The organism is Trinickia symbiotica (assembly GCF_003028655.1).
Taxonomy (GTDB): Bacteria; Pseudomonadota; Gammaproteobacteria; order Burkholderiales; family Burkholderiaceae; genus Trinickia; species Trinickia symbiotica_A.
This window is the reverse complement of the sequence record NZ_PYUC01000001.1, coordinates 230,687-346,029: the sequence shown is the minus strand read 5'-3', so window position 1 is coordinate 346,029 and position 115,343 is coordinate 230,687. Positions and strand designations below refer to the sequence as shown.

General features: G+C 63.4%; 94 protein-coding genes and 3 pseudogenes (2 of these 97 running past the window's edge). 46 read left to right on the top strand and 51 right to left on the bottom strand.

Translation table 11 applies throughout. The features are described from left to right. Positions 1-115: the final stretch of a c-type cytochrome gene (locus C9I57_RS01475; protein ID WP_107149233.1), read on the top strand. Its footprint begins 1,253 nt before the window's first position; only the last 115 of its 1,368 coding nucleotides appear in the window; the start codon falls outside the window, past its left edge; its stop codon occupies positions 113-115. An 85-nt stretch (positions 116-200) separates the two neighbouring features. Beyond that, the gene (locus C9I57_RS01470; RefSeq protein ID WP_107148867.1) at positions 201-494 is read left to right on the top strand and encodes a hypothetical protein; all 294 of its coding nucleotides are present in this window, start codon (positions 201-203) and stop codon (positions 492-494) included. Between the two features lie 22 nt (positions 495-516). Here C9I57_RS01470 and C9I57_RS01465 read toward each other — a convergent pair whose 3' ends face one another. Continuing rightward, positions 517-1,035, bottom strand: coding sequence for a PRC-barrel domain-containing protein (locus tag C9I57_RS01465; RefSeq protein ID WP_107148866.1), 519 nt, complete (start codon positions 1,033-1,035; stop codon positions 517-519). Between the two features lie 77 nt (positions 1,036-1,112). Continuing rightward, positions 1,113-1,319: a hypothetical protein gene (locus tag C9I57_RS01460; protein WP_107148865.1), complete on the bottom strand. Its 207-nt coding sequence runs from the start codon at positions 1,317-1,319 to the stop codon at positions 1,113-1,115. Between the two features lie 197 nt (positions 1,320-1,516). Between C9I57_RS01460 and C9I57_RS01455 the strand changes: the two genes are divergently transcribed. After that, positions 1,517-1,888: a chemotaxis protein gene (locus tag C9I57_RS01455; protein WP_107148864.1), complete on the top strand. Its 372-nt coding sequence runs from the start codon at positions 1,517-1,519 to the stop codon at positions 1,886-1,888. 9 nt (positions 1,889-1,897) lie between these two features. Here C9I57_RS01455 and treF read toward each other — a convergent pair whose 3' ends face one another. The 5 genes from treF to C9I57_RS01430 form a co-directional block, all read right to left on the bottom strand. Continuing rightward, the gene (gene treF / locus C9I57_RS01450) at positions 1,898-3,655 is read right to left on the bottom strand and encodes an alpha,alpha-trehalase TreF (RefSeq protein ID WP_107148863.1); all 1,758 of its coding nucleotides are present in this window, start codon (positions 3,653-3,655) and stop codon (positions 1,898-1,900) included. A 422-nt stretch (positions 3,656-4,077) separates the two neighbouring features. Then, positions 4,078-4,821, bottom strand: a complete 744-nt coding sequence (gene phbB / locus C9I57_RS01445) for an acetoacetyl-CoA reductase (RefSeq protein WP_107148862.1) — start codon at positions 4,819-4,821, stop codon at positions 4,078-4,080. A gap of 77 nt (positions 4,822-4,898) precedes the next feature. Continuing rightward, complete coding sequence (locus tag C9I57_RS01440) at positions 4,899-5,096, bottom strand: hypothetical protein (protein ID WP_018443944.1); 198 nt, start codon at positions 5,094-5,096, stop codon at positions 4,899-4,901. Between the two features lie 1,004 nt (positions 5,097-6,100). Beyond that, positions 6,101-6,592 (bottom strand): PRC-barrel domain-containing protein, encoded by a 492-nt coding sequence (locus tag C9I57_RS01435; protein ID WP_107148861.1) that lies wholly within the window; start codon positions 6,590-6,592, stop codon positions 6,101-6,103. A 63-nt stretch (positions 6,593-6,655) separates the two neighbouring features. After that, on the bottom strand, positions 6,656-6,889 hold the full coding sequence (locus C9I57_RS01430; protein WP_107148860.1) for a DUF2795 domain-containing protein: 234 nt from the start codon (positions 6,887-6,889) through the stop codon (positions 6,656-6,658). A gap of 238 nt (positions 6,890-7,127) precedes the next feature. Here C9I57_RS01430 and tkt point away from each other — a divergent pair, with 238 nt between their 5' ends. Beyond that, positions 7,128-9,221 carry a transketolase gene (gene tkt / locus C9I57_RS01425; protein WP_107148859.1) on the top strand — a complete coding sequence of 698 codons (2,094 nt, stop codon included), beginning with the start codon at positions 7,128-7,130 and terminating at the stop codon, positions 9,219-9,221. A 113-nt stretch (positions 9,222-9,334) separates the two neighbouring features. On the opposite strand, the gene C9I57_RS01420 is transcribed toward tkt, so the two are convergent. Both C9I57_RS01420 and C9I57_RS32600 read right to left on the bottom strand, forming a co-directional pair. Next, positions 9,335-9,760 (bottom strand): CBS domain-containing protein, encoded by a 426-nt coding sequence (locus tag C9I57_RS01420; RefSeq protein WP_107148858.1) that lies wholly within the window; start codon positions 9,758-9,760, stop codon positions 9,335-9,337. A gap of 70 nt (positions 9,761-9,830) precedes the next feature. Continuing rightward, a complete protein-coding gene (locus tag C9I57_RS32600; protein ID WP_181321687.1) occupies positions 9,831-10,232 on the bottom strand; it encodes a hypothetical protein in 402 nt (133 codons plus the stop codon). Between the two features lie 204 nt (positions 10,233-10,436). Here C9I57_RS32600 and C9I57_RS01410 point away from each other — a divergent pair, with 204 nt between their 5' ends. Next, the gene (locus tag C9I57_RS01410) at positions 10,437-10,829 is read left to right on the top strand and encodes a DUF3022 domain-containing protein (protein WP_107148857.1); all 393 of its coding nucleotides are present in this window, start codon (positions 10,437-10,439) and stop codon (positions 10,827-10,829) included. A gap of 26 nt (positions 10,830-10,855) precedes the next feature. Then, positions 10,856-13,540 (top strand): ATP-binding cassette domain-containing protein, encoded by a 2,685-nt coding sequence (locus C9I57_RS01405; protein WP_258187444.1) that lies wholly within the window; start codon positions 10,856-10,858, stop codon positions 13,538-13,540. 15 nt (positions 13,541-13,555) lie between these two features. Here the strand turns inward: C9I57_RS01405 and C9I57_RS01400 are convergent, their stop codons facing one another. From C9I57_RS01400 to C9I57_RS01390, 3 genes are all read right to left on the bottom strand, one after another. Further along, complete coding sequence (locus tag C9I57_RS01400; protein WP_107148855.1) at positions 13,556-13,912, bottom strand: type II toxin-antitoxin system HicB family antitoxin; 357 nt, start codon at positions 13,910-13,912, stop codon at positions 13,556-13,558. Further along, positions 13,909-14,163 (bottom strand): type II toxin-antitoxin system HicA family toxin, encoded by a 255-nt coding sequence (locus C9I57_RS01395; protein ID WP_107148854.1) that lies wholly within the window; start codon positions 14,161-14,163, stop codon positions 13,909-13,911. Before C9I57_RS01395 ends, C9I57_RS01400 begins: the two co-directional genes overlap by 4 nt. 154 nt (positions 14,164-14,317) lie before the next feature. Continuing rightward, a complete protein-coding gene (locus tag C9I57_RS01390) occupies positions 14,318-15,025 on the bottom strand; it encodes a succinate dehydrogenase/fumarate reductase iron-sulfur subunit (RefSeq protein ID WP_107148853.1) in 708 nt (235 codons plus the stop codon). Between the two features lie 168 nt (positions 15,026-15,193). Between C9I57_RS01390 and C9I57_RS01385 the strand changes: the two genes are divergently transcribed. Further along, positions 15,194-16,408: a zinc-dependent alcohol dehydrogenase gene (locus tag C9I57_RS01385; protein ID WP_107148852.1), complete on the top strand. Its 1,215-nt coding sequence runs from the start codon at positions 15,194-15,196 to the stop codon at positions 16,406-16,408. Here the strand turns inward: C9I57_RS01385 and C9I57_RS01380 are convergent. The 8 genes from C9I57_RS01380 to C9I57_RS01345 are packed head-to-tail and all read right to left on the bottom strand — an operon-like array spanning position 16,351 to position 25,519. Beyond that, positions 16,351-17,388: a UDP-glucuronic acid decarboxylase family protein gene (locus tag C9I57_RS01380; RefSeq protein WP_258187443.1), complete on the bottom strand. Its 1,038-nt coding sequence runs from the start codon at positions 17,386-17,388 to the stop codon at positions 16,351-16,353. The genes C9I57_RS01385 and C9I57_RS01380 overlap by 58 nt on opposite strands. Positions 17,389-17,402: 14 nt before the next feature. After that, positions 17,403-18,356, bottom strand: coding sequence for a glycosyltransferase (locus tag C9I57_RS01375; protein ID WP_107148850.1), 954 nt, complete (start codon positions 18,354-18,356; stop codon positions 17,403-17,405). Further along, entirely contained in the window at positions 18,346-19,494 is a 1,149-nt protein-coding gene (locus tag C9I57_RS01370) for a glycosyltransferase family 9 protein (RefSeq protein ID WP_107148849.1), read from the bottom strand. The genes C9I57_RS01375 and C9I57_RS01370 overlap by 11 nt, the downstream gene beginning before the upstream one ends. After that, positions 19,482-20,591 carry a glycosyltransferase family 2 protein gene (locus tag C9I57_RS01365; RefSeq protein WP_107148848.1) on the bottom strand — a complete coding sequence of 370 codons (1,110 nt, stop codon included), beginning with the start codon at positions 20,589-20,591 and terminating at the stop codon, positions 19,482-19,484. The genes C9I57_RS01370 and C9I57_RS01365 overlap by 13 nt, the downstream gene beginning before the upstream one ends. Beyond that, a complete protein-coding gene (locus tag C9I57_RS01360; protein ID WP_107148847.1) occupies positions 20,588-22,336 on the bottom strand; it encodes a carbamoyltransferase family protein in 1,749 nt (582 codons plus the stop codon). The genes C9I57_RS01365 and C9I57_RS01360 overlap by 4 nt, the downstream gene beginning before the upstream one ends. Before the next feature lie 19 nt (positions 22,337-22,355). Continuing rightward, the gene (locus C9I57_RS01355; RefSeq protein WP_258187442.1) at positions 22,356-23,570 is read right to left on the bottom strand and encodes a glycosyltransferase family 9 protein; all 1,215 of its coding nucleotides are present in this window, start codon (positions 23,568-23,570) and stop codon (positions 22,356-22,358) included. After that, on the bottom strand, positions 23,567-24,196 hold the full coding sequence (locus tag C9I57_RS01350; RefSeq protein ID WP_107148846.1) for a D-glycero-alpha-D-manno-heptose-1,7-bisphosphate 7-phosphatase: 630 nt from the start codon (positions 24,194-24,196) through the stop codon (positions 23,567-23,569). Before C9I57_RS01350 ends, C9I57_RS01355 begins: the two co-directional genes overlap by 4 nt. Before the next feature lie 18 nt (positions 24,197-24,214). Then, positions 24,215-25,519 carry a glycosyltransferase family 4 protein gene (locus C9I57_RS01345; RefSeq protein ID WP_107148845.1) on the bottom strand — a complete coding sequence of 435 codons (1,305 nt, stop codon included), beginning with the start codon at positions 25,517-25,519 and terminating at the stop codon, positions 24,215-24,217. Between the two features lie 326 nt (positions 25,520-25,845). On the opposite strand from C9I57_RS01345, the gene C9I57_RS01340 reads away from it, so the two are divergent. Beyond that, positions 25,846-26,784, top strand: a complete 939-nt coding sequence (locus tag C9I57_RS01340) for a glycosyltransferase family 2 protein (protein ID WP_107148844.1) — start codon at positions 25,846-25,848, stop codon at positions 26,782-26,784. On the opposite strand, the gene C9I57_RS01335 is transcribed toward C9I57_RS01340, so the two are convergent. The 4 genes from C9I57_RS01335 to C9I57_RS01320 form a co-directional block, all read right to left on the bottom strand. Beyond that, the gene (locus tag C9I57_RS01335) at positions 26,727-27,446 is read right to left on the bottom strand and encodes a PIG-L deacetylase family protein (RefSeq protein ID WP_107148843.1); all 720 of its coding nucleotides are present in this window, start codon (positions 27,444-27,446) and stop codon (positions 26,727-26,729) included. The genes C9I57_RS01340 and C9I57_RS01335 overlap by 58 nt on opposite strands. 116 nt (positions 27,447-27,562) lie before the next feature. Continuing rightward, on the bottom strand, positions 27,563-28,522 hold the full coding sequence (locus tag C9I57_RS01330; RefSeq protein ID WP_107148842.1) for a chemotaxis protein CheV: 960 nt from the start codon (positions 28,520-28,522) through the stop codon (positions 27,563-27,565). Positions 28,523-28,855: 333 nt separating this feature from the next. Further along, the gene (locus C9I57_RS01325) at positions 28,856-33,337 is read right to left on the bottom strand and encodes a DEAD/DEAH box helicase (RefSeq protein ID WP_107148841.1); all 4,482 of its coding nucleotides are present in this window, start codon (positions 33,335-33,337) and stop codon (positions 28,856-28,858) included. Between the two features lie 55 nt (positions 33,338-33,392). Continuing rightward, on the bottom strand, positions 33,393-34,079 hold the full coding sequence (locus C9I57_RS01320) for a BPSS1780 family membrane protein (RefSeq protein WP_146166156.1): 687 nt from the start codon (positions 34,077-34,079) through the stop codon (positions 33,393-33,395). Between the two features lie 165 nt (positions 34,080-34,244). On the opposite strand from C9I57_RS01320, the gene ggt reads away from it, so the two are divergent. The 6 genes from ggt to egtD all read left to right on the top strand — a co-directional run bounded on the left by ggt (position 34,245) and on the right by egtD (position 40,050). Then, positions 34,245-35,975, top strand: a complete 1,731-nt coding sequence (gene ggt, locus C9I57_RS01315; protein ID WP_107148839.1) for a gamma-glutamyltransferase — start codon at positions 34,245-34,247, stop codon at positions 35,973-35,975. Positions 35,976-36,240: 265 nt separating this feature from the next. Continuing rightward, positions 36,241-36,489 (top strand): AbrB/MazE/SpoVT family DNA-binding domain-containing protein, encoded by a 249-nt coding sequence (locus C9I57_RS01310; protein WP_107148838.1) that lies wholly within the window; start codon positions 36,241-36,243, stop codon positions 36,487-36,489. Then, entirely contained in the window at positions 36,483-36,803 is a 321-nt protein-coding gene (locus C9I57_RS01305; RefSeq protein ID WP_107149231.1) for a type II toxin-antitoxin system PemK/MazF family toxin, read from the top strand. Before C9I57_RS01310 ends, C9I57_RS01305 begins: the two co-directional genes overlap by 7 nt. A gap of 100 nt (positions 36,804-36,903) precedes the next feature. Continuing rightward, a complete protein-coding gene (locus C9I57_RS01300) occupies positions 36,904-37,791 on the top strand; it encodes a DUF72 domain-containing protein (RefSeq protein ID WP_107148837.1) in 888 nt (295 codons plus the stop codon). Positions 37,792-37,796: 5 nt separating this feature from the next. Further along, entirely contained in the window at positions 37,797-39,038 is a 1,242-nt protein-coding gene (gene egtB, locus C9I57_RS01295; RefSeq protein WP_107148836.1) for an ergothioneine biosynthesis protein EgtB, read from the top strand. Continuing rightward, positions 39,022-40,050 (top strand): L-histidine N(alpha)-methyltransferase, encoded by a 1,029-nt coding sequence (gene egtD, locus C9I57_RS01290; RefSeq protein WP_440130166.1) that lies wholly within the window; start codon positions 39,022-39,024, stop codon positions 40,048-40,050. The genes egtB and egtD overlap by 17 nt, the downstream gene beginning before the upstream one ends. Before the next feature lie 27 nt (positions 40,051-40,077). On the opposite strand, the gene C9I57_RS01285 is transcribed toward egtD, so the two are convergent. From C9I57_RS01285 to C9I57_RS01275, 3 genes are all read right to left on the bottom strand, one after another. Then, positions 40,078-40,395 (bottom strand): hypothetical protein, encoded by a 318-nt coding sequence (locus C9I57_RS01285; RefSeq protein ID WP_107148834.1) that lies wholly within the window; start codon positions 40,393-40,395, stop codon positions 40,078-40,080. Between the two features lie 107 nt (positions 40,396-40,502). Then, on the bottom strand, positions 40,503-41,096 hold the full coding sequence (locus tag C9I57_RS01280) for an IMPACT family protein (protein ID WP_107148833.1): 594 nt from the start codon (positions 41,094-41,096) through the stop codon (positions 40,503-40,505). Then, on the bottom strand, positions 41,093-41,995 hold the full coding sequence (locus tag C9I57_RS01275) for a LysR family transcriptional regulator (protein ID WP_107148832.1): 903 nt from the start codon (positions 41,993-41,995) through the stop codon (positions 41,093-41,095). The genes C9I57_RS01280 and C9I57_RS01275 overlap by 4 nt, the downstream gene beginning before the upstream one ends. 176 nt (positions 41,996-42,171) lie before the next feature. Between C9I57_RS01275 and C9I57_RS01270 the strand changes: the two are divergent. The 8 genes and pseudogenes from C9I57_RS01270 to C9I57_RS01240 all read left to right on the top strand — a co-directional run. Then, a pseudogene (locus C9I57_RS01270) lies at positions 42,172-43,161 on the top strand (pyridoxamine 5'-phosphate oxidase family protein); the annotation flags it as partial. 183 nt (positions 43,162-43,344) lie between these two features. Next, complete coding sequence (gene gspI / locus C9I57_RS01265; protein WP_258187440.1) at positions 43,345-43,821, top strand: type II secretion system minor pseudopilin GspI; 477 nt, start codon at positions 43,345-43,347, stop codon at positions 43,819-43,821. Beyond that, complete coding sequence (locus C9I57_RS01260) at positions 43,805-44,467, top strand: PulJ/GspJ family protein (protein WP_107148829.1); 663 nt, start codon at positions 43,805-43,807, stop codon at positions 44,465-44,467. Before gspI ends, C9I57_RS01260 begins: the two co-directional genes overlap by 17 nt. 158 nt (positions 44,468-44,625) lie before the next feature. Further along, the gene (locus C9I57_RS01255; protein ID WP_107148828.1) at positions 44,626-46,845 is read left to right on the top strand and encodes a tetratricopeptide repeat protein; all 2,220 of its coding nucleotides are present in this window, start codon (positions 44,626-44,628) and stop codon (positions 46,843-46,845) included. Between the two features lie 126 nt (positions 46,846-46,971). Continuing rightward, positions 46,972-49,161, top strand: coding sequence for a tetratricopeptide repeat protein (locus C9I57_RS01250; protein ID WP_181321685.1), 2,190 nt, complete (start codon positions 46,972-46,974; stop codon positions 49,159-49,161). A gap of 23 nt (positions 49,162-49,184) precedes the next feature. Next, a complete protein-coding gene (locus C9I57_RS01245; RefSeq protein ID WP_308835277.1) occupies positions 49,185-51,452 on the top strand; it encodes a tetratricopeptide repeat protein in 2,268 nt (755 codons plus the stop codon). 135 nt (positions 51,453-51,587) lie between these two features. Continuing rightward, positions 51,588-52,478, top strand: a pseudogene (locus tag C9I57_RS33785) (filamentous hemagglutinin N-terminal domain-containing protein); the annotation flags it as partial. 204 nt (positions 52,479-52,682) lie between these two features. After that, positions 52,683-64,541, top strand: a complete 11,859-nt coding sequence (locus C9I57_RS01240) for a filamentous haemagglutinin family protein (RefSeq protein ID WP_440130172.1) — start codon at positions 52,683-52,685, stop codon at positions 64,539-64,541. 137 nt (positions 64,542-64,678) lie between these two features. Here C9I57_RS01240 and C9I57_RS01235 read toward each other — a convergent pair whose 3' ends face one another. Beyond that, complete coding sequence (locus C9I57_RS01235; RefSeq protein ID WP_107148825.1) at positions 64,679-65,989, bottom strand: substrate-binding domain-containing protein; 1,311 nt, start codon at positions 65,987-65,989, stop codon at positions 64,679-64,681. Positions 65,990-66,409: 420 nt separating this feature from the next. On the opposite strand from C9I57_RS01235, the gene gspF reads away from it, so the two are divergent. From gspF to C9I57_RS01195, 8 genes are all read left to right on the top strand, one after another. Then, positions 66,410-67,627, top strand: a complete 1,218-nt coding sequence (gene gspF / locus C9I57_RS01230; RefSeq protein WP_107148824.1) for a type II secretion system inner membrane protein GspF — start codon at positions 66,410-66,412, stop codon at positions 67,625-67,627. 197 nt (positions 67,628-67,824) lie between these two features. Then, positions 67,825-68,253: a type II secretion system major pseudopilin GspG gene (gene gspG / locus C9I57_RS01225; protein WP_107148823.1), complete on the top strand. Its 429-nt coding sequence runs from the start codon at positions 67,825-67,827 to the stop codon at positions 68,251-68,253. Next, positions 68,228-68,830 carry a GspH/FimT family pseudopilin gene (locus C9I57_RS01220; RefSeq protein WP_107148822.1) on the top strand — a complete coding sequence of 201 codons (603 nt, stop codon included), beginning with the start codon at positions 68,228-68,230 and terminating at the stop codon, positions 68,828-68,830. Before gspG ends, C9I57_RS01220 begins: the two co-directional genes overlap by 26 nt. Positions 68,831-68,887: 57 nt before the next feature. After that, complete coding sequence (locus tag C9I57_RS01215) at positions 68,888-69,010, top strand: hypothetical protein (protein WP_107148821.1); 123 nt, start codon at positions 68,888-68,890, stop codon at positions 69,008-69,010. Between the two features lie 194 nt (positions 69,011-69,204). Beyond that, the gene (locus tag C9I57_RS01210; protein ID WP_258187436.1) at positions 69,205-69,921 is read left to right on the top strand and encodes a secretin and TonB N-terminal domain-containing protein; all 717 of its coding nucleotides are present in this window, start codon (positions 69,205-69,207) and stop codon (positions 69,919-69,921) included. Between the two features lie 6 nt (positions 69,922-69,927). After that, complete coding sequence (locus tag C9I57_RS01205) at positions 69,928-70,476, top strand: RNA polymerase sigma factor (protein WP_107148819.1); 549 nt, start codon at positions 69,928-69,930, stop codon at positions 70,474-70,476. 8 nt (positions 70,477-70,484) lie between these two features. Then, a complete protein-coding gene (locus tag C9I57_RS01200; RefSeq protein ID WP_107148818.1) occupies positions 70,485-71,495 on the top strand; it encodes a FecR family protein in 1,011 nt (336 codons plus the stop codon). 269 nt (positions 71,496-71,764) lie between these two features. Beyond that, the gene (locus C9I57_RS01195) at positions 71,765-71,980 is read left to right on the top strand and encodes a FecR/PupR family sigma factor regulator (protein ID WP_107148817.1); all 216 of its coding nucleotides are present in this window, start codon (positions 71,765-71,767) and stop codon (positions 71,978-71,980) included. A gap of 252 nt (positions 71,981-72,232) precedes the next feature. On the opposite strand, the gene C9I57_RS01190 is transcribed toward C9I57_RS01195, so the two are convergent. Further along, positions 72,233-73,060 carry a hypothetical protein gene (locus tag C9I57_RS01190; RefSeq protein ID WP_107148816.1) on the bottom strand — a complete coding sequence of 276 codons (828 nt, stop codon included), beginning with the start codon at positions 73,058-73,060 and terminating at the stop codon, positions 72,233-72,235. A 111-nt stretch (positions 73,061-73,171) separates the two neighbouring features. Between C9I57_RS01190 and C9I57_RS01185 the strand changes: the two genes are divergently transcribed. Beyond that, entirely contained in the window at positions 73,172-74,785 is a 1,614-nt protein-coding gene (locus tag C9I57_RS01185; protein ID WP_258187435.1) for a type II toxin-antitoxin system Phd/YefM family antitoxin, read from the top strand. A gap of 167 nt (positions 74,786-74,952) precedes the next feature. Here the strand turns inward: C9I57_RS01185 and C9I57_RS01180 are convergent. Continuing rightward, positions 74,953-75,050, bottom strand: a pseudogene (locus C9I57_RS01180) (IS5/IS1182 family transposase); the annotation flags it as partial. After that, positions 75,041-75,676, bottom strand: coding sequence for a TetR/AcrR family transcriptional regulator (locus C9I57_RS01175; RefSeq protein ID WP_107148814.1), 636 nt, complete (start codon positions 75,674-75,676; stop codon positions 75,041-75,043). The pseudogene C9I57_RS01180 and the gene C9I57_RS01175, both read right to left, overlap by 10 nt. A 273-nt stretch (positions 75,677-75,949) precedes the next feature. On the opposite strand from C9I57_RS01175, the gene C9I57_RS01165 reads away from it, so the two are divergent. After that, positions 75,950-76,843: an NAD(P)/FAD-dependent oxidoreductase gene (locus C9I57_RS01165; RefSeq protein WP_107148812.1), complete on the top strand. Its 894-nt coding sequence runs from the start codon at positions 75,950-75,952 to the stop codon at positions 76,841-76,843. Positions 76,844-76,950: 107 nt separating this feature from the next. Further along, entirely contained in the window at positions 76,951-77,814 is an 864-nt protein-coding gene (locus C9I57_RS01160; RefSeq protein WP_107148811.1) for a class I SAM-dependent methyltransferase, read from the top strand. Between the two features lie 65 nt (positions 77,815-77,879). Here the strand turns inward: C9I57_RS01160 and C9I57_RS01155 are convergent, their stop codons facing one another. The 6 genes from C9I57_RS01155 to C9I57_RS01130 all read right to left on the bottom strand — a co-directional run bounded on the left by C9I57_RS01155 (position 77,880) and on the right by C9I57_RS01130 (position 85,156). Further along, a complete protein-coding gene (locus tag C9I57_RS01155) occupies positions 77,880-79,619 on the bottom strand; it encodes an NADPH-dependent assimilatory sulfite reductase hemoprotein subunit (RefSeq protein WP_107148810.1) in 1,740 nt (579 codons plus the stop codon). Between the two features lie 100 nt (positions 79,620-79,719). Beyond that, positions 79,720-81,555, bottom strand: coding sequence for an assimilatory sulfite reductase (NADPH) flavoprotein subunit (locus C9I57_RS01150; RefSeq protein ID WP_107148809.1), 1,836 nt, complete (start codon positions 81,553-81,555; stop codon positions 79,720-79,722). A 393-nt stretch (positions 81,556-81,948) separates the two neighbouring features. Further along, entirely contained in the window at positions 81,949-82,233 is a 285-nt protein-coding gene (locus C9I57_RS01145; protein WP_107149229.1) for a helix-turn-helix domain-containing protein, read from the bottom strand. A 172-nt stretch (positions 82,234-82,405) separates the two neighbouring features. Then, positions 82,406-83,380, bottom strand: a complete 975-nt coding sequence (locus C9I57_RS01140) for a hypothetical protein (protein WP_107148808.1) — start codon at positions 83,378-83,380, stop codon at positions 82,406-82,408. A 168-nt stretch (positions 83,381-83,548) separates the two neighbouring features. Continuing rightward, positions 83,549-84,541: a type II secretion system minor pseudopilin GspK gene (gene gspK, locus C9I57_RS01135; protein WP_107148807.1), complete on the bottom strand. Its 993-nt coding sequence runs from the start codon at positions 84,539-84,541 to the stop codon at positions 83,549-83,551. Positions 84,542-84,577: 36 nt separating this feature from the next. Then, positions 84,578-85,156 (bottom strand): hypothetical protein, encoded by a 579-nt coding sequence (locus tag C9I57_RS01130; protein ID WP_107148806.1) that lies wholly within the window; start codon positions 85,154-85,156, stop codon positions 84,578-84,580. 865 nt (positions 85,157-86,021) lie between these two features. Here C9I57_RS01130 and C9I57_RS01125 point away from each other — a divergent pair. From C9I57_RS01125 to C9I57_RS01060, 13 genes are all read left to right on the top strand, one after another. Then, positions 86,022-87,683 (top strand): ShlB/FhaC/HecB family hemolysin secretion/activation protein, encoded by a 1,662-nt coding sequence (locus tag C9I57_RS01125; protein WP_107149228.1) that lies wholly within the window; start codon positions 86,022-86,024, stop codon positions 87,681-87,683. A 78-nt stretch (positions 87,684-87,761) separates the two neighbouring features. Next, on the top strand, positions 87,762-89,546 hold the full coding sequence (locus tag C9I57_RS01120) for a DUF2341 domain-containing protein (protein ID WP_181321683.1): 1,785 nt from the start codon (positions 87,762-87,764) through the stop codon (positions 89,544-89,546). 38 nt (positions 89,547-89,584) lie between these two features. Then, a complete protein-coding gene (locus tag C9I57_RS01115) occupies positions 89,585-89,995 on the top strand; it encodes an ExbD/TolR family protein (RefSeq protein WP_107148804.1) in 411 nt (136 codons plus the stop codon). 9 nt (positions 89,996-90,004) lie between these two features. After that, complete coding sequence (locus C9I57_RS01110; RefSeq protein ID WP_107148803.1) at positions 90,005-90,703, top strand: TonB family protein; 699 nt, start codon at positions 90,005-90,007, stop codon at positions 90,701-90,703. Positions 90,704-90,790: 87 nt separating this feature from the next. Continuing rightward, positions 90,791-92,593, top strand: coding sequence for a putative porin (locus tag C9I57_RS01105; protein WP_107149227.1), 1,803 nt, complete (start codon positions 90,791-90,793; stop codon positions 92,591-92,593). Between the two features lie 18 nt (positions 92,594-92,611). Next, the gene (locus tag C9I57_RS01100; protein ID WP_181321682.1) at positions 92,612-93,331 is read left to right on the top strand and encodes a hypothetical protein; all 720 of its coding nucleotides are present in this window, start codon (positions 92,612-92,614) and stop codon (positions 93,329-93,331) included. Positions 93,332-93,390: 59 nt separating this feature from the next. Beyond that, positions 93,391-93,975 carry a bacterial sensory transduction regulator family protein gene (locus C9I57_RS01095; RefSeq protein ID WP_107148802.1) on the top strand — a complete coding sequence of 195 codons (585 nt, stop codon included), beginning with the start codon at positions 93,391-93,393 and terminating at the stop codon, positions 93,973-93,975. Positions 93,976-94,095: 120 nt separating this feature from the next. Beyond that, on the top strand, positions 94,096-94,974 hold the full coding sequence (locus C9I57_RS01090) for a peptidylprolyl isomerase (protein WP_107148801.1): 879 nt from the start codon (positions 94,096-94,098) through the stop codon (positions 94,972-94,974). 116 nt (positions 94,975-95,090) lie between these two features. After that, complete coding sequence (locus tag C9I57_RS01085) at positions 95,091-95,459, top strand: hypothetical protein (RefSeq protein ID WP_258187434.1); 369 nt, start codon at positions 95,091-95,093, stop codon at positions 95,457-95,459. A gap of 201 nt (positions 95,460-95,660) precedes the next feature. Next, positions 95,661-96,140: a YbaB/EbfC family DNA-binding protein gene (locus C9I57_RS01080; RefSeq protein WP_440130165.1), complete on the top strand. Its 480-nt coding sequence runs from the start codon at positions 95,661-95,663 to the stop codon at positions 96,138-96,140. Positions 96,141-96,496: 356 nt separating this feature from the next. Beyond that, entirely contained in the window at positions 96,497-97,807 is a 1,311-nt protein-coding gene (locus C9I57_RS01070; protein ID WP_107148798.1) for a UDP-N-acetylglucosamine 1-carboxyvinyltransferase, read from the top strand. A 181-nt stretch (positions 97,808-97,988) separates the two neighbouring features. Next, positions 97,989-98,699, top strand: coding sequence for an MgtC/SapB family protein (locus C9I57_RS01065; protein ID WP_107148797.1), 711 nt, complete (start codon positions 97,989-97,991; stop codon positions 98,697-98,699). A 163-nt stretch (positions 98,700-98,862) separates the two neighbouring features. Next, complete coding sequence (locus C9I57_RS01060) at positions 98,863-99,645, top strand: Fic family protein (protein WP_107148796.1); 783 nt, start codon at positions 98,863-98,865, stop codon at positions 99,643-99,645. A 55-nt stretch (positions 99,646-99,700) separates the two neighbouring features. Here the strand turns inward: C9I57_RS01060 and C9I57_RS01055 are convergent, their stop codons facing one another. The 14 genes from C9I57_RS01055 to C9I57_RS00995 form a co-directional block, all read right to left on the bottom strand. Continuing rightward, positions 99,701-101,461, bottom strand: coding sequence for an HAD family hydrolase (locus C9I57_RS01055; protein WP_258187433.1), 1,761 nt, complete (start codon positions 101,459-101,461; stop codon positions 99,701-99,703). A 10-nt stretch (positions 101,462-101,471) separates the two neighbouring features. Further along, positions 101,472-102,557, bottom strand: a complete 1,086-nt coding sequence (locus tag C9I57_RS01050) for a glycosyltransferase family 4 protein (protein ID WP_107149224.1) — start codon at positions 102,555-102,557, stop codon at positions 101,472-101,474. Positions 102,558-102,688: 131 nt separating this feature from the next. Beyond that, complete coding sequence (locus tag C9I57_RS01045) at positions 102,689-102,844, bottom strand: DUF3309 family protein (protein ID WP_018443988.1); 156 nt, start codon at positions 102,842-102,844, stop codon at positions 102,689-102,691. A 119-nt stretch (positions 102,845-102,963) separates the two neighbouring features. Further along, entirely contained in the window at positions 102,964-104,103 is a 1,140-nt protein-coding gene (locus C9I57_RS01040; protein ID WP_107148794.1) for a dihydrolipoamide acetyltransferase family protein, read from the bottom strand. Beyond that, a complete protein-coding gene (locus C9I57_RS01035) occupies positions 104,100-105,083 on the bottom strand; it encodes an alpha-ketoacid dehydrogenase subunit beta (RefSeq protein ID WP_107148793.1) in 984 nt (327 codons plus the stop codon). Before C9I57_RS01035 ends, C9I57_RS01040 begins: the two co-directional genes overlap by 4 nt. Beyond that, complete coding sequence (gene pdhA / locus C9I57_RS01030; RefSeq protein WP_107148792.1) at positions 105,076-106,167, bottom strand: pyruvate dehydrogenase (acetyl-transferring) E1 component subunit alpha; 1,092 nt, start codon at positions 106,165-106,167, stop codon at positions 105,076-105,078. Before pdhA ends, C9I57_RS01035 begins: the two co-directional genes overlap by 8 nt. A 262-nt stretch (positions 106,168-106,429) precedes the next feature. Continuing rightward, positions 106,430-108,166: a peptidoglycan D,D-transpeptidase FtsI family protein gene (locus tag C9I57_RS01025; RefSeq protein WP_181321681.1), complete on the bottom strand. Its 1,737-nt coding sequence runs from the start codon at positions 108,164-108,166 to the stop codon at positions 106,430-106,432. A 101-nt stretch (positions 108,167-108,267) separates the two neighbouring features. Beyond that, positions 108,268-109,809: a methyl-accepting chemotaxis protein gene (locus tag C9I57_RS01020; RefSeq protein WP_107149222.1), complete on the bottom strand. Its 1,542-nt coding sequence runs from the start codon at positions 109,807-109,809 to the stop codon at positions 108,268-108,270. 183 nt (positions 109,810-109,992) lie between these two features. Beyond that, complete coding sequence (locus tag C9I57_RS32595; RefSeq protein ID WP_018443994.1) at positions 109,993-110,145, bottom strand: hypothetical protein; 153 nt, start codon at positions 110,143-110,145, stop codon at positions 109,993-109,995. 140 nt (positions 110,146-110,285) lie between these two features. Next, positions 110,286-111,608 carry a tryptophan--tRNA ligase gene (locus tag C9I57_RS01015; protein WP_107148791.1) on the bottom strand — a complete coding sequence of 441 codons (1,323 nt, stop codon included), beginning with the start codon at positions 111,606-111,608 and terminating at the stop codon, positions 110,286-110,288. A 1-nt stretch (position 111,609) separates the two neighbouring features. Beyond that, complete coding sequence (gene speD, locus C9I57_RS01010; RefSeq protein WP_107148790.1) at positions 111,610-111,969, bottom strand: adenosylmethionine decarboxylase; 360 nt, start codon at positions 111,967-111,969, stop codon at positions 111,610-111,612. After that, a complete protein-coding gene (locus tag C9I57_RS01005) occupies positions 111,962-113,197 on the bottom strand; it encodes an MFS transporter (protein WP_107148789.1) in 1,236 nt (411 codons plus the stop codon). The genes speD and C9I57_RS01005 overlap by 8 nt, the downstream gene beginning before the upstream one ends. After that, on the bottom strand, positions 113,194-114,618 hold the full coding sequence (locus tag C9I57_RS01000) for a coproporphyrinogen-III oxidase family protein (RefSeq protein ID WP_107148788.1): 1,425 nt from the start codon (positions 114,616-114,618) through the stop codon (positions 113,194-113,196). Before C9I57_RS01000 ends, C9I57_RS01005 begins: the two co-directional genes overlap by 4 nt. Positions 114,619-115,072: 454 nt before the next feature. After that, positions 115,073-115,343: the final stretch of a nucleotidyltransferase family protein gene (locus C9I57_RS00995; RefSeq protein WP_107149221.1), read on the bottom strand. Its footprint extends 314 nt past the window's final position; only the last 271 of its 585 coding nucleotides appear in the window; its start codon lies beyond the right edge, outside the window; its stop codon occupies positions 115,073-115,075.

Below are 115,343 nucleotides of genomic sequence, written 5' to 3'. Positions count from 1 at the left end.
CACCGATACTGAAATGGCGCGCGTGTTGACTTTCGTGCGTAGTGCCTGGGGCAACGAGGCGGAGCCGGTCACGCCACGTGAAGTCAGAGTATTGCGGCACGTCCTGCACAAGTGAACGCCGTGACCTAGTGCAATAAGGACGCCGCGCGTCTCGGCCCATGCATTGGCGCGGCGTGTCGGACGGATGACGGAGACATCGAATGGAGCCTTTTTCTCACTTCGCACGAACGGTCGCCGCCGGCGTATTCGCGGCGCTGTGCGGCAACGCGTTCGCGCAAGGGGTCGTCACTGACGAGTCCGCGCGAAAGCCCGGAACCGAGGGCGGCGTAGGCACGGCCGGAGCATCGACGGCGGCCCCGGGAACAACAGCGGTCCCGCAGGCCAGTAGCGGAACGGGCGGCGACACTTCGCGCGAGCGCGCGAAACCTCCCGGCCACGAGAGCAACGCCCCCGCTCGCCGCCCCGATGCAACGAGCGGCGCATCTCCGGGCTGAGGGAGGGGAAGAGCTCCTACATCTACAGCTTGACGCCACCTGATTCGGGCGCGTCGGGATCGAGATCCTCCGCAGCTGTGCCGACGCCTCGCTCATACTCGTCGTCGGCGCCGAGGCTGCGCCAATAGGGCTCGCGGCCGTAGTACTCGTGAAGCGACGTGGCCCACGAGCGGTCGGCCATCGCCGGCCAGTGGTCTCGGTCGAATCCCGGCGCATTCTTGATGCGTTCGGACGACAGCGCGAGCAAAAAGCACTTGCGCGTCGTGTCGAGCGTCATTGCGCTCCACGGAATGGCGAGCAGCTTGTCGCCGATACCGAGAAAGCCGCCCGACGACATGACGACGTAAGCGATGCGTCCCGTCTGAACGTCGAGCATGATGTCTTTCACCTTGCCCACTTCATCGCCGTCCGTGCTGAGGATCCTGTCGCCGTCCAGCGTACTGGCCGCCATGACGTCGGGGCCCGGCCCTTCCGCCGTCTCGCTGCCTTTACCGACGATCCGTGCGCCCGCCGGGCGCGGGTCAGTGGTGTTTCCGGACATTCTTTGACTACGCATGACTGATCTCCGATTGATGCCTGTCGTTCCCGCAAAGGGCGTTTCGATGGGACAGTCGGCGGCTATTCGCTTTTGCCGCCGCCGTCGAGGCCGGAACCTTTGCGCCAGACTTCCTTTCCTTCCTCCGAGAGCTCGCCGCAGCTATGCGTCGGATCGGCCTCGGTCTGGTCGGCGGCCATTCGGCCGCCGGGCTGCTCGAGCGAAGGCAGTCCTTTTCGTTTGCGCGCGGAGACGCGCTCGTCTTGCGATCGACCTGCATGCGGATTCATAGGCGCTCCTTCGACGAATAAGACTCAAGGAATGCGGCGCATCGAGCGTGCCCAGGAGGCCCACGCGGGGAGCGGAATCGGGGCCGACTGCGCGCAACGGCCCCATAGGCGCGCGCGTTGCTGGCAACCAGGGTGGGGATGAGACAGTCCTCGACGAGTTCACCATTCGTTCATCAGTTCAACGAGGAGATGACGCCATGGGCAGCACATTGGATCCCGACAACCCTCCGCCGGAACCGTCCGACGAGGGTCGAGACACGGGCGCGCTCGGGCCGAGCGACACCTCGGATTCGGGCAGTGACATAGCCGGCGCAAAGCGGCACGAATTCGATCGCGACACGGAACTGGACGAGCACGCTCTCGAGATCGGTGAAAGCGAGCTTTCGAGCGATACGGACAGTACGGGAACCGGCGAGCGGTCATCGGCCGAAGGCGATTCGACGCTGACGGAGGATGCCGATATTCAACCGGACCGGATCGAGACCCCCTACGGCGCGGGCGAGGAGTCCGAACGTCAATACGAAGGCGAACGCGAAGGAAAGATGCCTCCAGACCTCAAGGAGTCCTGACGATCGGGCTCATTTGTGCGGCGGTGGCGGCGTGTCCGGGGGAGCCCCAGCGAAGGAGGCCGAAGCCGCCGCGGGGCGCGCCGCCTTGACATCGACTGCATCCGGATAAAGCGCGATCAGCACACGCAACGTGCCGTTGGTCCAGCCGAAGCCGTCCTGCAGGGGATACTCGCCACCGCCCGCCGACGCGGCGCTCGAGCGCGTGTCGATGTCGTATTTCTCCACTAGCTTGCCCGTCCGGATGTAGTACTCGACGGTGGTCCGGATCCAGCGCGTCGCGATCTCGCGCGCGAGCTCGCTCTCGCCATAGCGACGCAGGCCCGTGACGGCGAGGTATTGCAGCGGAGCCCAGCCGTCGGGCTCGTCCCATTGCTGGCCGGTGCGCGTTTGCGTCGTGGCCATCCCGCCCGGTCTCAACAGGCCGTGCCCGACGGCACTGGCGACCTTGCGCGCCTGATCGCGCGTCGCCACGCCGGCGAAGAGCGGATAGACCGTTGCGGCGGTAAGCCGATGAGTGAGCGTGCGCTCGACGAAGTTGTAGTCGCTGAACGCCTGCAGCTTGGAATCCCACAGAATCCGGCGGATTGCATCGGCGCGCGAGCGCGCGCGTATCTGCATATTTTCGGCATGCGCCGCATCGCCCTTTACGCGGTACGCCTTGGCGAGCGTCGTCTCGAGCCCGTAGAGCAGTGCGTTGAGATCGACGGGAATGAGAGAGGTGACGTCGATGGAGGATAGTGTCCGATCGTCGGCGAACCAGCGTGAGCTGAAATCCCATCCCGTTTCTCCGCCCGCGCGCAAATTGCGCCAAAGGTCGGCCGAGTTTCGCTGCGGTACTCGCTGCGCGGTTGCGATGTCTTCGCGATACGACTCGTCGCGCGGCGTGTCGCGATCGTCCCAGTATCGGTTCAGCAGTGTGCCGTCCGGTAGCCTCACGAGGTGGCGAAACGCGTGCCCCGGCGCGAGCGTATCCGAGCCGTCCATCCAATACGTGTATTCGGCTTTCAATTCGGGCAGATAGCGCAGATAGACCTTGTCGCCGTCCTCATTCGCGACGAGGCCGACCATCTGCGCGAAGAAGGGCGGTTGTGAGCGGCTCAGGTAGTACGTCCGGTTGCCGTTAGGGATGTGGCCGTAGCGATCGATCAGCGTCGCGAAGTCGTCGAGCTCGTCGACGGCGAGGTCGTGGCGCCCGCTTTGTTCGAGCCCGAGCATGATGAAATACGAATCCCAGTAATAGACCTCGTCGAAGCGCCCGCCCGGAACGATGTAGGGCTTGGGCAGCGGCAGCAGCGACGACCAGCGGCTCACGACGGCGTCGGGCCCGCGCCGCAAGACGTTCCAGAGCGTGTCGATATGCTCGACGACGTTCTGGTTGGGATCGGATACGTAGTTGCTGTCGGAACGCGGCGGTCCGCTGAAATGACTATCGACGAAACCGCGTAGATCGAAGCCGGGTTGGCCACGGGCTGCTTCGTAGTCCGAAACGATCTGCGGCGGCGGCGCATTCGGGATCATGTCGGCGAAGGTTTTGCTGTCTGGAAAGACGCCGCCGAGCTCGACGGCGCCGTAGAGATCGCCATAGAGATCGGATGGCGGCACCGGCTCGACGGGCGAGGGCTCCGCGTGCGGATTGCGTTGCGCGGCCGGCGGGGAACGAACGGCGCTTCGCGGCAGCTCGAACGTCTGGATTGGCTCGGCGCCATGGCTGATGCCGGCGAGCAGCAAGACGGCGATGGCAAGGCGTCGCGCGACGGAAAGAGGCATAGGCAGTCCTGTCGATACGATGGAAGGGCTGCGGCTCCGAGTCTCCGGGCCGTGGACATCGTTGCCGAGCGCGCACGCCGGCGATGACGCCGTCAGCCTTCGACGCCTGCTGCAAAAACGGTGCCTGAGCGCAAACGCGCGCAGCCGCGCAAGAATGAGCCGGAGGGACGGGCGTAAAAGAAGCCGCGCGCTGCCTGAGGCGACTCAGGCAGCGCGCGGCGAATTCCGTTCGGCCGCGCCCGATGCGCGACGCACGGGCATGACGAACGGGGGCGGAACGTTAGGGCCTCGAATTGGTGTGAACGGCCCCGGGCGCGATTGTCCGTGGATTTCTCGCTGCGCTGTCTCCTCCTACCGCTCCATTTCCGATTCCGATTGCGCGGCCGTGGCTCATCGAACGTCGGGCCGCCGGCCGGCTTCGATCACTGCAGATGCTGCCCGCCGTTGATCGAAATGTTGGCTCCAGTGACGAAGCCTGCGTCGTCGGAGCAGAGGTAGGCGATGAGCGCCGCGACTTCCTCCGGTTTGCCTAGCCGCCCGACCGGTATTTCCGGGAGGATCTTCGTTTTGAGCACTTCCTCCGGCACGGCCATGACCATGCGCGTGGCGATGAAGCCGGGCGAGACGGTGTTGACGGTCACGCCCTTGCGTGCGAGCTCGAGCGCCAGCGATTTCGTGAAGCCGTGCATGCCGGCCTTCGCGGCCGCATAGTTCGACTGCCCGAAGCCGCCCTTGCAGCCGATCACGGACGAAATGTTGATGATTCGTCCCCAACCGCGCGTCGTCATGCCTTCGTACCATTGCTTCGTCATGTTGAAGACGGAGTCGAGGTTCGTACGCAGCACGGCGTCCCAAGCGCCCTTATCGAGCTTCTTGAAGCTCGCGTCGCGGGTAATGCCGGCATTGTTGATCAATATATCGACCGCCCCGACTTCCTCGCGGATCTGCGCGGCGCAGCGCTCGCACGAAGCATAGTCCGCTACGTCGACAGCGTAGGCGCGGAACTGTCTGCCTTCAGCTTCCATCTTGGACAACCAGTTGTCCGCGTTCGTGTTGCTCGGAGAGTAGGTGACGAGCACCTGATGCCCGGCATCGTGCAGCCGGACGCTGATTGCTTCACCGATTCCACCCATCCCTCCGGTCACGAGGGCGACCTTGCGAGTCATTTCCTTAGTACTCCTATCTATGTTGACTGAATAGCGTGAGATTTCTCGGGCATGCGGCGCGGACCGCGAGCCCTTCGTCAGCGGATGCGCGAGCAGGCTTCCAGTACGGAATTACCGTTCTGTGTGATGCGTGGGCGCGAAAGACCACGCTCCGCTCGTTCGAGCGCGACGAGCTCGCGCTCGAGCAACGTGCTGAGTTCGGCACGGTCGGCCTCTATCTGATCAGGGGCATCCCGAACCAGAATCAACGTCGCAATTTCATGAGGACTCAACATGCTCAACTCCTGATTTCGAAAGGCCTCAGTTGTTTTAATCGATCTGGTTGCGGACGCAACTACCTGTACGCACCCCGGGGATCGCGTATCAATTACATAGTCGGAGGCAAGGAGCGACGAAAACCGGAAAATATTCCGTCAATCTGCCCAACCAATGCATGAGGCCCTCTCGTGTTATATGTTACGAATTACGTGTTTCACGCCCTTCCTCGAAGACATCGGGAAGGAATTTATTGCAGTCATTAACCACTCTGCCGATCGGGTGATGGGTAATTGTTTCGGATTCTCGCTTTCCGGCGAGCCATCATTGGCGATTCGACGTTGGGCACATACTAATACCGATGGGCGCGGTTCGCAATACGGAATGACCACGTTTCCATCGCGACCTACTTACGTTATGAGGAATACGATGATTGAAAACGGTTTCCCTGCCTTCGGCGGGAGAATCCGGCTCGAGCTGCGGTCGAGTCATTTTCTCGTAACATTGAAGTGCATATTCAAAACGCTTTATGCCGGAGTTAAAAGAGATCGCGAATCGATTTATACGCTCGTTTGGACAGAAACCTGAAGCCGTGCACATCTGAATTTCCCATTCACTCTTGAATCGCACGGCGCCGGCAATCTGGCAACGAGGTATCGCCGGTCCGCCGGTTGCTCCAGTACCTAGAAGGCGCTCGCGCCGACTTTCACGGAGGACCTTATGCAAGAATCCAACGAGCCGCAGAACCCAGGCGATGAAGGGCCGCCCGATGCGCCAGGAGTTGGCGAAAGCCCATGTCACGTGTGCCGCGGCACGGGAATGGTGGAAGGCCAGCCATGTACCGTATGCGGGGGGACAGGCAGGGTGTTGCAGGGAATAGGCGGCGGTTGAGACTCGAACGCTTTGCATCGCACGCGACGCGTGCAAAGGGGCGGCTGGGCCGCCCCTTCGTTTAGCGCCAAGCGTTAGTGGTTGCGACGCCCGGCGGCGCCACGGCCAGGCGGTCGTTCGGTCTTACACCGGATCAGTGGGGCAAGTCGTCGCCGAGCGGCGCTCCCGCTTCGTCGCCGCCTCTCATTTCCGCCGGGCCACGCCAGTACGGCGCGCTGCCGTAATAGTCATGGAGTTCGCTCGCCCACGCCACGTCAGCCATCGCCGGCCAGTGATTCTTATCGAACCCAGGCGCGTTCTTGACGGTCTCGGACGTCACCGCGAGCTGGAAGCATTTGCGATCGGTATCGAGCGTCAGGGCGTTCCACGGGATGGCGAGCAGTTTGTCGCCGATACCGAGGAACCCGCCTACGGACATCACCGCATATGCGATACGTCCGGTGTAGACGTCGAGCATGATCTCTTTGATCTTGCCGACTTCATTGCCGTCCGAGCACATGACCTTGTCGCCCTCGAGCGTGCTGGCGGCCATCACATAGGGCCCCGGGCCTTCGGCGCTCGCGCTGCCTTTGCCTACGATACGCGTCTCGCCTTTACTGCCGATCGGATCGGGTGTCGTGCTCATGCTGTTCTCCTATCGTTTGACGTGCGTTCGGAGCGGTCTTGCTCGATCTCGCCCCGCATCCCGCTATTCCATTTGCCCGATCGCCTTCGAAACGGCGGCGGGGCTGTCGTAATCCTTGTCGGGCAGGCGATCGATCATATCGACGATATCCTGGTCGGCATGATGGGCGCGCGCGGTCTCGGCAAGGTGCTCGCGCGTCGTCGGATAGTCGACGCCGGCGAGCGCTTTCTGAATCGCGACGGGCGAGGGGTGCCCTGACCGTCGATGTTCTTGCGAATGAGCCGGGTGTTGGGCCATGGATGCCTCCTTGTCGCGCGGCGAGCGGCCGCTGGGTTGAACACACCGTCATCGGAGCAACGGCCGTTCCAATTCGCGCTCGGCGCCCCTGACGGCCCGTCGCCGCGTCGTTGCAAAAACTGCTGAGATCGCTGAATGGATTGCCGTTTTCTATCCTTCGGCGGCGGCCGAGCGCGAGTGCGGGTACGCAAGTTGCGGCATCTATCGTTCGTTGCACGCCGACCGGACAGGAGCCCGCATGCGTCCCGATTTTGCCCTCGATCAACTCGCCATCGACACGATTCGCACGCTCTCGATGGACGCGGTTCAAAAGGCCCACTCGGGCCATCCCGGAACGCCGATGGCGCTCGCGCCCGTCATTTATCAGTTATGGCAGAACCATCTGCGCTACGATCCTGAAGAGCCGCTGTGGCCGAACCGCGATCGCTTCGTGCTCTCAGTCGGCCACGCGTCGATGCTGCTCTATTCAACGCTTCATCTCGCGGGCGTGAAAGCAGTCGACGACGACGGCCGGGCGACGCGAGAGCCCGCTGTGTCGCTCGACGATATCAAGCGCTTTCGCCAACTCGACAGCAACACGCCCGGACATCCCGAGTACCGTCTTACGACCGGCGTCGAAACGACGACGGGGCCGCTTGGCCAAGGGCTCGGCAACAGCGTCGGGATGGCGATTGCGGCGTGTTGGTACGCCGCGCATTTCAATCGCGACGATGCGGCGCTCTTCGACTATCGCGTCTATGCACTATGCGGCGACGGCGATCTCATGGAGGGCGTGTCGCACGAGGCCGCATCGCTCGCGGGGCACCTGCGGCTGGGCAATCTCACGTGGATCTACGACAGCAATCGCATCACGATCGAAGGTCATACCGATCTCGCCTACAGCGACGACGTCGAGACGCGTTTTCGCGGGTACGGATGGCATACGCTGCACGTCGACGACGCCAACGATACCGCCGCGCTCGATGCCGCACTGAACGAGGCGAAGGCGGTGCGTGACGCCCCCACGCTCATCGTCGTGAAGAGCGTAATCGCGTGGGGCGCGCCGAACAAGCAGGATACGGCTGCCGCGCACGGCGAGGCGCTCGGCGAGGAGGAAGTCGCGCTTGCGAAGCGGGCGTACGGCTGGCCGGAAGACAAGACGTTCTACGTGCCCGACGAAGTGCCACGGCGCTTTGCCGAAGGAATCGGTGCACGCGGCGCGCAAGCACGCCGCGATTGGGAGGCGAAACGTAAGGAGTACGAAGGACGCTACCCCGAACTCGCGCGCGAGCTGGCGCGGATCGAATCGCATACGCTGCCCGAGGGGTGGGATGCGAACATCCCTGTTTTCGAGCCCGACGCGAAGGGTGTTGCCACTCGCGCCTCTTCGGGCAAGGTGCTCAACGCGATCGCGGCACGCGTACCATGGATCGTCGGCGGCGCGGCGGACCTCGCGCCTTCGACGAAGACGTTGCTCGAATTCGAAGGCGCCGGCAGCTTCGAGCACGACAACCGGGCTGGACGCAATCTGCATTTCGGCGTGCGCGAGCATGCGATGGGTGCCGTCACCAGCGGTCTCGCGCTTTCCAACTTGCGCCCGTTCGCGGCTACGTTTCTCATCTTCAGCGATTACATGAAGCCGCCGATCCGACTGGCGGCCCTGATGGAAGTCCCTGTCATCTATGTGTTCACGCACGATTCGATCGGCCTCGGCGAGGACGGTCCGACGCACCAGCCCGTCGAGCAGCTCGCGACCCTGCGCGCCGTGCCTGGCCTGACCGTGCTGAGGCCTGCCGACGCCAACGAGGTGGCCGAGGCGTGGCGCATCGCATTGAACAACGCGCGCCGTCCGTCCGCCCTCGTCTTGTCGCGCCAGCCGCTGCCAACGCTCGATCGCCAACGTTATGCGGCAGCCGAAGGCGTGCGGCGCGGCGCATATGTCCTGGCCGATCCGGACGACGGTGGTACACCACAAGTGTTGCTCCTCGCCACGGGCAGCGAAGTGGCGATCTGCGTCGAGGTTTATGAGCGATTGAAGGCCGAGGGCATCGGGGCGCGCGTCGTATCGATGCCGTCCTGGGACATCTTCGAGCGGCAGGACGATGGCTACAGAGATTCGGTGCTGCCGCCGGAGATCGACGCTCGCGTCGCCGTCGAACAGGCGGCCACGCTCGGCTGGGATCGCTACGTAGGGCGGACGGGCGCCAAGATCGTGATGCACACGTTCGGCGCATCGGCGCCGATGCGCGATCTGCAAGGCAAATTCGGCTTCACGCCCGAGTGTGTCTATGAGGCGGCGAAGCAGCAAATCGCGCGCACCATTGCGACGCGAGGGCTGCCCGAAGGAGATTGATGCGATGAAGACGCCGCCGCCGCGCAGGCGGCGGCGATGCGCCGAGCCGCCTGGCGGCCCGGCTCGTAGCCTGGCGCCCGGGCTGCAAGCTTGGCGTTGAAGCTCGTCGAAGCTTAGCGATCAGGCTCGGACGGCGACGATATCGAACCTAAAGTCGACGACATATTGCCGTCTTGATGCGTGGCAAGGTCGCCGAGCGAGATGATGCCGACGAGTTGCTTCTTGTCGTCGACGACAGGCACGCGCCTGATCTGCTGATCGGCCATCTTGTGCTGCACAGCCTCGACGTCGTCATTCTCGAAGCACCAGGCAATGGGCTTGCTGGCGATTCTATCGACCGGTGAATCGAGATCCATCCCCGCCGACACCGCCCGTACGGCGATATCGCGATCGGTAACCATTCCGATCAGCCTCTTCCCGTCGCAAACGGGCAGAGCGCCGACATTCATTTCGTCCATCATGCGCGCGGCCTCGCGCACGGTTTCATTCGGTGCGAGCGTCGTCGCGTTACGTGTCATGACTTCCGCGACTCTCGTCATGGTGTGCCTCCTTGCTGGTTGAAAAACGCGGCGCCCCGGAGCAGAGACTAACCTCCGGGGCGGCCTCCCGTTACTCGTGATGCTGGTAATCGGGCTGATTTTGCGGATTGTCGTTCGGATTGTTGTAGCCCGGCTGCACGTTCGTGTTGCCGCTGGTTCCCGTTCCGTTCATGTCGCTACGGTTACCCATTGCGCCGCCGGTCCTGCCCGGGCTGCCGTAACCGCCCGTGTTGCCGTTGCCGCGCATCTGGGGCTGGTTCAGCGTATTGCCGCCGGGAGTGGCGCCATAGCCGCCCGTGGTGCCCGCACCGCCGCCGGTTCCGTTGCCGCCGGTCGCGCTCGTGCCGCCGCCCGCACCAGTACCGCCCGCGCCGGCGCCGCCGCCCGCGCCGCCGCCCGCTTGCGCATATACACCGGTTGCGCATGCGATCGTCAGTGCCGAGGCGAGCAGAGTCTTCATCGTGGCTTTCATGGTGGTCCTCCATATAAATGGTTGCCTTATGCGCGTTGCATTGATTCTCCACGCACATGAAATTCCGCAAGGCCTGTGCCGCAAACGGCTCTTTGCGCGTCGCTGCGTCCCCGGGTATAGGGATTGCGAACCTTAGTATCCATCCTGCGCCGCTCGCGGCTTGCACGCCGGCGCGCCGCCGCGCGGCACGAAAAGGAGCACGCCATGACCGTCGCACTCGATCCCCAGCAAGGCCTTATGGAAATCGAACAAGCACTGTCTAAAAGTTTCCCTTATCCCTCGACGAAGATCACGCATGTCACCGATTCCGAGGACGTCGTGACGATCCAGGTTTCGTGGGTCGCCTCGGCCGCCGATCTCAGCATCCTCGATTCGCGCTGCGCGTTGAACCTCGTGCTCGAGCCCGATGTGCTCGGGCGTTACTGCGCGTTCGACGGCGCTTCCAGACTGCGCGTGAAAGAGTCGCTGCGCGCAATGGCGGAGGACGCGTGGCGCGAGCGTACGCGCGAGGGCGGCGGAGATCTCGCGGAATGCAACCTCATGGTGGGCGTGAGCGTTTCCGCCGTCGACGCGGCGGCTAAAGGGCTGGCGACGTGAGGTTGGAGCGGCGCGCACGCGCAAGCGTGCAGCGGCGCATCGCGGCGGACCTTTGGCAAGCCGTCTGGCGCTACCGGAAAGAAACGCTGGGCGCGACGGTATTGATGATCGCGTCCAAGCTCGCAGGCGTGACAGTGCCGCTCGTCCTGCGCTCGATTGTCGACGATCTCGCCCACCCCGCGCCTTATCTGCTGATCCCGATTTTTCTCGTGCTCGCCTACGCGTTGCTGCGCTTTTTCGGCGACGCGCTCGGCGAGGCGCGAGACGTCGTGTTCAGCACCGTCACGCAGCACACGGTGGCCGCGCTCGCGGAGCGCACGTTCGCGCGCCTGCATCGGCTCGGCGCAAGGTTTCACGCCAAGCGCGAGACCGGCTCCATCGTGCGCGACGTGCAAAAGGGTACCGACGGCATTGGCTATCTGCTCGGCGTCGGGCTCTTCACGATCCTTCCCGCGGTCATCGAAATCGGCACGGTCATCGCCATCATCGCGCTCCATCTGACGATCGAATTCACTTGGATCATTGGGGCGACGCTCGTTTGCTATGCGATCTACACCGTGGTGTTCACGCGCCGCCGCATGGTCGTCCAGCGAGAAGTCAATCGCCTGGAATCGGCGGCCGACAGCCGGCTCGTGGACAGCATGCTCAATTACGATACCGTCAAGTACTTCGCGGCCGAGGAGATCGAGGCCGAGCGCTATCGCAACGTACTCGCGCATTGGGTCATCGCGCGCTTGCGCAACCAACGCGCGCTGACGACGCTCCATGTCGGGCAGAGCGCAATCGTCTGCTTGGGCATTGGCGCGACGATGCTGCTCGCAGTGCAACACGTCGCGGCGGCGCGCATGAGTGTGGGCGATCTGGTTCTCGTCAATGCGTACATCGTGCAGGTCTGCATGCCGCTCAATACGCTCGGCTTCGTTTTCCGGGAAACCAACGATGCGCTCGTCAACGTGGAGCGCATGTTTTCGGTGCTGGCCGGGGAGCGCTACGGCGAAGCGGGCGGCGGCATCGGGGACGAGGATCGCGACGAGCCGGGCGCGCGCGATCTCGTCGTTGCGGCCGGCGAGATTGTGTTCGAGCACGTCGATTTCGGCTATGACCCGGCGCGGCAAGTGCTGCACGAAATCAGCTTTCGCGCGTCGGCCGGGCACACGATTGCCGTGGTGGGCGGCAGCGGTTCCGGCAAATCGACGCTGGTGCGGCTTCTGTTTCGGCTCTATGCGCCGACGCGGGGAACGATATCGATCGACGGCCAGGACCTGCGCCAGGTCACGCGGCGAACGTTGCGTGAAGCGATCGGCATCGTGCCGCAGGACACCGTGCTCTTCAACGAGACCATCGCCTACAACATCGGCTACGGACGCCTCCGGGCGACGCGCGCCGACATCGTGCGAGCGGCGCGCGCAGCGCAGCTCGACGCATTCATCGAGCGCCTGCCCGATCACTACGATACGCGCGTAGGCGAGCGCGGCCTGCGCCTGTCGGGCGGCGAGCGTCAACGTATTGCCATTGCCCGCGCTTTCCTGAAGGATCCGCCGATCATCGTATTCGACGAAGCGACCTCAGCGCTCGATACGCGCTCGGAGCGCGCAATCCAGACGGAATTTCGTCGGCTTGCGCAAGGACGCACGTCGATTGTGATCGCGCATCGTCTCTCGACGGTCGTCGATGCGGACCGCATCCTCGTCATGGAGCACGGACGCATCGTCGAGCAAGGCACGCACGACGAGCTCATCGCTCGCCCTCATGGCGTCTACGCGCGGATGTGGGCGCTTCAGCGCGAGCAAGGCGAGCTCGAGCATACGCAGCGCAGGCTCGCCGCGCAGCCGCGGACGATTGGGGACCTGGCCTCGGCGATTGCGGCGCGCGTGGCCCGTGTTGCCGCCACGCGCGGCGTCGCGTTCCGCACGAATGTCGCCGATCCGGACCTGCCGGTCACGGGCGAGACAGACGAGATCGAGCGGGTCGTCGCGATGCTCGCTTCGAACGAAATCGAGCATGCGGCCTACGGGCAACGCGTTGAGCTGCGCGCGCAGCGCAGCGAAAACGGCGCTTGGCTCGCCGTGCTCGGCGCGCACGAGGAGCCGGCCGAACTGACGGACGAGCAAGCGGCCCTTGCAGAGGCAGTGCTCAGTGCGGCCGGCGGGACATTCATGCCGTCCCCGATCGACGGACGCGTCGCCTACGTCGCGGCGCTGCCGCTCGTACCCGTCGTTCCAGTGCGCGCCGCCGCGGTGCCGGGCGAGAGAAGGGCTGCCCTGCCCGTCGACGGGTACTCCGCTGCCGCCCGGCCTTCGGCTGCCGCATCGATGCTCGAGGGCATCTCGGTTCTCGCGATCGATGACGATGAGGAGGCGCGCGATGCCCTGGAGGCGGCGCTCGCGTCACATGGGGCGCGCGTGGCGCTCGCCGCGTCGGGCACCGATGCGGTCGATCAACTCGAGCGTACGATGCCGGCGCAGTGGCCGGGCGTCGTGGTCTGCGATATCGCGCTCGGCGAAGAAGACGGCTGCGACGTGCTCGAGCGCATCCGCGCGGTGGCGCGTCGGCGCGCGGTGCCCGCACTGCCGGCCATCGCGCTGACCGGTCACGCCGATGGCGCGACGCGGGCGCGGACCGAGCGCGCCGGATTCGAGGCGCATCTCGTCAAGCCCGTGCAGATCGATGCGCTCGCCGACCAAATACGCCGATTGGCAGTGCCCGCCTGAGCACCGACGCTCGGCTCAGACCGCGAGCGCCATTCGGCAGCTTGCCGATGCGCGCTCGAGCACCTCGTCCACCCATTGATTGATGCTTTTTCCCGCGGCCGCCGCCGCGATGCCCACGGCCGCATGAACCTCCGGGCGGATGCGCAGCATGAGCTTGCCTGAAGCGGGCTTTTGCGGCGAGCGCCCCGTTCGGGCGCAATCGTCCAGATAGTGATCGACAGCCGTGTGGAACTCGGCGGTCAGCTCGTCGACCGTATCGCCGTGAAAGCTGATGCCGTCGGCAATGCCCAACACGTGCCCGACGAAAATGTTGTCGCGCGGATCGTATTCGATGCGCGCGAGGTATCCCTTGTAACTCATGACATTCATCACGGCTTGACTCCTAATTCGCTGAACCACGTTCGCAGGACCTCGACCTGGTACCGCTTCGCCTCTTTTGAGGGATGCGGCCGCCGCATGTATTTGCACGTGCCCCATAGTTCGAATGCGACGCGCGAACCGGCGCCTTCCCTGGCTTGCCCGCCGAGTGCGACGACAAGCGCCTCGATGTCCCCGAAAACGATGCTGACGGGCGTAGGCCTGGCGAATATCGCACTGAGGGTTTTGACATGCTTGCTGTTCATCGGCACCTGCGATAGCGAAAGATGATATCAAACGAATGGGTTTGATGCTATCGAAAAGTGCAATCAACGGGCAGTCGGCTGTTTGGCTAAAAAAGCCGGGGCGACAAGGTCGCCCCGGCCGGGGGGAACGTTGTCCGCGGGTTGCCCGCGCGGCTCAGAGTGAGCGCCGTGCCAGCATCGATCGGATATGACCGATTGCAGCGGCCGGATTCAGCCCTTTCGGGCAGACGTCGGCGCAGTTCATGATCGTTCGGCAGCGAAAGAGCCGATAGGGATCCTCTAGGTTGTCGAGCCTTTCGGCCGTAGCCTGGTCGCGCGAATCGACGATGAACCGATACGCCTGAAGCAGCCCGGCCGGGCCGACGAACTTGTCGGGGTTCCACCAGTACGATGGACACGAGCTCGAGCAACAGGCGCACAAAATGCACTCATAGAGACCGTCGAGCTGGTCGCGCTCCTCCGGTGTTTGCAGCCGCTCGCGCTCGGGCGGCTGCTCGTCGTTGATGAGGTACGGCTTGATCGAGTGGTACTGGCGAAAGAAGTCCGTCATGTCCACGATGAGATCGCGAACCACCGGCAGACCGGGCAGGGGGCGCAGCACGATGCGCTGCGGGAGCTCCTTCATGTTCGTGAGGCATGCGAGACCGTTCTTGCCGTTGATGTTCATGGCGTCGGAGCCGCAAATGCCTTCGCGGCACGAACGGCGGTAGGCGATGCTTTCGTCGAGCGCCTTGATGCGCCCGAGCACGTCCAGCAGCATGCGGTCTTCGGGCCGCAGCTCGATCTCGTAACGCTGCATATGGGGCCCGGCGTCGCGGTCGGGGTCGTAGCGGAAGATATCGATCGAACGCGCGTCGCTCATGTCTTGGGCTCCAACGAGGGTATCGGTTTGCGGATGCGGTTGCGACGCGCATTGCCCGTGCCCGATCAGTCCGGCTTGCCATGCCCGCAGGCCGGCGTCGTGCTGAGCGGGACTCCCCCTTGCTTGTTTCGCTTCCTGTTTCGAACGCAACTCTGACGGAGAGCGAACATGAAGGCAGTGGTATTTCACGGGCTCGGCGACATTCGCCTCGATACGGTGCCCGATCCGATGATCGAGGCGCCCACGGACGCCGTCGTACGGCTCACCTCGAGCGCGATTTGCGGCACGGATCTGCACATGGTGCGCGGCACGCTCGCGGGCATGAAGCCGGGCACGATCCTCGGTCACGAAGGTGTCGGCATCGTCGAGGCGGTGGGAGCGAAGGTGCGCAATTTTGCAAAGGGCGACCGCGTGCTCATCCCGTCGACGATTTCGTGCGGTTATTGCGCGTATTGCCGCTCCGGCTACACGGCGCAATGCGACAACGCGAACCCGAACGGCCGGCTCGCGGGCACGGCGTTTTTCGGCGGACCCGCGCCGAGCGGTCCGTTCAACGGCTTGCAGGCGCAATACGCGCGCACGCCCCTCGCGAACGCGAGCCTCATCCGCTTGCCCGACGAAATCGACGACGACCGCGCGATTCTGATGTCCGATATCTTTCCGACAGGCTGGTTCGGCGCGCAACTCGCGAAGGTGCGCGTCGGCGATACCGTCGCTGTCTTCGGTGCGGGGCCGGTGGGGCAATTCGCGATCGCGAGCGCGAAGTTGATGGGCGCCGGCCGTATTTTCGCCGTCGACCGGCTCGAATCCCGCCTGGCTATGGCGCGCGTGCAAGGAGCCGATCCGATCGACTTCGATCGCGAAGACCCAGTCGAGGCGATTCGCGAGCTGACGGGCGGTATCGGTGTCGATCGCGTCATCGATGCGGTCGGCGTGGATGCGGAGCGCGCGCAGCGCGGCCCGTCCATGAATGGTCATGACGGCCAGTCTTTCGACACGGAGCTCGAGCAAGTCGCGCCGCAGCGGGCAGCCGGCGCCGATAAGCAAGATGGCCGATGGAAGCCCGGCAGCGGACCTTCACAGGCGTTGCAGTGGTCCGTCAAAGCCGTTGCGAAGGCCGGCACGATCGGCGTCATCGGCGTCTATCCGCCGAGCATGACGAGCTTCCCGATCGGCGAGGCGATGAATCGCAACCTCGATATACGGATGGGAAACTGCAACCATCGCGCGATCACGCCGCACCTCGTCGAGCTCGTGCGCAACGGCACGGTCGATCCGATCGGCATCCTCACGCAACGCGAGCCGATCGCCGACGCGATCGAGGCTTACAAGGCCTTCGACGCGCGCGAGCCAGGCTGGATGAAGGTCAAGCTCGAGCCGTGAGGCGGCGCGCCGCGGCCGTCGTGGCGCGCGCGCGCGAGCTGTCCGCGGAAATAGCCGGCCGTTGCGGCGAGGCCTTCGTCGAGCGGAGTTCGGGGCTCCCAACCGATCAGCGCGCGGGCGGATGAAATGTCGGGTCGGCGATGCCAGGGATCGTCGATCGGCAGCGGCCGGAATGTGATTGGGCTGGCAGAGCCCGTCGCGCGCGCGATGCGCTCGGCGAGTTCGAGCATCGTGATCTCGTGCGGGTTGCCGAGATTGACGGGATCGCAGGCGCCGTTGGGCGCGTCCATGAGACGGACGAATCCGTCGATCATGTCGTCGACGTAGCAAAGCGAGCGCGTTTGGGAGCCGTCGCCATAGACGGTCAACGGTTCGCCCGACAGCGCCTGAACCATGAAGTTGGAGACGACGCGGCCGTCCGCCGGATGCATGCGCGGCCCGTAAGTATTGAAGATCCGCGCGATTCGTATCTCGAGACCATATTGCCGCCGGTAATCGGCGAAGAGCGTCTCCGCGCAGCGCTTGCCTTCGTCGTAGCACGAGCGCGGCCCGATCGGATTCACGTGGCCCCAGTAATCTTCCTTTTGCGGATGCACGCGCGCGTCGCCGTAGACTTCGCTCGTCGATGCCTGGAAAATCTTCGCGCGCAAGCGCTTCGCGAGTCCGAGCATGTTGATCGCACCGTGCACGCTCGTCTTCGTCGTCCGTACAGGGTCGTACTGGTAATGGACCGGCGAGGCGGGGCAGGCGAGGTTATAGATTTCGTCGACTTCGACATAGAGCGGAAACGTCACGTCGTGCCGCATCAGCTCGAAATTGCTGCGTGGGATGAGGTGTGCGACATTGTCTCGAGTGCCGGTGAAAAAGTTGTCGACGCACAGCACGTCATGACCCGCTTCGACGAGCCGCTCGCACAGATGCGAGCCGAGAAACCCCGCACCGCCCGTCACGAGGATGCGCTTTCGATCGAATTCCCTCATGTTCGTCTCTCCGTTCATCCAGCCGTTTCGTCGAGGACGCGGCACCAGTCGTCGACGAAGCGCCCGATTGAAAACCGCTCGAGCGCGGTGCGCCGCGCGCCGGCGCCAAGCCGCCGAGCCTCGGCGGCGTCGCCGATGAGCCCATGCATCGTCGATACGAGCGCGTCCACGTCCGTCGCGATGTAGCCGTTCTCGCCGTTTTCGACGACCGTCGCGAGTTCGGTCGTCGCGAGGCCCACGATCGGCATGCCGATCGTCATCGCCTCGACGACGGCGAGGCCGAGGCTCGTCCAGCGAATCGGATTGAAGAAGAACCGATAGCGAGCCATGAAGGCGGCCAAATCGAGATTGCCGATCTCGCCGAGCCCGCCGGCCTGCTCGGCATTCATTCCGACCAGATCGAGCGGCACTTGCCGGCGGACCGTCTCATAGACGTCGGCGCCGAGGCGCCGGCCTCGGCTTGCAAGATTGTTGACAACGACGATGCCGCGCTCGAGCTCGCCCGTGTAGCGGACGTCTTCGGGCACGAGCACGCCGTGCTCGATCACGGATGCCGGCGTATCGCCGCAATCCCACATGAGGCGATTGAAATGCGTCACGTGCACGAGGCGCGTTTGCGGATCATCGACCCAGTGCCGCTCGCAAAACGGATTGCATTGCGGCGGATCATGTTCGAGATAGATGCGCGGCAAGCGCCGCTGCGCATCGGAAAGCACGGACAGGCGATCGTTTTCCCAGTGATCTCTGTGCTGGTACAGGACCAAGTCGAAGGAGCGGCCGGCCACCTCGGCCGCGTCGACCTCGTGGACGTTGTCGCCCCACGGCAGCACGCCCGTTTTTCCCACGTGTCCGGGCGGGTTGCCGGGCCGCGTGACGAGCCAGAAGTCGTGCGGCGCCTGGGTGAGGTAGTAGAGGTAATTACCGTGCACGTGCCAGGTCAAGATGCGCAGGCGCCGATCAGGTCGCATGGCGACCCTCCGTCGCGCGTCGCGCGTCGCGCGAATGCAGAACGCCCGGCGCCGCCGCGCGCGTGCGCGAATAGCGCGAGAGTTGAGCCAGCGCCGCGTCTACTACCCGCTCGACGCCGACGTTGAACGCGCACGGGTGGCCATACGGGCAATCGCGGAACGAGCACGGCCGGCACGGCGGATAGTCCGCCACGATCCGGTGTCGCTCGCGATTGAGCGGTGCCCAGCGGCGCGTGTCGCTGCCCAACGCGACGACGGCGCTCGGCGTGCGCAGCGCCGCGGCGACGTGAGAGATGCCGGTATCGTTGCAGACCACGAGCTGCGCGCGCGCCACGAGCGCCGCAAGTCCGCCGAGCGACGTCGCGCCGGCCAGATGGAGCGCGGGCGCGGCCATCGCGCCGAGCACGGCGCTCGTGATCGGCGTCTCGCTCGAAGTACCCGTGATCGCGATCTGCCATCCTCGCGCGGACAGTGCGTCGGCCACTTCGGCGAAGCGGGCGGGGGGCCAACGGCGGGACGGCAATTGCGCACCGGGATGTAGCAGAACGAGCCTTTCGGGCTCGATGCCGTGCCGCGCTTCGAGCGCCGCATACTCGTCGCGATCACCGGGCGTGAGCGGAAACGTCAGCGCGTCGCTGGCGGCGGGCAGGCCGAGCGCACGCACGAGCGCGAGATAGCGCCGAGGCTCCGGCAACACGTCCGGCCAGAGAATGAAGCGCGGCTGCGGCGCTTCGTGTGGTTGCAGAAATCCCGCGCAGGCGCGTGCGCCGAGCTGCTTGATGATGGCGTTCGCCGGGCCGCCGCTGCCGTGCATCTGAATGGCGAGATCGAAGTGGCGCTCGCGCATCGCCGCGAAAAAGCGAGGCAAGCCTTCGTCCGTCTCGGGCTGCTCGGGAAAGCCGCGCGCGCCGGGAAAGACGGCGAGCTCGTCGACGAGCGGCGCAAATCGCTCGACGAAGCTTACCGCCCACGGCAAGCCGATCAGCGTGATGCGCGCGCGTGGCCACGCCGCTCGCAGCGCTCGCAGCGCGGGCACGGCGCACAGCATGTCGCCGAGCTGCAGCGCGCGGAATACCGCGACGCGACGAGGCGCCCGGTGACCGGGCGCGACGGGGGGACTGTCGATCAAAGGAACCATGTCCGATAGCGGATGGCGCCATGGATGCGCCAATAGATGGAAAGAAACGGAATCAGTACCGACGTGACGGCCATCTCGGCGATATGGCGCCAGTCGCGGCTGCGGCCGCGTATGCGCCGCGCGAAGAAGTGTGAGGTCAACGCGAACCAGACGAGCGCACTCGCCGCGGCGATCACGGTCGCGCCATAGGCCGCGCCGATCACGGCGACGAGCGCCGCGATCGCCGTCGCGTAGTAGTTGAGCGGCGGCTTGCGCGCGATACGGTGCTTGTAGAGTCGGCGGTGTTTGTAATAAAGAAGCGCCTCGAAGCGGCTTTTTTTCTGCTGCTTCAGGCTGATCCCCCAGCGCGCGGGCCGGACCGGATGCGCGACGATCGCGTCGGGCGCGCGCACGATGCGGCCGCCGGCTCGCATCAGCGAGAACTGCAGGTCCGAATCCTCGCGCCAGGCGGACGTGAACCGTTCGTCGAATCCGCCGACCGTATGCAGCGCCGCACGCCTGACGAACGCGTTGGCGGTCGCGAATTCGGCCCTCTCGAGGCCGCTCGCGTCCGCCTCGTAATCGGTGGGCGGGTCCGGAATCGGCACGACGATGGCGCCCGCGGCCGCGGCGGTGTCGTCGTCGATCGCCGCGAGGCCGGCTTCGAGCCAGCGCGCATCGGGGATCGTGTCGTCGTCCGTGAAGGCGATGATGGGCGCGTGCGCATGGTGCCAGCCCGCGTTGCGGGCGGCCGCCGGGCCTTGCGTTGCATGGATCGCGAGATATCTCACTGTCAGCCCGCGTGGGCGATGCGTGTTCGCGAAGCGGTGGACCAAGAGGCGCGTGTCGTCGTCCGGACCGTCGTCGCAGACGATGATCTCGTACCGGTCGGGCGCGAGGGTTTGCGCGGCGAGCGCATCGAGGCAGCGCTCGAGCAACTGCGGCCGTTGCCGCGTCGGCACGACGACCGACACGGCGAGGCTTGCGATCCCATGCTCCGGCGCGACGGTGGGCGATACGACGGCGGCCGGCTCGGCGAGCCTCACGGCTTCGGAAGTTTCCGAGGACTCCGCGGTTTCAGGGGCTCGAGCGGCGGGTCGGAGATTGTATAAGCTCACGCGGCTGCCTCCTCTTTCGTGACGAGAAACGGGCCGATGACGAGCGCGTCGAGTGGCGATGTCCAGAACGACTCGAGCGCATCGCGCGGCGAATTGACCATCGGCTCGCCACGCGTATTGAACGAGGTGTTGACGAGAATCGGCACGCCGGTGCGCGCAAGGAAAGCGGCGAGCAGATCGTAGTAGAGCGGATGCTGCTGCCGGTTGATCGTCTGCACGCGCGCCGTGCCGTCGACATGTCGCACGGCGGGAATACGCTCCGCCCGCTCGGGCCGCACATCGAAGATGAAGAGCATGAACGGCGCCTTGCGGCCGCCTACGAACCAGTCCGCGACGTGTTCTTCCATGACCACCGGGGCGACGGGGCGAAAATCTTCGCGGTCCTTGATCTCGTTGAGCTTGGCCTGCATGCCCGGGTCGATCGGCGACGCGAGAATCGAGCGGGCGCCGAGCGCGCGCGGGCCGAACTCGGTACGCCCCTGGTACCAGCCGATGACGTTGCCTGCCGCGAGCAGATCGGCCGTTTCGCCCGCGACATCGGCGAGACGCCTGAATCGCACCTTCGACCAGCGAAGAAACCGCTCGATCTCGGCGTCCGAATAGCCCGGCCCCAGATACGCATGGTCCATCGTCCAGCGGCGCGTCGGCGCGCTGCCGGCTCTACCGCGCTCGCGCCAGTCGATCCAGAGGGCCGCGCCGAGGGCCGTGCCCGCATCACCCGACGCCGGCTGCACCCAGACGTCCTCGAACGGCCCTTCATCGCGAAGGTGAGCGTTCATGACGCAGTTGAGCGCGACCCCGCCGGCCATGCAAAGCCGAGGCAAGTTCGTGCGCGCATGCAGCCATTCGGCGAGTTGCAGCACGATCTCCTCGAGCACGGTTTGCAATGAGCTTGCGATGTCGTAATGCCGTTGCTCGAGCGGACCGCCGCGTTCGCGCGGCGCGCCGAACCGTTCGACGAGCCGCGGCTCGTCGACCACGTAGCTGCCGTCGCCGCGATAGCGGACGATCTCGCGAAACACGTCGGCATAGACGGGTTGGCCGAAAGCCGCGAGCGCCATCACCTTGTACTCGTCGCACGAGTGCAGGAAGCCGAGCCAGTCCGTCACGGCTTCATAGAGAAGGCCGAGCGAATGCGGCAACTCGACCTGCTTGATCCGCTTGTACTCGCCGGCCACGAACTGCCCGAGGCTGGTCGTCACGCCTTCGCCGCGGCCATCCATCGTCAGCACGGCCGTATCGCCGCACGGAGCGGCGAGAAAAGCGCTCGCCTCGTGCGCCAGATGGTGCTCGACGTAGTGCCACGCGAAGCGATGTCCGCTTCCGTTCGCTCGAAAGCGCTTCTTCAGGTGATGCGGCGCGCCGTCGATGAGTTGCGCCCGCGCATTGACGATATAGCTGACGAAGAGCGGATCCCAGGGCGACGCCGTCGGATCGCTCATCGGTTGCAGGCCGGGCTCGAGCGGCAACGCGATCGTCGCGCGTCCGGGCGCCGGCATCGTCGGCAGCAGCGCGGGATCGTACGAATAGGCAACATGATCGACGTCGGCGAGCGTAATGCCTGCCTCTTTGAGGCAGTAGTCGATCGCATCGAACGGCAGTTGCCAGGTCGAGAACGGCACGGGCCGCTTTGCGTGCTTGACGTGCGTGAACCGCTCGTCTTCGGCTGCCGCGATCACGACGCCATCGCGTACGAGCGTGGCGGCGCTATCGTGATAGACGGCGTTGATTCCGAGGGTATACATGATCAGCACTCCTCACTTGTCAGTCGGACACTTGCAAGGCGGCATGGCTCGCCGCCGCGCTCGGTACGGCATCGGCGGAGTCGAAGACGAGGCCTTGCTTTGCGGCGAGCTCGAGCGCGGCCGCGGCGACTTCGGCCGCCGGCACGCCGAGCAGGCATGCGTGATGACCCTTGGGGCAAACGCTGCGATAGCACCAGCGACAGTCGACATCGCGGAACAGCACGCGCTGCTCGGTCTGCCAAGGCGTATGCTGAGGATTCGTCAAGGCATAGAGGTCGACGACGGGCGTGCCAAGCGCGGAGGCAAGGTGAACGGGGCCGCTATTGTTGGCGATGAGCACGCAGGTGCGCTCGATGAGCGCGCCGAGCTCGCCGAGGTCGAGCTGCCCGGCGAGGTCGTGGAGTCGCGATCGCCAACTGGGGCCGGCTCGTTCGATGACTTCGCGGACGAGCCCGCGTTCCGCTTCGGCTCCCGCGAGCAGAATCGGCAGCGACGTGAGCCGGGCGAGACGCGCGGCGACTTCACCGAATCGCTCGGGCGGATAGCGGCGAGATGCGGCGCTCGCGCCCGGATGGATGAGGAACCACGGATCGTGCGGGCGCAGCCCATGGGCGACGAGCTGCCTGGTGAGCTTGCGCCTGGAGCGCGTATCGACCTTGAAGCGCATGCGCGTATCCCCGCAGACCGCGCCGACCTTCGCGACGAGTTCGAGTTGCCGCTCTGCCTCGTGACGCACGCCTTCGCTCGGCTCCGTCTCGCGGATCCAGTCCGTCAACAGGTAGTAGGGGTTTTCGCGGCAATGCGCGAGCCGTCGCGGAATCCCAGCGAGATAGCAGAGCATCGCGGCGGGCAGCGGATTCTGACTGTAGACCGTAAAAATGACGGCGGCGTCGAAGCGCCGCTCGCGCAAGGCACGGACCATATCGAAATCGGCCGATGGATCGGGGTCGGGCGAGAGGCCGTGCCACGGCGCGTCATAGGGAATGACTTCGTCGACGTCCTCGAGGAACGGCGCGAGCTTCGCTCCGACTGTCGACGTGAGCAATGCGATATGCCGGCCTGGCATGGCCGCGCGCAACGCATGGATCGCGGGCGTCGTCATCAGGACGTCGCCGATCCGATCGAGCCGCACGCAGAGGATGCGCTTGACATCGCCGCCCCAACGCTTTGCCGCCGATTCACGCACGGTCGCATGCGCGAGCATGGGCGTGATGGCGAAAGGGACCCCGTTCATCGGCGATTCTCCGCCAGGCTCGCCGGTACCGGCGTCGTCGGTGCCGCATGTCGAGGCGCCGCACCTGCCGTCGATTCGGCGATCGCGAGCGCCGCCCGAAAGATATCAGGCACGCGCAGTGTCGGCCTGCGCAGCGGTCCGTCGCGCCATTCGGTCTCGTTGCCGTTGTCGATCAGAATGGTGCGGCAGCCGGCGCGCGAGCCCGCTTCGACATCGTCGAGAATGTCGCCGACGAACCAGCTCCGCCGCATATCGAGCGGATGTTCACGCGCCGCGCGCATGATGAGTCCCGGCGCGGGCTTGCGGCAATGGCATGTAACGGCATAGCGCGGGACGACCCCCTTGGGATGGTGCGGGCACCACAAGGCGGCTCTCAAGCCGACACCGCATGCCGCGAACATCGCGCGCAGGTGCGATTCCATGTCGGCGAGCGCTTCGAAAGGAAACCGTCCGAGCGCGACGCCGCTCTGATTGCTGACGACGAAAAGCGCGAAGCCTTGCGCGCCGAGCAGCGACAGCGCCTCCGGCGCGCCGGGTGCGAAGCGCATCAACGTCGGATCGACGTTGTACGGCACATCGTCGAGCAACGTACCGTCCTTGTCGAGGAACACAGCGGGTTCGAGCATCGGGAAAGTCGATCGATTTCAGGCGCGTTGGGCCGCTGAGCGTGCGGCGGAGACCCTGACGCGCTTGGCCGGTCGCGCATCGGATGTGGGTTCCGCGGGGACGCGCGCGATTTGCCGATAAACCGCTTCGAGCTGTTCCGCTACGCCGCTCCAGGTGAAATGCTCGCGCGCACGTTCCAGGCCGGCCGCGCCCATGCGCTCGGCGAGCTCCGGGTCTCGCGCCAGGCGCGCGAGCCGTTCGGCGAGCACGTCGGGGTCGCGCGGCGGGACGAGAAAGCCTGTTTCGCCGTCCACGACGCTATAGCGAATGCCTCCGACATCAGCACCGACGACGGGCCGCGCGCAAGCCATCGCCTCGATCGGCGTGATGCCGAACGGTTCGTACCAGGGCGTCGTGACGAAGACGTCGGCCGCCCCGTAGTACTTGCGCAGCTGCGCGCGCCCGCGCCGACCGACGAACGTCACGTGCGCGTCGGCGCCGCAGACGGCCGCCACTCCGCGCAGGCGCGCGATCTCGGGTGTGGCGATTTCGTTCGGTATGTCAGCATTGCCGCCGACGACGTAAAGATGAGCGTCGATGCCCGTGCGCGTGCGCAAGACGGCGAGTGCGCGGACGACGTTGTCAATCCCTTTGCGCGGCACGATGCGCCCGAGCTGCAGGACGGTGAACCGGTCGCGCGGCCAGCCGAGCGCGGCGCGGCACTCCGCGCGGTCGGCTGGCGAGAACTCGGACGTGTCGAAGCCGCAAGGCACGATACGAATCCGATCGGGATCGGGCGCATAGTGCTCGCGCAAGTCGAGTTCGTCCTGAGGACACTCGGCGATGATCGCGTCGGATTCGCGCACGAGCCGCTCCTCGATCGCGAATCGCTCGTCCGGGAAGCCGTCGTCGGCGCCTTGATGAAGCCGGCGCACCTTGCCGAGCGCGTGAAACGTCATGACGAGCGGAATGCCGAGCGTCTCTTTCGTCTTTAGCGCCGCAAGGCCCGACATGAAGAAGTTGGCGTGGATGACGTCGTATTGCCTGCGTTCCCGCCGGCAAAATCCCAGCAGAAAATCGGCGAACTCGGGCATATAGGGCAGCAATGCTTCTTTCGGCATCTGCATCGGCGGCCCGGCGGGCACATGAACGACACGCACTCCGTCCATATCGGAGATGGCGGGCAGCAGCGCGCGATCGCGCCGGGTGAACACGTCGACCTGATGCCCCGCGCGGCGCAACTGACGGGCAATATTCGCCACATAGATATTCTGTCCGCCGCTATCGACGCCGCCCGCGACGGCGAGCGGCGACGCGTGTTCGCTGACCAGTGCGATTTTCATAAGGTGTCCTTAGTTTTGAGCTTGCCGGCCCGGAAAAAAGCTTGCCGGGAGGCCCTCGCGGATCGAAGGAATGGCGAGGCGCACGCACTGTTCGAGCACACGGTGTGCCCATCGCTTCCCGGACCGGTCAAACCTGCATAACCGCTGCAACGCCCGCGCAACGCTTCTGTGGTCTTTACTCGGTCGCGCGGGCCGAGCGGCTCTTACAGGGAGAATGTAATAACGCTGCACCAAGCAAGTCAGGCGCTGCTGAAGCGCTGCGCGCGTGGGATTGCTTTTTGCTGACGTACCGGGCGATATTGACCGACCCCCGCGAGGCAAACTCGATGAATGCGCGAATATCGGTAGTGGTGCTGACGCACAACCGAGTACGTGAGGTCACGCGCACCATCGAGCGGTTGCTCTCGCTCCCGGAAAAGCCGCCTGTCATCGTTGCGGACAACGGTTCAGACGATTCGACCGTCGCGGAGCTCGAACGCCGCTTTCCGGACGTCCTCACCATCGCATGCGGCGCGAATCTCGGGGCGGCGGGGCGCAATCGCGCCGCGATGCGCGCGACGACGGACTACGTCGCGTTCAGCGACGACGACACGAGCTGGGAGCCCGGCTCGTTGGCCGAAGCGGTGCGCGTGCTCGACGCCGCCCCCCGGGTTGCCGTGCTTTCGGGGAAAGTGCTGGTCGGAGACGAGCGATGGATCGATCGGACCTGCTCGCGCATGAGCACCAGTCCGCTCGACAGCGAGGGTTTGCCGGGTCCTTCATTAATCGGCTACATGGCCGGCGCGTGCGTGTTCCGAACCGCGCTCTTTCGCGAAATCGGCGGTTATGAGCCGCGTCTTTTCATCGGCGGAGAAGAAGAGCTCGTCGCGCTCGATCTACTCGAGGCGGGCCACGCGATCGTCTATTGCGATTCCATCGTAACCACGCATTGGCCCTCGCCGTCGCGCGATGCGTCGCTGCGACAGCGCATGCTCGCACGCAATGCTGCGCTGATTGCCTGGCTGCGCTTGCCGCTTTCCGAGGCGTTCGCGGCGACATGGAGGGCTTTCGCCGTGCTGATGCACGAACGCAGCCTGGCCCGTCATGCGCCTTCGCTGCTGCGCGATTTGCTTTGGGCTATCCAGCGGCGGCGCGTCGTCTCTGCTCGCGTGATCGGTATGCGGCGACAAGTGCGCGACGCCGAGCGAGACGTGGCTTTCGGACCGGCTTACCGGCGGGTACCGCGAAGCCGCCCCGCCTTTCGGTCGAACGAGAGGCGCCAGTAGCGCTCGGGTTCGACAAGATCGTTCGGGTGTGCATCTTCGAGTGCGCGCAGCTGACTGCGATAGGCCCGCACGCTACGCCATTTCCGGGCGGCGGCCCCTGCATTGCGCTGCGCGTCGAGGAGCGGTCCGGCGGTTTCGAGCTCGAGCCGCAGGCCACGCCGCGCCAGCGCTTCGCGCCTTTCGTCTGCCACATGCCGCATGCGCCGATATAGGGCGTCCTCGTAAAGGATGAGATCCGGCATCGCCTCTTGAACGAATAGCGCGCAACAAGCGTCCGAAGCGAGCGCGTGGTCCGAATGAAAAAGGCCGAGGGGCGCAAGGACAGTGGGACGCCCGCAGGATTGCCACGTATCGCCGAGTGCGCGCTCGACGGCTTCGCACGATGGTGACGCTCCGTACTGGGAGTCGAGGAACGGAAGGCGGCGCGGTTGCGCGCCGAGCACATCGAGTGCGCGATCGTCCTCGCGCTGGCGCGCTTGCAATGCGGCGTCCGAGTGAAGAAATCCCGCGCGACGGTCCCAGGACGTTGAAAGCGGCATGGCGGGAGCGCCGGCGAATACGGTGCAGACGATGGATCGAGGATGCGTCGCGAGCGCGGCGCCGCAACTGAAAGCCGCATCGTCGAAATGCGGCGAGACGACAAAAAGTATGGACGAAACCATGATGACCGAGTGTGCGAACGGCTCGGCGAGAGCCTGACGCCCCCCTCGGCGTGCAAATGCGATGCCCGGGGCCGCGTGCCGCCCACGCCCCGGTGCGGCCGAGCCATTCGAACCGATCAGCCGGCCAGCGCCTGCCGGATCGCGGAAGCGAGGTCGCCCGCCTGAAACTTCGCCACGTAGCCCGTTGCACCGGCGTTCTTGACGTGCGTTTCGTTGGCCGTCCCCGTCAGCGAAGAATGGATGATGACCGGGATATCGCGCGTGCGCTCGTCGCCTTTGATGAGACGCGTCAGCATGAAGCCGTCCATTTCGGGCATTTCCAGATCGGTCAGCACGAGCGCGATTTTGTCGCGAGTGCGCAGGCCTTCCTGCTGCGCCTCGCGCGCGATGCGATCGAGGGTGTCCCACGCCTCCTGCCCTGTCTTCGTCATGACGTATTCCGTGCCGAGGGCGGTCAGGCTCTGTTCGATCAGCTTGCGCGCGAAACCCGAATCGTCCGCGGCGAGAATCTTGGCGCCGCGCTTCACCGTCAGTGCGTTGCCCACTTCAGCCGGGTCGACGCTCGGGTGCTGAGCCGGGAATACGTCTCGCAGCACCTGCTCCACGTCGACGACGAGCGCAAGCCGCGAATCGCCGGTGTTGCCGTCGATCCGCGCGATGCTCGTAACCGTGCTTCCGCCGGCCGAGGACTCGGCCGAGAGCACCTGATTCCATTCGAGGCGGACGATATCGTCGACTTCCTCGACGGCGAACGCCTGGGTGGAGCGGGCAAACTCGGTGACGAGCAGAATGTTGAGCCCGCGCGTGGGATTGCACCCCATCAGCTTCGGCAGGTCGATGACCGGAATGATCTGCCCGCGTATGTCGACGGCGCCCAGCACGTGCTCGGACGAGCCGGCGATTGGGGTGATCGACGGCATTGTCATGATTTCGCGGATCTTGAAGACGTTGATGCCGTAAAGCTCATGTGAGTCGTCGTTGCCTGGCGCCGCGCCGAGCCGGAAAAGGAGGAGCTCGAACTTGTTCGAACTCGTCAGATTAGTGCGCTCGTCGATCGAGTGGTGGTCTGCGGCCATCGAAGAATTCCTCCGGGTTGCGCCCGATGCCTTTGCGGGTTGCGCCGCTTCTCGAAGCCGGTGAAAACGGGGTTCCGGCAAAGGGGGTAATGCTTGATAACGGCGGCTTGCCGGGAAAGTTGATAGCACTGCGTATTTTTACTGAGGGGCGCCGGGAAGGTGTTCGAAGGGCCGCTCGCGCAAAAAAAAGCGCGGACCAAGCCGCGCCTTCAAAGAGATATGATGAAAAAGACCGCTTCTTGCGGCAACTGAAGTATAGGTGAGAAGCACTCGCATAGGCTTAAGCGAAACTGAAACGGGCCGAATCTCATACCCGCTGCTTCAGCATGCCGTTCATGCACGCCGAACAAGCTGCGCGTGCGCTTTTTCCTTTTCCTGCGGAGTCAGCTCGGCCGTGTAATCGAATTTGCCGGATACGAGTCTCGCGACAGGCATGCCGTCACGATACACAACGCGGTTGCCCATGAGCGCCGGGACCTTTTCTCCCGGCAAGATGGTGCCGACGAGATTGAGCGGATCGGCGCCGCTCAGGCAGACCATCTCTGAGTTCCGATCGCGCTTGCGCACGTCTCGCAACAACGCGATCGCTTCCGGGAGCGCGAACTGCTCGCCCGACAGTCCGTTGACGAATCGTCCGCCGCGCACTTGACCGCGTGCTTCCAGCCGCTGTAGCACGCGCAGCAAGTCGCGCCAGCGCGGTAGCCACGATGCTTCGCGCTCGAGCAATTGCCAGCAGACGACGCCGTAGCGTCTGAGCAGCGTCATGGCGACGTGCTCGGCAAGCTCGGGCGGCGCGACCGACGCCGTTCGCGATCGCGGCTCGGTGCTCGGGCCGCGATCACGCGCATCGTCGCGGCCGCCGCCTGATGCCAGGGCAGCCGCGTCGAGACGATCATGGACGGCTACGCGCCGCGTGAGCGCCCAGCGTCCCGCATCGTCCATTCCGCCGATGAAGGCGCCATGCTGCGCGAAGTGCCGGCCCCGGCGCGCGCTGCCGCGCGACGCACGCTGGCGCGCCGCCGCGGGTTTCAGCAATGCCCGCAGCCCGGCAAAGCTGTCCGCATTCGCGAGCCCCGCGGCGACGAGCTCGCCGAGCGCGTTCTCGAGCTCGATCGGCAGCATCTTCGTCTCATGCAACAGCTCGTCGAAGAACATGGCGCCGTGCCTGGTCAGCGCATCGAAGACGCCGCGCGCGCGAGCCGAGAGCGTATCGGCGCTCGGCGTCGAGGCGAGGCTGTGCCAGGTCGGCAACTCGCGGCGCGGGAGCAGCGCGATCGGCGTGGCGCGCACAGGCGAGCTCGATCCGTGATTGCCGTCCACGAGCCGCACCCATACGACCTTGCCCGATCGGCAAAGCTCGTCGAGCGACATGCCCGTGTAATCGCGTATCCGCGCCGGAAGAATCTCCTCCTCCCACGCGGCAGCCGCCGCTTCGAAGCCTTCGAGCTGCGCGATCGTCGCCGCCAGCGCGTCGCGACCCATGCCGCGCGCTTGCGGCGCTACGCGCTGCCACTCGAACAGAAACCGCATGAAGTCGGCGCGCTCGACCGGCTCGATCTCGCGCCGCAAGCGCCTGATCGTATAGCGATGGATGCGCGCCAGCAGATGACGCTCGCACCATTCTTCCTGCGCCGCACCGGGTGTGAAGCGTCCGCGCATCGCATAGCCTTCGCCCTCGAGCGTGACGAGTGCCGCGGCCACCGTGGATGCGGGCAGCGCGAGCGGGCGCGCGATCGCCGCGACCGTCGATGGCCCGGTCGCCGTCAGGCGCGCGCGCACGATTTCGACGGCGGCGCTTTCCGGAGTCCATGTGTCGGGCACGCTATCGGGCGCATGCAGTCGTGGCTCGTACACCGCGTCCGGATAGACGGCGCGCAGGCAGGTGAGCCGCTCGACCGGCAGCCATAGCGCGTCGTCCTCGGCCACTTGCATGCGCGTCGCGCGCCCCGCGTGCGCCAATGCGCCGAGCCATGCGACCCAATCGGCGTCGTTGCGCGCCTCCTTTTCGGCAATGCAGCCGAGCCCCATCAGCGCCTCGTGCATCTCGTCCGCGTTGCGCGCCTGCGGCCAGGCTTCGTCGCGCACGCTGGCGATCGCATCGGCATCGAGCGCGCCGAGATCGTCCGCACTGTCCGGTTCCTGAAACCGTCGCGCCAGCACGGCCTGCGTGCGCCGCTCTTCGAGCGGCGCATCGTCGAGGAAAGCGTAAGGCCGCGCATTGAGTATCTCGGCCGCGAGCGGCGATGGCGCGGGCAGCTCGCGCGTGAGGAGCCCGATCTCGCCGCGCTCGATCCTGCGCAACAACGCGAGCCAGCCGTCGCAATCCATCGCTTCGTGCAAACAGTCGTCGACCGTCTGATCGACGAGCGGATGCCGCGGCAACTCGCGCTCGCCAACGATGTTTTCAAGGCAGGCGACCTGGTCCGGGAATACCGCCGCGAGCAGGTCCTCGCTCTTCATCCGTTGCAGTTGAGGCGCCGTCTTGCGTCCGCCGGTAAAACGAGGCAACGCAAGCGACGTGGTCGCGTTCCAGCGCCAGCGCACGTTGAAGAGCGGCGCATCGAGCAGCGCCTGGATAAGCACGTGCTCGGCCGTGTTCGAATGCAGGTAGCGCCAGACTTCGTCGAGCGCGAAGCTATGGCTGCCCGTGAGCGAGAGCACGATGGCGTCTTCCGTCGCCGCCGCCTGCAGCTCGAAATTGAACGTGCGGCAAAAGCGCTTGCGCAGCGCCAGTCCCCACGCGCGGTTGACGCGGCTGCCGAACGGCGAGTGAATGACAAGCTGCATGCCGCCCGATTCGTCGAAGAAGCGCTCCATGACGAGCCTTTCCTGCGTCGGTAGCACAGTCAGCGCCGCACGTGCGCGTGCTAGATAGTCGACGATCTGGCGGACGGCGTTGTCGTCGAGCTTAAGCTCGCTCGTCAGCGCGGCAACCGCTCGATCGAGCGCCGCCTCCGATGCGCCGTGCACGGTTTTATGCACGGCGTCGTCGTTATGATCGTAAGGACTGCCGATCAACTCGTCGACGCGCGCGCGCAGTCGCGAGACGGCGGCCGAGAGCTCGTTGCTGCGGCCCGGCGCTTCGCCGAGCCAGAAAGGAATGTTCGGCGCCTCGCCCGCGGCATCGACGACACGCACGCGCCCCGTCTCGACGCGGAGAATCCGATAAGCGCTGTTGCCGAGTTGGAAAACATCGCCGGCCAGGCTTTCGACGGCGAAGTCCTCGTTGACGGTGCCGATCTGAATGCCCTGCGGCTCCAGCAACACCGAGTAGTCCGCGTTGTCGGGAATGGTGCCGCCCGACGTTGCCGCCGTGAGCTTGCTGCCGCGTCGGCCGCGCAGCGTGCCCGTCACGATGTCGCGGTGCACGTACGCGCCGCGCGGGCCGTGCCGGCTCGTATAGCCTTCCGCCAGCATGCGCAGCACGGCGTCGTAGCGTTCGCGCGCGAGCTCGGCGTAGGGCGCCGCGCGGCGCACGCAATCGAAGAGCGCGTCTTCGCTCCATTCCTCGCAGGCGACTTCCGCGACGATCTGCTGCGCGAGCACGTCGAGCGGCGCGCGCGGAATCAGTAGCGCGTCGAGTTCTCCGCGCCGCGTGCAGTCGATCAGTGCCGCGCACTCGATGAGATCGTCGCGCGAGGTCGGAAAAAGGCGCCCCTTCGGCATGCCGCCGACATGGTGCCCGGAACGTCCGACGCGCTGCAGAAACGGCGCGATCGCGCGCGGCGAGCCCAGCTGACAGACGAGATCGACATCGCCGATATCAATGCCGAGCTCGAGCGATGCCGTCGCGATCAGCACGCGCAGCGCACCGCGCTTTAAGCGCTGTTCGGCGTCGAGCCGATGTTCCTTCGCCATGCTGCCGTGATGGGCCGCGACGGCGTCCTTGCCGAGCCGTTCGGTCAAATGGCGCGCAGCCCGCTCGGCCATGCGCCGCGTATTGACGAAGACAAGCGTGGTTGCATGCGCCGAGACGAGTTCGGCGAGACGGTCGTAGACGCGCTCCCAGACCTCGTTGGCCATCACCGCTTCGAGCGGCACGGGCGGCAGCTCGAGCGCGAGATCGCGCGGGCGATCGTGGCCGACGTCGACGATCGCGCATTGCGCATGATCTCCCACGCCGACGAGAAAGCGGGCCACGGCTTCGATCGGCTTTTGCGTCGCGGACAGGCCGATGCGCGGCAGGCGCCGCCGGCAGAGCGCGTCCAGCCGCTCGAGCGAGAGAGCGAGGTGACTGCCTCGCTTGCTGTCGGCGATTGCATGGATTTCGTCGACGATGACCGTTCGCGTCGTCGAGAGCATGCGGCGCCCCGAATCGGACGAGAGCAGGACATAGAGCGACTCCGGCGTCGTCACGAGGATGTGCGGCGGGCGCTTCTTGAGCGCGTTGCGCTCTTGCTGGGTCGTATCGCCGGTACGGACGGCCGTGCGAATATCGACACGCGGCAGGCCTTGCCGCGCGAGCTCTTGCGCGATTCCCGAGAGCGGCCGCTCCAGGTTCGCGTGGATGTCGTTCGAGAGCGCCTTCAGCGGCGACACATAAACGACGAGCGTTTCGTCGGGCAACGAGCCGCCGCGAGCAAGACCCTCGCGCACGAGCTCGTCGATGGCCCAAAGGAATGCGGTGAGCGTCTTGCCCGAGCCGGTGGGCGCGGCGACGAGCGTGGACACGGCGCGGCGAATATGGGGCCACGCGCGGCATTGCGCGTCCGTCGGCTCATCGAAAGTTGCCTGGAACCAGGCTGCCACCGCGGGGTGGAAATCGGCCAGCGCCGGCGCGGCGGCATCGGCGACGGGACTATCGGGGGCGTTCATTTGAGGCGATCTGGGGGCGTTCGCTCGATTTCTCAATGCCGACGAATCGACGAATTCATGAGGACTCCTCGATAAACATATCGCGCGACGCCGTGTACGTCGACAGATAGATGAGCGGAGCCACGACGAGGAGCGCGATACCGAGTGTCAGCAGGGCGGCAAACAGCAATCCCGCCACGAGGGCGCCGTAGACGAGTGTCGACCACGGATTGCGGCAGATCGCGAGAAAGCTCGCCTTCAACGCGGCGTCCGGCGCGGCGCCGTGCAGCACGACCAACGGCGGCGCGAGCCAGAGCGCCATTGCGCTGCCGAAAGCGGCTACCACATAAAGCAGGGCCGCGAACCACGGCGCGGCGCCCGCGCTCTTGGCGGGATCGGCACTGATGAGCAGATGAAGTCCAGCCGATACACGAGCGCCCGCGAAATCGCAGAGGAGCGATGCAAACAGCGCAACGAGGCCGGCGGCGAAGAGTGGTTGGAAATTTTTGCGGATCGCGTCGAAGACGTCGGCAATCTTGACATTCCCCGTCGCCGCGCAGCCTTGCGCCGCAGCCATCATTCCGCCGGCCCATAGCACGGTGAAGACCGATACCAGGTCCGAGGCGAACGGAATCGCACCGAGCGCAACCGTGACGGCGAGATCGATGACGCCGAGCGCGATCCATACGGCCGGCCGCATGCGAAAGAGCGACCAGGCGCTTGCAATCCACTGCGATCCGTGTTCGGCGGGAACCGTGCGCATCTGCATATCGGAAAGCGTTCCTTACGAAATTGTCGGACTCTGAAAGCGATTCGTCTCTGCCATTATCGTCGAACGCGGCGTTGCGCCCTCAATCCGCATTTCGCAAACCGTTTGTGCATGGTATAAGCGCCGTCAGGTCATTTTGTCGACGAAGGAGGAGATTCGATGAGTTCGAAAGTCGGGATCAAGTCGGCCGCGGCCGCATCGGCGATCGTTGCGCTTGCAACGACGTCGATCGGCTTTCTCGAAAGCACGCCCGCCGTTGCGAAGACCCATGCGGCAAGACCTGTATTGACGGCATCCGCGCTGGCGGTTGCCGACAAGTACAGCGCCGATGCGGCCGAGCATATCTTCAAAGAGGGCGGCAATGCCGTCGACGCTGCCGTGGCGATCGCGTTCACCCTCGCCGTCACGTACCCTGAAGCCGGCAATCTCGGCGGCGGCGGATTCATGACGCTCTATGTGAACGGCAAGCCGTACTTCCTCGATTATCGAGAGCGGGCCCCGCTTGCCGCGACGAAGGACATGTATCTCGACAAGGACGGCAACGTCATCAAGGGGATGAGCCTCGTCGGCGCTCGCGCCGTGGGCGTGCCGGGAACCGTCGAGGGCATGTGGGAAGCGCAAAAGCGTTTCGGCCGGCTGAAATGGAAACAGGTGCTGGCCCCGGCGATCCATTACGCGCGCGATGGCTTCGAGGTCGACGAGCAGCTGCAGCAGCGCCGAGACAGTGCCGCGAAGGACTTCGGCGACAAGACGAACTTCGACAAATATTTCGGAGGCCTGAACAACGGCGTGACCTTCAAGCAGCCCGAGCTTGCCGCCACGCTCACGCGCATCGCCGACCACGGAGCGAAAGGGTTCTACGAGGGCGAGACGGCGAAACTCATCGCCGCCGAGATGAAAGCGGATGGGGGTCTCATTACCGAGCGCGACTTGCATGAGTACAAGGCAGTCTGGCGGCAGCCCGTCGAGGCCAACTGGAACGGCTATCGCGTGATCACGGCGCCGCCTCCGAGCTCGGGCGGCGTCGGCCTCGTGCAGTTGCTGAAGATGAAGGCCGATCTCGCCAACGATTTCGCCAACGTTCCGCTGAATTCAGCCAAGTACATTCATCTCGTCGCCGAGATCGAGAAGCGCGTGTTCGCCGATCGTGCGCAGTACCTCGGCGATCCGGATTTCTACAAGGTGCCCGTCGCACAGTTGATCGACGACGCGTATCTCGCCAAGCGCGCGGCGGAAGTCGATCCGAACAAGCCCTCGGACACCAAGAGTATTCAGCCGGGACTCGGCACGTCGATGCCGGAGAAGGCGGAGACCACGCATTTCTCGGTCGTCGACAAATGGGGCAATGCCGTCTCGAACACCTATACGATCAACGGGTATTTCGGCTCGGGCGTCGTGGCGGAAGGCACCGGCGTGCTGCTCAACGACGAGATGGACGATTTTTCGGCAAAGCCGGGCGTGCCGAACATGTTCGGCGTCGTCGGCAGCGATGCGAATGCGATCGCGCCGAAAAAACGCCCGCTTTCCTCGATGACGCCGACCATTCTGACCAAGGACGGCAAGGTATCGCTCGTGATCGGCACGCCGGGCGGCTCCCGCATCTTCACGTCGATCTTTCAGGTCATCAGCAACGTCTATGACTTCAAGATGCCGTTGGCCGATGCGGTGGCCGCCATGCGCTTCCACCATCAGCTGCTGCCCCCGAACACTATCTTCTGGGAGCCTTACAAGCCGATCGAGGGCGAGCTGGCTCAGCAGTTGCAGTCGATGGGATACGTGCTGCAGAAGCAGGGCTTCAACGGCGACATTCAGGCGATCGAGATCGAAGGCGATACGCCGACCGCGGCGGCCGATCCGCGCGGCCGCGGTGTGACGAGGATCGTACAGTAGTCATCGGTCCGATCGCAGCATCCCGGGCCTGCCGTCGATATCCGCAGGCAGGCCCGCCCCGGCGCCCCGAGTCGCCGGCCCCCACACGCCTCGTATGCCGAACGGCCGAATTGCCCGAGTCGGTCTCAGTTAGTTACTGTCTGCTTCCAGTCTTTGCGGCGCCGTGATGATTTCAGCATCGGCACCGTGCTATCCGAACGGATATGTAATAACATTGTGTTGACCATCCATCCAAGATGGTATAACTTTGTGCTTACATATTGCCATGAAGACGACGATTCGCAGAATGGGCAACTCGCAAGGGATACTGATCCCCAAGCCGATCCTGGTTCAGCTTGGGTTCGAACATGAGGTGGAAATGGAAATCGAGGGCGATGCACTGGTGATTCGACGTCCGCGTAAGAAGGCGCGTGAAGGCTGGGCGGACGCAAGCAAGCGTCTCGCGGCCGCCGGCGATGACGCGCTCGTGATGGGCGAGTTCGGCAACAGCGAAGACGCGGAGTGGTCGTGGTAGTCCGCGGCGAGGTGTGGCTCGTCGCGCTCGACCCCACGCTCGGCAGCGAGATTCAGAAGACGCGGCCGTGCGTCGTCGTCTCTCCGCCCGAGCTGCATGAGCATTTGCGCACGGTCATCGTGGCGCCGATGACGACGAAAAGCCGCCCGGCGCCGTTTCGTGTACCCGTGACGTTCGAGAGAAAGCGGGGGCTCATTCTTCTGGACCAGATCCGAACGGTCGACAAGATTCGATTGGTGAAGAGGGCTGGGGCGATCGTGGACAGAACATTGGCCGACACGTTGCATACGCTGCAGGAAGTCTTCGCGGAATGAAGGCGAGCGTGCGCCGTTTTCAGAGCGCGCAGCCTCGCCGAGCCGGGAATAGCCCTTGCTGCAACGCGCAGTCACCGCGAAAGAGGGGTGCGACGAGCAAATGGCTATCCTTATCGGCATTTCCGGCTGGCGCTACGAGGGGTGGCGCGGGGTCTTCTACCCGAAGGGGCTCCGGCACGCCAGCGAGCTCTCGTTCGCATCGCGGGCTGTGGACACGATCGAAATCAACGGCTCCCACTACTCGCTGCAAACGATCGACAGCTACCGCTCATGGCATGAAGAAACGCCTGACGGTTTCGTGTTCGGCGTCAAGGGTCCGCGATTCCTGACGCACATGCTGCGTTTCCGCGATGAGGCGGCGAAGCCCGCCATCGCGAATTTTTTCGCCTCGGGCGTCCTCGCGCTCGACGAAAAGCTGGGGCCTTTTCTCTGGCAGTTTCCGCCGAACTTCCCCTTCGATGTGACGCGGCTGGAACGCTTTCTCGATTTGCTGCCTCGAACGGTGCAAGACGCCGTCGCTCTGGCGTCGCAACACGACGCGCGCGTCAAACGCGCCTGGTTCGATGCGAGCGGAGATGGCCAACTCAGGCACGCGGTCGAAGTCAGGCACTCGAGCTTTCAGACGCCCGCATTCGCGGACATGTTGCGGCGCTATCGTGTTGCGCTCGTCATTTCCGATTCTGTGGCAGGATGGCCCTATGCCGAAGACGTCACGTCGGATTTCATCTACATGCGCCTACACGGCACCGAGACGCTTTATAGCGGCGCTTACTCGGATCGCGCGCTCAAACGATGGGCCAAACGGATTGCGATCTGGGCGCGAGGAGACGAACCGGCCGATGCCGTTCGCCTCTCGCCTTCGCCTGTGCGCCATGAGGAACGCGACGTCTTTTGCTACTTCGACAACGACCAAAAAGTAGAAGCCCCGTTCGATGCCCAGCGGCTCAAGCGCTGGATAGCGGCGGAGCAGACAGGAGCAAGCCGATGACCCGGATGGTGTCCGAACTGCTGCAGGCGTTTCGTAAAGTACGCAAGCGGAGCGTCGAGCTCGCGAGTTCGCTGTCGCCCGAAGACCAACAGGTGCAATCGATGCCCGATGCGAGCCCGACGAAGTGGCATCTCGCGCACACGACCTGGTTCTTCGAGACGGTGTTGCTCGTTCCTCACGCGCCCGGCTACGTTCTCTTCCACGACCACTTCCCGTTTCTGTTCAATTCGTATTACGAAGCATTGGGTCCTCGTCACGAGCGCGCGCAACGAGGGCTGCTGACCAGGCCGTCGCTCGACGAAGTCCATGCATACCGGCGCCATGTCGACGCGGCGGTCATGGCGCTCATTGAAATGGCCGATCGGGACACGTTCGACCGGATCGAACCGATCGTGACGCTCGGCCTGCATCATGAAGAGCAGCATCAGGAGCTGATCCTGACCGACATCCTGCATGCGTTCTCGTGCAATTCGCTGATGCCCGCCTATCGCGCCGAGTCGCGCGAGCGGCCGCGCGGCCCGGATTCATCGACGGTGGCGACGACGCGAGCCGGAGCGCAGCCGATCGAATGGCTGCGCCAGCCCGGCGGCATCGTCGGCATTGGACACGCGGGGCAGGGGTTTTGCTTCGACAACGAGCTGCCCCGCCATGAGACGTTGCTGCAACCGTATGAAATCGCCCACCGTCTCATCACCTGCGGGGACTATGCCGCGTTTATTGCCGACGGGGGATACCGGCGGCCCGAGCTCTGGCTATCGGACGGCTGGGCCATGGTTCAGCGCGAGCGTCTTGCCGCGCCTCTTTATTGGCGCGGCATCGACGATGGCAAGTGCGCGGACGACCCTTCGAGCTGGCTTGTATTCGGCCTCGACGGCCTAGAGCCGATGAACCCGGGCGCGCCCGTTTCGCAACTGAGCTTTTACGAGGCGGCGGCCTACGCCGAGTGGGCCGGTGCGCGGTTGCCGACCGAGTTCGAATGGGAGGCCGCTTTCGACGCGCCGGGCATTACGCAGATGACGGACCACGTTTGGCAATGGACGCGCTCGTCATACGATCCCTATCCGGGCTTTCGGCCGTTGCCGGGCGTAGCGGCGGAATACAACGGCAAGTTCATGGTCGGGCAACTCGTCTTGCGCGGCGGCAGCTTGGCGACGCCGCCGGGGCACGCGCGTCGTAGCTATCGCAATTTCTTTCCGCCGGCGGCGCGCTGGCAATTTTCGGGAGTACGCCTTGTACGAGACATCTGAAGCAACGGGCTTGGCCGGTGCGGCCGAATTCGTTGGCAGTCCTCGTCGAAAAGATGCGGCCGCGGCCGAGTTCGTGCGCGATCTCGTCGCCGCCTTATCGAAAACGCCGCACAGCATTGCGCCGAAATACTTTTACGATGCCGCGGGCTCGGCGCTCTTCGACAGGATCTGTGAATTGCCCGAGTACTACCCCACGCGGACCGAGTGGGGCATTCTGACGAGCCATGCGCATGACATTGCGCAATGCATGGGGTCTCGCGCGGACATCGTCGAGTTCGGCGCGGGATCGCTCGCGAAGATACGGCTGCTGCTCGATGCGTTCGTTTCGCGCGATGCGCCGCGGCGTTATTTTCCCGTCGACATCTCAGCCGAGCATCTCGAGAGCGCCGCGCGGAAACTGCACGCCGACTACCCGCAGCTTTCGGTGCAGCCGGTCGCGGCCGATTACATGAAAGAGGAGCAACTGGCCGGTCTCACAGTGAGCCTCGAAGCGTCGTCGCAGCGCCGCGTCGGTTTTTTTCCGGGCTCGACGATCGGCAATTTCGATCCTGACGAAGCCGCGGCGTTTCTGCGTCTCGCCGCGCGCTTGCTGCGCGGTGGCGGGCTGCTCGTGGGTGTCGATCTCGTGAAGGAGCCGCAGACGCTGCACCATGCGTATAACGATGCACAAGGCGTGACGGCGGCGTTCAACCTGAACTTGCTTCGGCGGGCGAACGATGAGCTGGGCGCTGACTTCGACTTGAACAAGTTCGCGCACTACGCGTTTTACGAGCCGGTCAAGCAACGAGTGGAGATGCACCTGCTCAGTCTTTGTGCGCAAACGGTGCGTCTGGCCGGAAGAGAATTCGCTTTTGAAGAAGGTGAAAGCCTTCATACGGAGAACTCATATAAGTTCACCATCGAAGGCTTCCGTGAGCTGGCCGTTTCGGCCGGATTCGTGCCCGGTCCGGTATGGACCGACGAGGCGAGGCTCTTCAGTGTGCATTGGTTGGAGAGCCCGTCCGCCGGCTGAACTCGGGCCGACCGATCCGCGTCGCCGTTACCAGCCGCGGCGCTCACGCCACTCGTGTTCACGCCATTCGTGTTGGCGCCACTCATGCTCACGCCATTCGTGACGGCGCCATTCTCGTTCGCGCCAGTCGTCGCCTCGCCAGTAGCCGACCGCGTACGGTGCAGGCTCGACGTAGGCAGGTGCGGCAGGCGCCGCATAAACGGGTGCGGGCCCTGTATAGACCGGTACCGGGGCCACGCCGACGGGCACGCCGATGCCCACGGCGAGATCGACATGCGCCGAGGCCGCCGTGGAAACACCGAGTACCACGAGACCGATGAACCCTCCAATGAGCTTCTTGTTCATTTGCGTGACTCCTTGCACGATGCGTGCGTTTCAGTTGACCACGGCCTTAGTCTAGGAGCGCGGCCCGGACACATGTGAAAACGCCGTGCGAGATCGGTAACGCAAGATTACGAGAGCGTTTCAGGAAACGTCGCTTTGCCGAGCGTCAGATCGATCAACGCGGCGCGGGCCGCATCGAGCGCGGTCGCGGGAAGTTCCATTTCGAGTCGCACACCGACATCGTAAGCAGTACTGACGAGCGAGACGTGTTCCTGATCCATCCAACGCCGCACCCTTGCTTCGTCGGCGAAACCGACCTCCACGACGAGGCGCGCTTGCGCGATCCGTTCGGTGCGCTCGGCCTGCTGAAGGGCGCCCGCTATCGCATCGGTGTAGGCACGCACGAGGCCGCCGGCGCCGAGCTTGACGCCGCCGTAGTAACGCACGACGGCCCCAAGCACACCGTCGAGGTCGTGGTGACGCAGCACTTCGAGAATGGGCCTGCCCGCCGTTCCTGACGGCTCGCCGTCGTCGGACATGCCCGACTGGCCACCTGCGAGAAGTGCCCAGCAAACATGGGTTGCGGTCGGATGCTCATGGCGCAGCCGCTGCAGCGCCTGCATCGACGCATCGCGATCGGCGACCGGGATCGAGTAGGCGATGAAGCGGCTTTTGCGGATTTCGACTTCGAAAACCGAGGTCGCCGCTAACGTATAGGTCATGACGATTGCGGCCTCAATAGATCGACCAGCGCCAGGGCCTTGGCCGGCACGCGGTTCGTCGGCGGGAACACGGCGCGAATGTCGGACTCCGGCGCAACCCAGCGCGGCAGTAGGCGCACGAGCGCACCGGCCGCAATGTCGTCGACCACCGAGAAGTCGGTCAGCACACCGAAGCCGCCTCCCGCGAGCGTGGCCGCGCGGCACGCCGTCGCCGTGTTGGCTATGAACCCGCTGCGGCCGCATTTCACCGTTTTTTTCGAGCCGCGAGTGTTCTGAAGCTCGAACGAGAACGGGTGCGGCAATATGGAAACGGCGACATAGGGTAGCGCGGCGAGGTCCGCCGGATCGCGCGGCTCGCCATACTTGGCGACGAATTCGGGCGCGGCCACGACCCACTTGGCGTAGCTGCCGATCTTCACGGTTCGATAGGTCGAATCGGCGAGCCGGCCGAGACGGATCGCGACGTCGATGTTTTCCGCGACGAGGTCCAGATAGCGATCGTTGCAGATGAGTTCGACGTCGAGCTCCGGATGCATACGCCTTAGTGCGACGATCGCGGGAGCGACGACGAGCTGGCCGAAATCGATCGGTGCCGTGACACGCAACGTGCCGCGCAGCGGGCCGCCGTCGCCGGCCACGTCGGCCAACGCTTCCTCGGCGGCGCGCAAGATTTCGCGCGCCGCCTCGTAAAAGCGCCGCCCCGCTTCCGTAACGTTGAGCCTGCGCGTCGTGCGAATCAAGAGGCTCGCGCCTACCTCGGCTTCGAGCCGCTGCATGTGCGTGCTGACCACCGTCTTCGCAAGCCCGAGCCTTTCGGCAGCGGCGGTCAGCGAGCCTGCTTCAACGACCGCTGCGTAAATGCCGAGCCGATTCAGATTCACGTCCCGCACGTCCGCCATCTGCGATTGTCCGTTCAAAGAGGATTGTGTTTTTGCGATTATCCGTCTTCCGCTGACAGTTTGCACGCGATAGGCTGCATCTGTCGGTCGCCGAGGAAGATGATCGATCGCGGCCGATCGACTTCCGGTGCGAACCGTTGCGTGCTCAGCGACCCTTTAGCGGAATGGAGATGACGATGACCGAGGCGCCTACCGTTGCACCCGGCTGGTCGGGTGCTCAACTGCCGTTTCACGAGGGCGAGCTTGCCGCGCAGAAACGGGCAGGAGTCCTAAGCGTTGCGGCGTCGATCGGACGCCGCGGCATTCGCGACTACATGCCGGATCAGCATCGCGAGTTCTACGCGCAGTTGCCGTTCATGGTGATCGGCGGCGTCGATGCCGAGGGGCAGCCGTGGTCGACGCTCCGTGTGGGTGAGCCCGGCTTTGTTTCGTCGCCGGACGCATGGACCCTGCGCATCGGCGGCGGGGCGCTGCCCGGTGATCCGCTCGCGGACACATGGCGACGCGGCTCGATGGTTGGCGGACTCGGCATTCAGTTCGACACGCGGCGACGCAATCGGATCAATGGTGTCGTCACGGCAACCGATGGAGACGCGCTTACTTTGACGGTCAGCCAGAGCTTCGGCAATTGCGCCAAGTACATTCAAAGCCGCACGCCGGTGCGTGTGTCGCGGGCCGAAGAAGGGGCGGCGGTCGAGCATTCGCGAGTGGCTGCTCAATTGAACGATGCGGACCGTGCGTTGCTCCGGCAGGCCGACACGTTCTTCATTGCAAGCGCTAATGTGGCCGATGATGCAGGCTCCGCGCGCGGAGTGGACGTATCGCATCGCGGCGGGTTGCCTGGGTTCGTTCGCGCCGATGACGCGGTGACGCTGACGACGCCCGACTTTAGCGGAAACCGGCTCTTCAATACGATCGGCAACTTGCTCGTCGAGCCCCGAGCGGGGCTCCTCTTCATCGACTTCGCAACGGGCGATCTGCTCTATGTCGCCGCGGATGCGGAAATCGTCTGGGAGGCGCCCGAATTGAGCGAGTTCCCAGGTGCTCAGCGGCTTGTTCGGTTCCATATTCGCGAGGTGAGGCGCAGCACAGGCGTGTTGCCGTTGCGCTGGTCAGCGGTGCAGTATGCGCCACAGTTTGCGCCCCAGGCCGGCAAGGCGGCTCTCGGGTGAGGCGGCGTCTGTCGCCGGCCGGATCGCTCACGCCAAAATGGTACGTAACATTCGACACGCGTCTGCAATACGTTCTGTTTAATTTGAGTGCCGCGGAGTAGCGCGCCGTTAATCGGCGGCTTGCGAAACGATAATGAAAGCATCGCCCTGCTTCCGAGGCCGCAGCGGCGCCGGGAAATGGATGACATAGAACTCACCGAAAAGCATCGTGTTATGTGCGCACGAGAGGCGGGCATTTTTGTTCGTTTGACGCGAGGCCGCCGCCGGGCAGTAGGTCAGTCCGCGCTTTTGCCGGGTTTTACACTGATCGAAGTCTTGATTGCGCTCGCTATCGTCGCCATCGCGTTAGGGGCGGTGATGCGTGCGATCGGAGCGCTTGCGGCGGACACGGATAATTCGCGAGCGCGGTTGCTGGCGCTCTGGAGTGCGGACAATGCGCTCAGTGCTGTACGCATATCCTCGCGCTGGCCGCCCGTCGGCCGCAGCACGTTCTCTTGTCCGCAAGGACGGTATGCATTCGTTTGTCGAGAGGCGGTGACGGCGCTTTCGAGCCCGCTCGTTCGTCAGGTGACCGTAAGCGTTTATGCATCGAGTTCGAGTCGCACGGTGCTCGCCGAAGTCGTAACTGTGGTGCAAGATGAAGCGCGGCATTGAGCGGGACGCCTCGAGACGCGTGCGCGGCTTTACGCTGATCGAGATGCTCGTTGCGATCGCGTTGCTCGCGGTGATCGCATTGCTGTCCTGGCGAGGCCTTGACACGACGATTCGTGGGCGGGACGACGTCACTACCAATCTTGCCGAGACGCGGCTACTCGGCCGCTATTTTTCGCAACTGCAATTCGATTTGATGAACCTCGTCACAGCAGACGAAGTATTCGGACCGCCGCTGCGTATCCGGCGCAACGAGCTCGTGCTAGTGAGGCATCTTGACGTAGGCAACGGCGCGACGCAGGTGCAGGTGGTGCGCTATCAGTTGAAGGGCCGCGAGCTCTCGCGCAGCGCGTCTCAACCACTGTCGACGCTTTCTCAGTTGGACGAAGCGCTACACCACATGGACGATTTCGCCGGCGTGGTCGCGAGTGATAGTGCGCGCTCGATGAGTTTGGAGGTCTGGGTTCCGCCGTCCGGGTGGACTTCGAGTCAATCGACTATTGAAGACGCTTATGCGCGATTTCTCGAAAAGCATGGCATCAGCAGTCATACCTCGGTTGGAATGCCGTTGCCTCGCGGTATTCGATTTTCAGTGGCGATCGGTGCGCCGCCTGTCGAATACGTCCGAATGATACCGATAGGTCAATGAAACGACTGCGAATTGGCGGGCGCCGGTTGACAAAATGGTCCGTAACATTCGTCACACGCCTGTTATTCACTGTCGGTTAGTCTGATCAGCGGGCCGGTAGGGCGCGATTATGCCGACTGGCATTTGCTTGGCCGTTTTTTACGGGATCGGGGGTGGGCATGGATGTCGGGCATCCGCAGGGCACGCGTGCGGGCACTTCTTCGCTTTCGGACTCCGGCAAGCAGAGGCCGGCCGGGAATCTTTCGCGCGCCAAGGACTGGCATGGGACGGGGCGCTTTGACGAGGCCGCGCGCGAGTATGAAACCGTGCTTGCCAACGACCCCGACCATGCCGAAGCGCTGCATTTCTACGGCATTCTTCATCATCAGCGCGGCAACACGCCCGAAGCAAAAAGGCTCATACAACGAGCCGTGTCACTCGCGCCGGATGCCGCGACACTGTCGGACTTCGGTGGACTCCTCGCGACCGACGGCAACTTCGACGCCGCGCTCGAACAGTTTGACGCAGCGTTGCGACTGGACTCGAACCATCTGCCGTCGCTGATTCGTCGTGGTAATGCAATGGTTGCGTTGCGCCGATATGAGTCCGCGCTTGTCGATTATGATCGCGCGCTCGGCGTATCGCCTCTCCTGCTCGATGCGCTTTGCAATCGGGGGGCGGCGTTGCGGGCGCTTGGGCGGTATCAGGACGCGATGGAGACTTATGAGCGCGCGCTGACGGTCGATCCCCGTTCGTACGAATCGCTCTACAACCTCGGAAATGTGCTGCGAGATTTGCAGAGATATGCGGAGGCGTTGCACAACTATGAGCGCGCGCTCGAGATCGTACCGAATCATACAGAAATACTATCCGCCAAAGGCCGTACGCTCGTTGACCTTGGACGCCCGAAGGAAGCACTCGCCAGCTTCAACGAAGCGATTGCGATCCGGCCGGATTTCGTAGAGGCACTTTACAACAGTGCGGTCGCGCTGGAGCGGCTCGGCCGCGCCGAAGAATCCTTGCAGCGTTGTGATCGAGTGATCACGATTGATCCGGACCACCCGAAGGTCCACGGCACTCGCGGAAATGCGCTGTTGCATCTGAAACGATACGAGGAGGCCGTGTCGGACTATTCGCGCGCGCTCGAGATCGAACCGGGTGCGATAGATGTCTTATGCAATCAGGGCACGGCATTGCGTCACCTCCATCGCTATGAGGCGGCGTTACGGAGTTACGACGCCGCGCTGGCGACAAACCCGGAATTCGCCGAGGCTTGGTGCAATCGCGGTAGCGTGTTTCTGGACATGCATCGTTTAGATGATGCGCTCGAAGCCTTCGACAGAGCGCTTGCGATCAGCCCGAAATACGCGTTGGCGTGGTTCAACAGGGGCGGAGCGCTCCTCGATATGCTCAGGTACGATGACGCGCTAGAGTCGTACGGCCAAGCGATCGAGCTGGATCCCAACTATGTCGACGCCCACTTCGGTCAGGCTTTCATCTATTTGCGGCAAGGCGACTTCGCTCGCGGATGGTCCAAATACGAATGGCGCTTGAGAGACCCGAAATCCGAACATAACGGCCGTAGATTTCCACAAGCGCGGTGGGTTGGGGGAGAGTCGCTCGATGGCCGCACGATATTGATTCACGCCGAGCAGGGCTTCGGCGATACATTGCAGTTCTGCCGATATGCGGAGTGCTTGCGCGACGAGGGTGCGCGCGTCGTGTTGGAAGTCCAGCCGGCGCTTCGCTCGTTGATGTCGTCGCTGCGGGGGCCGGTGCAGGTCATCGCGAGGGGCGAGCCGTTGCCAGCGTTCGACTATCATTGCCCGTTGCTGAGCCTGCCGTTCGCGTTCCAAACGGATTTATCGAGCATTCCGGCCAAGACGCCGTACCTCCATGCCGACGACACCCTCGTTCGGAAATGGACAACCATTCTTGGCGTGAGGCACCGTCTGCGCGTCGGCCTTGCGTGGTCGGGCAATCCGGAGCACCGGAACGATCGCAACCGCTCGATCGAACTTGCTGCACTGATGCCGCTTCTCGTGCCAGACATCGACTGGATCAGTTTGCAGAAGGTCGTTCGCAACAGCGACGCAGCGACGCTCGATCGCTCTCCAATCCGCAACTTTGATACTGATATCCGCGACTTTTCAGATACGGCTGCGCTCATTCAGTCGCTGGACCTGGTCATTTCCGTCGATACCGCCGTCGCCCATCTGGCAGGTGCTCTCAATCGCCCGGTCTGGATCCTCTTGACCCATATCGGCGAATGGCGCTGGTTGAGCGAACGGGAAGACAGCCCGTGGTACCCGAGCGCGCGGCTGTTCCGGCAATCCGCGCGGGGTGGCTGGCAAGACGTCGTCGAATCGGTGCGAGCGGAGATCGTGAAGTTGATTTAGCCGAACAAAAAGGGCGTGAGGGCGTCCGGGAGAGAAATGATGGGGGCTGGGAGCGGGTCGCGGGGCCGCGGAGCGCATCCGTTGCCTCCGTCGAGACAAGCGGGCGAGGGAGCGGGCACACGAAACATGTCGACAGCAGTTAGCAGCGCGTTGCGCCACGCACGAGCGTTGCACGAACGTGGGGCGTTAGCGGACGCGGAAAGGGGGTATCGTGAGGTTCTGACGGTCGATCCCGATCACGCGGAGGCATTGCACCTGCTGGGCGTGCTCCACTTCCAACACGGGCGGATGAACGACGCGGACGTGGCAATGAGGCGTTCGATCGAGCGGACACCGTCGGCGCTGTCTCTGGCCAATCATGCGTCGGTGTTGATTAGCCTCGGCCGCCGCGATGAAGCGCTGGCACGCCTCGAAGCGGCTCTTTCACTGAATCCTTCACATCTGCGCGCACTACTGTTGCGCGCGGGCGTTCTTTCGGATCTGGGGCGTCATATCGAAGCCGTGGCAGCTTACGACTGTCTGCTCGCGGTCGCCCCGACGCTCGTAGAAGCCTTGTGGCGGCGCGCGGCTGCGCTCTTTGCGTTGCAGCGTCATGCGGAAGCCCTTGAATGCTGCGATCGGGCGTTGGCGGTTGACGACCGGTCGTTCGAAGCGAATCATCAGCGTGCCCAGATACTGCGCGACATGGGACGGTTCGCGGAGGCGCTCGAGCACTATGACCGCGCGCTGGCCGTGATGCCGAATAGCGCGGAAATTCTGCTGATGCGAGGCTTGACGCTTGCCGATCTCGGTCGACTCAACGAGGCGCTCGCGAGCTTGAACGAAGCCATAGCGGGTCGGCCTGACTTCGTCGATGCTCTTTACAATAGCGCCGTGATGCTCGAGCGTCTCGGCCGTTACCAGGAAGCATTGGCGCGGTGTGAGCGTGCCGTCGCTCTTGATGGCCGGCACGCAGGTGCGCTTGCCAACCGCGGTAACGCGTTGTTCGGTCTCGCGCGCGATACCGAGGCACTTGCCAGCTATGACGCATCGCTCGGCGTTGCGCCTGATTTCATCGAAGTGCACTGTAATCGGGCTAGGGTGCTCACGCGACTTAAGCGGGAGACCGAGGCGCTCGAGAGCTGCGATCGAGCCATCATGCTCAATGATCGCTATGCGCCGGCGTGGTTTACTCGTGGCCGCGTTTTGCAGAGGCTACACCGCTACGATGAGGCGCTTGTCAGCTATGACCACGCCCTCGTCATTGACCCTTCGGACAAGCTGGCGCATTTTCAGCGCGGCAATTCGCTGCGCTCGTTAATGCGGCACGAAGACGCGCTGGCGGCATACGATCGGGTGCTCGCCATGGACCCGGAGAATATCGCCACCAACTTTACGAAGGCGTTCGTTTATCTCCAGACCGGCGATTTCGAACGAGGATGGCCGGCGTATGAATGGCGCTGGCGAGAAGACCAGGTCGGCACATTCAAGCGGGTGTTCGCGCAGCCACTATGGCTCGGCGAGGAATCGATCGAGGGAAAGACGATTCTGTTGCATGCAGAACAAGGCTTGGGCGACACATTACAGTTTTGCCGCTATGTGAAGTTCGTCAAAGCGCTCGGTGCTCGCGTCGTCATCGAAGTGCAGGCCGCGCTCAAGTCTCTACTGGCAGACGTCGCGGGTGCCGACCAGGTGGTCGGCTATGGAGAGCCGCTGCCGCCGTTCGATGTCCACTGCCCATTGCTAAGCTTGCCGCTCGTATTCCGCACCGACCTGGCATCGATTCCCTCGGACGTGCCATACCTGAGAGCGCGACCGGAGCACGTTGCTAAATGGCAATCCAGATTGGGCGAGCGGACCCGTGCACGGATCGGCATTGCCTGGTCGGGCAACCCGAATCACCTCGACGATCACAATCGTTCGATCCCGCTCGAGAATCTGTTGCCGTTGCTGACCGACGAAGTCGAATGGATCAGCATTCAAAAGGTGGTGCGGGACGACGACATGTCCGTGCTGGAAGCGTCTTCTATCAGGCACTTCGGCGACGAGCTCGGCTCGTTCGTGGACACGGCCGGCCTCGTGCAGTGCCTCGACTGCATCGTTACCGTCGACACGTCGGTCGCGCACCTGGCCGGGGCACTCGGCAAGCCGTTATGGATGATGTTGCCCTACCTGCCTGATTGGCGCTGGTTGCTCGATCGTGAAGACAATCCGTGGTATCCGAGTGCCCGCCTTTTCAGGCAGGCTCATGCGGGCGATTGGAAGGACGTATTCGATCGGATCAAGACTGCGTTGCGGTCAGTGGCGAACTCGGCTGCGGCCGCTTTGTCGACGTGAAAGAGTGAGTCAGGGAGCGCGACATGGGGCGCGGCGATAGAGAACGTGGCGGCGGCACCGCGGAGCTTCAAGCAGACGTCATGGCCGGGCGCGCGGCCGTGATGACTGCAGCGATCCAAAGTTCGCTACGGAAGGCGCGGGCGTTGCATGAACGCGGGGAGATTGGCCAGGCCCAGCAAGTGTACCGTGGCGTGCTCGCGATCGATCCCGAGAATGTGGAGGCATTGCTGCTGCTCGGTGCGGCTTGTGATCAGTGCGGCGATTCGTTGGAGGCGGAACGCTTGATGGCTCGCGCGCTTCGTGTCGAGCGACGCTACGCCTGGGCGTTTGCCAATTACGGCCTCGTGCTTATTAAGCTCGGGCGACATGAAGCTGCACTCGAGCCGCTGCGGGAGGCGCTGCGGCTCGACGGGGGATATGCTGCGGCGCATGTCAGCCACGGCAACGCGCTGCTCGGACTCGAACGCTATGCGCAGGCGCAGGCGGCTTACGAGCGTGCGCTGGCGATCTCTCCGGGGATCGCGGAAGCTTGGAGCAACCGAGGTAATGCACTGCGTGCGCTCGGCCGACCCGCGGATGCGCTGATCAGCTTCGATCGGGCTTTGGCGATTTCCCAGCGCGACTTCGCGACACATACCAATCGTGGCCACGCGCTGCGCGATCTCGGCCGACACGAGGAGGCATTGCGCAGTTACCGGCTCGCGCTGGTCATTCGCCCGCGTGTGCCCGAGCTGCTGTCGCAGTGCGGAGCGGTGCTGCTCGAGCTCGGGCGTGATAGGGAGGCGCTCGTCGACTTCGATAGGGCGCTTGAAATCAAGCCGGACGACATTGATGTGCTGTACAAGAGCTGTGTCGCGCTTGATTTGCTGCACCTTTACGAAGAGCTGCTTCGCCGCTGCGATCGCATCCTGACGCTCTTGCCCGGCCACGCCGGCGCATGGCTAGGACGGGCCAACGCCTTGGAAGGATTGCATCGTCACGCGGAGGCCGCTGATGCTTACGCGAAGGCGCTCGACCGCGACCCCAACCTGCTGACGGCGCTGAGCAACCAAGGTGTCGCTTTGCGGATGCTCGAGCGCTATGCCGAGGCGCTGGAGCGTTACGACGGAGCTCTGGAGCGACTGGGAGCGAATGCTCAGCTACTTTTGAGCCGTGGGCAGACGCTGCAGCAACTGGGGCGATACGATGAGGCGCTCGCGAGCTATGAGGCAGCGGCCGCAATCGAGCCGACCGACGCTGCCGGCTGGGCGCTGCGCGGCGGTGCATTGCAGCAGCTGCTGCGCTTTGACGAAGCAATCGAATGCTACCGTCAGATGCAGTCGCTAGAGCCCGCCAACGGAGACGGTCATCACGAGGAAGCATACTGCCGCCTGTTGATAGGGGACTTCGAGGAAGGTTGGAGAAAGTACGAATATCGCTGGGTGGATGCGGACGCCGCGCGGTCTCGCCGCCATGCTCATCGTCCGCTGTGGACGGGGCACGAATCCATTGCTGGCAAGACCGTGCTTCTCCATGCCGAGCAGGGCTATGGTGACACGCTCCAGTTCTGCCGATACGCCAATCTTGTCGAAGCGCGCGGCGCGGATGTGGTGTTGGAAGTGCCACTTGCCTTGAAGGGCTTGTTGTCTTCTCTTCGAGGTGTGCAGCAACTGATTGCCATCGGCGAGCCATTGCCAGCATTCGATCTCCAATGCCCCCTGCTGAGCGTGCCGCTGGCTTTGGACACCGATGCGACTACCATTCCTGCGCAGGTGCCCTACTTGCGCGCTGACGTCGGGCGCATGCGTCACTGGGAGCGCGCGCTCGAAGAGCGCACACCGTCAGGGCGGATCAAGGTAGGGCTCGCCTGGTCGGGCAATCCGACACACAAGAACGACATGAACCGGTCGATCGTGCTTGCCAAACTCGCACCGCTGTACTCACAGCGCGCCGCGTTTGTCAGTCTGCAACAACAGGTTCGGGAGCGTGACGTAAGTGCGCTCGATCAAAGCGGCATCATCCATTTCGGAACGGATCTCCAGGACTTCGCGGATACCGCGGCACTGATCGCGTGTCTCGACGTGGTCGTATCGGTCGATACGTCAGTGGTGCATCTTGCCGGTGCCCTTGGCAAGCCAGGGTGGGTTTTGCTGCCGCGTGTGCCTGACTGGCGGTGGCTGCTCGAGCGCGAAGACAGCCCGTGGTATCCGACGATCCGGCTTTTCCGCCAGCACAAACCTGGGGATTGGTCCGATGTCGTCGCGCGCGTTGCACAAGCGCTGGCGCAACGCGTTGGCGAAAGCTATCAATGACGATGCGGGAAGAGAAGGCGCCGTTTAAACGATCGTAAATCCCAAACAATTGCAAAAAGGTGCGTACCTTTCCGGCCGACAAAATGGTCCGTAACACTGGAAATACATCTGCCATGCCAGGCGCTTAACTTCTGAATGTTTACCGGTCCAGGCGGGCGATATCGGGGCTGCTTCGTCGGGCAGCAAGGTTGGCGCGTAGCGGATGCGGTCCTTCAAATAGTATTCGGGGGCAGTCGACAAATGGCAGCACGTGCGCGTGTACAACAAGAACTCGTTCATTCACCAGCCGTATTGCGATCGAAGCTCAGGCCGCTATGCCAAGCCTTAGCGCTTATGTTGACGGCGGGCGTGACAGCGCATGCGCAGGCAGCCGGGATCGTGAACCTGGGGCAGGCGACGCGCACGGCGGCGGGCGGCGCCGGCGGGGGCGGCGGAGCGGGCGTCACGAACCTCGGCGTTTCGCCGCAGCAGGCGCTGCAAGCGAGCCAGCCGTCGATCGTCAACCTCGGTCACGCCGCGCAGGCGATTGCGGCACAGATTACTGCGCAGCAGAGCGCCGCGGCTGCTGCGGCTGCTACGGCGTCGAACGTGCCGAACGGGCTTGCGCCGGGCGGGTTACAGGTGGCGCCGGGCGTTACCTTTGTAAATGACAACAACGGGAATCCGGTAAGTCAGAACACGGACACCAAAAATCCCGTGCTATGGCTCAACGCGTACGGGCCGCAGCAGAGCGTCGATAGCAACGGTCATGTGACAGTCGATATCACGCAGACTGGACAGAACGCCGTGCTGACCTGGCAGACGATGAACGTCGGCAAGCAGACGACGCTGAACTTTGACCAGTCCGCCGGCACGCAAACGAACGGCGCGAACAATTGGACGGTGCTAAACCGAATCAATGATCCTAGCGGACGGCCGAGCCAGATTCTTGGCAACATGACCGCGCAAGGCGCGGTATATGTGATCAACCGCAACGGGATCCTCTTCGGTGCGGGTTCGCAGGTGAACGTGCATTCGCTGGTCGCATCGTCGCTCGACCTGCTGAATATGAACAACAAACCGGTTCAGAGCGGTAGCGATATCGCCCTGAGCAACCAGCAGTTTCTCAGTGGACTGGCGAGTCCCGAGTCGAGCAATTGGATGGGAACGGGCAACGCCAACACCAACGCGCCGAACGTCTTACTCGGTCTCGGCAATCAGGCGAGCGTCAGTTCCTCGAACTCGTACCCGATGCCAGGCGACGTCACGATCGAACAGGGCGCATCGATTACGACGCGGGCAAACGGCACGGCCAGCGATGGGGGCTTCGTGCTGATCGCGGCGCCGAACGTCAGCAACGCCGGGCACATTACCGCCACAGCGGGACAGGTCGTACTGGCAGCCGGAGTCGGCGTCAGTTTGAAGCCGAATCCCACCAGTCCGCAGGTGTTGCTGCCGGAATTGAGCGGTCAGCTGGTGACGGGTAGCGGACTACAGCAGAAAGATGTTACGCCGGCAGGCACGCTCACCAATACCGGCCTCGTCGAGGCGGATCGCGGCAACATCAACCTGCTGGGCAGCACGGTGGCCCAGAACGGCGTAGTGGGCGTGACGACGAGCGTCAATACGCCGGGCACCATCACGATTTCGACGGTCGATGAGTACTTATCGAACAATCCGCTTGGAAACTCGTACACTGCTGGCGGGACTCAGGTTCAATTCTCAGCCGGGGGGAACGGCGGAGCCGCGGCGACTCCGTATCGCGCGGGTCTGCTGAGCTTTGGCCCGAATTCGGTGACTGCTGTCATGCCGGATGCCGATGGTCAGACGGTGACGTCGTCCCCAGGCACGACTTTTACAGCGGGCAGCATTTCGATGACAGGGGGCTCCGTCTGGTTTCAGGGTGGCTCGCTGATCGAGGCGCCGGGCTCGAAGGTATCGGTCGTGGCATTGACGCCGGCGAATCTGACCTCGGGCATTCCTCTTTTCCCCTCGCAGCCGCCCGGCGATACGGCGGTGCCGGGCCGCATCTATCTGGATAGCGGCGCGACGATCGACGTATCGGGGCTGGCGAATATCGAGTTGCCGATCGCGCAGACGTTGATCACGATCCCGCGCATCGGCCAGAACGAGCTGGCAGACTCGCCGCTGCTGCGCAACGGCTTTCTCTATGGCCTGAAGAACGTCGTTGTCGACAGCACGCTGTCGGGCACGCGCAGCGACGGAGTGCAGTGGGTCGGCAGTCCGATCCTGAACCTGTCGGGATATGTGAATCTGATTCCGCGTACGGTCGATCAACTGCTGACCAACGGCGGTACGATCGTTCTTTCGGGCGATCAGGTGATGACCGCTGCCGGGTCGTTCATGAACCTCAATGGCGGCTATGTGCACTACTTGGGCGGAACGGTCAGCACGACGCGGCTGGTCGATGCCAATGGCGCTATTGTGCCGATCGGGTCGGCAAGTCCGTACGACACTTACGTCGGCATCGCTGGCGCATTCACCGAAACGCATCCGCGCTGGGGTGTGACGAAGACGTGGTACAACCCACTCGAGGCCGGCGGCGTCTACGAGCCGGATTATATCGTCGGCGGCAATGCGGGGACGCTCGATCTTTTTGCGACATCGGCTTTGGTGCTCGATGGCGACATTAGCGCACAGGCGTTTGCCGGCTCGAAGCAAGTGCAGAACAACAGCCAGCCCACGGGCGGCACGTTCAATCTAGGAACCGATCCGGCTGCAAACCAGTTGCTGTTCACAGCGGGCAATCTAGCTGGGCTGACGCAGGGTGTAAATACGAACACCGGCGGAGAATCGGGCCTAGTGATACTGCAGGACGATGCACCGCAGCTCACCTCGCTCTCATCCGCTTTCTCGATCGATACGCCTCTCAATACGGTCGCTCTCGGCGGGCTATCGAGCACCGATCCGAACAACGTGCTGGCCACGACGGTGGTGCCAGCGAGTACGCTGAACGCAGGCGGTTTCGCGGCACTGAACGTCACCGAAGACACAAACGGCGGCAGGGGCTTCGTAGTGGCCTCGGGTACACAGCTCAAGCTGCAGCCTGGTGGCACCATTAAATTCGGCGGAACGCTTTCAAGCGCACTTGTGGAGGGGACGCTGATCGTGCCTTCCGGCGCGATTTCGATCTCGGCCGGCGGGGACATTACGGTGGGCCCGAACGCGCTAATCAGCACCGCGGGCCAATGGGTCAACAATGACCTGCGGAGCGCGGCCGGCACCACGCCGGGCGGCAGCGAGTACATCAACGGCGGCAGCGTCACACTGTCGGCCACGGGCAGCATCGATTTGCAGCCGGGCAGCGTGATCGATGTGTCCGGTGGCGGCGAACTGCAGGCGAACGGTCAGTTGCTGATGAGCAACGGCATTCCTGCCGGCAAGGGTGGCAGCGTTTCGCTGATCACCTACGCAAATCAGACCGGCTTTCCAGCAGTGCTGCCGACCGACGACCACCTGAAGATGGACGGCACGATCAGGAGCTTCGGCTTCGCGGGCGGCGGTACGCTGACGGTGCAGGCGCCAGGCTTCCAGATCGGTGGGGACCCGGCGGCCGCGCCGGCGTGGGCACTCACGCTGCCGACGGACTTCTTCGCGCATCAGGGCTTCGGCAAATACGTGCTGAACGCTTTGTTCGACGCGAGCGTGGCGCCAGGCGCGGTGGTCGATGTGACCCAGCAGAACCTGATTCCGAACGTGCCGGCGTTGCAGCAGGCCGCAAGCGGTGCCGACCTGTTGTCGAGCGGGCTGACCACAGTCGGGACGCTCGACGCTTATCATCGTCAAGCGACGAACTTCGTCATGACAGGCGGCGGTTATCTGGCATGGCAAACTGCCGATCAGAACGGCATCAATCAGCCGATTCGCGCGTATGACGGCGTCACCGGCGGGGTGAGTATTGGTCAGGGCGCCTCGATCCTCGGCGACGCGGGCGCGAGCATCGGATTGGGGTCGCCCACGCAGGTGACGGTGCTGGGTTCGCTCGTCGCGCCTGGCGGCTCGATCACGTTGAGTGCGGACTCGTTGAACGCAGGCCCCTTTGAACAGAGTGGTCAATACCAAAGCACGGGCAGCAATGGGATCACGAGCACGAGCAAATCGGTGTGGCTGGGGCCGGACGCGGTGCTGGACGTGTCGGGCGTCGCGCTGACCAACCCGCTGGCAGCGCCGGTCAAGAACGGGCTGACGACGATTACGCCGAATACGGGCAAGGTACTGCCGGGCGGCTCGGTGACGATCTCGGACGATTCGGGATATGTGGTGGCGCAGGCGGGCTCGCTGATCAATGTGTCCGGCACGGCCACGAAGTTCGATCAACTGCAGGCCAATGGCGGGTACGCGTCGCAACCAGTATGGAGCGACGCGGGCTCGATCACGCTCGCGGCTTCGAGCGGCTTGTACTTTGACGGCACGCTCAAGGCGCAGGCGGGTGCTGCGCAGGCACAGGGCGGCACGCTCGCTATCCTGCCGGAAGCGTATACGGTGTCGGCGTTCGAGGTGGGCGGCGCCAGCGTTTCGCTGCCGGGCGCGACCGCGCTAATTATCCAGCAGAGCGGCAATCTGGTGCCGATGGGTCTTTCGCCGGGACAAGACATTGTTGGTCTCGTCGGCAACCCCCCCAAAGCTACCTCGACGAGCCCCACGGTCTACCAGCCTAAGGGCGTGTTGCAATTTGCCGCGGACCGTCTGGCCGGTTCAGGCATCACGACACTGGAATTGGCGAATCAGAACGCATTGAATGTCTCCCGTGTCGGGATGGTGCCGATCGCTTTTGCCGGCCACGTCGACCTAACTTTAGGGCGCGCGGTTATCGTCAACGCGGGACAGATCGCTGCGCTCGGCAGTGGGCAGCTCAGCGACCTGTTGCCGAGCGTTGACTTCGTGACAGGCCAGCCGCAGGCCGCGAAGCAGACCATTTCGTCGCTGCTTTCGTCGGAGTCGACTGCGACTCAAACGGGTACCGACGTAACGATCGACGCGCCCTACGTGGCGTTCGTCGGACCGACAGTGGACACCGGCTATGCGACCACCGTTATGTCACCTGTACAGGCGCAAGGGGATGGCACGCTGAACGTGAAGGCTTCGTTCATCGATCTGAAAAACCAGATCCAGCTGAACAATTTTGGTCAGGCCACCTTTACGAGCAGCGGCGACATTCGGCTCAGCTCCACCAATCTGGGGCAGGTGGCGGGCCGTGCACTGGAGCCGGGGGAACTGTTCACGCCGGGCAACCTGACGTTCAAGGCGGCGGATCTTTATCCCGCGACCGGCAGCACCTTTATCCTCGACGCCGCCGGGCCGTCGCCGACGACGATCACATTCGCCACGAACGGTGCGTCGGGCGTCCCGCTCTCCGCGGGCGGCACGCTGCTTGTCGATGCCACGGACATCGTGCAGGGCGGTACGGTTCGCGCGCCGTCAGGGACGCTCGTATTCGGCGTGGGCGATCCGACGGCAAGCGCGACGCAAAGCCAGTTCAACAATTTGACGCTGGTTCCGACGGAGTCGGTGACGTTCGCGAGCGGCAGCCTGACGTCCGTATCGAACGATGGCAGGATCATTCCCTACGGCACAACCGTGGATGGGGTGGAGTGGCAATTCAATCCAGTAGCAGGGAATACGCGTGCTGACCTGACAGCGCCCCCGGCAAAGTTCATCAGCGCAAACGGCAGCAGCGTGGCGTTGAACGCAGGCGCGACGATCGACCTCTCGGGCGGAGGCAACCTGCAGGCGGAGGAGTGGGTGGCGGGCACCGGCGGCACGCGCGACGTACTCTCGCAATACAACGTGAGCTACGCCAGCAATGCCACGGGCACGGCCGTGCCCGTCAACGTCGGCGCGACGAATGTCTACGCGATTCTGCCCGGGGCGCAGTCGCCGGTGGCGGCCTATGACCCTGTGTTTGCGCAGACGGTGCAGCCGACGACGAACGCGAACGGTACGGTGGGCAGCACGACGCTCGCCGCGGGTGTGGGTCAAGCCTCGCTTACGAGCGCGGTAGGGCAGGCGGTGTATTTGTCCGGCGTGCCAGGGCTCGCGCCCGGCTATTACACGTTGCTGCCCGGCAAGTATGCGACGTTGCCGGGCGCGTATCGCGTGACGGTGTCGAGTAGTACGGGCAACCTCGCGCCGGGTTCGAGTAAGGTGTTGCCCGATGGCACGGTCGTGACGGCAGGTTACTTTTCCGATGCGCTTACCGGCAGCCGAAGTGCGACGCCGACGCTCTTCAACGTGCAGTCAGGGCAGGTCTGGCAGCAGTACTCGCAGTACGCGCTGACTAGCGCCAACAGCTTCTTCCCGGCGCTGGCGGCGAGCAAGGGGAACGTTACGCCGCCGCTGCCCATTGACGGTGGACAACTGGTGTTGGCGGCGACCAAAGCGCTTGCGCTTGGAGCGGCGTTGAACACGGCCGCAGACGTCGGGGGCGCACCCGCGGAGGTCGACATTGCGTCGCAGGACATCGAGATCACCGGCAATGGCGGTGCGGCCTTGCCCGGCTATCTGCAAATCGGTGCAGATGCGCTCAATTCTCTCAACGCAGGCAGCCTGCTGATCGGCGGCACGCGCACGGCAACGACAGGCGGGGTGACGATCAATCCGATCGCCAACAGCGTGGTCGTCGCGAATGATGCCGGGAACGCGCTCAGCGGGCCCGAGGTCCTGTTGGTCACCAAGACCGACACATCCGGCACGGATCCCAACGCGGTCAATGGACTGCAAATCGACGCGGGATCAACCATTACGGCGAATGGCAATTATCCGGCGGCGAAGGACCAGCCGATTGCCATCGCGGGCGACGGCGCGCTGCTGCGCGTATCGAACGGCGCGATGACGACGGTCACGCGTACGGGCACCACAGGCACCGGGTTGCTGACGGTCGGTGCCGGGGCAATGCTTACCGGTGGCCAGGCGCTCACGCTCGATTCATCGGGCAGTCTGAAGGTGGATCCGGCAGCGGTGTTGTCGGCGAACGCCATCACGGTGGACGGTTCGGCGATCACCTTTACGAACGAGACTGGCCCGGCCGCGGCGAGCCTGCCGGGCTTCGTACTCAATCCCGCGGGCATGGCACAGTTGGCGAACGCTCAGCAGGTGATTCTGCGTAGCGCGGGCTCAATCAACTTTGTCGGTGATGTCGATGCGACCTTCGGCAACAGCGTCGACCTGAGCGCGGGCAGTTTCGTAAGCAATGGCGGAAACGTCGCGCTTAACGCGCAGCAGATCGCCTTTACCAACGAGACAGGAACGCCGCAAGGAACACCAACGACCGGCAGTGGCACATTGACGGTCAACGCTAAGGAAATCGACTTCGGCACCGGCGACAAGATAGTGAGCGGTTTCGGCAGCGTGTCGATGAGCGCGACGGGCGGCATCGTCGGTCAGAACACGGGCACGTTCAACTTCGGTGCGCTGCCCGTGACGCTGAGTGCGCCGGTATTCCTCGCGGATACGGGTTCGGCTTCGACGGTGCAAACGAGCGGCACCTTGACGCTTGGCAGTGCGGCTGGTACCGCGTTGACCCGCACGCCGATGGGCGGCGCATGGAGCCTCATTGGAGGCACGGTCAACGACAACGGTGCGACGGTTGCCGCGCCGGCCGGCAACGTCAGTGTCGAGGCGACGACGGGCAATCTGACCGTCGGCAACGGTGCGACGATCAACTCGGCCGGTGTAGCCAAGCAGTTCTTCGACGTTACGGAGTACGCGCCAGCTGGCGCCATCGCACTGACGGCAGATACCGGCACGGTCGACGTGCAGCCGGGCTCCACGCTCGACTTTTCAGGCGCGAGCGGCGGAGGCGCGGCGGGGAGCTTGGCGCTCTCGGCGCCGCAACAGGTGGTGAACCTGAACGGTGTGGTCAACGGCGGCGCGGCAAATGGCTATGCAGGCGGCTCGTTCTCGCTGGATACGGGGGGCGCCGCGAACCTGGACAGTCTCGCGCAGACGCTCGCTTCGAGCGGGGTGAACCAGGCGATCGCTATCCAGACGAAGGCTGGCAATCTGACGCTGTCGGCGGGCAACATGCTGACGGCCCACAGCGTTTCGTTGATCGCGGACGGGGGGGCGGGTAAGCAGGTCGACACGACTGACGGCAATATCACGATTCTCGGAACGATCAATGCGTCGGGCACAGCAGGCGGTACGATCCAGCTATACGGTAAGAGCAGCGTCGACGTCGAGGGCACGCTTAGGGCAATTGCAACGACGGATGGCGGCAACACCGTTAATACCGCCCAGCGTGGCGGCGCGGTCGAAATCGGCACGAGCGCGGTTTTCGATCCGTCGTTTGTCGATCCCGTGTCGGGCACTGCGTACAACGCTACCTACGGCTATGAAAGCATTTCGGCAGCAACGTCACCCGGTCCCAACGCGAAATATCTCTTCACCGGAGCGATCACGATAGGTCCGCAGGCGAACATTGACGTGCGTGGCGGTACCGCAGGCGGTCTTTCGGGAGGCAAAGTCAGCTTGCGTGCGCCGCTGCTCAGCAATGGCCAGGTTCCTGTCTCGATCGATAGTGGCGCGCAGATCAATGGCTCACGCAGCACGACAGTCGAAGCCTATGCCGTGTGGAGCACGACTGATGCGACGACGGGCGCGCAGCACTTCGACGGCATCGTCGATCCGGCTGGCTGGTACGACAGCAAGGGGCATTTGCTGGCTGGCACGTTTACCGCGCAGGGTACGAGCGGCACGACGTTCAGCTTTACGCCTGATGGGAATGGCGGCGGCACGCTCACGAATAACGCGACCGGCGCCCAGGCCGTATTGACGGGTAGCCCACAGGACCAAGCGCAACTATCCACGGGTGTCGCCTCCATCGGATTCGGCGGATTCGATAACTCGTATTTCACCCCGACGACGAGCAACACGAACCACCAGACGTTCTACGGCGGCCAGATTGCGGCTAACAGCGATGGCACCGCAACGGTCACGCCCGGCACGTTGATGAATTTCGTTAAGAATGGCCTAAGCACCAATCCCTCGTTGGGCATGAGTTTCCCGGGAAGTGCGAGTTTGCGTGTTGCACCTGGGATCGAACTCGATAATCCCAGTACATCGATCATTAACAACAGCGGCAACATCTCGATTCTGACCAACTGGAACTTGGGCGCCGGCGCACCGAACAGCAGTGGATCGATCACGCCGGCTTTTCGCTATCTTGGAACCATCGCTCCGACGATTACGCTTCGCGCGGCCGGCAATGTTATCGCTGACGCAAGCATTACAGACGGATTTTTTCAGAATCAAGTCGCCACGATTCTTGGCGGGCAGGCGCCGGCTGGGGGTGGCTCGAATACGTATGCATCCGATTTGGCCGCATACGCGTCTGCACTATCGCAGGACGGAGCCGCTGTGACGGTTACGTACTTCGACGGTTCAACTCAGGCGCTCACCTCCGCGGATCCATTGTCGACACTCAGTGCTCCTCTGTCAGGACAATCGTCCGTCTACTATGATGACTATGCTCAGTATCTGGCGGCCTGGGAGCAGTACTACAGTGACGTGAGCTCATCGAAGTTCGCTGGGCATCTTTACCCTAACAAGCCGCTTGCCAATCCGACTGCTGTTCCGGTTCTGACATCGTCAAACGCTGCGGATTACTACGGAACCGCATCCGCTCCGGGGCTCTATCTGAATTGGCTCAACTCGTTGAGCACAACCAATGCGGCCACATTCGGGACACCGCCGGCGTTGGCGTTCCCAACCGGTATTACCGCGCTGTACCCGAGCTACATAACGGCCTACAGCGGCTACCTGGTCAAGGCCACAAATTACAATTCCCGGAGCAAGACGAGCAGAGCATGGAATTTCTTCTGGGCGCCGCAGGCCCCCGAACAGATAGCCGCTTTGGGTAACAGCATTGGTATATTGCCGGGCAATATGCCGGCGAACGTGCCGACGGCGAATAACCCGTTACCGATTGCGTTTGCATCGCTGGCGGGGGGCGAGAGCTCATCGTACCGGATCGTGGCGGGTGCCGATCTGACAAGCGCGAATCCGCTCGGATTGCAGGCGGCATCGCTTTTCAGCAGCGCCGGCAGTGCGTCGAGCAGCTCGGGCAACATCATGCTGGATGGCCATACAGCCTACATCGACTCGAACGGACTGACTCTGCTCCAACCGACCGCCATTCGTACCGGCACGGGCTCGATCGACATTGCCGCGGGCAATGACGTGGAATTCCTCGACCATGCCGCGCCGGCCGTCATTTATACGGGGGGCGCGCCAGCGGCGGGCGCTCCGCAGGGAAGCACGGCGACGATCGTGGCCGCGAACGTGTCCAAAGCATTTGTGGACACGCTTGTTACCGCCAGCGTGAATCCGGATTCCGCCGGCGATATCACCATTCACGCGCAGGGCGATATTAGTGGAATCGAAGACGTGATCGATAGCACGGGCGCGATATCGGTCCGTGCCAATCAAAACATCAGCCAATTCTGGTCACCGTGGATGGAAATCGGCAATCCGACCGGCTCAGTCGGGGCCACGAAGCCCGCGACGCAGACGGTTCGAACGTCGGTCGACTTCGGCGCGTTCGATCAGGGCGTGATGAGTGTCGGCGGCAATGTGTCGGTGACTGCCGGCGGCAACATCACGGATCTGGCAGTATCGTTGCCTACCACCTGGTATCTGACCAATGCCAATACGGATAATCCGACCGTCAACACGATCGGCGGCGGCAATCTCTCCGTGCACGCGGGCGGAAACATCCTGAGCGGCGACTACTTTATCGCGAAGGGAACGGGAACGATCACCGCGGGCGGACTGATCGGTACCGACGGCGTGAACTATACGACTTACAATCCGAGCGCCGGCGCTCTCGGACAGGGTCCCACGCTTTCATTGGGATCGGTGGGCACATTGCTGGCGGCCCAGGACGGTGTGTTGAATGTCAGTGCGCGTCAAGGCGCAAATATCGGCGGCGTGCTCGATCCGTCCTACGCGGCAGCCAACGGCGACCAACAGGGCTATTCGTCGACGTCAGCAGTGAATGTGCAATCCGTGACGGGCAGCATTGATTTCGGAACCTTGGGAACGGCTAACTCCGCTACCAGGTTAGTTAGCGCAAACAGTATTTTGCCTGCCAGCCTGAACCTGACTGCGTTCACAGGCGGCATCACGCTTGATTCCGCGAGTACGCTTTATCCATCGGCAACAGGGCAACTGAATCTGATCGCCGACCAGACGATCGAATTCTCTAACGTGGCGAATGGCAGCACAACATTCGGCATGTCCGACGCAGACCCATCATCGATGCCATCGCCGGCGAAACCCAAGCAGACGCCAGATGTCCACGCGTCGAACGCGTTGCATGCCGGCGACACGACGCCGGCACGCATCTATAGCCTGAACGGCAGCATTGTCGACGGGATCCTCGAACCGGCTGGTGCGCAAAAAGATGGTCTCTACGACAAACTGGTCACGGTCGCCGTCGATAAACCGGCCTTGATCCAGGCGGGTCAAGATATTGTGAATCTGGCTTTCCAGGGGCAGAACCTGCGCGCGGCGGATGTGACTCGTATCGTCGCTGGGCGCGATATTTTTGATACCCCGTACGCGGGGGGTGCGGTGCCGAGTCTGGTACTTGGCGGCCCCGGGACGTTTGACGTTGAAGCGGGCCGCAACATCGGTCCGCTGACGAGCCAAGCGCAAGTGTATGCGGCCCTGAAAACGGGATATGTGCCTGGAACTTTAACGGGCATCGATGCAATCGGCAACGCGAACAACACGAACTTGCCGCACGAAAGCGCGAACGTCCAGGTGCTGTTCGGTGTGGGGCCGGGTATCAACGATGCTGCGTTCATCTCGGCATACATCGATCCATCCAGCACGGTGCGTGGCGTACCGAGCACGACGCCGGCACTGATCGCCTTCATGGAGCAGTACGATGCGGGGCAGGCGATCGACACTGGACTCAATAAGGACAAGCAGGCCGCGCAGCAAAAAGTCGGTACGCTGAGCGCAGGTGAGGCATGGAAGGAATTCCAGGCTCTGCCGCCCTATGTGCAGCAGCTATTTGCCGAGCAGGTGCTCTTCAGCGTGCTGACGCAAGTGGGTGAGGACTACAACAATCAGTCCAGTCCATACCACGATCAGTACGCCCGCGGCTACCAGGCAATCAACGCGCTGTTCCCGGCGTCGTTGGGCTACACGGCGAACAATCTGGGCGGTGGCACGAACGGCGCGAACAAGCTCATCAATACGGGCAATCTCGACATGCGCAGTACGACCATTCAGACGCAGGAGGGCGGCAACATTTCGATCCTCGGGCCCGGTGGGCAGGCGCTGGTTGGCAGCACGTCGGCGCCGCCTGAGATCGTCAACGGCGCTGGTCAGGTCGTGGCTGGTCCCGGGACGCAGGGCATTCTGACACTCGAGCAGGGCGACATCAACATCTTCACGGACCAGAGCGTGCTGCTCGCGCAGAGTCGTATCTTTACCGAGCAGGGTGGGGCAATGACGATCTGGAGCTCGAATGGAGACATCAACGCTGGCAAGGGCTCCAAATCGGTGGCCGACACACCTGAGCCTCAGTACGTCTGCGATGTGAATCATTACTGCACGGTCGATGCGCGCGGAGACGTCACTGGCGCAGGGATCGCCACACTGCAGACGATCCCCGGCGCACCGGCCAGCAACGCAAACCTGATCGCTCCGCGCGGCACAGTAGATGCGGGCGACGCGGGCATTCGCGTGTCGGGCAACCTGAACGTGGCGGCGCTGCATGTGGCGAACGTCGACAACATCCAAGTGCAGGGCAAGTCGACGGGGATCCCGGTGGCGCAGGCCGTCAACACCGGTGCCCTCACGGCGGCGGACTCGGCGGCCTCGGCAGCAAGCCAGATGGCTCAGGATATCGTGAAGAACAGCGCATCGGGCATCGGGCAACGCCGCTGGACCATCTCGGTTCAGGTCGAAGGGTTTGGCGACTCCGCTGACGACGGCTTTCGCAAGAAGTCGAGGTCAGGGCCGACTGCTTATGATTCGTCAAGCGCTGTCTCTATCCTCGGGTTCGGCGCGATTGGGCAGAAGCAGCAATCTGTTTTGAGTGAAGAAGAACAGCGAAGGCTGGGTAAGATCTAGCCACACGTAGACACGTAGACACGTAGACGCACCGCCTAACTGCGGTCAGATCTACCTAAAAGATCCATAAAAAATCACGGCTCGGGAATCCCGAGCCGTGACGGAAAGCCGGCAAACCGCGCCGTTAGATCGTCGAGTTAGCGACCAACAGTGGTACCCGTGCAAACGCTGGTGTCGCCGATATCCAGTCCCAGTCCGCTCGAATTGCCGAGGAAATCAGCCTGGATAGCCGTAATGAAGCTCGACGGCACTGAATCGAAGCCATTGCCATGGAGAATCGAGGCATTGCTCGTGTAGTGCAGGTTCAGGAAATCGATGACCGAGTTCGCAACCGTCGGGTTGTTGTTGTGGTTTTGATAGCACTGGCTGACGATGATCTGGCTCGTGCCTGAGATCGGATAGCCGACGGTCGGGTTGCTGGCGTTCGGCACCCATTGCGAAGGATCGGTCGGGTCGTTCTGGTTCTGGGTCGTTCCGGGAGGATAAACCGTGCCGATCGCTGCCGTTGCGTTCGCATACGTCGGCGTCACGTTAGCACCGCTGAAGTCGTTGTGCAGGCTCGCCACCGACAGGTTGTTGGCCTTGGCCGGCGCGCTCGAAGGTGCGAGGAACGTGTTCGTGTAGTCCGGGCTCAGATAGCCGACTCCAGCGCCCGAGAGCGCCAACAGGCTTGCAGCGACACCGCTGCTACCCGTTGCGGACTTGAAGGTCGACGGAACAGTCGTGAATTCGCCGCCAAAGTTTTGCGATTCCGTGAACGTGATGTTCGAGTTCGCCGACACCGTCACGCCGTTGCGCACGAACGGTGTCGTGTGGCAGACCTGAGCCAGGTGAGCGGTCAGCAGGTCGCTCGTACCGCTCTTGTCAGCCCGATAGACGACCGTAATCGGCTTGCTCGTCGTCGAATACAACGAGCCGTTGACCGGATTGGTCACCTGGTTCCAGTCCGTGAGCTTGCCCGAGAAAATCCCGCACAGATCGTCGTCGTTGAGGGCAACCGTGGGCGTCGTGCTGCCAGGCAGCGCCGGACCCGTACCCGTCGGAGCGTTCACGAGGGGAATCGTGATCGGCGTAACGATATACGGCAGTTGGATCAGCGGACCATTCGTAACGCCGAGCCCGCCCGTCGACGTGTAGGCCGAGATTTGCGAGGTCGACAACGGCGCATCGCTGTTGGCGAAATCGACGGTGCCGGTCACCGTCGAGCCGAAAAACGAAGGTTGGTTGTTCAGGAACGCGCTTTGACCGGCGCCGGAGCCGACGGAGTAGTACGTGGCCGTACCATCAGCAGCCGGGAACACAGAGATTTCCGAGCCGATCGTCGGAGCGACGAGCGACGAGCCCCCGCCGAGCAGCGACGGCGGCGTTTGCGCCATGGCTACCGAGGCGCCGAGAGCCGAAATTACGAGGGTGATAGCCTGACAGATCTTGCGCTTGCTGGATTTCATGAGAAATTCCTTTGAACGAAGATAAACGGAAAGCCCACTATTGCAGTCATGATCGTGGTGTCACGCCGACTGCCGGATCAATTTAGAACGGATTTACATTAAAACGTGTGAATTTTTTATAACCAATGTTGGGCTAACATTTTTTCTGCCAATAAGCTTTCATCGAGATCAAACGCGAACGCAAGTCGTTTTTATGAAGGACATGGAAATATATAGCAGATTGAGTCGGAAGCGAATCAATCTATAAAAAGGAGGTCGGCGTCGACGGTGCCGCCATACATAAGGGTCCGTTTTGGATGAGTCGGCAAAAATGTTGCGTAACTCTTGTCACATTTTTGATCTAGTTCGCTGCTTAGTCTTTGCCCAGCGAGTCTGGATCCACCGCAATGCCGCGGATGCCGAGATACGGGGGGCAATGACATGTCGGCGTTTCGTTACGAGGCGATCGATCAGACGGGCAAAACGCTCAAGGGCGTGCTCGAGGCGGACAGCGCGAAAGCCGGCCGCAGCCAGTTGCGTTCGCAGGGCTTGACGCCGCTTGCCGTCGAACTTGCCGCCGCGCGGCTGCACGGCGAGCGCAGTCAGCGCCTCGCCCTCGGAAAAAAGCTATCGCAGCGCGAGCAGGCGATCCTCACGCGCCAGCTCGCGAGCCTGCTCATCGCCGGCCTGCCTCTCGACGAGACGCTTTCCGTACTCAGCGAGCAGGCCGAGCGCGAGTACGTGCGCGAATTGATGGCGTCGATCCGGGCCGAAGTAGTCGGCGGTCATTCATTCGCTAACGCATTGACGCAGCATCCGCGCGATTTCCCCGATATCTACCGCGCGCTCGTCGCGGCGGGCGAGCACACGGGCAAGCTCGGCGTCGTATTGTCGCGCCTTGCCGACTATATCGAGCAGAGCAACGCGCTCAAGCAGAAGATCCTGCTCGCGTTCACCTACCCAGCTGTCGTCACGGTCATCGCGTTCGGCATCGTGGCGTTTTTGCTGAGCTACGTGGTGCCGCAAGTTGCCAACGTCTTCACGAGCACGAAGCAGCAATTGCCGTTGTTGACGGTGATGATGCTTGGGCTGTCGGACTGCGTGAGGCACTGGTGGTGGGCGACGCTGACCGGGCTTGTCGTCGCGATTTGGTTCGTGCGCCGCGTCCTCGCGCAGTCCGGCCCACGGCTCGCGTTCGATCGATGGGTCTTGACGGCGCCGCTCGCCGGCAAGCTGGTGCGCGGCTACAACACGGTCCGCTTCGCGAGCACGCTCGCAATTCTGACGGCCGCCGGCGTGCCGATTCTGCGTGCGCTGCAGGCGGCGGGCGAAACGCTGAGCAATCGCGCCATGCTTGGCAAGATCGACGATGCGATCGTGCGCGTGCGCTCAGGCTCGTCGCTTTCGCGCGCACTAGGCAATACGAAGACGTTTCCGCCGGTGCTCGTGCACCTCATTCGCTCGGGCGAAGCGACCGGCGACGTGACGACGATGCTCGATCGCGCCTCGGAAGGCGAGGGCCGCGAGCTCGAGCGCCGCACGATGTTCCTGACGAGCTTGCTCGAGCCGCTCTTGATCCTTGCGATGGGTGGCGTGGTCCTGGTGATCGTTCTGGCGGTGATGATGCCGATCATCGATCTGAACAACATGGTCCAGTGATGCGTGCTCCGGTCTCAATGCAAAACACGCTCGGGTACTTGGTCGAGCCGATCCATGCAGAATCGAGCCTGAGAGGGACGGAAGTCAGTGGAGGTGCCATCCCGAGGAACAACGTGCTCGAATTTTTGAGGCAAGGTGAACGAATGATGACGCTATCGATAAGGCGTGAGCCGGCGTGCTCGGGGCCCGCTCATTCAATGGCGAGACGCCGTATGCAGCGCGGCTTCACTCTGATCGAGATCATGGTCGTCATCGCGATTCTCGGCATCCTTGCCGCGTTGATCGTGCCGAAGATCATGAGCCGGCCAGACGAGGCGCGCCGCGTTGCCGCCAAGCAAGATATCGGCTCGATCATGCAGGCGCTCAACCTCTACCGGCTAGACAACGGCCGCTATCCGAGTCAGGACCAGGGACTGCAGGCGCTCGTTCAGAAGCCGACGACAGATCCGGTGCCGAACAATTGGAAAGACGGGGGCTATCTGGAGAAACTCCCGAGCGATCCGTGGGGGCATCCGTATCAACTCATCAACCCGGGTGTGCACGGCGAAATCGACGTGTTCAGCTACGGCGCCGACGGCAAGGCTGGCGGAGAGGGAAACGATGCGGATATCGGCTCCTGGCAATAGTCGCGATAGCGGCGCGTACGTTGCCTCGAGGCCGGCAACGCTGCGACCCCACCGGCGTTCGGCATTGCATCGGCACCGCTGCCGTGGCCCGCGCTCGCGCAGGTGGTCACATTCGCCTCGATCGGCAGGCTTCACGCTGCTCGAAATGCTCGTCGTGCTCGTAATTGTCGGGTTGCTCATGGCCGTTGTGACGCTCTCTCCTTCGAGAAACCGTCGCACGGACCTGGTGGAGGAGGCGCAACGGCTCGCGAGCCTGCTCGAATCAGCGGACGACGAGGCGCAGGTTCGCTCGGCGCAGATCGCCTGGCAACCCGTCGATGGCGGCTACACGTTTTATCAACGCGCCGAGAGCGGCACCTGGCTGCCGATGCGCGATCAGCTTCTTCGACCTCATCGCTGGCACGCGGACGTAACAGGCATTTCCGTTCGCTACACGGGCAGCGGGCAGTCCGTCTCGCGGATCGTGCTCGGCGGAGAAAGCATCGACGTGCCCGTCACCATTACGCTTTCGTCTGGTGCGGCGCGGCTGCTTGTCGTCAGCACGGGCATCGGCAACTTCGTCGTGCGACAGCCATGAATTGCGACAAAAGCTCTTCGTCAGATTGAGGTGAAGACCGTTTCTTTCGCGAGTTGGATGGATTGGCTCGACGAGGCGCGCCGCGAGTGGCGCGTCCGCGTCGTCAACGCCTACGCCGGCGCCGACGCGCACGAAGGGCTGGCAACGGTATCGGCGACGCTCGAGTCGGCTTCACAGTAAGTCGGAAGCTGTTTGGCAACAGGTAGATCGCCGCCCGGTTTCACCGCACTGTCACAGTCATTCCCTACGATCTGTGGTCCGCTCGCTTCGGAGCCGGCTGCGCGAGTTCGTGCTGCGCAGCAAGGCGCCCGCTTCACTACTGTACCGGCCACTGACTCATGACACGTTCACGGACGCTTACCGGTGTCCTGGCGATGACTGCATTATTGATGTTTCTGATGCTGGTCGTGCGTTGCGGGCAGGCGCAGGAGGCAGAGCGGGATGTGCATCAGCCTGCGGGCGCGGAGCATTTCGATCTGCCGGCGCAACCGCTTGCGCAGGCGCTGCAGGCGTTCGGGCGGATGACGGAGCTCGTCGTGCTCGCGCCGGCGCCGCTGCTCGAAGGCCGGACGAGCGCTGCCGTGAAAGGCGACTATTCGCCTCGCGAGGCGCTCGAGCGCGTGTTGACGGGCACGGGATTGAGGCCTGAATTCACGGGCGCCGACGAGGCGATCATCGTAGCTGAGCCGGCGGCGGCGCCGGCGGCTTCCTCGGCGGCCTCAACGGACGATTCGGCGGCCAACGCCGCCCTGCCGATCGACGGGATCGGCGCTGACAAAGAGCAGAGCGCGTATGCGGCGATGCTGCAGGCGCGCCTGACCGAAGCGCTGTGTGCGCAGCCCGCGGCAGTGCCGGGTAGCTACCGGCTCATCGCGCAACTGCGTATCGATGACAAGGGGACTGTGGTGGCGGTCAACATGGTGGCATCGAGCGGTCTTGCCTCTCGCGACGCGGCGATCGGGCACGCGTTGCGCTCACTGAAGCTCGATTCGGCGCCGCCGAGCGGCTTGGCGCAGCCTGTCACGATCATGTTGCGGCCCGTCGGCCATGGCGTCCATATCTCCTGTCCGCAACCGGGCGAACGGGAGTAGGCGGCCATGTCCGATAGCACCCGCTCCCAGCTCAAGGCGATCCTGGCTTCGCGCTATGCGTATCTCGTCAGGCGGCTCGAGCGTGCGACGGGATCGAAGGACGGGGCCGCCGACGCATTGCACGAGACGTGGCTGCGTCTCGAGAACGCGAACGTCTCGACGCAGGTTGCCAATGCCGACGCCTATATACTCGGCATCGCGAACAACGTCGCCATCGATCAGCATCGCAGCGAGCGGCGTCATACGCACGAGGACGACGTCGAGGCGCTGCTCGAGCTGCCCGACGAGCTGGCGGACCCGGAGCGGATCGTCGCGGCGCGGCGCAAGGTCGAGGCGCTGAAGGCAGTCCTGCGCGGGCTCACGCCGCGGCGGCGGGCTATTTTGCTCGCCGCGCGCGTCGATGGATTGTTGAACCGCGAAATCGCCGAACGCTTCGGCATTTCGCTGCGTCTGGTCGAGAGCGAGCTCAGTGCGGCAATGAAATATTGCCTCGAGCGCATGCATGAAGCAGGCGACCCTTACCCGGACGCGAGAAGCGGGCCTCGCAAATTTTGAGCAAGCAGATGATGACGAAAGCTGACGTCGATTCGGCAGAACGCGCGCACGAAGAAGCTTGCGCGTGGCTGTTGCGCTTGCGCTCGGATAACGTGGACCCGGCCGATGTGGATGCGTTCAAGCAGTGGTGCGCCGACCATCCGCAAAGGGCGCACTTACTGCGCGACACCTGGAGCACGCTGCGCACAGCCTCCGCGGAGATCGCACTCGAGGAGCATTCTGCCGCGACTGCCGGCGCATGGCGGGGCCGAACCACCGGTCGTCAGCGAATGGTCCGCACGGGCCGTCGCGCATTCGTCGGCTTCGCGGTCGCGGCAGGGGCTTCGTGGCTCACGCTGAGCCCGCCGATGCGTCTGTGGCCGTCGCTGGCCGATCTGGCGTCGGACTACCACACGGGCACGGGCGAACAGCGCCGCGTCATGCTCTCGGCACGTGTGACCGTCGAAATGAACACGCAGACGCGGCTCGACGTCCTGCCCCGGCGCGTCGCGGCGCGAGGCGTTGAACTCATGACGGGCGAGGCCGAGATCGACGCGGCGGTGCCGTCCGCCGATCGCGTGGACCCGCTGCAGCCCGTTACCGTCGTAGCGGGCGAAGGGCGCATACAGGCCAAGGTGGCTCGTTTCAACGTTCGCCGGACGGCCGGGCAAGTCTGCGTGACGTGCCTATCAGGCTCGCTCGAGTTCGAGCATCCGCGTCGCCGCCTCACGCTGCGCGCGGACGAACAGGTGATCTACGACGATCGGCGGGTACAGACGGTCTCTCGCGTCGATCCGAACAACGTCACCGCCTGGCGCCGGGGCGTGCTCGTTTTCAACGGCGTGCCGCTTTCCGAAGTCGTCGACGAAATCAACCGGTACAGGCCTGGGCAGGTCATTCTCCGCAACACGGCGCTCGGCGAGAATCGCATACAGGCTCAATTTCCGATCACTAAGCTCGACGATGTCGTCGATATGGTCGGCCGGCTCTATGGCGCGCATGTGACACGGCTACCGGGCAACATCGTCTTGCTCAGCTAACAACTTCCCTCCACGCCGGCTTGCGCTCCGATCCCGTTTCCGGTGTTTGCGGGTTAGCGGCCCTCGATACGACATAACAAGAGAGGGCCGGCAATAACCTGGCATGACAGGCCAGGCGCGCAACGTCGCGGGCAACGACGATGCGTATCTCAAAGGCACCTCGCGCGAGGGCTAGGGCGCCTCGCGCGAGGGAATGCCGGCGGATTCGAATCGCCGCGGGCGGTGGCGCAATCATGAACGAGTCGCGACCGGAAGATTCTTGTCGGCATATGCAAGCGATCTCCGAGGAGCTTCGCGATGACGCCGTTCGCTGGCTGATCTTGTTGCGTTCCGAGGACGCGAGCGAAATCGAGCTCGAAGCCTTCCGTCGTTGGCTCGCTCAACGCGCCGAGCACGCGCGCGCCGCCTATGAGGTTTTCTGGCTCTGGCTGCTGCTTGGGATGCTGGGCTGGCCGGACATCGATGGCGTACCGCTTATCCACTAGCCTACGAACGCGAATCCTCGGGCGACTCGCAACTCTCTTGTCTAGCCCCCCGCCTTGTGATCTCAGTTTCAAACGCGGCTTGAGCACGAAATAAAGTCTGCGGGTTAGCCGGACTCACTTCGACCTAGTAAACGTGGGCCCCCGCGGCAGCCGGATTGCGGATCCGGGCGGGAGTGCCGGCGGATGGCTGTGCCGATTGCTACGTGAGACGGATGACGATACGAGGCAATGCAGACGGTGCGGTCTACTCGATCACGACGACGCCGAATCCTCGCGCGCGCTTGCGCGGGCAGCGGCCCATGTGGCGTCGAGCGGGTCATCGATGCTGCGATAGGGTTCTGTAAGAAAAGGAAAACGCTCGACGAACGGGGCGGACTTTTGCAAGGCCACGATATGGTTGACCATCCATTGCAGCAGATCGCTTCCTTGCCGGATCTGGTCGGCGTTCCAGCGCGGCATGTCGGAGAAGAGTCCGGCAAATCCGCTCCAGCGGGACGGCCGGTCGTTATCCCCGGGCCTGATATAGGTGTTCATGCAGATATCGTCACTGTCGGTCATCTCACCGACAAAGAGGCCATTCGTCGTCGGCACGCCCACCTGCTTCCAGTGCTCGACGAGCGCAAGCGGCCGAATCGTGCGCGCAAAGACGAACGCCGCGCTCGTTTCACGCTCGATCTCCGCGAGCGAGATCACGCCGTTGCGCTGCAGGCATCGCGCAACCGCGTGCGGCTTGATCGTGCACGAGGCGAAGCTGCGCAGAACGAGGTCGGGGACCGTCAGCTGCAGCTGAAACTCGCGCAGCCCGTGATCGGCGCTCATGGTCGAGAAATTGAGGAACAAGCCTTCGAGGTGGCCGACCGGGCCGACATAAGGCTCGAGCCCGAGACGCGCGAGCTTCGGAGCGACCTGACGCTCGAGCAGCCGCATGAGGTTGCGGCGATTGCGCGGCCCGGCGAAGTTATCCAGGCATTGGGTGATGACGTCGCTGATCTCCCAGCGGCGCTCTTCGGCGAACATCCGTGGCGATCGGTTCAGGTCGAACTTGGCGCGGCCGTGCGCCACGCGCGGGTCTACATACATGCCGGGTCCTCATGGATCCGTTGCGGGCAGTAGCATATCAAACAACTGACGGGGTGATCAGTGATACGCACGGTCATGGAACGCTTTGTCGAACACAGCCCGATGGCGGTGATGACAAGGCTTGTGATGCAATGCGCGCTGCACGCGGAATCGATCGATGACGTCGTTGAAAGCGACAATGCGCACGAGGGCGAAGAGGTCCGCGAGCAACTGATGTCACTGACAGTCGATGCCATGGCCGCTATGGCCGGCGAGGCTAGGTTCTCGAGAGTGCCGTCGGAAGGCGTGCTGGTCGAGTTTGCACAGGTCGTGGCCACGCTTCACGACAGGATGAGCCGCGTTCGCAGCGAATGGGGCCGTTCCTTGCTAAGAGACAGCGCTGAGCTGCTTTTTTCCGCGGCGACGTCGCGCTCGCACGCGCAAACGACGACGCTCAACGGATTTCGACTTAAAGTGCTCGACGGAAGCCGGATGTCGGCCGGCATGAAATGCTCGCCGGGGCCCGGCGGATGCGTTCACGAGAATGAGCCAGCCGAAGCAGGGCACGGCTCGATGGTGGCCGACTTGCGAGCACTACCCGTCTACGACCCCGATCTGGCGATGATCGTCGATCTCGTTCCGTATGAGCGTGGTCAGATCAACGAGCGCGAGTTCGTCGGTGCGCTGATGGAATCGGTTCGGCCTGGCGAGCTGTGGATCCTCGACGGGCAGTTCAGTGTCGAAGCGACGTTATCCTCCTGGCCGCGTCGAGGTTCCGCGTTCATCGTTTCAGAGCATGGCTGCGCGCCCGTTTATCGCGCGCTCGACGATTTGCAGCAAAAAGGGCTGCTCGACGGGGGGCACGTGTACGAGCAGTCCGTCGCGCTCGCCGACGAGTGGGACGCGATGTCCGTCTTCCGGCGTATCGAATGGCACCGAGCCGGTAGTGACGACGGCGCAGGCAAGGTCGTCAGCGTGCTGACGAATGCGCCGGCATCGCAACTCGATGCCGTTCGTATCGTGCAGCTCGCATCGTGCCGATGGCGCGAAATGTTGCCCTTGCCCGTCGATCCGGTTCGCGACTTCACGCCGCTCCTCGCCGAGGTGCCGCAGCGCGCGTCGTTGCTTGCCGGCGCCATCGTGGCAATGGCTTACAACGTGCTCAGCGTGACGCTGCGCATTGTCGACGATGCGCTTGCTCTCGACGAGCGCGACCTCGAGCGTCTGCCTTCGCATATCGCCGCGGGCGTCAGGTCGACGTACGCGGGAATGATGATCGCGTTGCCGCCCGAATCGTGGCGGCGCTACGATCAGTTGCCGGCGACGGAGCTTGATGAGCTTCTCCATCGCCTGGCCGTCCACGTCGACCCGCGTAGCGAGCGCAGAAAGAGGCGCGAGAACAAGCTGTCGTCCAAATCGCAGGCGAGCATGCGTGCGGCGACGGTCGATTCTTTGCTTCGCGAGGAAGACGAAACGGTTTCGGCACATGCGTTCCGGCTTCGCACGATCGCAATGGCCACGCGCGACTTCAGCAGCAACCCGTCGAAGGCGCTGCGGCATGCAAGCGATGCGCTCGTCATGGTGACGAGATACAACCGGCCGATCGCGCTGCTCATATCGGTCGAGGATTGGAACCGGCTGCTCGGCGAAGTTCGCGAAATGAGCTTTACGAAGCTCGAGTTCGACTACGCGGGGTTGACGCAAATGGCAAGTGTCGTTGCGTTGAGGGAACCGTCGCTGAACTAAGGATGGTGTTCAGAACTCGTTTTGCCACACTGAGCCATCAACATAGAGGCGATGTGGTGCAAGCGGTGCGGCACCTGGCTCGAATGCAGCGCGACGTTCGGCATAAAGAAGGCGCCGATTGCCTGCCCGCGCGGGCGGCTTTTGCGCTCATGCAATGGACTCGCCGTCAGTCGTCCACGCATCATCCATAGGTTGCTCAGGGCGAACAGCGTATGCAATTGCTGCGCGTTCTTCATCGGCCACGATAGCGCACCTTTAGATGCCACCGTGCGCGGCGATGAACATGGCGACGGCCGACCGGCAATAGGATTCGATTTCGTTGTCGTTCTGCGCTCTCGCCTCATCGAAGCGTGCGATGACCACGAGATCGGATCCTTTGAAAAGCGCGGCAAACAAGCGTGCGGACCGGAGAGGATCAGGCACGTTCAAAAGCGCCTTCGCGTGCAACTGACGCAACAGGGCCTCGATTTGGGCGATGACATGGGCGGGGCCGGCTTCGTAATGGAGCTTGCTTAACGACTTTTGATTCGTCTTGTCGGCCATGACCATGGCTTCGACACTGCGGACGTCTGATCTCAACAGCGTGCGAAGCAGTGATGATCCCACCGCCATGAGCTGATCTTCGACCGAACCGTCGACGCCTTCAAGAAGGGCCTGTGGTGCAAACAACTGATGGCAGCCGGCCGCGATGGCCGCGCTGAACAGCGCCTCCTTGTTCTCGAAGTGCCGATAGATGCTGAGCTTGGATATCTTCGCCCGCTGCGCGACCTTGTCCAACGTCGTCGCTTGAAAACCCAATTCCACAAAGAGTTCGCGCGCGGCGTCGATGATCGTTTGGCCAAGCGCCTCGTTGGCGGGCCGGCCACGCCGGGGCTGGCTATTTTCGGTCACGACAATTCCAGTACTTGACAGTATCTCAATACTGTAATTACGATACCACATAGTACCTGAAATGTGCAAGCCAATGGGTGGCGTCCTCCGAATAGGTTTCCCCGGGGCCGCCCGGCGATATCGAAGCGGCAATGGCCGGCCGGTCAACGCAGTGATGGGCGACTTTCTCGTCGACGCCGAAGCCCTGCTCGCTGCCCCTCTTGACCGTGTATCGCTGGACGATATTGCGCACAAGGCCCAGCCCCCTCCATCCACAACACGGAGCCCATCACCATGAATGACGTCATCATCATCGGCGGCAGCTTTGCCGGCCTCGCCGCCGCCCTGCAGCTTGGCCGTGCCCGCCGCAAGGTCACCGTTCTCGATACCGGCCGTCCGCGCAACCGCTTTGCCGGCCACTCGCATGGCCTGCTCGGCCACGATCACAAGCCGCCGCTGGACATCCTGGTCGAGGCGCGGCAGCAGCTGGTGCGCTATCCAACGATCAGGCTGGTCAATGCCCGGGCCGAGAGCGTGTCTGGCGCCATCGACGATTTCTGCGTCGTCACTGACGATCACGAAAGCCTAAGGGCGCGCCGCCTGATCCTGAGCTATGGCGTCGCCGACCAGATGCCTGATGTTCCGGGCTTTGTCGAAACCTGGGGCACGTCCATCGTGCCCTGCCCCTATTGCGACGGCTTTGAAGTCGCCGGCCAGCATTGGGGCCTCGTTTGGTCCGGCCCGCAGTCGCACCAGTCTGTCAGGCTGTTCCACGACTGGACCGACAAGTTGACTGTCTTCGCCGATGATCATGACATTGCGCCCGACATCCAGGCCGATCTGGCGCGCCGCAAGATTCCTGTCGTCGATGGCCGGATCGTCGAGATCGCCCACGACGGCGGCCACATCGCCACCGTCAATCTCGATACCGGCCGCATTGTCGCGGTCGACGTCCTGTTCGCCCATCCGCGTAACAAGCCGTCCGCGGGACTGCATGAATCACTGGGCCTCGCCACGATCGATACACCCACCGGCATCGTTCTCAAAGTCGACGAGCGCGGCCAAACCAGCATGCCCGGCATCTACGCCGCCGGCGACCTCGCCACGCCCTTCTTGCCCTCGGTCACCCAGGCATCATCGCAGGGCGCGATGGCCGGCATCTTCGCCCAGCAGTCGATGCTGGTTTGAGAGCACGGATGCTTGTTCGAGACGATACGCACCTTGGCATCGGTTCCGCTCTCCTTGCCTCGAACAAAGGGAAGCTTGTTAAAAACGAATCACCACAAGGAGATGACATGACAGAGCAGAATGCCTATCAGGTGGCCGACTGGAATGGTCAAAGCGGGGAGCGCTGGGTCGCCAACCAGGCCCGGCTCGACGCTATGGTGGCGGCGTTCGGCCACGCCGCGATCGAAGCCGCCGCGCCCTCGAAGGGCGAGCGCGTGCTGGACGTCGGCTGCGGCGCGGGCGCGTCGAGTCTGGCACTGGCCGCCCGCGTCGGTCCGGGGGGCCAAGTGCTGGGCGTGGACATATCCGAACCGCTGATCGGCCGAGCGCGCGCGCTTGCGCCACCAGATACGCCCGTCCTGTTCCAGGTGGCCGACGTCAGCAGCGCCGAGTTGCCCGAGGGCGCATTCGACATCCTGTTCTCGCGTTTCGGGGTGATGTTCTTCGACGATCCGACAGCGGCGTTCGCCCATATGCGACGCGCGCTACGGCCGGGCGGGCGGGTCGCTTTCGTCTGCTGGCGCGGCATGGCCGAGAACGATTGGGTGCGCCTGCCGATGGGCGCGATCAAGGGCATCCTCCCGCCGAGCGCGCCGCCCGCTGCCGAAGCGCCCGGTCCATTTTCGTTCGGCGACCGGGGGCGGGTGTCGCGCATCCTGACGGCGGCCGGCTTCACCGATATCGCTATCGCGCCCTTCGATGCTTCCGTCCCGTTCGGCGAGGGCGGGACGCGAGACGCGGCGATCGATGACGCGGTGAAGATGACGCTCGAGGTCGGCCCACTGTCGCGTGCGCTCGCTGATCAACCCGACGACATCCGCGCCCGCGCCTCGGCCGCGGTTCGTGCCGCCTTCGCGGGCCTCCCCGGCGAGCGGTCGGTGATGATCGACGGCGCGGCGTGGATCGTCATGGCACGCAATCCGGCAAGCTGACAAGGATTAACACGCCCGGGCAAGCGACGCGCGTTGGACAAGGCCACGAGTTCTGAACACCATCCCTAACGGTTGAAGTCACGCCCGGAGGTGACCGCTTCCACGTAACCCGTGCGAACGACGAAGTCGCCGAAATGCTCGCCTTCGTGCCGTTCACGCGCGAAGTGGCCGAGCGTCTTGTCGAGCGTATCGAGGATTCCGTCTTCACCGACGTTCTCGAGGTACATGCGGGCGAGCCGCTCCCCGTGAAAGCCACCGCCGAGGTAAAGGTTGTACTTGCCCGGTGCCCGGCCCGAAAGACCGATTTCGGCGACATAGGGCCGCGAGCAGCCGTTCGGGCAGCCGCTCATGCGGACGGTGATCGGAACGTCGGAGAGCCGATGCCGCTCGAGCAGCGCCTCGATACGGGCGATAAGTGACGGGAGATAGCGTTCGCTTTCCGCCATCGCAAGACCGCACGTCGGCAGCGCAACGCAGGCCATCGAATTCACCCTCAGCGCGCTGCCCCAGTCAGGCGCGAGCAGGCGATAGTCGCGCGCCAATTGCTCGATGCGTGCCCGGTTCGCGTCCGAGATGCGCGCGATCGTGATGTTCTGGTTCGGCGTGAGGCGAAACGTATCGTCGTGAACGCGGGCAATTTCGCGCAAGCCATCCAGCAACGGGCGGTCCGGCTGATTGTGCAAGCGGCCGTTCTCGATGAAAAGCGTCAAATGATGGGCTCCATCGTCGCCCGTTTGCCAGCCGAGCGTATCGCCGTTCGAGGTGAACGTATAGGGACGCGCGGGGGCGAGCGCGAAACCGAGCCGACGTTCGATTTCGGCCTTGACCCAATCGAGGCCGAGATCGTCGATCGTGTACTTGAAACGCGCGTGCGCGCGTTCCAAGCGGTCGCCGTAGTCGCGCTGGACACTCATTACCGCATCGCAGGTCTCGAGCACTTTGTCCGGTGTCACGAAGCCGATCACGTCGGCGAGCCGCGGATAGGTCGCCGTCGATTGATCGCTGCGACCCATGCCGCCGCCGATTACGACGTTGAAACCCTTCAATTCGCCGTCCTCGGCAATCGCGATGAATCCGAGATCCTGCGTATAGACGTCGATATCGTTGACGGGTGGAATCGCAAAGCCGATCTTGAATTTGCGCGGCATGTACGTCTTGCCGTAGAACGGCTCCTCGGGCGCTTCGGCGGGCTCACGTTCACGTGCTTCGCCATACCAGATTTCGCGATAGGCGCGCATGCGCGGAATCGCGCGATCGCTCGCGCGGTGCGCGAGGTCGTACACCGTGGCGTGCAGCGCGGATAGATGCGGATTGATCGAGCACATGACGCCGCGCGCATCGTCGCCGCATGCTGAAATCGTGTCGAGCCGCACTTCATTCAGACCTTGAATGAGCGGGCGCAGATCGTTCTTGAGCACCCAGTGAAACTGTACCGTTTGTCGAGTGGTCAGGCGTAACGTCGCGTTTCCGTGGGCGCGTGCGAGCTCGTCCAGCTTGAGCCATTGCTCGCTCGTGCAGACGCCTCCCGGCATTCGGACGCGGATCATGAATTGAAACGCCGGCTCTAGTTTCTGCCGCCGACGTTCGTCGCGGACATCGCGATCGTCCTGCAGATACATGCCGTGAAATTTGAGCAGCTTCGCGTCGTTCGCCGAAACCGCTCCGGTCAGCGGATCCGCCAGTCCTTCCCGAATCGTGCCGCGCAGCTGGTCGCTTCCCGCCTTGAGCCGTTCGTCCGCGCTGAGTCGTTCGACGGGCTGTGACAGATCGCGGCTGCGATCTGGCCGAGGATGGGTTTCGCTCATTTGAATCCTCTTTGAATGGTGCTGGGCCGCCCGAGCATTCATACGCGCCCGGGGGCGGGGGCCTCCCATGCGAAGGCAATGACCCAGAGGCTTCGCGTCGTCAATAGACGTCGCGCTGGTAGCGCCGTTCGCGTTGCAGCTTCTGCAGATAGTCCTGCGTGGCCTCGGGGCCGAAGCCGCCTTCGTCGGCGACGATTTCGGCGAGCGTCCGATGGACGTCCGGCGCGAGCCGCTTCGCGTCGCCGCAGACATAGAGGTGGGCGCCTTCCTCGAGCCACGCGAAAACATCGCGTGCATGCGCCTTCAAACGATGCTGAACATAGGCTTTCGCCTCGCCGTCGGAGCGACGGTCGCGCGAAAACGCGACGTCCATTCGCGTCAGCAGCTTGTCCTTGAGCAGCCTCTGCCACTCGGTCTGATAGAGAAAATCGGTGCGAAAGTGCCGATCGCCGAAGAGAAGCCACGACCGCCCATTCGCGCCGCGCGCCTCGCGCTCTTGCATGAAGGCACGAAACGGCGCGACGCCCGTGCCGGCGCCGATCATGATGATCGGGACATCGTCGCCGGGCAGCCGAAAGTTAGGATTCCTATGCAAGTAGACGGGCAGCTTCGCATCGAGCGCGACCCGGTCCGACAACTGACCTGATGCTACGCCCGCGCGATGCTCGCCGTGCAGTTCATAGCGCACGGTCGAGACGGTCAAATGGGCCTCCTCGGGCGCGGCGGCCAGGCTCGATGCGATCGAATAGAGCCTCGGCTGCAGCGGCCGGAGCGTCCCGACGAAAGTCGCGGCATCGAGTCCCTCGACGGGGAACTGCCGGATCACATCGATAATGTGATGGCCGCTCAGGTAGGCCGCGCGTTCGTCGACGTGGCCGCTCGCCGCCAGGTTCCGCAGCGTTTGCGCACCGGAAAGTTCCGCCCAACGATCGAGGAATCGCGGCGTCAGCGTTGTGATTTCGAAATGGGAAGCAAGCGCCTCGCCAAGCGCAGCTTGTTTGCCCTTCATGTCGACCGTCTGCGACGCGTCGAGCTTGAGCGTGCTCAGCAACCCTTCGACGAGCGCGGGATCGTTGGTCGGTACCAGGCCCAACGCATCGCCGGGCTCGAAGTGAATACCTGAGCCTTCGAGCGAAAGCTCGATGTGACGTGTTTCCTTGGACGAGCCGCGCCCCGAGAGCACGATGTTCTCGATGACGCGCGCGGGGTGCGGGTTGTGCTTGTCGATCGCGGGCGTCGGCGTTGCAGCCACGGAAGACAGCCGCAAGGCCGTGCTCGTCGTGCTATCACCTGCTGCCGCCGTCTTAGCGAGGATGTCGAGGACATCGTCGATCCAGGCACTCGCTGCCTCTTCATAGTCGACGTCGCAATCGACTCTTGGCGCGAGGCGTTGAGCGCCGAGTTCTTCGAAACGGCGATCGAGACGCTTGCCTGCCTCGCAATAGCGCTCGTAGCTCGAATCGCCGAGCGCGAGCACGCCGAAACGAACGGTAGGCAGCTTAGGCGCTTTCCGACCCTCGATAAACTCGAAGAAATCGGCCGCTGTTTGCGGCGGATCCCCTTCGCCATATGTGCTCGCTACGATCAGGACGTCCTGCTCATCCTTCAGTTGACGCGGCTTGTAATCGACCATGTCGTGAAGCGACACGGCCAGACCGCGTTGCGCCGCGCGCTCCGCGAGCGTTTTGGCGAGCGTGCGGCTGTTGCCTGTTTCACTGCCGTAAAGCACGGTCAGCCGCCGGGTGGGCCCGGCACCTGATTTACCTTGAGCCGTGGAGGGCGCCGGCGCGGCTTTGGCTGAGGACGCCTGTTCGAAGCCTGCCAGAAAACCGCTGATCCAGAGCAACTGCTTGGAATCCAGCGATGAGACGAGGGCTTTGACATGCTCCCACTGGGTGTCGGTGAGATCAGGCCCTTTGAATTCGGAAACGGTCATTTCTTCCGTCGATGCAGATTAGAGTACGTCACGCCGATCCCGACCTTTTGGGGCATTCGCCTGGAGGTATCGGCGCGATGCGTATTACGCGTCTAGTGATTTTCTCTTGATCCGCGATAATATGCAAACGCATTATGTGTTTGCATATATTAATGACCTTTAGTTATTTGCCCGCTTCACCCGGATATTGGGGTTGAAGCGAAATCTTGCATAACGCGAACAAGAGCTGTCGAGCTTTGCATCGGTCCGCCTGGAGCGGGTTGCTGCGCGCGGCAGCGAGCTGCCTTTATCGATTCTCGCGGGATGGCGCCAGCAATTCCGAGCGACCGATTACCTGCTTCAAACTATCCGCTGGCTCAGGGTCAGAGAACCCAGCGGCTTCGATGGCCGAGCTCAAGCTCCTGAAGCGCGCTGCTTGCTGCCCTCACCCTGTCGTTGCTCAGCGAGAATGTCCTCTAGGGTTCGTCGATGTCCATGCTTGACGATGCGCAGGTCGTAACCTGCCGCCTCGAGCAGCCGCACGAGTGCGGAGACGCTCATGTCGCCACGGGCGAGCGTCTCCATCCGGGCAACCGTTGTGCGGGCTACGCCGGCGCGTTGCGCAGCCTCTTCCTGCGACAGGTTTGCTTCGCGTCGCGCATCGCGGAGCATAGTAGCGACATCGGCCAGTGTCGTCATTTGTAGCCCCAAGGCACCGAGGATGGCAAAATCAGTGATCACTGTAGCCCCCAGAGCACAATTTTGCAAGTCACCTTTGTAGCCCAAGAGCTACAATGCGGAAGAATCGGTGGGTTTTGTGGCTCTGTGGCTACGCCCGACGGTCAAGAATAAACTCGAGAGAAGGCCCCCTCTAGGAGCCGATCGCAAAAACCGCTCGCTCACCGAGGGAATCAAAAAATCCGACCGTGCCCTCGTCGAAGGTCACGATCCGTTGCGCTTTCGGATTCGTCGCCACCCACTCCCGCTTGAGCACGCCACCGCTGCGGCTCCAAACAGACAGCTTTCCGGGGCGATAAGCCGCCGCCAGGCGCTCCCCTTCCGCGTCGAACGCGAAGTCGGAATAACTGTGGTGACTGTGACGCGTGGGTCTTCCGTCCGCCAGATCCAGCGGATCCGGTTGGTAAGCATCGGCGACATCGATCCCCTTCGCCAGATCCACGAGTACGAGTCCCGCGTGATAGCCCAAGATCGCAACCAGTTCGCCCCTCGGATCGCCTCTCAATGCAGCCGGCGCGAAAGTTTTATAGCTGGTTGTGGCGGGTAGTTCGACGCAATGTTCCTCGCGACCGCTGTCTAGATCGAAGACGGTCAGATCGGCAATCTGTTCTTCGCAGCGATGGCCACGCGAGATCGCGACGCGCCTGTTAGGAAGTAAGGCGCAGGCATGAGCAGGCCCTCCGTGGAGCACGCCCAATTGACCGAGATGCTTCTCGAAGATTCGCGTTCTGTCGTGCTTTCTAACCACGATGATGCCGTTTTCGAAATACGCGATGTGCTCGCGATCGACAGCGGGAAGTGCGCTTGTCGAGATGCCTACCTCACGAACGACACCTTCTGTCATGTTTACCGCAATCAATCGCCGCAGGATGCCCGTGTCACTGGCTTGCCCACCCGTAAGGACATAGATCAGCTCTCCATCCGGCGCGATTTGATGCCCGGCGCTGAGTTCGAGCAACGGAAAAGCGCTGATCACCTCGCCGGTAGTCCTTTGGATTTCAAGCGTTGTTTCAGGAAATTTTCTCGAAAGAACTTCTTGGCAAATAAAAGGACCGTGCTGGGTCCCACTGAGATTGCCTTTCTTCTTTTGATTGGATTTGGCCTTCATCGTGTGTCCGTGAGCCTTTGCAGTCGCTATCGATAGCGTTGAGAGACTGCCTGATAAGAAGCAACATCTCGATTGAATTTTTGGCGGAAGGGGCGAATTATCGCTCCGCAAGAAATATAGCACCGTCGCAATCGGGAGAACTGTTTCCCGGTTTGCCACGCACGTTGTTCAGCTCGCGATTCGATGCACCCAGACAACCTGCGTCCACGCAAAGTCGCCGATTCCGTAGCGCGCGATCAGCGTATCGATTCGCGCGTTGATCCGGGGTGAGCGGATATGACAGTGGACGATGAAATAGCCGCTGTTGACGCCGACGAGCGAGCCGTCAGGCAATGCCGCGTTTCCTTGGACAGGCGCGAGGGAAGTTGCGATGTCGCCGGTGCTGACGAAGTAGGCGGTGCCGCGCCGGTCGATGAGCCGCTGCGCCTGCGTGCGCGCGAGCGTGGGGATCGCGGCGGCGAGCACAGGCGCCGCTGCCGTGTTCGCGTTGACCATCGTCTGGTCCGGCAGGATCGTCACATAGGGGACGAGCGCCGCGATTACATGGGCGTCATATCCAGGGATGCGGCCGAGGTCGGATACCGAAACGAGTTGCAAAGGCCATCCATCGGTGCCTCGCTTGTCACTGAGCGAGCTGACCATTCGATCGGCGGTCGCCTGAGCGAGCGCCGGATCGAGCGACAGCTCTCCGAGCAGTCGACGATATGCGAGCACGCCTTCCGGATTCGTCCGGTACGGCTGACCCGGGGCCGGGCGATCCACGAGATCCATTAAATTGAATTTGGCCTGGGCGTCTTCGACGTCTCCGGAGATCCACGCGCGCGCGAGCTCGCCGTTGACCGAGGCCGCGCCGGATGGCAGAAAGTTGACGAGTTGCACATCGCCGACCGGCGCGGACCACGATTGCCCGATATACGTCACGTTCGACGTCGCGCTTTGCGCGCGCAATGCGGCGCGCGCCCACTCGACGGCCGCGCGCTCGGCCCACATCGTCTGCGCGGCAAGCCGTTGATTCTCGACGTCACGGGTGGCGACTTCCTGGCGCCAGAGCACGCTCGCGGCGAGCGTCGCCGCGAGTGCGACGACGAGCAGGACCGTCACGATCGCGATCCCTCGTTCGCGGCGTGCGGTCTTCGTTGTAATAGGACGGTGTCGATGCATGGCCCTCGATCCGGAATGCGCGATGCCGGCGAACCATCAAGGCTCGAATGCCAGCCACGCATGGAGGATGCTGGCATGGGCAGATGACGATATGCCGACAGCCGACGTGAGGCAGGCGAGCCATGCCGCGAGCGTCACGAGTCGGGAACCGTAGGTCGCGACGGCGAGCGGGCTCACGACGTTGGGTACGGCGTTCGTACAGCAGAGCAACATCAGAAACAGCGCGGCGCTGACGGCCATGCAGGTGATGAAGTAGTAGCGGCTGACGGCCCAGCGCCTCGTAAACGGCGCGCGGTAGTGGTGCTGGTTCGTCGCGACGATCGCCACGGCGTTCGCCACCGGCACGATCGTCATCGTCGCGCCCCAGAAAAACGGCTCATCGCTGTGCGGATTGATGAGCGTCAAGACGCCAATTATCCAGAACGGCGGGGCGAGCAGCGTGACGGCGGCCCATGATAGCCATTGCCAGGCGAGCCACGGCAGCCGCCAGCGCAACGGCGGCAGAGTGTGGCGCGACGGGCGGAAAGCGACGGTACGCGAGTGCGTACGATGCGGACTAGGAGTGGCGACGGCCAATCGTTCCGCAATCCACCGCAGCATCGTGGCGATCGACATGGGACATCTCACCGGTAATTTGTGGTCCTTATCGAATAAGACGTTTCGACGCTGCCTATCCCGCAAAGGTTTAGCCGAATGAGCGTGCGCATGCGCATCTCTCGGGCGTTCGCGATTCGGCGACCCGGAATCGGAAGACGAAAAGCGCCGCCGCAACGAAAAGCTTTCAACGCTTTCATATAACGCGGACAGCGCGCTGCAAATCGTGGGACGCGGCGAGCTTGGCGCGGGCGATATGGCCCGGCTCAGCGAGCTTGCGCATTTGAGCGCGGCAGAACGGCGCAGCGTCGAGGAGGGGCAATAACGGTCGCGCAATTCTTAAATAGTTAAACGTGCTGCGAGATGTCACAAAAACTTACCCGTTCGAAAGGGACCATTCTCGGCTGCGTCACGCGCAAGCGCATCAACGGGCCGAAGCTTGCGCCCTCGCCGATACAAAAAAGTTTGCGGCAATGAACGTCTCGTTCCGTCTAGTTAGTTGGAAGCCTGCTCATGAACACGGGGCAGGTGCGCAATGAAAAGAATTTTGCGGGTTTTGCGCGCTCATTTCGTCCTTATTCATAGTGGCCGTATTGCGAGCTTCGACGGACCGGGAATCGAAGCGAGCACGCATCGACTTGAAGCACACGAGGACAGTCGCAGCGTCGACGACGGACTCGCTCTTTAACGCGGAGGCAGGGAACCGCTAGCTGCGGCGCACGAGCGCTCGAACAGCGGAAAAGTAGACGCGGCGACTGATTAGGATTCCTAATTATCGTCATCAGTCTGAAACAAATATGTGGTGGCGCATCGCCGATGAGCGGCGGACCGATGCCGGATCAAGGCGCGCCGACACGGGATGAACAGCGACAAAGGGGAAGGGCGCATGCCGCCGATAGTTGACGGGGAAGCACACGATGAAAGGCGATCAAGGCGCCGGTGTCTTGCTGGCGTCGCGCTGATAGGGGGTTTAAGTCTTGCTGCGGGGGCGCGAGCGCAGGACGCGGCCGGTGCGGCGCAAGCCGCCCGGCCCGCGGCCGGCGTTCCACAGACGTTCGATGTCAACGAATTCATCGTGCGCGGCAACACGGCCTTGCCGAGCCTCGAGATCGAGAAGGCGGTCTATCCGTTCGAAGGCCCGGGCAAGACGCTCGCCGATGTCAACGCGGCTCGCGACGCGCTGCAAAAGGTGTATCAGGACAAGGGCTATCAGTCGGTCGTCGTCGAGTTGCCGCAACAGCAGGTCAAGAACGGGGTGATTCTGTTGCAGGTCGTCGAAGCGAAAGTCGGGCGGCTGCGCGTGGAGGGCGAGAAATACAACTCGCCGCAAATCATCCGCGACGCCGTGCCCGCGCTTGCGGAAGGCACAGTGCCCGATTTCAATCAGGCGCAGCAACAGCTGACCGATCTCAACCGCTCGCCCGATCGCCAGGTGATTCCGGTGCTGAAGCCGGGCGCGATGCCGCAAACGGTTGACGTCGACCTGAAGGTCGACGATCACAGCCCGTGGCACGGCACGTTCGAGCTCAACAACGACAACAGCCCGGGCACCTCGGTGCTGAGAACGAGCGCGACGCTCAGCTATTCGAACCTCTGGCAGCTCGGCCATGTGATTACGGGTACGTATCTCGTCGCGCCGCAGCATCCCGACGATGCGCGCGTCTACTCGTTCTCGTACCTTGCACCGCTCAAGGATTCGCACTGGAGTCTGCTCGCGACGGTGCTCCATTCGGATAGCAACGTCGCGTCGGTCGGCGGCACGAACGTGCTCGGCAAAGGCACGACTTTCGGGCTGACCGCCATCTATGCGCTGCCGTCCACCGATACCTACGCGCATTCGGTCAGCATCGAAATCGACCGCAAGCACTACGACGAGGACGTGAGCATCGCAGGACAGGGGGCGTCGTCGGCGCCGCTCACCTACGTGCCCGTGACGCTCTCCTACAACGGCCAGCTCAATCTCAAGCAATCGCAGACGTCGTTCTCCGCATCGATGACGACGAATATCCGCGGCATCGGCAGCAGCTGGGCCGCCTGGGACAACAAGCGCTACAACGCGAATCCCGATTTCATCTACGGCAAGTTCGACGTCAACCACACGCAGAACTTCATGAACGACATGCAGGCCAACGCGCACGTGACGGCGCAAATGGCGAACGAGCCGCTCGTGTCGAGCGAGCAGTTCGCGGCGGGCGGCATGACGAACGTCCGCGGATACATGCAGGCCGAAGACACGGCCGACAGCGGCGTGATCGGCTCGCTCGAATTGCGCAGCCCGTCGCTCGCGAAGTTCATCGGCGGCGCGGTCGGCAGCCGCATCAACGAGTGGCGTTTTCATGCGTTCGTCGACGCGGCGCATCTGTGGCTGTTGAGTCCGCTGCCCGAGCAGACGGCGACCTTCAACCTGCTGAGCGTCGGCTTCGGCACGCGGGTTCAGCTGCAAAAGTACGCGAGCGCGGATTTCGAAGCAGGCTGGCCGCTCAAGGCCGGCGTTTATACGAGGCAATACAGCCCTCGGTTCGATTTCTATGTGCGACTGGGATTCTGAGGACATTTTTTGATCGTGCCGTGCCGACGTGCTGAGCGCCGAGCCGGTTCATTCGGGGAGTCGATTGTGAAGCGAGTCATGTTTTTCTTGTTGGCGGTGCTTTTGGGAGTGCTGCCGGGTATCGCGAACGCCTGGTGGCAAAACGACTGGTCGTTTCGCAAGTCGATCGCGATCGACACGAGCCCGAAGGGAGCCAACGTGGCGGACTCGGCCGGCCGCATGCCGCTCTTGATCCGACTGCACCCCGGAAATTTCCAGTTCGACGGTCTCGCCGACAACGGAGCCGATATCCGCTTCGTGGCCGCCGACGACAAGACGCCGCTCAACTATCAGATCGAGCAGTACGACGCCGTGCTCGGCGTCGCGCTGATCTGGGTCGACATCCCTAAGATGCCGGCGGGCGCCGCTCAGCAGATCTGGATGTACTACGGCAACAAAAAGGCCAATGACGGCAGCAAGCCAGCCGAGACGTTCGATCCCGATTACACGCTCGTCTACCACTTCAACGGCGCATCGGGGACGCCGCCGAAAGATGCGACGGCCTACGCGAACAATGCGCAGAACGCACCGGCCCGAACGATCGAGGACGGTATCGTCGGCAAGGGCGCGCAGTTCGACGGCAGGACGCCGCTGAACCTGCCGGCCAGCCCCTCGCTGAACGTGAGCGCGGGAGGCAGCTTCACGTTCAGCGCCTGGATCAAGCCCGCGACGCTTGGCGCCAATACGTTGCTCTATAGCCGTCGCGACGGCGCGAATGCATTGCTGATCGGACTCGATAACGGCGTGCCGTTCGCGGAAGTCGACGCAGGCGCCGCACCGGTTCGCACGCCTGCCGCTGCACCTGTCGCGGTTAATCAGTGGGCCTACATTGCCGTGACGGCCGATGGCAAGAACCTGACCGTCTACGTCAACGGCAAATCGGTGGCGCAGGTCGCGGCGACGCTGCCGGCACTCACGAGCGCAGCGGCGGTGGGAGGCGACGTGGCCGGTGCGCCGGCGGCGTTCGCGGGCTATAACGGCGCGATCGACGAGCTGCGCCTCTCGAAAATTGCGCGCACGCCTGAAGCGATCGCACTCGACGCCTTGTCCGAGGGCTCTGAATCGAAGCTGATCGCCTATGGTGCCGACGAGAAGCAGTCCGGCTTCGGCTTCGGCTACTTCGGCGTGATCGTGCAGTCCGTCACCGTGGACGCATGGGTCGTGATCTCGATCCTGCTCGCGATGGCGGCCGTTTCTTGGGTCGTCATGTGGACGAAGGCACGCTACGTCGGCACCGTCGACAAGGCGAACAACTACTTCGTCCAGCGTTTCCGGCAGGTCGCGGGCAAGCACCTTGTCGGCCTTGCGCACGTCGAAGAGAAGAGCGAGGAAGGCCGTCGTCTGAGCCAGTCGTCGCTCTACCGTCTCTACAAGGCCGGTGTCTCCGAGATTCACAGCCGTGAGAACGAGCATGGACGCACGGTCATCACGACGGAATCGATCGAGGCCATTCGCGCATCGATGGACGCAACGCTCGTGCGCGAAAACCAACGGCTCTCGAAGTCCATGGTGCTGCTCACGATCGCGATCTCGGGCGGTCCGTTCCTCGGCCTGCTCGGCACGGTGGTGGGCGTGATGATCACGTTCGCGGCGATCGCGGCTTCGGGCGACGTCAACGTCAATGCGATCGCACCGGGTATCGCCGCCGCGTTGCTTGCGACGGTGACGGGCCTCTTCGTCGCGATTCCGGCGCTCTTTGGCTACAACTACCTGCTCATTCGCAACAAGAACGTGACCGCGAACATGCAGGTGTTCGTCGACGAATTCGTCACGCGCCTCGCCGAAGCGCATCGCGCGCCCGATCACGCGCTCTTGGCCGACTGAACCGACCGAACCGACTGAACGAAAAGCGGGAGAACACCATGCAGGTTCAGGACGACGACAAGCCGTACGACGACATCAACATCACGCCGATGCTGGATCTGGCGTACGTGCTGCTCATCATCTTCATCATCATGACAACCGCGTCGGTGCAGGGCATTCGCGTCGATCTGCCGAAGGCGAGCTCGTCGGCGAGTCTCGCGAAACCGAAGACGAAGGCGATCACCGTTGCGGACTCAGGGCAGATCTACCTCGATGCCTACCCGGTGACGATGGACGAGCTCGAGAGCCGGCTGCGTACCGAGAAAGCGACGAATCCCGACGTTCCGATCGTGCTCAAGGGGGACGCGGCCGTTCAGTACCAGAAGGTGATGGACGTGCTCGACCTGCTGCGCCGTCTCGACCTCTCGCAAGTTGGTCTCGTGACCGGCAAGGCGAAGCAGGGCGGCTAGGAACACGCGATGGAAATGACCTACAACGGCGGCGCACCCGACAAGGGCCCGGGCCGCTTCATCAAGCCGGTCGTCATCGCGCTCGTGGCGATCGCGCTCGTCGCGCTGATCTGGCATTACGCCAGCGACACGGCAGGCGTGAAGCGCGTCACGGCGCCTCAGGTGACGACCGTCATTCCGCTGCCGCCGCCACCGCCGCCGCCGAAGCAAAAGCCGCCGCCCGAGAAGGTGAAGGAGGAAGTGAAGACGCCGGTCGACAAGCCGACCGTCGCGCCGAAGCCTTCCGAGACGCCCAAGCCGTCGGACAACCAGCCGAAGCAGATGACGATGAACGCACCCGCGCAGGCGGGCACGGACAGCTTCAACATCGGCGCCGGCGATGGCTCGGGAATGGTCGGCAGTGGTGGGGGCGGCAGGTTCGGCAACGCGAGCTACTCGCAGTACATGGTCTACGTGCTGCAGCGCGCGATCGAGCAGGACAAGGGCGTGCAGGAGGCGGGCGGGGCTCGCTTCGCGGGCAGCCTGAACCTCTGGATGGACCCCGCCGGCCGCATCACGAAGGTGACGATCGCGCAGTCGACCGGCGATTCGAAGATCGATGCCGCCGTGCTCGCCGCTGTCGAGGCGCTGGGCAAGGTCGATGAGCCGCCGCCTCCCGCGACGACTTATCCGGTGCTCGTGAAGTTGCAGGGGCGCAAGCCGGGCTGACGAGGCGACACGCAACGGCAGTGAATGACGCGGCAGGTCCATGAGGGACGGTGCCAGGAAAAGAACAGCAGTTACGCGGAGAAATTGATGAATCGGAAGACCAACAGACGGGGTGCCGTGGCGGCGCCTGCACGCCGCACGCGCATGAGCGCGGCGTTGCTGACGCTCGGCATGACGTGCGCGGCGGGGGCGCACGCGCAATCGCTCGAAACGCAGGCCGCGACGGGGACGGCTGCGCCAAGCGAGAGCGTGGTGATCAACCTCATCAACCTGCTCGTCAAACGCGGCGTGCTGACGCAGCAAAACGCGAACGAGCTCATCAGCGAGGCACGGACCGAGGCGGCGCAGGCGAAGGCCGCGAACGGATCGAGCGCGGGGTGGCTAGCCGCGGCGGCTGTCGTCAATGCGCCGACGCAGCCCGGCGACGTCGCGGTGCCCTACGTGCCGCAGGTCGTACGCGATCAGATTCGCGATCAAGTCAAGCAGGAGGTCATCGCACAGGCGAAGGCCGAGAACTGGGCGCAACCGAATACGTTCCCCGATTGGGTTTCGCGCATCAAGATCGACGGCGACCTGCGCGTGCGCGACGAGTACCGCTTCTTCGGCAGCGGCAACGCGAACAACGTCACGAACTTTGCGGCGATCAATCAGGGCGGCGGATTCGATATCAACCCGAATACGAACACGACCCAGTTGCCGACCCAGAACACGACGGCGAACCGCAACAATCTCGAGCGCTACCGCGCACGGCTCGGCGTGACGGCGCTGCTGTCCGAGCAGCTTTCGGCCGGCGTGCAACTCGCGTCGGGCAACGACAACGGACCGGTCTCCACGACAGCGACGGCTGGCGGCGGTTGGTCGAAGAAGAGCATCTGGCTGAACAAGGCGTTCTTCTCCTATACGCCGACACCGTGGATGAACGTCCTGGCGGGCCGCTTCGACAATCCGTTCTTCTCGTCCGATCTGCTCTTCTCGAACGATCTCGAGATGGACGGCCTTGCCGCGAACTTCCGACATGCGTTGCCGGCCAACCCGGACGTCACGCTGTTCGGTACGTTGGGCGTCTTCCCAATTCAATACACGTCGGACAATTTCCCGTCGAACAGCACCGACAAGGTGGGCGGCGATACGAAGTGGATGTTTGGCGCACAGTTCGGCGCGGAGTGGAAGATCAACTCGCAGAACCGATTGAAGGGCGCGCTCGCTTACTACGACTTCCAGAACTTCCGCGGCACGTTGTCGTCGCCGTGTGCGCTCTATCTCGGGGCGACGAGCTGCAGTACCGATAACGAAGCGCCGGCGTTCATGCAGGGCGGCAATACGCTCATCGCGTTGCGAAATATCGTCCAGAACCCGAACCTGGCGCCTGGGCTGACACCGCAGCCGCAGCTGTTCGGACTCGCGTACAACTACCGCCTGCTCGATATCAAGGCGCAGTGGGACACAGTGGTGGCGAACCGGGTCAAACTGAGACTCGATGGCGAATTCGTGCGCAACCTTGCGTATAACGAGGACAAGGCGTTCAACGCCGCATCTTTGCCGGTCAACAACTATGAATCGACGTCGGTCAATGCGACGCGCGCCGACTATCGCAGCGGTCCGAACGGCTTCCTCGCGAAGGCGACGATCGGCGAGCCGGAGCCGACGAGCAAGGGCCAGTGGAATTTCTCCGTCGGCTACAAGTACCTGCAGCCCGATGCGACGCTCGATGCGTTCACGGACCCTGACTTCCACCTTGGCGGCACGAATGCGCGCGGCTACATTCTCGCGGCATCCTATGCCGTAGCGCGCGATGCGTGGCTGTCTGCGCGCTATTTGAGCGCGAAGGAAGTCTACGGGCCGCCCGTGACCATCGACGTGCTGCAGCTCGAGTTGAACGCGCGGTTCTGACCGGAGTCCGTCATTGCGATGAAAACAGCTCAACACGCGAAGATTGCCGTCGCTTTGCTCTCGACCTCGATGCTCGTTGCCGGTTCTGCTCACGCGCAAAGCGTCGACGAGAAACTGCGCAGCCAGCTCCGTTCGACAGTGCAGGAGCTGCGCCAGCTCCAGGACAACCAGGCGCAGCTTCAGGCCGACAAAGCGGCCGCGGATAAGCAGCGCGATGATGCGCTTGCTCAGCTCAAAGACCTGCAGGCGCAGCTCGCGGCGGCCAAGGGTGAATCGAGCGCCGAGGCAGCGGCTCGAAGGGCGCTTGCGCAGGAAAAGACGAGTCATGCGGAGGACGCGAGGCAGCTCGCGAAATACAAGACGTCCTACGAGGATCTGCTGACCGTCTCGCGCGCCCGCGATAGCGAGCGCACGCAACTGCAAAACGAAATCAAGGCGCGTGACACGCAACTGCAAAGCTGCGAAGCCAAAAATGCCGATTTGTACCGTGTGGGGCACGAGATTCTCGATGCCTACGAGCATGTTGGCTTCGGGACGTTCTTCGCCTCGCGCGAGCCGTTCGCCCAGTCCGCGCGCGTGAAGTACGACGAGATTGCGCAGCGATATGGCGATGCGCTCTATGCGGGCCAGTACGACCCGAATGCGCGCACGGTGCCGGCTGTGGCCGCATCGGACGGTGCTGCGGCATCCGCACAGTCTGGCGCCCCGAAGGATGTGCCCTTGGGGCCTATGCAGTGACACGTCGCAGTTAGCGATCGAATCGACCGTTTCAATTCGTTGATGGAAGGAAGACCGACATGGTGGACAAGCAAATGGGTGCGAACGAGGGCTGGATCGAGGCAGTCGGGATCGAGCAGCTTGCGGAAATCTTCCGGGCGGCCGGATACCGCGTGACGGCGGCCGAGCAGAACGGCATCGTGCAGTTGATGAGCGCGAGCCAGGGAGTCGGCTTCGCCGTGCGCTTCGGCAATGTCGCGCCCGGGTTCGTCGAGCCCAAGACGCCGGGGGAGCCCGCCGCCGTTCGATATATCGACTACACGTTGAGCTGCGTGCTTCAGGTGCAAGGCGAACTGCCCGCCGATCTCGTGCCGAGCTGGGGCCGTACGAAACGCTTCGCGCGACTCGCGAGCCATGGCCCGTTTCTTTCGCTCGAGATGGACGTGCTCGTCGCGGGTGGCGTGAGCGAGCGCTACCTGCGCTCGACCATAGAACTCTGGGATCGCCTGGTCCAGGAGTTTCTGCTGCATTTGCGCAATCGCCCGGCGCTCGCCGAGCGCGAAGCAGTCGCTCGCGGCGATGCCGCGTCCGTTGAAGCGAATGATGGCGCCGCCGCTCAGCCGGAAGGTAGCGTGGAAACGGGCGCCAAGACCACGCTGCAGTGATCGAAGGCGGGGTGAAGCGCGGCGGCGCACTGCGGATTTCGGCGGGCAACGAAGGCATGGCTTGTCGGCGGCCGCGGCGCCGAGATGTAGAACTACTGTCAGTCCGTAGCAGGAGACAAAGTGAGCAAATTCGCAACGATCGTCGTTGGTTTGGCGTTGGGCACACCGCTCGTCGCACTCGCGCAGGGCGATGTCATCGCAAATACCGCGCAGGCATCGGTAACGGAATCGGACATCGCGACGCTGATGAAATCGCTGAGTCCGGAGGGACGCACGCGGCTTGCGGCCGATCCGGCCGCGATGGACCGCGTCGTGCGCTCCGCGCTCGTTCAGCGGGCCGTTCTCGCCGAAGCGAAGGCGAAAGGCTGGGACAAGGAGCCGCAAGTGAAATCGGCCGTCGAAGAGGCGCAGCGCGACGTCGTCGTTCGCAGCTATCTCGCGTCCGTCAATGCGCCGCCGGCCGATTATCCGTCCGATGCCGAGATCCAGGCCGCCTACGATCAGAACCATGCGGCCTTCACGGCACCGCGTGCGGTGCATCTCGCGCAGATCTACATCGCGGTGCCCCCGAACGCCGATGCCGCGACGATCGACAAAGCTCGCAAACAGGCTGCCGATCTCGCCAATCGCGCTCGCAACGGCGATTTTGCCGCTCTTGCGAAAGAGAATTCGCAAGACAAGGCCAGTGCGGAGAAGGGCGGCGATCTCGGTTTCGTGCCCGAGACGCTGATGGTGCCCGCGGTGCGCCAGGCTGCCGAGGCGTTGAAGCCGGGGCAGGTTTCGACACCCGTCCAGGTGCCTACCGGCTTTCACGTCGTGAAGCTCATCGAGACGCGCGACCCGATTCTGCGGCCGCTGACTGAGGTCAAGGAGCAAATTCGCGCGTTCTTGCGCGCGCAGCGCACGCAACAGAACGAGCAGGCCTATTTGGTGAAGCTCGGCGGCAGTGCGCCGATCAATGAAGATGCTCTGAAGAAGGCGCTTGCGGCGGCGCAGTAAAGGGAGCCAACGCAGGTGGGCGTCGATGCCGCGAATGCCGGCGTTTGTCCGACGCCGGCATGGCTTCTCGTGCGATATTGTCCAACACAGGTCCGATGAGCGCAGAGGAGGTCCAGATGACGCTGCCAAAAAAGGCCATGATCGTTGCGTGCGCCGCGCTCGCGGCCGCCGCGCACGCCGAGGACAACGCGAAGCACGCCGATGCCCCGGCGCAGGCCGGCTCCGCATCGAGGCAGGTTTGTATCGATGCCGAAGTGAACGGTCAGCGCGCGCTTTCATACGACTGTCTGAGCGCGCAATTGAAGCCCAAAGAGGCGCCACGGGCGGGTGCCTCCGAAACGGCGGCCGAGAGCGCCGCGAAGGGCCCGTCGAATCGTGTCGGCACGTTCAACCTGTCGGCCGAGCGCAATCGCTTCGGTACGAATTGGGGCAAGTCGATCACGCCCCAGCGACCGGCGCAGCCCGTCGTCGTGCCGCCCCGCTGAGCATATCGCGGCGCAATCGATCGGCGATCGTTGAGACGGTTCGAGTCGATGAAGAGGCGGCGATGGTGGAAGCAACATCTCGGATTCGGCCGATCTGCGCGGCATGATCGGGAAGATCGGCGCCGGGTGGGACGCCGATCTTCTGATCTGGAGGGCAGGGTGCGCCGATCATCTTAGGGTCAAGGTAGGAGCACTGATTTCGTGAATCGAAGCCGCTGGAGAGGTGTGTGGGGCCACCTCAGGAAAGTCCTCGCCGCCTGTGCGATCGTCTCAAGCGTGCCGGCCTTGCCGCAAACGCGCGATGTGCCGCAGCCCTGGATCGCCTATGCGCAGCTCGTTGGGCGACAGTTCCACGCGTGGCTCGAAGCCGATAACGATGCGGCTGATCGGCTCCATCAATATCTCGAGGAGAGAATTCTGAACGCGCAGGCCGATGCGCCGCCGCCTGCGATCGTCATCCGCGCGTGGATCGGCGCGAACGGCTCGATCACGAACGTCGAGTTCGACTCGCTGGGCGACGCAAAGGCCGATGCGACGCTGCGGCAACTGCTGACGCAGCATCCGATGTCCGAAACTCCGCCGCCCGACATGCTCCAGCCGCTGCGCGTGCGGCTGCGGCTCACACCCAATCCAGAGGCGCCGGCCGACGCTTCGGCGGCGTTACCGGCTCAAGCCCGGTGAGTGTCTGAGAGTGTCTGAGCTGCTCAGCGCTTTGGTGGCCGTTCCGTCAGCAACGGCAAGCGGTGGGTTATCCCCAGATTTTGTTGGCAAATCTGTGCATAACTCCCGCATAGTTAGCGCAAGTACCTGACGGAAAACGCGCAAGCTTTCGTGCGATGTCGCCCGAGCAAAAACGGGGCGCGGTGGCGAGATCGTCTTGCCGATGCGATCGGCGTCTGGTACGCATGCGCGTCGGATGACGCCGCATCGATACTCGGGAAGGCCCGCATATTGATTTCGAAACATCGCGGCGCCGTCAATGGCATGATATGCGCCTTGACATTCCTGGCTTTTTCACCCCCGCCCTGTCCCCGAATATGTCCGACCTCATCGTTCACGGCGGCGTGCCGCTTCGCGGCGAGATTGTGCCGTCCGCCAACAAGAACGCCGTTCTTCCGATTCTCTGTGCCACGCTTTTGACGGACGCGCCGTTGCGCCTCGTCGGCGTGCCCGAGATCACCGACGTCAAGAAAATCCTCGATATCTTTCGCACGCTGGGAAGCGAGGTGTCGATGGATTTTTCGACGGGTGTGCTCGAGCTCCATCATCACGCGACGTCGTTCGACCCAGCGATTCATCGCTTGCCCGAGGAGATGCGCTCGTCGATCATGCTCGTCCCTCCGCTGCTTGCGCGCTTCGGCGTGGCCCGGCTCGAGAACGACGTGAAGGGCTGCACGCTCGGTGTGCGCGAGATCGATCCGCACGTCGAAGTGTTCGAGCGATTCGGCGCGCGTATCGAGCGCACGACCGATTCGTTGATCGTGCGCAGCGCGAAGCGGTTGACCGCCAACGATCACTGGCTCGATTACGCGTCGGTGACGACGACCGAAAACTTCGTCTTGTGCGCGGCGTCCGCGTCGGGCGTATCGACGCTCGTCAATGCGGCCTCCGAGCCGCACGTGCAGGAGTTCTGCCGCTTCATCGAGATGCTCGGCGTGCCCATCGAAGGGATCGGCACGTCGCGACTGCGGATCGAGGGTGGGCATAAGCTCGGCGAGCTTGGCGGCGGTGAATTCCGTTTCAGCGAGGATTTCCACGAGATCGCGACGTTCCTGGCCTTGGGCGCGATCACGGGCGGCGATATCGCCGTCAAGAATGGCGCGCCCGAGCAGTTCCCGCTCATCGATCGGACATTCGCGAAGTTCGGCATCGACATCGTTCACCAGGACGGATGGTCGCGAGCGGTGCGAGAAGGTCCGATGCGCGTGCGCCAGCCTTTCACGCCGAATATTTTGACCAAGATCGAAGCTGCGCCGTGGCCCTACTTGCCCGTCGATCTGCTGCCGATCTTCATCGCGCTCGGCGTGCGCGCCGAAGGCAGCGCGATGTTCTGGAACAAGGTCTATGACGGCGCAATGGGCTGGTCCGTCGAGCTCTCGAAATTCGGCGCACATGTGTTCCTGTCGGACCCTCATCGGCTGATCACGTTCGGCGGCATTCGCCTGAGCCCGGCACGGGTCGAGAGTCCTTACATCATTCGCGTCGCCATCGCGCTTTTCATGGTGGCGGCGAGCATCGAAGGGCAATCGGTCATCAAGAACGCCTTGCCGATCCGTCGAGCGCACCCGCGGTTCGTCGAGAACTTGCGCTCGGTGGGCGCGAAGGTCGAGTGGACGAGCACCGACTGAATGCCTGGCGGCTGCTGTTGCCGCAAGCGCGTGTGCTTGCGACGGCGGTATCGCTGGCTTGCCTTGACCGCGTTCTCAGGGTCGATTGCGAGTGATCGACGGTTTATCCATTCGACCCTGAGCAGGCGTGCGGCTTGCTTGTATCTCGTTGAGTCCGTTCGATGATGAGGCTTTCGACTCGATGGATGCGATGCCGCTTACGCTCGATTGGCCGGCCGCCTTGGCGCGGCTTGCTGGCGCGCTCGTCGCGGGCGCCATCTTCGGCCTGAACCGCAGCGAGTCGGGTAAAGCTGCCGGGTTGCGCACGACACTGCTTGTCTGCCTGGCCGCTTGCATTTCGATGCTCCAAGTCAATGCGTTGCTCGAGCAAGCGGGCAAGCGGCCGGACTCGTTCGCCACGCTCGACCTGATGCGCTTGCCGCTCGGCATTCTGACCGGGATGGGCTTCATCGGCGGGGGTGCCGTGCTGCGCAAAGACGGGCTCGTGACTGGCGTCACGACCGCGGCGACGCTCTGGTTCGTGACAGTCGTCGGCCTGTGTATCGGCGGTGGGCAGTATCGGCTGGCCGTCAGCGCAACGGTGATCGGTGTCGCGGTGCTGTGGGGATTGCGGTATGTCGAAGACCGGCTGGAGCGGCGCAAGACCGCGTGGCTGACCGTTGAATATACGGGGGAGAGCAATTTTCAGCAGCGTCTTGCCGACGAATTCGAGCGCATCGGATGTCGAATCAGCGCACGCCACGCGGAATGGAAACACGGTGAGGCAGTTTGCGAGACGCGCTTTCTGGTCCAGTGGCGCGAGCAAACGGATGTCTACGCGAAGGCCCCCGCATTTACCGAAGCAGCGCAGCGCGCCGGTGCGAATACTGTCCGGTGGGACATCGTCGATTAGGGGCGACGTTGACTTCTATGCGGGAGCACCTGCGTGGGCTGCTGCACTGCGGCGATATAATCGGCTGCAATTCAATTTATCGCTGCAAAAGCCGCCTTGGCGAGTCCGCGCGCCGCGCGGGCAGCGATTGATCGATCCAAGCCAACGGTAGCGCAGGAATGCAATGACAATTCAGCTTGAAGCGTTGCTGCAAGCAGTGGAGGCCGACAAAGCGCGGCTCGACGCGGCACGCCCTTTGCCGCCCCATACCGTTGCGTCGCTGCGCGAAAAGCTCGCATTGGAATGGACTTACCATTCGAATGCGATCGAAGGGAACACGCTGACGCTCAGAGAGACGAAAGTCGTTTTGGAAGGCATCACGGTCGGAGGTAAGTCGCTTCGTGAGCATTTCGAGGCCACCAATCACCGCGACGCGATCCTCTATGTCGAGGAAATCGTTTCGCAAGGCGAATCGCTTTCCGAATGGATGATCAGGAATATCCATCGGCTCGTGCTCAAAGGAATTGACGATCAGGAAGCGGGCGCATACCGGCGCGAAAACGTCGTCATTTCCGGCGCAAGCACGACGCCGCCGGACTTCCTGCATTTGCCGCAGGAAATGCAGCAACTCATCGAATGGGATCAGGCCGCGAAGACTTTGCATCCTATCGAGCGTGCCGCGCAGCTCCATACGCGCTTTGTGAAGATTCATCCCTTCGTCGATGGCAACGGACGTACGGCCCGGCTGCTTCTCAATTTTGAGCTGATGAAGTCAGGCTATCCGCCCGCGATCATCCGGAAGGAAGATCGGCTCACCTATTACGATTCCTTGGACGAGGCGTGTGACGGCGGCAATTTCGACGGCATCACCGAACTCGTCGCAAGCGCGGTGCAGCGTTCGCTCGAGGTATACCTCAGCGTTCTCGGCCTCGGCAATGCATCGCGTTCTGGAGGCGCGTCGGTCTAGAGCCGACGCCACGCCCTCCTTGCGGGCGCTGGATGTGTGAAGTGCACCGTCACGACTAACGACCCCGCAGCGGCGGCAGCGAAGGATTTTCCGGCTGCGTATAGCGGCGCTCGATCGCGGCGCGGATGCGCCCGCGCGTTTCATCGACCGACAGGCCGCGCTCTGACTCGATGGCTTGCGCTTCGCGTGCGAGTTCATCGTCGCCGATGACGTCACCGAACCAGCGCGAATAATCGCCGCGTTGCAGGTGATAGCGCCATGTGTCGGAATCGACGCCGTCGGCGATCTCCAGAAAAAGCACGAGATTGTGCGCGCGGAGATTGAGCCGGCCCTCCGGACCGCGGAAGTAAAAACTGCGCTCGGGGATCAAGAGTCCCTCGGCATATTTGCGATGATGGCGTCGGCGTTGCGTCGTTCCGGGCTCCACGCTGATCAAGTACGGTTCGCTGGCCGAAACTTGCGTTTCCCAGACCAACAGTTGTCCGCGCTCGAGCGAATCAGTTTCCAGCGGCAGCCGAGGGACGGGTTTGCCGAGCGTGCTCGCGAACGCGGCCACGGTTGCGCTCGGTTTGTTGCCGGTGATGAGCGCCATGTTGACTTGCCGCAGGAAAGGCTCCGCGATCTGGTCGGGGTGCACGGTCACAGCGAGCGCGGTTTCGAGCGCAATGGGCAGCGCTTGCGCCGCCATGCCCCAATCCGCCGGGAAAAGCTGATGCGCTTCTTCGAAAACGAGCCAATGCGGTCGACCCGTTTGTACCCGCAAGTCCTGCAGGCGCGAGAGCAACCCCGCGCAGTAGCGTGGACGTTCATTGAGCGGCACGCGCAGCAGGTTGACGGCGACATGTTGACCGGGGCGCGCCAATAAATGCAGCGCACTTTCCATCGGGGGTGGAGTATGCGCATCGCCGAGCGAAACCAGACTGCCTTCATTGTCGTAGTCGCCCTCGGGATCGAAGATGCAGGCTTGATAGCCGGCCGTCGTGAGCCGCTCGAGCAGCGCGGCGGTGACGGTCGATTTGCCGCCGCCCGACGGCCCCGCCAGCAGCGCGATCGTGCCGTAGGCATCGAGGCTGACGGATGCCGCCTCGCGGCCATCGGTCCTTTGACCGAGCAACACCCGCGAGCGATCGATGCGCGACGCGCGCGAGGCGAGATCGTCCTCGAGCAACGCGGCGACGAGCTCTTCCACGCCGCGGCCGGCCGCGCCCGTCGTGACCATATCGGCATGCGCCTTCAGCATCGGCAGGGCATTGGCCACGGCGGCGGAAAAGCCGCAAGCATCGAGCAACGGATGGTCGTTCTCGGCATCGCCGACGCCGACGACGTTCAGCGGTGAGAGGCCGAGCTCGTCTAGCGCGGCCGCGAGACCGCTCGCCTTCGTCACGCCCGGCGCGAGCACCATGACGGCGTCGCCGTTGAAGACGACATGAAGATCCAGGCCCAGATCGCGGATGGCATCCAGGGCGATGCCATCGTTGGGTTTCATCGTGGCGACGAGCGTTTCGCTGACGCTGAAGTCGTGCAGGCCGCGTTCATGCAGCGCACGAACGAATGCGTCGGGCGGAGGCGGGGCGAGCAGGCGTTTCTCGCCGCTATCAGGCCGGTAGAGCACGCCGCCGTTTTCCGCCACCACACGCGAGAACAGATCGAGGCGCGGGCAGATCGTACGCAGATCGCCGAGTTCGCGGCCGCTCACAAGCACGAGCTGACGGCCGGATTGCCGCAGCCGCTCGAGCACCGGCCAGGTCGATTCGGCCACCCGGCCATTCGATGCCAGCGTGTTGTCGTAGTCGGTTGCAAGCGCAACGAAGCGCATTTCGGACTCCTTATCGATCGTCTGTGGCCGTATCGCTTTCATGCGGAGACGACATCGCGGCGCGATTGCCCGTTTCCCGTAAGAGCTCACCGTAGAGCGCCAGATAATCGTCCGTCATTCGAGACACGGTAAAGCGCCGCTCGAATGCGGCACGGCAGTCGGCGCGGCTCAGTTCGCCCAGACGTCCGATCGCGCGTACCGCACCCTCGACGTCGTCGACGACGAATCCGGTCACACCGTCCTCGATGATTTCGGGCACCGAGCCGCGCCGAAATGCAATGACGGGCGTGCCGCAGGCTAGCGCCTCGATCAGCACGAGCCCGAAAGGCTCGGGCCAGTCGACCGGAAACAGCAGGGCGCGCGCATGCGCGAGAAACTCGCCTTTTTCATGATCGCCGAGTTCTCCTCGATACTCGACGAGCGGATCATGAAAGAGCGGCTCGATGCTGCCGTCGTAATACCAGCGATCGCCGTTGTCGATCTTGGCCGCGATTTTGATCGGTATGCCCGCGCGTTCGGCGATTTCGATGGCGAGATCGGGCCGCTTGGTCGGCGCGATTCTGCCGAGAAATGCAAGGTAGTCGCCGCCTTCCGCGGAAAAGGGCATTTGGCAGTCGGGCAGGCCGTGATAGACCGTGCCGATCCAATTGACCCAGGGCAGCGGCGCGCGCTGGGCTTGCGAGATCGAGGCGAGCGGAAGGTCGGAGAATTCGCGGTAAAGCGCCGCGAGGCCCGGTACGTCGAGCCGCCAATGCAGCGTCGTGAGATGCGGGCAAGCCAATCGGCGCGCGAACGGAAACCCCTGATAGTCCGTATGAAAATGGACGAGATCGAACTCGTTCGACAGTCGCACCACGCGTTCGAGCATCGCAAAGTGAAAGGCTTGCGGGTCGGCCGTATCTTCGATGAGACGCAGCGCGCTTGGGCAGGCCTCGACAAGACACGCACGCGTTGTTGAGTCGCCGCTCGCGAACAGCGTGACATCGTGGCCGCGTTCGACGAGCGCCTCGGTCAACCAGGAAACGACGCGTTCTATTCCCCCATAAGCGCGTGGAGGGACGCTTTCATAGAGCGTTGCCACTTGCGCGATTCGCATTTCGCTTTCCGTGTTGGTCCAGAGAGTCCCTTGCCTGAACGGCAGGGTATTGAGCGAAACGATGTGCAACGTCCGTGCCGGCGACGAGATCGACTCGCGGCGGCACGGACGAAAGCGGCAGTGAGGTTCGGCTAGATTCGCCCCAAAAGGACTAGCACGATGACGATGATGACAATGAGGCCCAGCCCGCCGGTCGGCCCGTAGCCCCACCCGCGGCTGTAAGGCCAGGCTGGGAAGGCGCCGATCAGCAGAAGAATCAGCACGATGATAAGAATGGTTCCTAACATATCGCCCTCTCACGAATGAGGAAATGGGGCGCGGCGGTGGCCGCGACGTACCCCGTCGGTGCAATTCATGTGCCGGGCGATCTACCTACTGTGGATTCAGCGCGGTTCGTCCTCCGGTTTTACAGTGCCTGCTGTAAATCCGCGATGACGGCCGCCAGAAATCGGGCGGCCTCTCCGCCCGTCACGACGCGATGATCGAACGTCAAGCTGAGCGGCAGCACGCGATGAACGGCGGCTTCGCCTTCGCTGGCCACGACTTCGTCGTGCATGCGCCCCGCGCCGAGGATGGCTACCGTCGGCGGCACGACGATCGGCGCCGCGTACTTTCCGGCGATCATGCCGAAGTTCGATAAGGTGATCGTGGCGCCGCGCAACTCTTCGGGTGGAATCTTGCGCGCCTTCACGTCCGCGCGCATTCGATCGAGCCCCGCACGCAGATCGGCGGCATCGCGATGCGCGACATCTCGCAGCACTGGTACGAAGAGCCCGTCGGGTAAATCCACGGCAATGCCGACATCGATCTTGGAAAGCACGTGACGCCGCGCGGCCCGTCCATCGAACCACGCATTGAGTCCCGGCTCCGCACGGCAGCCCGCCACGAGTGCGCGGATCAACCGGATCGTCACGTCGGTGTTCAGCTTCCAGGCATGAATGTCGGCGTCATCGATGACCGTTGCGGCGGCCACTTCGCTTTGCGCGCGGCCCATGTTCTGCGCCATCGCACGTCGCACCCCACGCAGCTCTTCGGGCGGTCCGAGCTCGGAGAGCAACTTCGCCGTGCGCTGAACGTCGGCCGACGTCACGATGCCGTCCATCCCGGACGGCGTCACCATGGCGAGATCGATATCGAGTTTGCGCGCGAGTGCGCGCACCGCGGGCGTTGCTTTAATGGAGGTCGAGCCGGCTCCGACACCCGCGAGCCCGCCATACGCGCGAGGCGCCGGTGCCTGCCTCTCGCGTGCGGTACGCGCCGTTGCCGGTGCCTCGGGCATTCTGCCCACAACGGTGCCCGCGTCGTCGCTGTCAGCGCCTTCAAAGCCGACGAGCGCGGCGCCGAGATGGACGATGTCGCCTTTCTTGCCGAAGCGCTTTGCGATGCGTCCCGCTTGCGGCGATGGTATCTCGACGATGGCCTTTGCCGTTTCGACCGAGAGCAACGGCTGATCGGCTTTGACTTCGTCGCCTTCGTCGACGTGCCATTCGATGATCTCGGCTTCCTGCAGGCCTTCGCCCAAATCGGGCAGCTTGAACATCTTCATGACGATGCCTCGAGCGTTTTTCTGACCGCGTTCAAGATCCGCTCGACGCTCGGCATGTATTGCCGTTCGAGCCGGGGAAGCGGTACGACGACGTCGTAGCCGGTGACGCGTTCGATCGGAGCGAGCAGCGAATAGAGGCCTCGTTCCGCGAGCGTCGCGGCGATCTCCGCGCCGACGCCACAGGTGCGCGGCGCTTCATGAACGATGACGCAGCGCCCCGTTTTCGCGACCGATGCGAGGATCGTCTCCATATCGAGCGGCTTCAACGTGGCCACGTCGACGATCTCCGCCGAGACGCCGTCGGCGGCCAGCTCATCGGCGGCCTCTTGGACTTCCTGAAGCATGGCGCCCCAGCTCACGAGCGTCACGTCATCCCCCTCGCGCACGACAAAGCATGTATCGAGCGGCAACGCGACGCCGTTGTCTTCGACCGGCTGCTTGAAAAGGCGATAGAGCCGCGTCGGCTCGAGGAAGATGACGGGATCGGGATCGCGGATGGCCGCGAGCAGCAAGCCATACGCGCGCTCGGGCGACGAAGGCATGACCACGCGCAGCCCGGGAATATGCGCGAACAATGCTTCGGGGCTTTCCGAATGGTGCTCGGGCGCATGGATACCCGCACCGCAAGGCGTGCGGATGACGAGCGGACACATGAGGCGCCCACGCGTGCGATGGCGCAGGCGCGAGGCATGATTGAGCACCTGATCGATCGTGGGATAGACGAAGCCGGCGAACTGAATCTCGGCGATCGGGCGCAGACCCATCGCCGCCATGCCGACCGCGGTGCCTGCGATCGCCGTTTCGGCGAGCGGGGTATCGACGATACGCCCTTCGCTGAAACGCGCCTGCAAGCCGACCGTCGCGCGGAAGACGCCGCCGTTCGTGCCGATATCTTCGCCCAGCAGTACGACCGAGTCGTCGTGCTCGAGCTCGTAGGCGAGCGCGGTATTCACGGCTTCGACGAAGTTCAGATCAGCCATGTCGATGCTCCCCGTTCTCGGGCGCAAAGTGCTCGGCAGTTGCAAGTTGCTCGTCGAGTGCGTGCGGCAGCGCCGCATAAAGGTGGGCAAACATCGCGGAGGCATCAGGCGGCGCAACGGAGAGGTATTCCTGAACGGCGGCTTCGACCTGCTCGCTCGCCACCTTGGCCAGCGCTTCCTCGCGCGCTTTGTCCCATGCTCCGATATTCGTCAGGTACTTGCGCAAGCGCGCGATGGGCTCGCTTTCCCATTGATGCTGGACGATCTCGGGGTCGCGGTAACGCGATGCGTCGTCAGCCGTCGTATGGTCGCCGAGCCTGTAGCTGAGCGCTTCGACGAGCGTCGGCCCGTCGCCGCGGCGGGCCTTGTCCAGGGCGCGAAGGAGCGCATCGTGCACCGCAACGACGTCGTTGCCGTCCACTTGGCATCCTTCGATGCCTGCCGCGATCGCCTTTTGCGCGAGCGTTGCCGCGGCGGTTTGTTTGGCGCGCGGCACCGAAATCGCCCATTGATTGTTGTTCACGACGAGAACGAGCGGCGCGCGCCAGACACCCGCCATATTCATCGCTTCGTAGAAATCGCCCTTCGACGTGCCGCCATCGCCGAAGAGGGTCACCGCTACGCGCGGCTCGCCGCGCAGTTGGAACGCGTAGGCCGCGCCGGCTGCGTGGCAGACCTGAGTGCCGATCGGAACGCAATTCGGGAAGTCGCCGCGGGCGCGGCTGAAATTGCTGCCGCGCTCGTCGCCGCCCCAATACAGCAGACTTTCGGCCATCGTGACGCCCCGCAGCAACTGCGCGGCATGGTCCCGATACGATGGGAAGAGGACGTCGTCCGGCCGCATCGCCGCGGCGACGCCCACTCCGATCGCTTCCTGCCCGAGTGCCGATGCAAACGTGCCGAGCTTGCCTGTGCGCTGCAGCGAAATGGCTTTGGTGTCGAATGCGCGGGTGAGCACCATTGCGCGGTAGAAGCCGACGAGCGTCGCGGTGTCTTGCGCGAATTCGGGCAACGGTTTGGTTGCGTTGCCGGCCGCGTCGAGATAGCTCGTATGGTCGACCGTAAAAGTTGCGACCGTCGTCATGATCGATGTCCCAGGGTCCGGGTCTTTCTTCGATTTTGCGCCGCGGCGTCAGCCGGGTTGTGGCTGTACGGTCCGCATTCGCCTTCTTGTGCGGCTCATGGCCGCATTGAAAACGTTAGTACGTTTGGCGATGAAAACAAGTTGGCGCAAAACCGGAGGGTGGGCGGGAGAGCATTGCAGAAATGCAGAAACCGAAGCCGCCGCTCCCGCATGCGAAACATCGATACCGGACGCGAACCATCGGCGCCCGGCGGGCGGACCGTCACACGTCGGGCGGCACGCCGAGCAGTTGCAACGTTCCGCCGGCAATCGAAGCGAAGACCGGAGCGGCCACCTTGCCGCCGTAGTAGGTGCGGCCTACCGGTTCGTCGATCATGACCGCGACCACGATGCGCGGCGCGTCGATCGGTGCCAGTCCCACAAAAAGCGAGCGATATTTGCCCTTCTCGTAGCCTGCCCCCACGTGCTTCCAAGCCGTACCGGTCTTGCCGCCGACGCCATAGCCCTCGATACGCGCCCCCTCGGCCGTTCCCCCTGGCGCGGCCGCCGCCTCGAGCATTTCGCGGATCGCCATCGCTGTTTCGGGGGCCGTTACGCGCGGAGCAGGGCGCGCCTGCTGTCTATCGAACGACGAATCGGATGCGACGTCTTCATCGTCGATGATGAGCCTCGCACGTCGCAGCGTGCCGTCGCCGGCGAAGGCCGTGTAGGCTTCGGCGATTTGCAGCAGCGACATCGACAGGCCATATCCGTATGCCATCGTTGCCTGCTCGATCGGCCGCCAGCGCTGCCAAGGCCGCAAGCTGCCTGCGGCGAGGCCGGGAAACGGCAACTGAGGTGCCTGGCCGATGCCATATTCGCGATACTTGCTCCAGATCCGCTCGGCCGGCAGGTTCAACGCGAGCTTTGCCATTGCCACATTGCTCGACTTCGCCACCGCCTCGGCGATCGTGATTGTTCCGTGATTCGACGTGTCGTGAATCGTATTCGGGCCGATCGTGTAATGACCAGGCGCCGTCTCGACGAGCGTCGTCGGCTTCACGAGGCCAGCATCGAGTGCGAGCGCGACCGCGAGCGGCTTGATCGTCGAGCCCGGCTCGAACGTATCGGTCAGCGCGCGATTGCGCAATGCATGACCTTTGCGGCTCGCCTGTTGGTTGGGATCGAAGCTCGGCGCGTTGGCGAGAGCCAGGATCTCCCCGTTGCGGGCGTCGAGCACGATGGCACTGCCTGCCTGGGCGCCATGCCGGGCGAGGGCGGCTTGCAGTTGTGCGAAAGCGAGTTGCTGAACGCGACGATCGATCGTCAGCCGGACCGTTTGCCCGTTGCGCGCGGGAACGGGCGGCGCGAGCTCCGAGACGATGCGGCCGAGCCGGTCGCGAATGACATCGCGTGCTCCCGCCTGTCCGCCCAACAGGGCGTTGGCGGCGAGCTCGATCCCTTCCTGGCCGTCATCGTCGATATCCGTGAACCCGATGACGTGCGCAACCGATTCCGCTTCGGGATAAAAACGCTTCGACGCAGCGACGTGCGTCACGCCAGCCAGTCCGAGGCGGGCGATCGAATTCGCGGTCTGCATGTCGACGTGGCGCTCGAGCAGCACGAACGCACGCTCGGTAGCGAGGCGCCGTTCGAGCTCGGGTAGTGTAAGCGCAAGTGCTCGCGCCAGTGCTGCATGAGCCGAACGTTCGATGCGCCCGGGTTCGGCCCAAATTTCGTAGGTGGTCAGGCTGACGGCCAACAGCGCGCCGTGTCTGTCGACGATCGGGCCGCGCATCGCATCGAGCTCGACCGTCCTTCGATGACGTTTTTGCCCTTGTGCGACGTGGAAATCGTGCGCGACGATCTGCACCCACACTGCGCGCGCAGCGAGTACCCCGAAGGCGAGCCCCATGACCGCCATGACGAGCGTGGAGCGCCACGCAGGAACGCGTGGCGCGAGGATGGGATTTTTTTCGGGCCCTGCAAAAGGCCGTGATGTTCGTTTCTTGACCAGCATCGAGGAGCGGAATTGGACCGGGAGACCCGGCGCGGCAATGAGCGCTTTCGACGATGGCGCGGCACCGTCGATTTGACGGTGTATTGTAATGAATTTGTAATTCAGGCGGGCAATCTGAATCCCGAGATTGCCTCGCGCAGCACGCCCGCCTGATCTTTCAGCGATTGCGCGGCCGCCGCGGCTTGCTCGACGAGCGCCGCGTTCTGCTGCGTCACTTTATCCATTTCTCCGACCGCGCGATTGACCTGCTCGATGCCGGCGCTTTGCTCGCGCGACGCGTGGCTGATTTCTTCGAGAATCTCGTTGACGCGCCGCACCGATTGCACGATTTCACCCATCGTCGATCCGGCATTGGCAACGAGCGCCGCCCCTTGATCGACGGTGCTCGTCGACGATTCGATCAGTGCCTTGATCTCTTTGGCCGCCGTCGCCGAACGTTGCGCGAGGCTGCGCACCTCCGAGGCGACCACGGCGAACCCGCGGCCTTGCTCGCCGGCGCGCGCGGCTTCGACGGCTGCATTGAGCGCGAGGATGTTGGTCTGGAATGCGATGCCGTCGATGACGCCGATGATGTCGCCGATCTTCTGCGAACTCGAGGTGATATCGCTCATCGTCCGCACGACGTCGTCGACGACGCTGCTGCCGCGCGTCGCGACGCCTGCCGCTTGCTCGGCGAGATGGGCCGCTTGCGAAGCGCTATCGGCGTTCAGCTTCACGTTGGCCGTCATCTGGTCCATGCTCGACGCGGTCTCGACGAGTGCCGCTGCTTGCTGCTCGGTGCGTTGCGACAGGTCGATGTTGCCGGCGGCGATTTCGCTCGCCCCCACGTTGATGTTTTCGGCGCCCATGCGAACGCGCGAGACCGCATCGGCGAGACCCGAGCGCATCTGTGCAAGCGCGTGCATGAGACTGCCGTGATCGTCGGACGAGACGGGCACATGCGCGGTCAAATCGCCCTCGGCAATTCGTTGCGCCGTGGAGATCGCGACCTCGAGATCGCCGCCGAGGCCGCGCCGCACGCTGCGCAGCACGAGCACCATCGCCGCGGTGGCAAGGACGCCGAGCACGCCCGTGATAATCGACCAGCGGATGATCGCGTTGACGAATTCCGCATTGACGTCGTCCATATACATGCCGGTGACGAGCACCCAGTCCCACGGTGCGAAACGCAGCGAATACGATTTCTTGGGCACGGGCGTTTCGCTGCCGGGCTTGGACCAGAGATAGTCGACGAAGCCGCCGCCTTCTTGGCTTCCGGCGCGCACGAGATCGATGAAGAGATGGTTGCCGGCGGGATCCGTGAAGTTCGCCAGGTCCTTTCCGATCAGTTGAGGCTTGATCGGATGCATCAGCATGACGGGCTTCGAGTCGTTGATCGAAAGATAGCCGTCCTGCCCGTAGCGGATGGCGGCCACCGCTTCGAGCGCCTTCTTCTTCGCATCGTCCTCGCTCATCGCATGTTGCTGCGAAAGCTCGTAGTCGCGCTTGACGATGCTCATGGCCGATTGCACCACCGACATCAGCTGCTCGCGGCGATCTTTCAGCATCGACGCGCGGTATTGCCAGACACCGGCCACGGCGATGAGAATCAGCCCGATCCACAGCACGGCGATCATCGAGCCGAGCTTCTGGTTCAAAGTCATTTTTTGCATGCGCCTTCCATCGAGTAGTCGATCCGTCTGATAATTCTTGGCCCGGACGGTTGGGTCGAGAATGCGAAAAACGACTCGCATCCGACCGGCTTATCGACACCTCGGACGTGGCGACGCAGCGGGGGAAACCCTGATTGAGGGAGCGATGACTATAGGATTAGGGCTTGCGGCGCATCAGACCGGATCCTTGTCCGGCGGCCCCTCGGGACGCTGTGGCTCGTCGTTGTGATGGCCGGGCGGCGGCGGAACGAACGGCTCGCCCTCCGGGTCTCGCGTCGGGTCCGCGAGCGGTTCGGGGATGGGCGTGGTATGCATGTAGTAATCCATGACAGCCTCGTCTGCAAAGATGGCTCGGCGGGAAAACGGGCTCCTGTGGCTCAGTTATAGGGCATTCTTTGGAAGGAAACGAGACGGCTCAGAGCGCTCAGCGCTTGTCGCCCGAGCGGCCGTCGCCGTCCCGTCGATGCTCAGTCGGCAGACGAGTCGACCCACGCCTGCAGACCGGCTTCGACTTCATCGCTCGCCAATTCCGCGTTGATTCGGACGTGCATCGGCAACTCATCGGACTGGCCGTGCGTCTCGCGCAGCGCCCGGATCGTGCGGCCGGCCTCCGCTCCGCTCTCGAAGGGACCACCGTGGAGCAGCACGGTTCCGCCGCTGGACACGAGCTTGAAGTGAAAGCTGCCGTCCGACTCCCGGTACTGCCGCATCGTCGGCGGTTTCGACGCTGCCGCAGCGGCCGCCTTCGTTGCCGCGGGGTGAGGGGCGGCGCCAATTGAAGAAAAGCCGCGCAACCCCACCGCGTCGCGCAGTTCTTCGAGCAAGGGGCGTGCGAGCGCGCGCGCCTTGTCCGCCCCGGCCAGCAAAATCTCTTCGACTTTGGCCGGCGCAGCCATCAACGATTCGTAACGTTCGCGCATCGGGGCCAGTTCACGCTCGATGCATTGGACAAGGCGCGATTTGGCCTCGCCCCAGCCGAGACCGCTCGCGAGCTCGGCCCGGAATGCCGCGGACTCGTCGGCGCCGGCGAACGCCGAATAAAGCGTGAGCATCGGATTCGCATCGGGGTCCTTCGGCTCGCCCGGCAGCTTCGAATCGGTGACGATCTTCATGACGCCGGCCGAGAGCGCATCGCGTCCGCCGGCGAAGAGCGGGATCGTGTTGCCATAGCTCTTGCTCATTTTTCGCCCGTCGAGACCGGGCAGAACCGCCTGTTCGCCGACGACGGCTTCGGGCAGCGTCAGCATTTCCTTGCCGTTGCCGAATAGCTGATTGAAGCGCTGCGCGACATCGCGCGTCATTTCGAGGTGCTGAAGCTGATCGCGGCCGACGGGGACTTTATGCGCGTTGAAGAGCAGGATGTCGGCGGCCATCAGAATCGGGTAGCAAAACAAGCCCATCGTCACGCCCGCGTCGATGTCCTCGCCTTCCGCTTCGTTGCTGTCCGTCGCTGCCTTATAGGCGTGCGCGCGATTCATGAGCCCCTTGGCGGTGACACAGGTCAGCAGCCAATAGAGCTCGAGCGTTTCGGGGACGTCGCTTTGCCGATAGAAGTAGGTGCGCTCGGGGTCGAGGCCCGCCGCGAGCCATGCCGCGGCGATCTCGACGCGCGAGCGTGAGAGGCGCACGGGATCGTCGCACTTGATGAGACCATGATAATCGGCCAGAAAGAAAAACGATTCGACGCCCGGAGCCGAGCTTGCCGCAATGGCAGGGCGAATGGCGCCCACATAGTTGCCGAGATGCGGAATGCCCGTTGTGGTGATGCCAGTAAGAATCCTTTGTTGCATGTCAACCCCCTCGTTCGCAGCGCAGTATTTTATATCCACGTACCGCGGTCATCGCTGCGAATCGTCGAAAGAGTCTGAGCGGCTCATGGCGAGCGCCGCAGGTGAATGCATCGAAGAAGGCCTTGCCTTCGTCGGGGTAGGTATGGAGGGAGACATGCGATTCGGCGAGCAAAAGCAAAATCGTGACGCCGCTCGGGTCGAACGCGTGCTTGAGCGTGCCGAGCACCGTGACGCCTTCGGCGACGGCGGCGCTGACGAGCGCCTGCTCGAGCCGGTCCATGTCGTCGAGGATAGCGGCCGGGGTTTCCGCGATGTCGACGATGACATGACGCCCGTATGCGAGGTAGTCGCCGTCAGACATGGGTGGCCATCGACTTCGCTTTCAGTTTGCCCGCATAGGCGATCGACGCCACGATGATGCCGATGATCGTGATGCTGAAGCTCGTCGAAGCATGCGATGTCAAAGCGCCGGCGAAGCCGCCCGACAATGCTTCGCCGGTATTCGCCAGCGTCGAGAAGAGGCTGAAGTTCTTGCCGAGATTCCCGCCCGTGGAGAGCTTTTGAATATTCGTGGGCAAGATGACGTCGACGAATGCACCGAAGCTGCCGAGGATGAAACACCCGGAGAAGATGACGGATGCGCTCGATATGCCCGCGGGCAGCAGCGCGAGGGCGAGACCGTAAGCGCACCAGCAAAGCATTAGCGTCCGCGTGCTGAAGTCGCTGACTATCTTGCTGCAAAGCGCCGCGCCCACGATCGCGCCGAACGCGATGGCGCTCATCGCGTAGCCGATCGCGCTCTCGCTGTAGCTGGCGCCCTTCAGCATCGAAGGAATCAATATCCGCAACGCGGCGCCGACGAAAAGAATGCACAGCGCCGAACAGGCGATCGTGACGAGCAGATCGCGCGCGATCATGACTTCTCTGAGGTTTTGGAGGAAGTCGCCATAGAGGCCGCGAACGGTTAGGGTTGCTGACCGTGTTTCTGGATCGGATTCTGCCGGTTTTGCCGCAGCGGCGGCTAGGAGAATACAAGCCGACGATAGTAGGTAAGTTGCCGCATCGAGTGCCAAGACGAAGCCCGCGTTGGCTGTCGCGGACAGGGCCAAACCGCCGAGCGCCGGCCCGACGAGGCTGCCGATTTCCGCGGCCAACTGCGTGGCGCCGTTCGCGGCAGGCAGATGCTCGGTGCGCACCAGCGACCGGATAGTCCCTTGGAACGCGGGCTGGAAAAGTGTCCTGAACGATGTCATCGACATGCCGATGGCAGCGAGCGATGCGAGCCCGGCGCGGTCGTTCGCCAACAGGACGCAGAAACAGCCCGTAATCGACATGCGCGCGATGTCCGCACCGAGCATGAGCGCGCGTCGCGAAACACGATCCGATAGTGCGCCGCCGAGCGGCCCGAGGACGAGATAGGGGATGAATCGGAAGAAGTAGACGAGGCCGGCGAGCGCGACGTCGTTGTTGGCCGCTTCGAGGACGGCGATGATGAAAATGAATTCGTGGACGCCATCGCCGATTTGCGAAAGGACGTTACCCGAGAGCAGCACGGAGAACGCGCGCTCTCGGCGAAGCATGACGATCATGATGGAGTCGCCGCGGTGCTGAGCGAGACGACCGGATAAAGCAGCTCGCGCTTGGTGAAGGACCGTCCGGGGTCTCGCAGCCTTTGAGCGACCAGCGCGTTCATCAGCAATTGATCGGCTTTCGGCATCAGGAAGTACATGATGTCGACATACCAGTACCAGCCGAGCTTCGTGAGCGAGAGGGAGATTTCGTCTTCCGTCACCAAGCCTTCTTGTTTGAGCTGATCGAGCTTGGCGATCACTTCGGGATGCACGCGGTGCCACGCCACGCGTTGCTTCTCGACGTGCCCGTGGTAGGGAAGGTGGAGGACGAGCGGACGTGCGTAGTCGAGCGAATCATCGTGCTCGCTCGTTTCGCATGGAATGGCACCGAGCGCGATCTTTTCGCTGTAGACCTTTCGGCTGTGCGTGTTCGTCGTCACATGTCCCATCGTCGAACTGATTGCATTGACGCCGAAGCCCAGCAGATCGAAATCATGGTAGCCGTAGACATGCTCGTGATAGACGAACGAGTAGGCGTCGCTGACCACGGCGGACGTGACCGGGGCGCGCACGTATCCGTGGCCGTTGTGCGGCATGAATCCGGCATGCCGCATGAATTGATCGACGAGCACATTCATGCTGAACTTGCGCATCGCGGAAGTTGGCGCTGCCTCCGCTTTGGCGAGCTTGGCGTGAAGGCCTACCTGTGTGACGATGTTGTCGATTGGGTAGATATCGACATTCGTGGTGCCAAGCTGAACCGCCTGGGTCAGATCCGCGATCAATTCCTCCTCGTCCTGTCCACTCATTCCGTACAGGATGTCGAATGTCTGGAACGGAAATATCTCCTTCAGCAATACGGCCGCTTCGTGAACCTGGGGCAACGTAGCGGTTAGATCGAACATGTCTCGCCATTTCTGCGAAAACGTCTGCAGGCCGAAGCGAGGATGGGTTACGCCGATTTCGCGCATGGCATCCGCTCGTTCGCGAGTCAGGCTCTTCACTTCCACTTCGAACGAAAACTCACGGAGATGAGAGAGATCGAACGTCTTGCGGATCAGCTCGCCGATTTCGACGATTTGCTCGGGGTCGAGCAGGCTCGGTGTTCCTCCACCGAAGAAGATGGCGCCGATCGGCACGCCCTTGAGATCGGCGAGATCCGCTTTCATGCGAATCTCCGAGAGCAGCGAATCGAAGTAGTGGTGGATGACGGTGCGATCGGAGTACTTACCGCGCGTGAACGGACAAAAATTGCAGATGGTGTCGCAAAACGGGATATGGAAATAGAGCGCACGCGATCGCGCGTGCCGGTTCGCTTCGGCCCATATTTCGGAGAACGTGCGTGTGGACCGTTCTTTTCCCTGGCTCGGGAAGAAGAAGTTGTAGATGGGAAATTGGCGATCGAACTTGACTAAGGACTGCTGACGAAGCAGGTTCATGGACGAGGCTCTCCAGTCGGAACGCGAAGGGGGAGCGCGTGGTTTCCGCTCGTCCCCCTTCCACCGTCATTGGGCGCTTGCTTACCAGACGCCCATCTTCACCGGCATGGTGTTGACCGCCGTCGTTTCGAAGTAGCTCAGGACTTCATTCATTTCGTACTCCTAAATGGTCGGCGCAGGATGCCCCCTGCGGGGGATGTCGGAAGGCGTTTCCGGCATTGGGACAACCCATGCCACGGCCATCGCAATTCCTCGACGGCTGCGGCACGGAAGGGTTGGGATTGCGTGACCGAGATAAATTAATCTCGATCGGTAGGCGGCATCGTATTGACGCGGCGGGGAGGGTTCAACCTATCGGGGTTGATAGCTTGGTGGGCGTTGCAATCGCCGGTAGTGGTGGCAATCGTGCGGGTCCGTGCATGCGTTACCGAACATCGCGCCGACGAACGCAAAACTAGCGCAACAAATCCCCCGGCGTATCGACATCGGCGATGACACCCGCATCATCGACGTCGATCGTCGTCAGATCCGACGACTCCAGCAGCAGGCGTGCGCCGACGTCTCCGTCGAGTGCGGCGAGCGCCGTACCGTGCATGGCGCCAAATCCGACAGGATGCCCGCGCCGCCCGCGATAGACAGGCGCGACGATCGACGAGCCCTGACCGAGACGCCGTGCGACGGCTTCGATCGTTTCGGGCGCGATCCAGGGCATGTCAGCGAGCGCG

Bases quoted from the DNA above. Each gene is read 5' to 3' on its own strand.
- C9I57_RS01470 (WP_107148867.1), top strand. From the start codon at position 201: ATGGAGCCTTTTTCTCACTTCGCACGAACGGTCGCCGCCGGCGTATTC.
- C9I57_RS01465 (WP_107148866.1), bottom strand. From the start codon at position 1,035: ATGTCCGGAAACACCACTGACCCGCGCCCGGCGGGCGCACGGATCGTC.
- C9I57_RS01460 (WP_107148865.1), bottom strand. From the start codon at position 1,319: ATGAATCCGCATGCAGGTCGATCGCAAGACGAGCGCGTCTCCGCGCGC.
- C9I57_RS01455 (WP_107148864.1), top strand. From the start codon at position 1,517: ATGGGCAGCACATTGGATCCCGACAACCCTCCGCCGGAACCGTCCGAC.
- treF (WP_107148863.1), bottom strand. From the start codon at position 3,655: ATGCCTCTTTCCGTCGCGCGACGCCTTGCCATCGCCGTCTTGCTGCTC.
- phbB (WP_107148862.1), bottom strand. From the start codon at position 4,821: ATGACTCGCAAGGTCGCCCTCGTGACCGGAGGGATGGGTGGAATCGGT.
- C9I57_RS01440 (WP_018443944.1), bottom strand. From the start codon at position 5,096: ATGTTGAGTCCTCATGAAATTGCGACGTTGATTCTGGTTCGGGATGCC.
- C9I57_RS01435 (WP_107148861.1), bottom strand. From the start codon at position 6,592: ATGAGCACGACACCCGATCCGATCGGCAGTAAAGGCGAGACGCGTATC.
- C9I57_RS01430 (WP_107148860.1), bottom strand. From the start codon at position 6,889: ATGGCCCAACACCCGGCTCATTCGCAAGAACATCGACGGTCAGGGCAC.
- tkt (WP_107148859.1), top strand. From the start codon at position 7,128: ATGCGTCCCGATTTTGCCCTCGATCAACTCGCCATCGACACGATTCGC.
- C9I57_RS01420 (WP_107148858.1), bottom strand. From the start codon at position 9,760: ATGACGAGAGTCGCGGAAGTCATGACACGTAACGCGACGACGCTCGCA.
- C9I57_RS32600 (WP_181321687.1), bottom strand. From the start codon at position 10,232: ATGAAAGCCACGATGAAGACTCTGCTCGCCTCGGCACTGACGATCGCA.
- C9I57_RS01410 (WP_107148857.1), top strand. From the start codon at position 10,437: ATGACCGTCGCACTCGATCCCCAGCAAGGCCTTATGGAAATCGAACAA.
- C9I57_RS01395 (WP_107148854.1), bottom strand. From the start codon at position 14,163: ATGAACAGCAAGCATGTCAAAACCCTCAGTGCGATATTCGCCAGGCCT.
- C9I57_RS01390 (WP_107148853.1), bottom strand. From the start codon at position 15,025: ATGAGCGACGCGCGTTCGATCGATATCTTCCGCTACGACCCCGACCGC.
- C9I57_RS01385 (WP_107148852.1), top strand. From the start codon at position 15,194: ATGAAGGCAGTGGTATTTCACGGGCTCGGCGACATTCGCCTCGATACG.
- C9I57_RS01380 (WP_258187443.1), bottom strand. From the start codon at position 17,388: ATGAGGGAATTCGATCGAAAGCGCATCCTCGTGACGGGCGGTGCGGGG.
- C9I57_RS01375 (WP_107148850.1), bottom strand. From the start codon at position 18,356: ATGCGACCTGATCGGCGCCTGCGCATCTTGACCTGGCACGTGCACGGT.
- C9I57_RS01370 (WP_107148849.1), bottom strand. From the start codon at position 19,494: ATGGTTCCTTTGATCGACAGTCCCCCCGTCGCGCCCGGTCACCGGGCG.
- C9I57_RS01360 (WP_107148847.1), bottom strand. From the start codon at position 22,336: ATGTATACCCTCGGAATCAACGCCGTCTATCACGATAGCGCCGCCACG.
- C9I57_RS01355 (WP_258187442.1), bottom strand. From the start codon at position 23,570: ATGAACGGGGTCCCTTTCGCCATCACGCCCATGCTCGCGCATGCGACC.
- C9I57_RS01350 (WP_107148846.1), bottom strand. From the start codon at position 24,196: ATGCTCGAACCCGCTGTGTTCCTCGACAAGGACGGTACGTTGCTCGAC.
- C9I57_RS01345 (WP_107148845.1), bottom strand. From the start codon at position 25,519: ATGAAAATCGCACTGGTCAGCGAACACGCGTCGCCGCTCGCCGTCGCG.
- C9I57_RS01340 (WP_107148844.1), top strand. From the start codon at position 25,846: ATGAATGCGCGAATATCGGTAGTGGTGCTGACGCACAACCGAGTACGT.
- C9I57_RS01335 (WP_107148843.1), bottom strand. From the start codon at position 27,446: ATGGTTTCGTCCATACTTTTTGTCGTCTCGCCGCATTTCGACGATGCG.
- C9I57_RS01330 (WP_107148842.1), bottom strand. From the start codon at position 28,522: ATGGCCGCAGACCACCACTCGATCGACGAGCGCACTAATCTGACGAGT.
- C9I57_RS01325 (WP_107148841.1), bottom strand. From the start codon at position 33,337: ATGAACGCCCCCGATAGTCCCGTCGCCGATGCCGCCGCGCCGGCGCTG.
- C9I57_RS01320 (WP_146166156.1), bottom strand. From the start codon at position 34,079: ATGCGCACGGTTCCCGCCGAACACGGATCGCAGTGGATTGCAAGCGCC.
- ggt (WP_107148839.1), top strand. From the start codon at position 34,245: ATGAGTTCGAAAGTCGGGATCAAGTCGGCCGCGGCCGCATCGGCGATC.
- C9I57_RS01310 (WP_107148838.1), top strand. From the start codon at position 36,241: ATGAAGACGACGATTCGCAGAATGGGCAACTCGCAAGGGATACTGATC.
- C9I57_RS01300 (WP_107148837.1), top strand. From the start codon at position 36,904: ATGGCTATCCTTATCGGCATTTCCGGCTGGCGCTACGAGGGGTGGCGC.
- egtB (WP_107148836.1), top strand. From the start codon at position 37,797: ATGGTGTCCGAACTGCTGCAGGCGTTTCGTAAAGTACGCAAGCGGAGC.
- C9I57_RS01285 (WP_107148834.1), bottom strand. From the start codon at position 40,395: ATGAACAAGAAGCTCATTGGAGGGTTCATCGGTCTCGTGGTACTCGGT.
- C9I57_RS01280 (WP_107148833.1), bottom strand. From the start codon at position 41,096: ATGACCTATACGTTAGCGGCGACCTCGGTTTTCGAAGTCGAAATCCGC.
- C9I57_RS01275 (WP_107148832.1), bottom strand. From the start codon at position 41,995: ATGGCGGACGTGCGGGACGTGAATCTGAATCGGCTCGGCATTTACGCA.
- gspI (WP_258187440.1), top strand. From the start codon at position 43,345: ATGGATGACATAGAACTCACCGAAAAGCATCGTGTTATGTGCGCACGA.
- C9I57_RS01260 (WP_107148829.1), top strand. From the start codon at position 43,805: ATGAAGCGCGGCATTGAGCGGGACGCCTCGAGACGCGTGCGCGGCTTT.
- C9I57_RS01255 (WP_107148828.1), top strand. From the start codon at position 44,626: ATGGATGTCGGGCATCCGCAGGGCACGCGTGCGGGCACTTCTTCGCTT.
- C9I57_RS01250 (WP_181321685.1), top strand. From the start codon at position 46,972: ATGTCGACAGCAGTTAGCAGCGCGTTGCGCCACGCACGAGCGTTGCAC.
- C9I57_RS01245 (WP_308835277.1), top strand. From the start codon at position 49,185: ATGGGGCGCGGCGATAGAGAACGTGGCGGCGGCACCGCGGAGCTTCAA.
- C9I57_RS01240 (WP_440130172.1), top strand. From the start codon at position 52,683: ATGCCAGGCGACGTCACGATCGAACAGGGCGCATCGATTACGACGCGG.
- C9I57_RS01235 (WP_107148825.1), bottom strand. From the start codon at position 65,989: ATGAAATCCAGCAAGCGCAAGATCTGTCAGGCTATCACCCTCGTAATT.
- gspF (WP_107148824.1), top strand. From the start codon at position 66,410: ATGTCGGCGTTTCGTTACGAGGCGATCGATCAGACGGGCAAAACGCTC.
- gspG (WP_107148823.1), top strand. From the start codon at position 67,825: ATGGCGAGACGCCGTATGCAGCGCGGCTTCACTCTGATCGAGATCATG.
- C9I57_RS01220 (WP_107148822.1), top strand. From the start codon at position 68,228: ATGCGGATATCGGCTCCTGGCAATAGTCGCGATAGCGGCGCGTACGTT.
- C9I57_RS01215 (WP_107148821.1), top strand. From the start codon at position 68,888: ATGGATTGGCTCGACGAGGCGCGCCGCGAGTGGCGCGTCCGCGTCGTC.
- C9I57_RS01210 (WP_258187436.1), top strand. From the start codon at position 69,205: ATGACTGCATTATTGATGTTTCTGATGCTGGTCGTGCGTTGCGGGCAG.
- C9I57_RS01205 (WP_107148819.1), top strand. From the start codon at position 69,928: ATGTCCGATAGCACCCGCTCCCAGCTCAAGGCGATCCTGGCTTCGCGC.
- C9I57_RS01200 (WP_107148818.1), top strand. From the start codon at position 70,485: ATGATGACGAAAGCTGACGTCGATTCGGCAGAACGCGCGCACGAAGAA.
- C9I57_RS01195 (WP_107148817.1), top strand. From the start codon at position 71,765: ATGCAAGCGATCTCCGAGGAGCTTCGCGATGACGCCGTTCGCTGGCTG.
- C9I57_RS01190 (WP_107148816.1), bottom strand. From the start codon at position 73,060: ATGTATGTAGACCCGCGCGTGGCGCACGGCCGCGCCAAGTTCGACCTG.
- C9I57_RS01185 (WP_258187435.1), top strand. From the start codon at position 73,172: ATGACAAGGCTTGTGATGCAATGCGCGCTGCACGCGGAATCGATCGAT.
- C9I57_RS01165 (WP_107148812.1), top strand. From the start codon at position 75,950: ATGAATGACGTCATCATCATCGGCGGCAGCTTTGCCGGCCTCGCCGCC.
- C9I57_RS01160 (WP_107148811.1), top strand. From the start codon at position 76,951: ATGACAGAGCAGAATGCCTATCAGGTGGCCGACTGGAATGGTCAAAGC.
- C9I57_RS01155 (WP_107148810.1), bottom strand. From the start codon at position 79,619: ATGAGCGAAACCCATCCTCGGCCAGATCGCAGCCGCGATCTGTCACAG.
- C9I57_RS01150 (WP_107148809.1), bottom strand. From the start codon at position 81,555: ATGACCGTTTCCGAATTCAAAGGGCCTGATCTCACCGACACCCAGTGG.
- C9I57_RS01145 (WP_107149229.1), bottom strand. From the start codon at position 82,233: ATGACGACACTGGCCGATGTCGCTACTATGCTCCGCGATGCGCGACGC.
- C9I57_RS01140 (WP_107148808.1), bottom strand. From the start codon at position 83,380: ATGAAGGCCAAATCCAATCAAAAGAAGAAAGGCAATCTCAGTGGGACC.
- gspK (WP_107148807.1), bottom strand. From the start codon at position 84,541: ATGCATCGACACCGTCCTATTACAACGAAGACCGCACGCCGCGAACGA.
- C9I57_RS01130 (WP_107148806.1), bottom strand. From the start codon at position 85,156: ATGTCGATCGCCACGATGCTGCGGTGGATTGCGGAACGATTGGCCGTC.
- C9I57_RS01125 (WP_107149228.1), top strand. From the start codon at position 86,022: ATGCCGCCGATAGTTGACGGGGAAGCACACGATGAAAGGCGATCAAGG.
- C9I57_RS01120 (WP_181321683.1), top strand. From the start codon at position 87,762: ATGTTTTTCTTGTTGGCGGTGCTTTTGGGAGTGCTGCCGGGTATCGCG.
- C9I57_RS01115 (WP_107148804.1), top strand. From the start codon at position 89,585: ATGCAGGTTCAGGACGACGACAAGCCGTACGACGACATCAACATCACG.
- C9I57_RS01110 (WP_107148803.1), top strand. From the start codon at position 90,005: ATGGAAATGACCTACAACGGCGGCGCACCCGACAAGGGCCCGGGCCGC.
- C9I57_RS01105 (WP_107149227.1), top strand. From the start codon at position 90,791: ATGAATCGGAAGACCAACAGACGGGGTGCCGTGGCGGCGCCTGCACGC.
- C9I57_RS01100 (WP_181321682.1), top strand. From the start codon at position 92,612: ATGAAAACAGCTCAACACGCGAAGATTGCCGTCGCTTTGCTCTCGACC.
- C9I57_RS01095 (WP_107148802.1), top strand. From the start codon at position 93,391: ATGGTGGACAAGCAAATGGGTGCGAACGAGGGCTGGATCGAGGCAGTC.
- C9I57_RS01085 (WP_258187434.1), top strand. From the start codon at position 95,091: ATGACGCTGCCAAAAAAGGCCATGATCGTTGCGTGCGCCGCGCTCGCG.
- C9I57_RS01070 (WP_107148798.1), top strand. From the start codon at position 96,497: ATGTCCGACCTCATCGTTCACGGCGGCGTGCCGCTTCGCGGCGAGATT.
- C9I57_RS01065 (WP_107148797.1), top strand. From the start codon at position 97,989: ATGGATGCGATGCCGCTTACGCTCGATTGGCCGGCCGCCTTGGCGCGG.
- C9I57_RS01060 (WP_107148796.1), top strand. From the start codon at position 98,863: ATGACAATTCAGCTTGAAGCGTTGCTGCAAGCAGTGGAGGCCGACAAA.
- C9I57_RS01055 (WP_258187433.1), bottom strand. From the start codon at position 101,461: ATGCGCTTCGTTGCGCTTGCAACCGACTACGACAACACGCTGGCATCG.
- C9I57_RS01050 (WP_107149224.1), bottom strand. From the start codon at position 102,557: ATGCGAATCGCGCAAGTGGCAACGCTCTATGAAAGCGTCCCTCCACGC.
- C9I57_RS01045 (WP_018443988.1), bottom strand. From the start codon at position 102,844: ATGTTAGGAACCATTCTTATCATCGTGCTGATTCTTCTGCTGATCGGC.
- C9I57_RS01040 (WP_107148794.1), bottom strand. From the start codon at position 104,103: ATGAAGATGTTCAAGCTGCCCGATTTGGGCGAAGGCCTGCAGGAAGCC.
- C9I57_RS01035 (WP_107148793.1), bottom strand. From the start codon at position 105,083: ATGGCTGATCTGAACTTCGTCGAAGCCGTGAATACCGCGCTCGCCTAC.
- pdhA (WP_107148792.1), bottom strand. From the start codon at position 106,167: ATGACGACGGTCGCAACTTTTACGGTCGACCATACGAGCTATCTCGAC.
- C9I57_RS01025 (WP_181321681.1), bottom strand. From the start codon at position 108,166: ATGCTGGTCAAGAAACGAACATCACGGCCTTTTGCAGGGCCCGAAAAA.
- C9I57_RS01020 (WP_107149222.1), bottom strand. From the start codon at position 109,809: ATGACTTTGAACCAGAAGCTCGGCTCGATGATCGCCGTGCTGTGGATC.
- C9I57_RS32595 (WP_018443994.1), bottom strand. From the start codon at position 110,145: ATGGATTACTACATGCATACCACGCCCATCCCCGAACCGCTCGCGGAC.
- C9I57_RS01015 (WP_107148791.1), bottom strand. From the start codon at position 111,608: ATGCAACAAAGGATTCTTACTGGCATCACCACAACGGGCATTCCGCAT.
- speD (WP_107148790.1), bottom strand. From the start codon at position 111,969: ATGTCTGACGGCGACTACCTCGCATACGGGCGTCATGTCATCGTCGAC.
- C9I57_RS01005 (WP_107148789.1), bottom strand. From the start codon at position 113,197: ATGATCGTCATGCTTCGCCGAGAGCGCGCGTTCTCCGTGCTGCTCTCG.
- C9I57_RS01000 (WP_107148788.1), bottom strand. From the start codon at position 114,618: ATGAACCTGCTTCGTCAGCAGTCCTTAGTCAAGTTCGATCGCCAATTT.